Annotated in this window: 104 protein-coding genes and 8 pseudogenes; 47 read left to right on the top strand and 65 right to left on the bottom strand. The window is 65.9% G+C overall.

Annotation, left to right across the window (positions count from 1 at the left end; translation table 11 throughout):
• Window positions 1-370 precede the first annotated feature (370 nt).
• Window positions 371-2266 carry a glycoside hydrolase family 9 protein gene (locus ACWEKS_RS28220; protein WP_452342871.1) on the bottom strand — a complete coding sequence of 632 codons (1896 nt, stop codon included), beginning with the start codon at window positions 2264-2266 and terminating at the stop codon, window positions 371-373.
• Window positions 2267-2752: 486 nt separating this feature from the next.
• Window positions 2753-4234, bottom strand: coding sequence for an SDR family oxidoreductase (locus tag ACWEKS_RS28215; RefSeq protein WP_452342870.1), 1482 nt, complete (start codon window positions 4232-4234; stop codon window positions 2753-2755).
• A 40-nt stretch (window positions 4235-4274) separates the two neighbouring features.
• Between ACWEKS_RS28215 and ACWEKS_RS28210 the strand changes: the two genes are divergently transcribed.
• Window positions 4275-5135, top strand: a complete 861-nt coding sequence (locus ACWEKS_RS28210; protein ID WP_452342869.1) for a MerR family transcriptional regulator — start codon at window positions 4275-4277, stop codon at window positions 5133-5135.
• 212 nt (window positions 5136-5347) lie between these two features.
• On the opposite strand, the gene ACWEKS_RS28205 is transcribed toward ACWEKS_RS28210, so the two are convergent.
• From ACWEKS_RS28205 to ACWEKS_RS28195, 3 genes are read right to left on the bottom strand one after another with little or no spacing between them, the layout of a single operon-like run.
• A complete protein-coding gene (locus tag ACWEKS_RS28205; RefSeq protein ID WP_452342868.1) occupies window positions 5348-6655 on the bottom strand; it encodes a class I SAM-dependent methyltransferase in 1308 nt (435 codons plus the stop codon).
• Window positions 6652-7377, bottom strand: a complete 726-nt coding sequence (locus ACWEKS_RS28200) for a DUF1365 domain-containing protein (RefSeq protein ID WP_452342867.1) — start codon at window positions 7375-7377, stop codon at window positions 6652-6654. The genes ACWEKS_RS28205 and ACWEKS_RS28200 overlap by 4 nt, the downstream gene beginning before the upstream one ends.
• On the bottom strand, window positions 7374-8702 hold the full coding sequence (locus ACWEKS_RS28195; protein WP_452342878.1) for an NAD(P)/FAD-dependent oxidoreductase: 1329 nt from the start codon (window positions 8700-8702) through the stop codon (window positions 7374-7376). The genes ACWEKS_RS28200 and ACWEKS_RS28195 overlap by 4 nt, the downstream gene beginning before the upstream one ends.
• A gap of 281 nt (window positions 8703-8983) precedes the next feature.
• Between ACWEKS_RS28195 and ACWEKS_RS28190 the strand changes: the two genes are divergently transcribed.
• The gene (locus ACWEKS_RS28190) at window positions 8984-9943 is read left to right on the top strand and encodes an SDR family NAD(P)-dependent oxidoreductase (RefSeq protein ID WP_452342866.1); all 960 of its coding nucleotides are present in this window, start codon (window positions 8984-8986) and stop codon (window positions 9941-9943) included.
• A gap of 7 nt (window positions 9944-9950) precedes the next feature.
• Here the strand turns inward: ACWEKS_RS28190 and ACWEKS_RS28185 are convergent, their stop codons facing one another.
• From ACWEKS_RS28185 to ACWEKS_RS28165, 5 genes and pseudogenes are all read right to left on the bottom strand, one after another.
• Window positions 9951-11276 carry a cryptochrome/photolyase family protein gene (locus tag ACWEKS_RS28185; protein WP_452342865.1) on the bottom strand — a complete coding sequence of 442 codons (1326 nt, stop codon included), beginning with the start codon at window positions 11274-11276 and terminating at the stop codon, window positions 9951-9953.
• Window positions 11277-11391: 115 nt separating this feature from the next.
• Window positions 11392-12003, bottom strand: coding sequence for a lipocalin family protein (locus ACWEKS_RS28180; RefSeq protein ID WP_452342864.1), 612 nt, complete (start codon window positions 12001-12003; stop codon window positions 11392-11394).
• A 54-nt stretch (window positions 12004-12057) separates the two neighbouring features.
• Window positions 12058-12250, bottom strand: a pseudogene (locus tag ACWEKS_RS28175) (MMPL family transporter); the annotation flags it as partial.
• A gap of 63 nt (window positions 12251-12313) precedes the next feature.
• Window positions 12314-14341: a phosphocholine-specific phospholipase C gene (locus ACWEKS_RS28170; RefSeq protein WP_452342863.1), complete on the bottom strand. Its 2028-nt coding sequence runs from the start codon at window positions 14339-14341 to the stop codon at window positions 12314-12316.
• A 1745-nt stretch (window positions 14342-16086) separates the two neighbouring features.
• A complete protein-coding gene (locus ACWEKS_RS28165; protein ID WP_452342862.1) occupies window positions 16087-17076 on the bottom strand; it encodes a LysR family transcriptional regulator in 990 nt (329 codons plus the stop codon).
• Between the two features lie 206 nt (window positions 17077-17282).
• Between ACWEKS_RS28165 and ACWEKS_RS28160 the strand changes: the two genes are divergently transcribed.
• Together ACWEKS_RS28160 and ACWEKS_RS28155 are read left to right on the top strand one after the other, a co-directional pair.
• Complete coding sequence (locus tag ACWEKS_RS28160) at window positions 17283-18083, top strand: alpha/beta hydrolase (protein ID WP_452342861.1); 801 nt, start codon at window positions 17283-17285, stop codon at window positions 18081-18083.
• Between the two features lie 28 nt (window positions 18084-18111).
• On the top strand, window positions 18112-18897 hold the full coding sequence (locus tag ACWEKS_RS28155; protein ID WP_452342860.1) for an SDR family oxidoreductase: 786 nt from the start codon (window positions 18112-18114) through the stop codon (window positions 18895-18897).
• On the opposite strand, the gene ACWEKS_RS28150 is transcribed toward ACWEKS_RS28155, so the two are convergent.
• Window positions 18884-19084 (bottom strand): hypothetical protein, encoded by a 201-nt coding sequence (locus ACWEKS_RS28150; RefSeq protein ID WP_452342859.1) that lies wholly within the window; start codon window positions 19082-19084, stop codon window positions 18884-18886. The genes ACWEKS_RS28155 and ACWEKS_RS28150 overlap by 14 nt on opposite strands.
• A 257-nt stretch (window positions 19085-19341) precedes the next feature.
• On the opposite strand from ACWEKS_RS28150, the gene ACWEKS_RS28145 reads away from it, so the two are divergent.
• Complete coding sequence (locus ACWEKS_RS28145) at window positions 19342-22587, top strand: protein kinase domain-containing protein (protein ID WP_452342858.1); 3246 nt, start codon at window positions 19342-19344, stop codon at window positions 22585-22587.
• A 197-nt stretch (window positions 22588-22784) separates the two neighbouring features.
• Here the strand turns inward: ACWEKS_RS28145 and ACWEKS_RS28140 are convergent, their stop codons facing one another.
• From ACWEKS_RS28140 to ACWEKS_RS28075, 14 genes and pseudogenes are all read right to left on the bottom strand, one after another.
• Window positions 22785-24365, bottom strand: a complete 1581-nt coding sequence (locus ACWEKS_RS28140) for a purine-cytosine permease family protein (protein ID WP_452342857.1) — start codon at window positions 24363-24365, stop codon at window positions 22785-22787.
• Window positions 24274-24669, bottom strand: coding sequence for a hypothetical protein (locus ACWEKS_RS28135; protein WP_452342856.1), 396 nt, complete (start codon window positions 24667-24669; stop codon window positions 24274-24276). Before ACWEKS_RS28135 ends, ACWEKS_RS28140 begins: the two co-directional genes overlap by 92 nt.
• A 7-nt stretch (window positions 24670-24676) precedes the next feature.
• Window positions 24677-26317: a GMC family oxidoreductase gene (locus tag ACWEKS_RS28130; RefSeq protein WP_452342855.1), complete on the bottom strand. Its 1641-nt coding sequence runs from the start codon at window positions 26315-26317 to the stop codon at window positions 24677-24679.
• A gap of 222 nt (window positions 26318-26539) precedes the next feature.
• A complete protein-coding gene (paaI, locus tag ACWEKS_RS28125; RefSeq protein ID WP_452342854.1) occupies window positions 26540-26965 on the bottom strand; it encodes a hydroxyphenylacetyl-CoA thioesterase PaaI in 426 nt (141 codons plus the stop codon).
• 21 nt (window positions 26966-26986) lie between these two features.
• Window positions 26987-28297 (bottom strand): phenylacetate--CoA ligase PaaK, encoded by a 1311-nt coding sequence (paaK, locus tag ACWEKS_RS28120; RefSeq protein ID WP_452342853.1) that lies wholly within the window; start codon window positions 28295-28297, stop codon window positions 26987-26989.
• A 24-nt stretch (window positions 28298-28321) separates the two neighbouring features.
• Entirely contained in the window at window positions 28322-29410 is a 1089-nt protein-coding gene (gene paaE / locus ACWEKS_RS28115; protein ID WP_452342852.1) for a 1,2-phenylacetyl-CoA epoxidase subunit PaaE, read from the bottom strand.
• Window position 29411: 1 nt separating this feature from the next.
• Entirely contained in the window at window positions 29412-29933 is a 522-nt protein-coding gene (gene paaD, locus ACWEKS_RS28110; RefSeq protein WP_452342851.1) for a 1,2-phenylacetyl-CoA epoxidase subunit PaaD, read from the bottom strand.
• Complete coding sequence (gene paaC / locus ACWEKS_RS28105; RefSeq protein ID WP_452342850.1) at window positions 29927-30844, bottom strand: 1,2-phenylacetyl-CoA epoxidase subunit PaaC; 918 nt, start codon at window positions 30842-30844, stop codon at window positions 29927-29929. The genes paaD and paaC overlap by 7 nt, the downstream gene beginning before the upstream one ends.
• A gap of 9 nt (window positions 30845-30853) precedes the next feature.
• Window positions 30854-31147 carry a 1,2-phenylacetyl-CoA epoxidase subunit PaaB gene (gene paaB, locus ACWEKS_RS28100; protein ID WP_452342849.1) on the bottom strand — a complete coding sequence of 98 codons (294 nt, stop codon included), beginning with the start codon at window positions 31145-31147 and terminating at the stop codon, window positions 30854-30856.
• Window positions 31148-31149: 2 nt separating this feature from the next.
• Window positions 31150-32094 (bottom strand): 1,2-phenylacetyl-CoA epoxidase subunit PaaA, encoded by a 945-nt coding sequence (gene paaA, locus ACWEKS_RS28095; protein WP_452342848.1) that lies wholly within the window; start codon window positions 32092-32094, stop codon window positions 31150-31152.
• An 11-nt stretch (window positions 32095-32105) separates the two neighbouring features.
• The gene (locus tag ACWEKS_RS28090; RefSeq protein ID WP_452342847.1) at window positions 32106-32885 is read right to left on the bottom strand and encodes an enoyl-CoA hydratase/isomerase family protein; all 780 of its coding nucleotides are present in this window, start codon (window positions 32883-32885) and stop codon (window positions 32106-32108) included.
• The gene (locus ACWEKS_RS28085; protein WP_452342846.1) at window positions 32882-33763 is read right to left on the bottom strand and encodes a 3-hydroxyacyl-CoA dehydrogenase family protein; all 882 of its coding nucleotides are present in this window, start codon (window positions 33761-33763) and stop codon (window positions 32882-32884) included. Before ACWEKS_RS28085 ends, ACWEKS_RS28090 begins: the two co-directional genes overlap by 4 nt.
• Window positions 33760-34491 carry an enoyl-CoA hydratase/isomerase family protein gene (locus ACWEKS_RS28080; RefSeq protein WP_452342845.1) on the bottom strand — a complete coding sequence of 244 codons (732 nt, stop codon included), beginning with the start codon at window positions 34489-34491 and terminating at the stop codon, window positions 33760-33762. Before ACWEKS_RS28080 ends, ACWEKS_RS28085 begins: the two co-directional genes overlap by 4 nt.
• Window positions 34488-34694 (bottom strand): annotated as a pseudogene (locus tag ACWEKS_RS28075) (3-oxoadipyl-CoA thiolase); the annotation flags it as partial. The gene ACWEKS_RS28080 and the pseudogene ACWEKS_RS28075, both read right to left, overlap by 4 nt.
• Before the next feature lie 127 nt (window positions 34695-34821).
• On the opposite strand from ACWEKS_RS28075, the gene ACWEKS_RS28070 reads away from it, so the two are divergent.
• The 4 genes from ACWEKS_RS28070 to ACWEKS_RS28055 all read left to right on the top strand — a co-directional run bounded on the left by ACWEKS_RS28070 (window position 34822) and on the right by ACWEKS_RS28055 (window position 38568).
• Window positions 34822-35430: a TetR/AcrR family transcriptional regulator gene (locus ACWEKS_RS28070; protein ID WP_452342844.1), complete on the top strand. Its 609-nt coding sequence runs from the start codon at window positions 34822-34824 to the stop codon at window positions 35428-35430.
• 80 nt (window positions 35431-35510) lie between these two features.
• Complete coding sequence (gene paaZ / locus ACWEKS_RS28065) at window positions 35511-37523, top strand: phenylacetic acid degradation bifunctional protein PaaZ (RefSeq protein WP_452342843.1); 2013 nt, start codon at window positions 35511-35513, stop codon at window positions 37521-37523.
• Window positions 37520-37837: an EthD family reductase gene (locus tag ACWEKS_RS28060; protein WP_452342842.1), complete on the top strand. Its 318-nt coding sequence runs from the start codon at window positions 37520-37522 to the stop codon at window positions 37835-37837. Before paaZ ends, ACWEKS_RS28060 begins: the two co-directional genes overlap by 4 nt.
• A gap of 170 nt (window positions 37838-38007) precedes the next feature.
• Entirely contained in the window at window positions 38008-38568 is a 561-nt protein-coding gene (locus tag ACWEKS_RS28055; protein WP_452342841.1) for a serine hydrolase, read from the top strand.
• On the opposite strand, the gene ACWEKS_RS28050 is transcribed toward ACWEKS_RS28055, so the two are convergent.
• On the bottom strand, window positions 38510-39091 hold the full coding sequence (locus ACWEKS_RS28050; protein ID WP_452342840.1) for a helix-turn-helix domain-containing protein: 582 nt from the start codon (window positions 39089-39091) through the stop codon (window positions 38510-38512). The genes ACWEKS_RS28055 and ACWEKS_RS28050 overlap by 59 nt on opposite strands.
• 77 nt (window positions 39092-39168) lie before the next feature.
• On the opposite strand from ACWEKS_RS28050, the gene ACWEKS_RS28045 reads away from it, so the two are divergent.
• The 5 genes from ACWEKS_RS28045 (at window position 39169) to ACWEKS_RS28025 (ending at window position 44468) form a co-directional block, all read left to right on the top strand.
• Entirely contained in the window at window positions 39169-40218 is a 1050-nt protein-coding gene (locus ACWEKS_RS28045; protein ID WP_452342839.1) for an NAD(P)/FAD-dependent oxidoreductase, read from the top strand.
• Window positions 40219-40247: 29 nt separating this feature from the next.
• Window positions 40248-40574 (top strand): thioredoxin, encoded by a 327-nt coding sequence (gene trxA, locus ACWEKS_RS28040; protein ID WP_452342838.1) that lies wholly within the window; start codon window positions 40248-40250, stop codon window positions 40572-40574.
• A gap of 71 nt (window positions 40575-40645) precedes the next feature.
• On the top strand, window positions 40646-41149 hold the full coding sequence (locus tag ACWEKS_RS28035; RefSeq protein ID WP_452342837.1) for a cupin domain-containing protein: 504 nt from the start codon (window positions 40646-40648) through the stop codon (window positions 41147-41149).
• 246 nt (window positions 41150-41395) lie between these two features.
• Window positions 41396-42865 (top strand): amidase, encoded by a 1470-nt coding sequence (locus ACWEKS_RS28030; protein WP_452342836.1) that lies wholly within the window; start codon window positions 41396-41398, stop codon window positions 42863-42865.
• Window positions 42846-44468: a long-chain fatty acid--CoA ligase gene (locus ACWEKS_RS28025; RefSeq protein WP_452342835.1), complete on the top strand. Its 1623-nt coding sequence runs from the start codon at window positions 42846-42848 to the stop codon at window positions 44466-44468. The genes ACWEKS_RS28030 and ACWEKS_RS28025 overlap by 20 nt, the downstream gene beginning before the upstream one ends.
• A gap of 52 nt (window positions 44469-44520) precedes the next feature.
• Here the strand turns inward: ACWEKS_RS28025 and ACWEKS_RS28020 are convergent, their stop codons facing one another.
• The gene (locus tag ACWEKS_RS28020) at window positions 44521-45750 is read right to left on the bottom strand and encodes a saccharopine dehydrogenase family protein (protein WP_452342834.1); all 1230 of its coding nucleotides are present in this window, start codon (window positions 45748-45750) and stop codon (window positions 44521-44523) included.
• Between the two features lie 696 nt (window positions 45751-46446).
• Between ACWEKS_RS28020 and ACWEKS_RS28015 the strand changes: the two genes are divergently transcribed.
• Window positions 46447-47499 carry an NAD(P)/FAD-dependent oxidoreductase gene (locus ACWEKS_RS28015; RefSeq protein ID WP_452342833.1) on the top strand — a complete coding sequence of 351 codons (1053 nt, stop codon included), beginning with the start codon at window positions 46447-46449 and terminating at the stop codon, window positions 47497-47499.
• A 15-nt stretch (window positions 47500-47514) separates the two neighbouring features.
• Window positions 47515-48012, top strand: coding sequence for a hypothetical protein (locus tag ACWEKS_RS28010; protein WP_452342832.1), 498 nt, complete (start codon window positions 47515-47517; stop codon window positions 48010-48012).
• On the opposite strand, the gene ACWEKS_RS28005 is transcribed toward ACWEKS_RS28010, so the two are convergent.
• On the bottom strand, window positions 48000-48878 hold the full coding sequence (locus ACWEKS_RS28005; protein ID WP_452342831.1) for a PaaX family transcriptional regulator C-terminal domain-containing protein: 879 nt from the start codon (window positions 48876-48878) through the stop codon (window positions 48000-48002). The genes ACWEKS_RS28010 and ACWEKS_RS28005 overlap by 13 nt on opposite strands.
• On the opposite strand from ACWEKS_RS28005, the gene ACWEKS_RS28000 reads away from it, so the two are divergent.
• Window positions 48877-49116 (top strand): hypothetical protein, encoded by a 240-nt coding sequence (locus ACWEKS_RS28000; protein WP_452342830.1) that lies wholly within the window; start codon window positions 48877-48879, stop codon window positions 49114-49116. The genes ACWEKS_RS28005 and ACWEKS_RS28000 overlap by 2 nt on opposite strands.
• Before the next feature lie 18 nt (window positions 49117-49134).
• Here the strand turns inward: ACWEKS_RS28000 and ACWEKS_RS27995 are convergent, their stop codons facing one another.
• Window positions 49135-50037 carry a response regulator transcription factor gene (locus ACWEKS_RS27995; protein ID WP_452342829.1) on the bottom strand — a complete coding sequence of 301 codons (903 nt, stop codon included), beginning with the start codon at window positions 50035-50037 and terminating at the stop codon, window positions 49135-49137.
• Here ACWEKS_RS27995 and ACWEKS_RS27990 point away from each other — a divergent pair, their 5' ends adjacent.
• From ACWEKS_RS27990 to ACWEKS_RS27975, 4 genes are all read left to right on the top strand, one after another.
• Window positions 50038-50178, top strand: a complete 141-nt coding sequence (locus tag ACWEKS_RS27990; protein WP_452342828.1) for a hypothetical protein — start codon at window positions 50038-50040, stop codon at window positions 50176-50178.
• 157 nt (window positions 50179-50335) lie between these two features.
• The gene (locus ACWEKS_RS27985) at window positions 50336-51751 is read left to right on the top strand and encodes an amidase (protein WP_452342827.1); all 1416 of its coding nucleotides are present in this window, start codon (window positions 50336-50338) and stop codon (window positions 51749-51751) included.
• Window positions 51752-51891: 140 nt separating this feature from the next.
• Window positions 51892-52449: an L-serine ammonia-lyase, iron-sulfur-dependent, subunit alpha gene (locus tag ACWEKS_RS27980; RefSeq protein WP_452342826.1), complete on the top strand. Its 558-nt coding sequence runs from the start codon at window positions 51892-51894 to the stop codon at window positions 52447-52449.
• A gap of 558 nt (window positions 52450-53007) precedes the next feature.
• Entirely contained in the window at window positions 53008-56298 is a 3291-nt protein-coding gene (locus tag ACWEKS_RS27975; protein ID WP_452342825.1) for a protein kinase domain-containing protein, read from the top strand.
• 344 nt (window positions 56299-56642) lie between these two features.
• Here the strand turns inward: ACWEKS_RS27975 and ACWEKS_RS27970 are convergent, their stop codons facing one another.
• The 8 genes from ACWEKS_RS27970 to ACWEKS_RS27935 form a co-directional block, all read right to left on the bottom strand.
• The gene (locus tag ACWEKS_RS27970) at window positions 56643-57344 is read right to left on the bottom strand and encodes a hypothetical protein (protein WP_452342824.1); all 702 of its coding nucleotides are present in this window, start codon (window positions 57342-57344) and stop codon (window positions 56643-56645) included.
• A gap of 114 nt (window positions 57345-57458) precedes the next feature.
• Complete coding sequence (locus ACWEKS_RS27965) at window positions 57459-58832, bottom strand: MmgE/PrpD family protein (protein ID WP_452342823.1); 1374 nt, start codon at window positions 58830-58832, stop codon at window positions 57459-57461.
• Complete coding sequence (locus ACWEKS_RS27960) at window positions 58822-59673, bottom strand: cyclase family protein (protein WP_452342822.1); 852 nt, start codon at window positions 59671-59673, stop codon at window positions 58822-58824. The genes ACWEKS_RS27965 and ACWEKS_RS27960 overlap by 11 nt, the downstream gene beginning before the upstream one ends.
• Entirely contained in the window at window positions 59670-60701 is a 1032-nt protein-coding gene (locus ACWEKS_RS27955; RefSeq protein ID WP_452342821.1) for an ABC transporter substrate-binding protein, read from the bottom strand. Before ACWEKS_RS27955 ends, ACWEKS_RS27960 begins: the two co-directional genes overlap by 4 nt.
• Before the next feature lie 11 nt (window positions 60702-60712).
• A complete protein-coding gene (locus ACWEKS_RS27950) occupies window positions 60713-61555 on the bottom strand; it encodes an ABC transporter permease (protein WP_452342820.1) in 843 nt (280 codons plus the stop codon).
• Window positions 61552-62361, bottom strand: a complete 810-nt coding sequence (locus ACWEKS_RS27945) for an ABC transporter ATP-binding protein (RefSeq protein WP_452342819.1) — start codon at window positions 62359-62361, stop codon at window positions 61552-61554. Before ACWEKS_RS27945 ends, ACWEKS_RS27950 begins: the two co-directional genes overlap by 4 nt.
• On the bottom strand, window positions 62354-63220 hold the full coding sequence (locus ACWEKS_RS27940; RefSeq protein ID WP_452342818.1) for an HpcH/HpaI aldolase/citrate lyase family protein: 867 nt from the start codon (window positions 63218-63220) through the stop codon (window positions 62354-62356). Before ACWEKS_RS27940 ends, ACWEKS_RS27945 begins: the two co-directional genes overlap by 8 nt.
• A complete protein-coding gene (locus ACWEKS_RS27935) occupies window positions 63217-64404 on the bottom strand; it encodes a CaiB/BaiF CoA transferase family protein (RefSeq protein ID WP_452342817.1) in 1188 nt (395 codons plus the stop codon). The genes ACWEKS_RS27940 and ACWEKS_RS27935 overlap by 4 nt, the downstream gene beginning before the upstream one ends.
• A gap of 98 nt (window positions 64405-64502) precedes the next feature.
• Here ACWEKS_RS27935 and ACWEKS_RS27930 point away from each other — a divergent pair, with 98 nt between their 5' ends.
• Together ACWEKS_RS27930 and ACWEKS_RS27925 are read left to right on the top strand one after the other, a co-directional pair.
• Window positions 64503-65255, top strand: coding sequence for a GntR family transcriptional regulator (locus ACWEKS_RS27930; protein WP_452342816.1), 753 nt, complete (start codon window positions 64503-64505; stop codon window positions 65253-65255).
• 184 nt (window positions 65256-65439) lie between these two features.
• Window positions 65440-65682 (top strand): annotated as a pseudogene (locus tag ACWEKS_RS27925) (transposase); the annotation flags it as partial.
• 180 nt (window positions 65683-65862) lie between these two features.
• Here ACWEKS_RS27925 and ACWEKS_RS27920 read toward each other — a convergent pair.
• The 4 genes from ACWEKS_RS27920 to ACWEKS_RS27905 form a co-directional block, all read right to left on the bottom strand.
• Window positions 65863-66408 carry a 2,4'-dihydroxyacetophenone dioxygenase family protein gene (locus ACWEKS_RS27920; protein WP_452342815.1) on the bottom strand — a complete coding sequence of 182 codons (546 nt, stop codon included), beginning with the start codon at window positions 66406-66408 and terminating at the stop codon, window positions 65863-65865.
• 131 nt (window positions 66409-66539) lie between these two features.
• The gene (locus tag ACWEKS_RS27915; RefSeq protein ID WP_452342814.1) at window positions 66540-67028 is read right to left on the bottom strand and encodes an ester cyclase; all 489 of its coding nucleotides are present in this window, start codon (window positions 67026-67028) and stop codon (window positions 66540-66542) included.
• Window positions 67029-67059: 31 nt separating this feature from the next.
• Window positions 67060-67728 (bottom strand): MBL fold metallo-hydrolase, encoded by a 669-nt coding sequence (locus ACWEKS_RS27910; RefSeq protein ID WP_452342813.1) that lies wholly within the window; start codon window positions 67726-67728, stop codon window positions 67060-67062.
• 18 nt (window positions 67729-67746) lie between these two features.
• On the bottom strand, window positions 67747-68892 hold the full coding sequence (locus ACWEKS_RS27905; protein ID WP_452342812.1) for an FAD-dependent monooxygenase: 1146 nt from the start codon (window positions 68890-68892) through the stop codon (window positions 67747-67749).
• 107 nt (window positions 68893-68999) lie between these two features.
• On the opposite strand from ACWEKS_RS27905, the gene ACWEKS_RS27900 reads away from it, so the two are divergent.
• Window positions 69000-69587, top strand: a complete 588-nt coding sequence (locus tag ACWEKS_RS27900; protein ID WP_452342811.1) for a TetR/AcrR family transcriptional regulator — start codon at window positions 69000-69002, stop codon at window positions 69585-69587.
• A gap of 176 nt (window positions 69588-69763) precedes the next feature.
• Complete coding sequence (locus ACWEKS_RS27895; protein WP_452342810.1) at window positions 69764-70057, top strand: hypothetical protein; 294 nt, start codon at window positions 69764-69766, stop codon at window positions 70055-70057.
• 76 nt (window positions 70058-70133) lie between these two features.
• On the opposite strand, the gene ACWEKS_RS27890 is transcribed toward ACWEKS_RS27895, so the two are convergent.
• The 5 genes from ACWEKS_RS27890 to ACWEKS_RS27870 all read right to left on the bottom strand — a co-directional run bounded on the left by ACWEKS_RS27890 (window position 70134) and on the right by ACWEKS_RS27870 (window position 75891).
• Entirely contained in the window at window positions 70134-71018 is an 885-nt protein-coding gene (locus ACWEKS_RS27890) for a PaaX family transcriptional regulator (protein ID WP_452342809.1), read from the bottom strand.
• A gap of 23 nt (window positions 71019-71041) precedes the next feature.
• A complete protein-coding gene (locus ACWEKS_RS27885; RefSeq protein WP_452342808.1) occupies window positions 71042-71866 on the bottom strand; it encodes an acyl-CoA thioesterase in 825 nt (274 codons plus the stop codon).
• Between the two features lie 246 nt (window positions 71867-72112).
• Window positions 72113-73828, bottom strand: a complete 1716-nt coding sequence (locus ACWEKS_RS27880) for a flavin reductase (protein WP_452342807.1) — start codon at window positions 73826-73828, stop codon at window positions 72113-72115.
• Window positions 73825-75054, bottom strand: coding sequence for a styrene monooxygenase/indole monooxygenase family protein (locus ACWEKS_RS27875; RefSeq protein ID WP_452342806.1), 1230 nt, complete (start codon window positions 75052-75054; stop codon window positions 73825-73827). The genes ACWEKS_RS27880 and ACWEKS_RS27875 overlap by 4 nt, the downstream gene beginning before the upstream one ends.
• A gap of 27 nt (window positions 75055-75081) precedes the next feature.
• Window positions 75082-75891, bottom strand: a complete 810-nt coding sequence (locus tag ACWEKS_RS27870; RefSeq protein ID WP_452342805.1) for an SDR family oxidoreductase — start codon at window positions 75889-75891, stop codon at window positions 75082-75084.
• 211 nt (window positions 75892-76102) lie between these two features.
• On the opposite strand from ACWEKS_RS27870, the gene ACWEKS_RS27865 reads away from it, so the two are divergent.
• Complete coding sequence (locus ACWEKS_RS27865) at window positions 76103-77101, top strand: AraC family transcriptional regulator (RefSeq protein WP_452342804.1); 999 nt, start codon at window positions 76103-76105, stop codon at window positions 77099-77101.
• 71 nt (window positions 77102-77172) lie between these two features.
• Here ACWEKS_RS27865 and ACWEKS_RS27860 read toward each other — a convergent pair whose 3' ends face one another.
• The 4 genes from ACWEKS_RS27860 to ACWEKS_RS27845 form a co-directional block, all read right to left on the bottom strand.
• A complete protein-coding gene (locus tag ACWEKS_RS27860; protein ID WP_452342803.1) occupies window positions 77173-79578 on the bottom strand; it encodes a bifunctional salicylyl-CoA 5-hydroxylase/oxidoreductase in 2406 nt (801 codons plus the stop codon).
• Window positions 79579-79584: 6 nt separating this feature from the next.
• Window positions 79585-80076, bottom strand: coding sequence for an acyl-CoA thioesterase (locus ACWEKS_RS27855; RefSeq protein ID WP_452342802.1), 492 nt, complete (start codon window positions 80074-80076; stop codon window positions 79585-79587).
• A complete protein-coding gene (locus ACWEKS_RS27850) occupies window positions 80073-81686 on the bottom strand; it encodes an AMP-binding protein (RefSeq protein ID WP_452342801.1) in 1614 nt (537 codons plus the stop codon). Before ACWEKS_RS27850 ends, ACWEKS_RS27855 begins: the two co-directional genes overlap by 4 nt.
• A gap of 105 nt (window positions 81687-81791) precedes the next feature.
• Window positions 81792-82196: a RidA family protein gene (locus ACWEKS_RS27845; RefSeq protein ID WP_452342800.1), complete on the bottom strand. Its 405-nt coding sequence runs from the start codon at window positions 82194-82196 to the stop codon at window positions 81792-81794.
• 176 nt (window positions 82197-82372) lie between these two features.
• Between ACWEKS_RS27845 and ACWEKS_RS27840 the strand changes: the two genes are divergently transcribed.
• The 6 genes from ACWEKS_RS27840 (at window position 82373) to ACWEKS_RS27815 (ending at window position 90081) form a co-directional block, all read left to right on the top strand.
• The gene (locus ACWEKS_RS27840) at window positions 82373-83239 is read left to right on the top strand and encodes a fumarylacetoacetate hydrolase family protein (protein WP_452342799.1); all 867 of its coding nucleotides are present in this window, start codon (window positions 82373-82375) and stop codon (window positions 83237-83239) included.
• Window positions 83236-83676 (top strand): cupin domain-containing protein, encoded by a 441-nt coding sequence (locus ACWEKS_RS27835; protein WP_452342798.1) that lies wholly within the window; start codon window positions 83236-83238, stop codon window positions 83674-83676. The genes ACWEKS_RS27840 and ACWEKS_RS27835 overlap by 4 nt, the downstream gene beginning before the upstream one ends.
• A gap of 110 nt (window positions 83677-83786) precedes the next feature.
• Entirely contained in the window at window positions 83787-85397 is a 1611-nt protein-coding gene (locus ACWEKS_RS27830) for a phytoene desaturase family protein (RefSeq protein ID WP_452342797.1), read from the top strand.
• A 112-nt stretch (window positions 85398-85509) separates the two neighbouring features.
• Window positions 85510-86280 carry a cyclase family protein gene (locus tag ACWEKS_RS27825; RefSeq protein WP_452342796.1) on the top strand — a complete coding sequence of 257 codons (771 nt, stop codon included), beginning with the start codon at window positions 85510-85512 and terminating at the stop codon, window positions 86278-86280.
• A gap of 13 nt (window positions 86281-86293) precedes the next feature.
• A complete protein-coding gene (locus ACWEKS_RS27820) occupies window positions 86294-88459 on the top strand; it encodes a thiamine pyrophosphate-dependent enzyme (RefSeq protein WP_452342795.1) in 2166 nt (721 codons plus the stop codon).
• Window positions 88456-90081 (top strand): indolepyruvate oxidoreductase subunit beta family protein, encoded by a 1626-nt coding sequence (locus tag ACWEKS_RS27815; protein WP_452342794.1) that lies wholly within the window; start codon window positions 88456-88458, stop codon window positions 90079-90081. Before ACWEKS_RS27820 ends, ACWEKS_RS27815 begins: the two co-directional genes overlap by 4 nt.
• A gap of 27 nt (window positions 90082-90108) precedes the next feature.
• Here the strand turns inward: ACWEKS_RS27815 and ACWEKS_RS27810 are convergent.
• From ACWEKS_RS27810 to ACWEKS_RS27780, 7 genes and pseudogenes are all read right to left on the bottom strand, one after another.
• Window positions 90109-90477, bottom strand: a pseudogene (locus tag ACWEKS_RS27810) (transposase); the annotation flags it as partial.
• 63 nt (window positions 90478-90540) lie between these two features.
• The gene (locus ACWEKS_RS27805) at window positions 90541-90792 is read right to left on the bottom strand and encodes a flavoprotein (RefSeq protein ID WP_452342793.1); all 252 of its coding nucleotides are present in this window, start codon (window positions 90790-90792) and stop codon (window positions 90541-90543) included.
• Window positions 90793-90877: 85 nt separating this feature from the next.
• The gene (locus ACWEKS_RS27800) at window positions 90878-91036 is read right to left on the bottom strand and encodes a hypothetical protein (protein ID WP_452342792.1); all 159 of its coding nucleotides are present in this window, start codon (window positions 91034-91036) and stop codon (window positions 90878-90880) included.
• A 47-nt stretch (window positions 91037-91083) separates the two neighbouring features.
• The gene (locus tag ACWEKS_RS27795) at window positions 91084-91296 is read right to left on the bottom strand and encodes a hypothetical protein (protein WP_452342877.1); all 213 of its coding nucleotides are present in this window, start codon (window positions 91294-91296) and stop codon (window positions 91084-91086) included.
• Window positions 91297-91365: 69 nt separating this feature from the next.
• Window positions 91366-92223: pseudogene (locus tag ACWEKS_RS27790) on the bottom strand (nitrilase-related carbon-nitrogen hydrolase); the annotation flags it as partial.
• Between the two features lie 38 nt (window positions 92224-92261).
• Entirely contained in the window at window positions 92262-92429 is a 168-nt protein-coding gene (locus tag ACWEKS_RS27785; RefSeq protein WP_452342791.1) for a hypothetical protein, read from the bottom strand.
• Between the two features lie 367 nt (window positions 92430-92796).
• On the bottom strand, window positions 92797-92982 hold the full coding sequence (locus tag ACWEKS_RS27780; protein WP_452342882.1) for a hypothetical protein: 186 nt from the start codon (window positions 92980-92982) through the stop codon (window positions 92797-92799).
• Between the two features lie 135 nt (window positions 92983-93117).
• On the opposite strand from ACWEKS_RS27780, the gene ACWEKS_RS27775 reads away from it, so the two are divergent.
• Window positions 93118-93255: a hypothetical protein gene (locus ACWEKS_RS27775; protein WP_452342881.1), complete on the top strand. Its 138-nt coding sequence runs from the start codon at window positions 93118-93120 to the stop codon at window positions 93253-93255.
• A gap of 414 nt (window positions 93256-93669) precedes the next feature.
• Window positions 93670-93945, top strand: coding sequence for a trypco2 family protein (locus tag ACWEKS_RS27770; protein ID WP_452342790.1), 276 nt, complete (start codon window positions 93670-93672; stop codon window positions 93943-93945).
• A gap of 75 nt (window positions 93946-94020) precedes the next feature.
• Here the strand turns inward: ACWEKS_RS27770 and ACWEKS_RS27765 are convergent, their stop codons facing one another.
• Entirely contained in the window at window positions 94021-95055 is a 1035-nt protein-coding gene (locus ACWEKS_RS27765) for a neutral/alkaline non-lysosomal ceramidase C-terminal domain-containing protein (RefSeq protein WP_452342789.1), read from the bottom strand.
• Between the two features lie 19 nt (window positions 95056-95074).
• Window positions 95075-95611 (bottom strand): nitroreductase family deazaflavin-dependent oxidoreductase, encoded by a 537-nt coding sequence (locus ACWEKS_RS27760; protein WP_452342788.1) that lies wholly within the window; start codon window positions 95609-95611, stop codon window positions 95075-95077.
• A gap of 414 nt (window positions 95612-96025) precedes the next feature.
• Between ACWEKS_RS27760 and ACWEKS_RS27755 the strand changes: the two genes are divergently transcribed.
• From ACWEKS_RS27755 to ACWEKS_RS27740, 4 genes and pseudogenes are all read left to right on the top strand, one after another.
• Window positions 96026-96292: a hypothetical protein gene (locus tag ACWEKS_RS27755; RefSeq protein WP_452342787.1), complete on the top strand. Its 267-nt coding sequence runs from the start codon at window positions 96026-96028 to the stop codon at window positions 96290-96292.
• A 40-nt stretch (window positions 96293-96332) separates the two neighbouring features.
• Entirely contained in the window at window positions 96333-98993 is a 2661-nt protein-coding gene (gene adhE / locus ACWEKS_RS27750; RefSeq protein WP_452342786.1) for a bifunctional acetaldehyde-CoA/alcohol dehydrogenase, read from the top strand.
• Window positions 98980-99417, top strand: coding sequence for an SRPBCC family protein (locus ACWEKS_RS27745; RefSeq protein ID WP_452342876.1), 438 nt, complete (start codon window positions 98980-98982; stop codon window positions 99415-99417). Before adhE ends, ACWEKS_RS27745 begins: the two co-directional genes overlap by 14 nt.
• A 19-nt stretch (window positions 99418-99436) precedes the next feature.
• Window positions 99437-99616: pseudogene (locus tag ACWEKS_RS27740) on the top strand (translation elongation factor Ts); the annotation flags it as partial.
• An 80-nt stretch (window positions 99617-99696) separates the two neighbouring features.
• Here ACWEKS_RS27740 and ACWEKS_RS27735 read toward each other — a convergent pair.
• Entirely contained in the window at window positions 99697-100005 is a 309-nt protein-coding gene (locus ACWEKS_RS27735) for a hypothetical protein (protein WP_452342785.1), read from the bottom strand.
• Between the two features lie 690 nt (window positions 100006-100695).
• Here ACWEKS_RS27735 and ACWEKS_RS27730 point away from each other — a divergent pair.
• Both ACWEKS_RS27730 and ACWEKS_RS27725 read left to right on the top strand, forming a co-directional pair.
• The gene (locus ACWEKS_RS27730; RefSeq protein ID WP_452342784.1) at window positions 100696-102054 is read left to right on the top strand and encodes a WS/DGAT/MGAT family O-acyltransferase; all 1359 of its coding nucleotides are present in this window, start codon (window positions 100696-100698) and stop codon (window positions 102052-102054) included.
• Window positions 102055-102074: 20 nt separating this feature from the next.
• Window positions 102075-102731 (top strand): TetR/AcrR family transcriptional regulator, encoded by a 657-nt coding sequence (locus ACWEKS_RS27725; protein ID WP_452342783.1) that lies wholly within the window; start codon window positions 102075-102077, stop codon window positions 102729-102731.
• Between the two features lie 275 nt (window positions 102732-103006).
• On the opposite strand, the gene ACWEKS_RS27720 is transcribed toward ACWEKS_RS27725, so the two are convergent.
• The 3 genes from ACWEKS_RS27720 to ACWEKS_RS27710 form a co-directional block, all read right to left on the bottom strand.
• Window positions 103007-103213: a hypothetical protein gene (locus tag ACWEKS_RS27720; protein ID WP_452342782.1), complete on the bottom strand. Its 207-nt coding sequence runs from the start codon at window positions 103211-103213 to the stop codon at window positions 103007-103009.
• 266 nt (window positions 103214-103479) lie between these two features.
• Window positions 103480-103890 carry a hypothetical protein gene (locus ACWEKS_RS27715; RefSeq protein WP_452342781.1) on the bottom strand — a complete coding sequence of 137 codons (411 nt, stop codon included), beginning with the start codon at window positions 103888-103890 and terminating at the stop codon, window positions 103480-103482.
• Between the two features lie 401 nt (window positions 103891-104291).
• Window positions 104292-104660, bottom strand: a complete 369-nt coding sequence (locus ACWEKS_RS27710; RefSeq protein ID WP_452342780.1) for a hypothetical protein — start codon at window positions 104658-104660, stop codon at window positions 104292-104294.
• A 607-nt stretch (window positions 104661-105267) separates the two neighbouring features.
• Here ACWEKS_RS27710 and ACWEKS_RS27705 point away from each other — a divergent pair.
• The 5 genes and pseudogenes from ACWEKS_RS27705 to ACWEKS_RS27685 all read left to right on the top strand — a co-directional run.
• Window positions 105268-105786, top strand: coding sequence for a DUF302 domain-containing protein (locus ACWEKS_RS27705; protein ID WP_452342779.1), 519 nt, complete (start codon window positions 105268-105270; stop codon window positions 105784-105786).
• Between the two features lie 635 nt (window positions 105787-106421).
• Window positions 106422-107560 (top strand): annotated as a pseudogene (locus ACWEKS_RS27700) (VOC family protein).
• A 37-nt stretch (window positions 107561-107597) separates the two neighbouring features.
• Window positions 107598-108515 (top strand): fumarylacetoacetate hydrolase family protein, encoded by a 918-nt coding sequence (locus ACWEKS_RS27695; RefSeq protein WP_452342778.1) that lies wholly within the window; start codon window positions 107598-107600, stop codon window positions 108513-108515.
• Window positions 108512-110122, top strand: a complete 1611-nt coding sequence (mhpA, locus tag ACWEKS_RS27690) for a bifunctional 3-(3-hydroxy-phenyl)propionate/3-hydroxycinnamic acid hydroxylase MhpA (RefSeq protein WP_452342777.1) — start codon at window positions 108512-108514, stop codon at window positions 110120-110122. Before ACWEKS_RS27695 ends, mhpA begins: the two co-directional genes overlap by 4 nt.
• Window positions 110123-110159: 37 nt before the next feature.
• Window positions 110160-110408, top strand: a pseudogene (locus ACWEKS_RS27685) (23S rRNA (adenine(2503)-C(2))-methyltransferase RlmN); the annotation flags it as partial.
• 286 nt (window positions 110409-110694) lie between these two features.
• On the opposite strand, the gene ACWEKS_RS27680 reads toward ACWEKS_RS27685, so the two are convergent.
• Window positions 110695-111576 carry a helix-turn-helix transcriptional regulator gene (locus tag ACWEKS_RS27680; protein WP_452342776.1) on the bottom strand — a complete coding sequence of 294 codons (882 nt, stop codon included), beginning with the start codon at window positions 111574-111576 and terminating at the stop codon, window positions 110695-110697.
• A gap of 151 nt (window positions 111577-111727) precedes the next feature.
• Between ACWEKS_RS27680 and ACWEKS_RS27675 the strand changes: the two genes are divergently transcribed.
• Complete coding sequence (locus tag ACWEKS_RS27675) at window positions 111728-112450, top strand: SDR family oxidoreductase (protein WP_452342775.1); 723 nt, start codon at window positions 111728-111730, stop codon at window positions 112448-112450.
• Here ACWEKS_RS27675 and ACWEKS_RS27670 read toward each other — a convergent pair.
• Entirely contained in the window at window positions 112384-112755 is a 372-nt protein-coding gene (locus tag ACWEKS_RS27670) for a HoxN/HupN/NixA family nickel/cobalt transporter (RefSeq protein WP_452342774.1), read from the bottom strand. The two genes, ACWEKS_RS27675 and ACWEKS_RS27670, sit on opposite strands and share 67 nt — an antisense overlap.
• Between ACWEKS_RS27670 and ACWEKS_RS27665 the strand changes: the two genes are divergently transcribed.
• Window positions 112745-113179, top strand: coding sequence for an SRPBCC family protein (locus ACWEKS_RS27665; RefSeq protein ID WP_452342773.1), 435 nt, complete (start codon window positions 112745-112747; stop codon window positions 113177-113179). The two genes, ACWEKS_RS27670 and ACWEKS_RS27665, sit on opposite strands and share 11 nt — an antisense overlap.
• Window positions 113180-113380 lie beyond the last annotated feature (201 nt).

The following is a 113380-nucleotide window of genomic DNA, read 5'->3' as shown; positions in this document are numbered from 1 at the left end:
TGCTGCACGGGTCGATGACAATCGAGATGGCTTGCTGTGAGGCAGGCTCGAGAGGATGTCGCAGTGCCCAAGGCCGTATCCGGTTGCTCGAACAGGAGAACGGGGTCCTGCGGCGCGCGGCCGCCGTCTGTCCCAGGCACAGATACCGGGAGAAGGCTCTACCCGCTCGTGAAAGAGCTTGCCGCCGAAGGGATCCCCGTAGCGGTGACGTGCCGGGTGCTGCAGCTCGCTCGCCAGCCCTAACACCGGTGGCTGGCCGATCCGGTGACCGCTGGCGAGGTCGCCGAGGCGTATCGGGCCAACACCATTGAGCCGTCTGGACCGGTCATCGACGCGATTGTGGGTGGTGTGCCGTCGATGGCGGTTCGGTTCATCCCTGGGACAAGGCGAAGGCCAGCATTGCGGTGGAGGTGAAGTCGGTCGAGGGTTCCACGGTCTGCCAGGCGCCCACGTCGTCGAGGAAGCGGGCCTTGCCCCCGTCGAAGTCGGTCCAGGCCGTACCAGGATTCGAGGAGCAGCGCTTCATCGTCGGGAAAGTATTGAGTTCGTCGAGTTTTTCTGCGGCGTTCGGCCCGTTGACCACAGCGCCTCGCAGGATCGCGCCCGTGCCGTCGAGGCTGCCACCGAGGTTGGCCACTTGGTGTTCCGGGCAGTGCGGGTAGACCTCGCCTGCGCCGATCATGAAGGTGCTGCCCCAGGAGTTGGCGCCCAGTGCCCAGCCACGCTGTTGCGCGCCGAACTCGTCGTAGCGGTGGTCGCCGGTGACCTTCCCATACAACTGTGCGGTGGCGACCAGGCCGAAAGTGTGTGGTACCGAGTCGAAGTCGGTGTAGACCGCACCTGCCGCGAAGGGGTCCTCGGCAGCCCGGCGCACCCCGTCGTCCAACTGCCGGCGCAGGTCAGCTTGTAGTTCTGCGCCGTTCTCGCTGTCCGCCTTCACGATAGTGAGCAGGTCCGCGTGGGCGAGTGCGCTGACGTCGGCGACGCCGAGGGTGCCCTTGGTGTCGGAGTCGATGTACTGCTTCGCCCAGTCGATGCCCTGGTGCTGCCAGTCGCCGGCTCGCGGGTCGCCCAATGCCTTGGCGGCCAAACTCATTTCGGTGGCCCCGAACTCCATGTCGTCCTGCCAGGAGTCCTCGGGGTAGAAGGTGTGGGGGAACGCAGTGATCAGTTCGCCCTCGGGCGAGGTGTCGGCCCGGGTGTAGACGGCGGCGGCCTTGTCCAGCCAGGACTTGGCAGCGGCCCGATCGCTGTTGGCGCTGTGCTGCGCCGCGAGCGCGAAGACAGCTGCCATCCGGCCGGCCAGGTTGGGACTGATCGGCGCGCCGGGCTCGTTGGCCCGGAAGACCGGCCGGTTCTTGATCAGGTAGTCCGGGTCACCCGGTTGCACGTCCAGTTCGTCATCGGTCTCGGGCAGCCGCCACACATCGTGGTCGGTGCGGATCTGGTCGTTGCCGGCACCGATACCGACTTGGGCGTAGAGAGTGCCACTCTTGCCGTCCCACATCTTGTCCAGCCAGGCCAATCCTTGCTCGACCTCCTCGGCCAGGCCCGCGGTGTGCGGAGCGGCACGTAGCGCCAGCAGCAGATCGGCGGTGCTGTAGGCGGCGGTGTGGGTGAACTTGAGGAAGTCACCAGCGTCGGACCAGCCGCCCGAGACATCGACTGGACCACCCACCGGGGTCAGCTTCGCGTCGAGCAGTTCGGTGCCGTCCTCGTTGTACCGCGGGGTGGCGTAGACCGTTGCGTGGCGGTCGGCCAGATGTGAGGGCTTGCGATGCAGGACATTGGGCACGACATCCGCACCGTCGCGCTGAGTTTGGAAGAAGCGCACGTTGTTCTCCACGAGCGGGGTGAGCAAGTCCTTGGCGGGCGCAATGCGGAACTGTGGGGAGCGCCCGGAGGCCGTGCCGGTGAGCTCGAGTCGGTAGCGTCCCGGGGTGTCGACAGCCGACAGGTCCACGGTGTGGACGGCCGGATACCTGCTGTTCCAGGTGCCGGTGCGCTCGCCGACCCGGCCGATGGCCACGATGGTGCCCCGGTCGTCCACCAACCGGTAGCCGGCTTGGCTCACTTCCTTTTCCGAACCCATGACGAACGCCTGTTTTGCCTGCCCGACGATGTAGCCGACCTGATCGACCCGGATCGCGGGCGGGCCGGTTCGAGTCGCCGCATCGGTGGGCAGGGCGCATGCTGCGAGCGCGAGGGTGACGACGAGCGCGGTGGCATGCAAGCTCCACGCGACGCGAAGTGAAAGGGCGGACATGGGGCACCACCCTGCCCGGTGCTCCATGAGATTTAGATGAGGGGCCCTGGACGAGGGCAGCACTGCGAGAGACGACCATTCGCAACTACGCACCCTACTGGCGAATCGTCGAAACGGCCTGGGCCGACCGTCCCCTCCCCGACGACAAGCGAGGTCGATCAGCTTGTCCACGAACACCGACAGCCGCCCTACAGGTCAGCGCACACTGGATCCGGAACACCACACTCACCCATTGGCGTCACCTCGTTCCTGATCTCCGTCGATCTAGTAGAGGTCAGCGCCGCAACGACATTCACCATCGCGGACACCGCACCGACAGAGACCCCCGACTGTCGATCGCGGCAACTCCTGAATGGACATGTGCCGGCCGGCATTCTCGGCAGCAGCCGGGCACCGCCGGTCTGCCAGGCCACGACATCGCTCGCGCCGCCCTTCTGGGTCACCGCGCCCGCACGGTGGGAATGTCCAGATCTGGGATATCGAGCATCAGCAGCTCTGCGGCGCGGGACTCACTGCCGCCCGCTCGGCGGCGCTGGTGATGTTGCGGACCATGCCGCCGAAGATCGCGGCGTGGAACGGGGCGATGGCGTGCCAATAGAGGTGTCCTGCCAGACCGTGTGGGTCGAACAGGGCACGCTGGCGGTAGCGTGCTCCGCCGTCTGCGAGTGGGGTGACGGTCAGTTCCAGCCAGGCTCGCCCGGGAACCCGCATCTCCGCGCGCAACAGGATGCGCCGGTCACGTTCGAGTCGTTCGACCCGCCACCAGTCCAGGGCCTCGCCCTCCCGCAGTCGGTTCGGATGTCGGCGTCCCCGGCGCAGGCCGGCACCGCCGAGTAGGCGGTCGAGCCACCCGCGCAACGCCCAGGCCAGCGGAAAGGAATACCAGCCATTGGTGCCGCCGATCGACTCCAGCACCGACCAGAGGGTCGTTGGATCTGCGCTGGTATTCCGTTCTCGCACATCGGAATACGCCGAACCACCGGACCAGTCCGGATCGGTGGGCAGCGGATCCGACGGGGCGTCGGACGGGCTGGCATCCGACCATCGGGTAGGAACGTCCAAGGTCCTGACGCGCTGCAAGGCCAAGCCCACTGCGCGCCGATACGGGGTGAGCCCGCCCCGTGGGTCGGGAATGTATTGGGCGACACGGTGTTCAGCGCACACCACATCGTTGGCCAGCGACTCCGTCAGCGGTACCGCGATCGCGCGGGGCACCGGGGTCACCAGATTCACCCACTGTGCCGACAACCACGGCGTGAGCACGGGGACCGGCACGATCAGGCGGTGTGGCAACTCGGCGACCTCGGCGTACCCGCGCATCATGCCCAGATAGGTGAGCACGTCGGGCCCGCCGATGTCGAAGGCTTCGTTGACCGTGCCGGGTAGTCCGGCGGCACCGGTCAAGTAATAGACGACATCGCGCACCGCGATGGGCTGGATGCGGTTGCGCACCCACCGCGGCGTCACCATCACCGGCAGCCGTTCGGTGAGGTAGCGCAGCATCTCGAAACTGGCCGAGCCCGAACCGATGATGACCGCGGCCCGCAACACCGCGGTCGGTGTTGCCGAGCGCAACAGGATCTCGCCAACTTCGGCGCGCGAGGCCAGATGACGCGACAGCGCCTGCCCGGAGGGAGTGATCCCGCCCAGGTACACGACCCGGGCCAGTCCGGCACGATCGGCTTCGGCGGCGACCACCCCCGCGGCGTCGCGATCGATACGCGCGAAATCGGCGCGGGTCAGCGAATGGACCAGGTAGTAGAGCACCTCTCGACCCACCAGCGCGGCCCGCACGTCCTCGGCGCGGGTGACGTCACCACGCAGCACACTCACGCGGTCGCGCCAGGCCGCATCGTCGAGTTTGCCCGGGTCCCGGGCCAGCACCCGGACCGAATGACCGGCTGCCAGCAACTCCGGCACCAACCGGCCACCGATGTAACCCGTGGCGCCGAACACCACACACCGCACGTGATCACCTCTTCCGATGACGAACAGGCACAATCGAGACATGTCGCACCGCCCTGTGTCCGCGCCCGAACAGACCGGGCTGTCGGTGCGTGCGGTGGCCGAACGGCTGGGCCTGCCCACCGCGACGCTGCGCAGCTGGAATCGGCGATACGGAATCGGCCCGCGCCAGGACCAGCCCGGACGGCATCGCCTCTACACCGAAACCGATATCGCGACGCTGTCGCGGATGGTCGAGCTCGTTCGCGCGGGATCCACCCCCGCCGGGGCGGCGGCGGCCGCGCAGGGAGCAGTCCTGCCCTTGGGCGACGAGGCGACCCTGTTGTCGGCAGCCTTCGCACTCGAGTCCAGCACGGTGTGCGAGCTGCTGGAGAACCATCTGCGCAGCTTCGGCGTCGTCGACACCTGGGATCGCCTGTGCCGCCCGGTGTTCGCGCAGATCATCGGCCGTCAGCTCGCGGGCGAAGGCTGCGTGGACGTCGAGCATCTGCTGTCGTGGTGCATGGTCGCGGCGCTGCACCGCGCGGTCGCGCCGGTCCTCACCGCGGAGTCCGCGCCACTGGTCCTGGCCTGCACCGGCGGCGAAACCCACTCGCTGCCTCTGGAAGTCCTGCGCGCCGGGCTCGCCGAACACGGTGTGGGAGCCCGCATGCTCGGCCCGGACGTGCCGACCACCGCCTTGACCGATACCCTGGGCCGTCTTTCCGCGCCCGCCACCGTCGTGCTGTGGTCTCAGCAGGAAGCCACGGCACTGACCTCCGCGATTCGGGCGTGCGACGGCGCCGGCGCGACGGTGTACGTCGGCGGACCGGGTTGGGACACCCTCATCCTGCCGGGTCCAGCCCGACGCCTGTCCAGCCTCACCGAAGCGCTCGCGCAGCTGCGCGTGCCGGTCGTGGGCTGAGAAGTACCGCCGCGCCGCACGAATCGCGATGTACGCGACTCCGGTCCGCTCTCGCGCGCCACAGGGGGTCTCGACAGGATCGATGCGTAGACGATGAATCCCGGGCCGGCGCACGCAGACCGTTCGCGACGCTCTCATCGGCGAGATCTGTTGCTGCTCGATCAGAATGGCCGGCCAGCACATCGACTGCCTCCTGCAGTGTGACGAGGGGTTCATCGCGACACCGCCGAGCCCCGAGTTTCGCGGTGGCGCAGGACCATCTGCCACGTGTCCAGGTACCCGGATCGAAACCCTGCCTCGGAGTATGCGAGATACAGTCGCCACATGCGCCGGAAGACCTCGTCGAAGCCAAGCGCGCCGACCCGGTCGGCGGCCGCGGCGAACCGGGCATCCCAGAGTCGCAGCGTATGGGCGTAATGCTGTCCCAGCGACAGCCGATCGACGATCTCGAGCCCGGTATGCGCCGAAAGCAGATGTGCCAGTAGTTCTTCCGAGGGCAGGAAGCCACCGGGGAAGATGTACTTCTGTATCCAGGTATGGGTCCTGCGGCTCGCCCGCATGCGATCGTGCGGCATGGTGATCACCTGCAGAGCGATGCGGCCCGACGGTGCGAGGGTGCGTTCGAGGGTGGTGAGATAGCCGGGCAGGTAGTCGTAGCCCACGGCCTCGATCATCTCGACCGAGATCACCGCGTCGTAGTGCCCGTCGATGTCGCGGTAGTCGAGCAACTCGATCGACACCCGATCGGCGAGCCCCGCCTCGGCGACCCGTCGGCGTGCCAGTTGCTGTTGCTCCGCCGACAGGGTGATGGACCGGACAGTGGCGCCGCGGCGTGCCGCCCGAATCGCGAGTTCGCCCCAGCCGGTGCCGATTTCGAGCACCGAACTGCCCGGCCCGACCGCGGCGGCGTCCAGGAGCCGGTCGATCTTGCGGGCCTGGGCCCCGGCCAGGTCCGCCCACACCGGTGCGGGTTCGAGCGCCTCGAACAAGGCCGACGAGTAGGTGATGGTCTCGTCGAGGAACAGTGCGAAGAAGTCGTTGGACAGGTCGTAATGATGAGCGGCGTTGCTGCGCGCACCGGCACGGGCGGCACGGGTCCGCTCCGGTCGCCCCGGCAGCACCAGCGACCGCAGCGCTTGCAGCGGCACGGGTACCAGCCGGTCGATCTGCGCGGCCAGGACGGTCAATACCGCGGCCGGGTCGGGCGCGGACCAGTCACCGGCCATGTAGGCCTCGCCGAATCCGATGAGTCCGGTCGCGGCGATCCGGGCCGCGAACGCGTGCGGATCGTGCAATATCAAGCGGGGCGCCTGCGGGTGGTGCGCCGCGCCGCCGAGCAGTCGGCCCTCGGGCAGTTCGACCCGCAGCGCAAGACGCCGCACCGCATGCCCGAACAATGCCATGACCACCGGACGGCCGACGACGACACGCACACCGCGCGGCACCCTCGGCAGGTCCGGCCACCGGTCACCGACCGGTGCGGCGGACGCGGGTTGGGCCGGGCATGGCGAGATGGTCACGGCAGTGCCTCCTGGGACCGATGCGGTGTGTGCGGGATGACCGGCAGGCCTCGCGCCCACAGGCGTAGCCCCTGGGCACGGATGCGGGCGGCGATGCGCCAGGTCTCGAGCGGATGCGCGAGCACCGTACGGGTCACCGTGCGCCGGTTCGCGGGCAGGACCCGACCGCGCACGGTGGCCTCGAAGCGGGTTCGGCCGTCGACGTCCTCCAGCGCTATCGCCAGGTGCAGTCGGCTGCCGGGAACCGGTGCGCGCAGCCGGTAGCGTCCGGTCACCGGATTGAACGGCGAGACGTAGAACTGTTTGCCGACAACGACTTGCGGATCGGGTGGTACCAGATAGCGGTGTCGCTCACCGTAGGTGTTGTGCACCTCGGCGATCACGCAGCGCAGCGCGCCCGCGAGGTCGTGGCACCAATACACGGTGAGGGGATTGAAGACGTATCCGAGCATCCGGGCATTGGCGAGCATGAGGATCTGCCCGCCGCGACAATCGATGCCCTGCTCGGCGAGATACCCGATGACGTTGTCGCGCAGGGTGGCAGCGGGATCACCGAGATGATCGCGCGCGTGGAAGCCCATCAGCGCGCGCAGTGGCCGCGGCGGCACGGGAACCTCGTCGAGGTCCACCAGCCAGCTGTAGCTGCGGTAGGCGAATCCGTGCCGGATCGGTTCGCGGCGGTCGTGGCGGATCACGGTGCGCACCAGACGTGGCCGGGTCATGGCACTTCCTGCGCGGTGGCGATCGACAGCGGCGGGCCCCCGCTCCAGCGCCCGCCGACGCGTTCGGCGGCGCGCAGCCCCGACAATGCGCCGTCCTCATGAAAGCCCCACCCGTGGTATGCGCCGGCGAAAGCGACGGTGTGGTCGCCGATTTCGGACAGACGTCGGCGCGCCGCCATGGCCGACGGGGTGTACTGCGGGTGCTCGTAGGTCATGGTGGCCAGGACGGTGTCGCGTGCCACCCGCTCCTGGTCGCCGAGTGTGACCAGGAATCGGCGGCCGGCGTTCGCCGGTAGGCGTTGCAGCCGGGTCAGGTCATAGCTGACGAGGACACGGTCCGGGGCGGCGGTGCAGTGCGGCAGGCGGTAGTTCCACGAGGCGCGGGCGCCGCTACGGCGCGGCAGCACCGATTCGTCGGTGTGCAGCACGGTGTGGTTGGTCGAATAGGGCAGTGCCGCAAGGACAGCGGTTTCAGCCGGGGTCGGCGCGGCCAGCAACCGCAGGGCCTGGTCGGGATGGGTGGCGATCACCGCGGCGTCGAAGAAGTCCACCGTGTCGGCGTCGTCGCGCACCGCGACCGTCCGCGCGGCGCGGTGGATCTTGCGGACGGGCACACCGGCCCGTACTTCGTGCAGGCCCGCCGCGACGGTGTCGACGTAGGTCGCGGAGCCTCCGGTCACCGTCCTCCAGGTCGGTGACCCGAACACGGTCAGCATGCCGTGGTGATCGAGGAAGGTGAACAGGGAGCGGGCCGGATACCGCAGCGCCAGCTCCGGCGGGCAGGACCAGACCGCGGCCACCAGCGGAACCATGAAATGCGCCGTGAAATAGGCCGAGAAGCCGCCCACTCGAAGGAAATCGCCCAGGGTGAGCAGGTCGTCGCCAAAATCGGCGAGCTCTTCGCGCGCCAGGCGATGGAAACCGATGATTTCGCCGAGCATGCGCAGATAGGGCGCACTGCCCAGAACTCCCGGATTCGGGATCAGTCCACGGGCGCCCTTGCCCCCGGCGTATTCGAGTCCGCAGCCGTCACAACGGATCGACATCGACATATCCGATTCCTGTGTGCGCACACCCAATTCACCGAACAGTCGAAGCAGAGTGGGGTAGGTGCGATCGTTGTGCACGATGAACCCGGAATCGACCCCGAGCAGCTGCCCGGTGCCATCGGCCCGTGCAGCGATCCGATGGGTGTGCGCATGGCCGCCCAGCCGCGAATCGGCTTCGTAGAGCACCACTTCGCAGTCCTTGGCCAGAACCCACGCCGCGGTGAGGCCGGCCACGCCGCTGCCGATCACCGCGACCCGGCGGCGCCGGCCGCTCAACGCGCGCACAGCGGTCCCATCGAGACGACGACACGGGCGTACTGCCGGTCGGACGGTCGCCGAACAGGGACGGGCGAGGTGAGCGCCGCGGTGAGCCGTGCGCGCCTGCGATGTCGGGTCGTGGCCATGAGGTCCTCCGCCGCTCGGGCGAACCGAAGAGCTGTCCGGTTCGCAACGTCGACGCTACCATCGAATCGATGCATAATCGATGCATCAGATGGTTGGATTTCGGCGACCACCGCCGGCGGGCCCTCCCCCGTCCGGCCGCAGAGGAGGCGATCATGGCCCTGCACCTCCCAGCACCGCTCGACGACGCACTCGACCGCACCGTGGTACTCGGTTACGGCCGCACCGGATTCCGGCTGCGTCACCGCTCATGGTCGCCGCTGCCGCCGGACGCGCTGCGCGGCAGGACCGCCGTGGTCACCGGCGCGAACTCCGGCATCGGCAAGGCCATCGCGGCCGGCTTGACCGGACTCGGCGCCGCGGTCACCCTGCTGGTCAGGGACGAGTCGCGCGGCGCCGCAGCCGCCGCGCAGATCGCCGCGGTGACGGCGGGCGTCGCGCCCGAGGTCGAACGATGCGACGTCTCCGACCTCGCCGACATCCGGCGGTTCGCGACCGGCTTCGCCCAGCGCACCGAGCGACTGGATGTCCTGGTCCACAACGCCGGCGTGCTACCGGCGGCGCGCGGTGAAAGCCCCCAGGGCCACGAGATCTGCCTGGCCACACACGTTCTGGGTCCACTGCTGCTCACCGAGCAGCTCGCACCGGCGATGACGCGCGCGGCGAGCGGACGGGTGATCCTGGTGTCGTCGGGCGGGATGTACACCCAGGCCCTGCCCAACAGCGACTTCGAGTACCGGACGGGCGAATATCACGGCGCGATCGCCTACGCCCGGACCAAGCGCATGCAGGTCGCCCTGACGCCGATATTGTCCGATCATTATGCGACAGCAGGTATCTCGGTGCACTGCATGCATCCGGGATGGGTGGACACCCCCGGAGTGGCCACCGCACTGCCGAGGTTTCGCGCGCTGACGCGGCCGCTGCTGCGCACACCGGCCCAGGGCGCGGACACCGCCGTCTGGCTGGCCGCGACCGATGTCGTCTCCGGACGGTTCTGGCACGACCGGCGCGCCAGACCCGAGCACTATCTGCACCGGACCACCGAATCCGCTGCCGCAGCCGAGCGCGTGTGGCAGTACTGCGCGGCCGCGGCCGGCCTCTCGGCCGCATGAATCCCGGTCACATGCCATTGAATTCGACGATCGGCGCCGGATATCGCGCCGCCGGCACACCCGCCCGCCAGGGCCGGTGGATCTCCGCGCCGGACAGTTGTGCCAGTTCGGGGAGCCAGCGACGCGCATAGTCGCCGTCGGGGTCGAACCGCTCGGCTTGACGCAACGGGTTGAGCACGCGACTCGAACGGGTGTCGGTGCCCGTTCCGGCCATCCACTGCCAGTTCATCCGATTGTTGGCCACATCGGCGTCGACCAGCCAGCGCTCGAAATGCCGTGCGCCCACGCGCCAATCCACCCGTAGCGTCTTGACCAGGAAGCTGGCGGTGATCAGCCGGGCCCGGCCCGGCATCCGGCCCTGCGCGGTGAGCTGCCGCATCCCCGCATCGACCATCGGGTACCCGGTAAGGCCGGCGCGCCACGCGGCCACCGCGTGCGCATCGTTGCGCCACGACGGGGCCCCCTCGCGGTAGTCGGCAGTGGCGACCTCGGGACGGTCCGCCAGCACCTGATGGTAGAAGTCGCGCCAGGCCAATTGCCGGACGAAGGCATACCCACCGGGGTCGGAGATGTCGGCGCGGAAGACGATCTCGGCTGCGGACAGGCAACCGAAGTGCAGGTAGGCAGACAGCCCCGAGGTCCCATCGACGGCAGGCACATCCTTGACCTGCGCGTACTCGCGCACCGGACCGGACAGCCAGTGCGCGAGCAGCCTACGGCCGGTCGTCTCCCCGCCCACGGACAGTTCCGGCGACCCGGAGCCGGCACCCAGCGCGGCCGGGTCGGGAATCGCCCCGCTCGCGATCGGCGCCACCGCCACCGCGGCCGGTGCGCCCAGCGGGCGCCGCATCGGTGTGTCCAGCCAGCGCCGAAAGTACGGCGTGAACACCGCGTAGTGGCTCCGGCCGGTGTCGGGCCGCAGTGCGCGAGCATCCACGGCGGTGATCGACGCCGGATGAACACGCAGGGTGCAGCCGATGCGGGACAGCCGGTCGCGCAGGGCGGCCTCCCGCCGGGCGCTGTAGCCGGTGACGTCCGCGGCGACGTGCACGCTGCGCGCGTTCGATTCCGCCGCGACAGCCGCGACCTCCTCGACGGCATGGCCGCGCCGCACCACCAATCGCCCGCCGCGCGCACGGAGCTCGGCGTCGAGCTCGGTGAGCGCGGCGGTGAGGAAGCACATCCGATTGGGCGCGTCGGACACCTGGGCGAGCAGATCGACGTCGAGAACGAACAGCGGCACCACCCTCTCCCCCGCACGGCATGCCGCATCCAGCGCGGGATTGTCGTGCACACGCAGGTCTCGGGTGAACAGCGCGATCGATGCCGTCATGCCGGTAACCCTAGACGCAATTCGATTCATTATCGATGCATACAACGCGACCAGTCTGCGGTTCACGGACCCGGGCTTGTCGTGTGGGCACCCACGCCACGAACTGCGCTATCGGTCATTCCACGCACAATGGCGTGAAGCGGTCCAGTCCGCCCGTAGTCGGAGTTGTCAGATACCAGCAGGTGTTCTCCCCCGCCGCCGTGATCGCGGCGCTGACACCGTTCCACTGGGCGGTGTCCAGCATTGCGGTGCGTGACAGGACGAATCCCGACAGACGGTTGGGATCGGTGACCAGTGCCCATGAGTAGTCGTCGCCGAGTGCGGTGACGATGTAGTTGGTCGGGCCGTACAGTGCGTCCTGCGTTGGCACGCCGGGGAAACTGACGTGCAGTTGCGCGTCCGTCACCGGATCGGTGACCGTGGCCGTGCCGCGGATCTCGCTCACGCTGCCGGACCACGTCGTGCACGAGTTGTGCACCGACACATCTCCGTATGCGTCCAGTGCATAGTCCGCACGCGTGTCCCTGGCACAGATGAGGTTGAAATACTGTGGTATCGCGGCCAATTGGTACCAGGTGCCGAGATACCGGCCCAAATCAAGTCCGGCGACCGGTGCCGGTGGGTCGGCGTGCGCGGACGCCGACAGACCGATTCCGGCGACCGGGATCGAGCAGGCCACGGCCACACCGATAGCCGACGAAAGCCGGCGCAGCCGGTTCGGATTCATGATGCCCGTCCTTCCTGGCGGTGTACTCGTCCGTCGATTTCGATGGTTCGATCAATGCACGGTCGCCGAGAACGGCGAACACAGCTGGGACCACGAGCGTGCGCACAACGAAGGTGTAGCGCAGGATACCGATGCCGGCCACGATACCCAGCCGAATGAGCGTGGCCGGCGGCAACACCCCAGATACGCAGAACACCGCCGCCGGCACCACCCCGGCAGTGGTGACCACCGGGCCGGTCACCGCAACCATCCACCTGAGGAACAAAGGGCCGGAACACCTTTCGGCCAGCCGGATAGCCGGCCGTGCATTTCAACCGCTGACGGAGGCGGTTCCCGTTTCGAGGTGCCCCGTGAAGCGTTGTGACCAACCGGTGTCGGAATTGACCGTGACGGTGAAGTCGTACCAACCGTTGTTGTAGGCGACGGCGTTGAAATAGTCACTGACGGTCTTGCCGGCCGCGACCGAGTACGTCCAGGGCCCGTCTGTGCGGTACTGGTTGGCTTTGATGGTGAAGGTAACCGTGGCGGTGCCGGTGTTGGTCATGGCGAACCAGACGGCGAGCTTTCCGGTGTTGGGTGCGTTGGAGTAGGAGCTGGCCACCGATGCGGTCTTTCCGGCCTTGGTGGTGTCGCCTTGGAAGCGGCGCAGGAATCGATTGGGGCCGATGACCGTCAGGTCGTAGGCGCCATTGCCGGAACCCGTGCCGACCTCGTAGAAATCGCTGGCATTGCCACCCGCCCCGACCGTGTACTGCCACGGCCCACCGGAGCGAAAAGCGTTGGCGTAGGCGGAGAAATGCGCTGCGCGAGTCGCGGGCGCGCCGACATTGGCGAAGGTGATCCAGGCACGGGCTTCGCCATTGGCTCCGTACGTGAAATGGTCCAGGTAGGCGTTGGGTTGATAGGGCAGAGCACGGGCTGGGCGGGTTCCGGATTCCTGTGCGGGTTGGGAATTGGATGTAGGTGCCGGGTTGGGTTGGGGGGCGCACGTGGCGAGCCCGATCACCGCAGAGGTGTCGGGCAGGGTCGGCAGGCCGGTAACGGGAGAAGAGAAGTTGAACAGCCCGGTCAGGTCCCCGCAGACCGAGCGCCGCCAGGCACTGATGTTCGGACAGGTGGCCTTTTTGCCGAGCGCGGCGGTCCAGGCCTCCAGAAAGCGCAGCACCGAAGTGTGGTCGAACACTTCGGAACTCACCCAGCCGCCGCGTGTCCACGGCGAGATGACGATCAGCGGCACCCGGAAGCCGAGGCCGATGGGAACTCCATTGAGGAATTCGTCCGCGGTGCCGCCCGGTGCCACCGGCGGCGGCACGTGGTCGAACAATCCGTCGTTCTCGTCGTAGTTCAGGATCAGCACCGTCGAATTGAAGACACTGGGATCGGCGTTGAGCGCGTTGATCACGTTGTGGACGAAGTGGGCGCCATCGTTGGGCGGGGCGTAGGGGTGTTCGGAAGACGCCTGGTCGGGCACGATCCACGACACCTGTGGCAGTTTGCCGGCAACGACGTCGGCCTTGATCGCGGCCACGATGTCGTCAGGGGTTTTGCCGGTGGTCGCCGGCACCGAATTCATGCCATTGACAGCGAGTGGGCTGCCGGGGGCGGCGTTCGCGAACTGCTTGAAGTAGGCAAGTGCGTTGTCGCCGAAGTTATCCGCGGCGTTCTGGTAGACCTTCCAGCCGATGCCCGCGTTCTGCAGCGCCTCGGCGTAGGTCTGCCACCCCAGCCCGGATTCGTCGCCACCGTCATAGGCGGGTCCACCGGCGGTACCGGCCGGATCGATCCAGCCACTCCAGTGGTAGGTGCGGTTGGGGCCGGTAGCGCTGAGTACCGAACTGAAGTAGGAGTCGCAGATCGTCCAGTTATCGGCCAGCGCGTAGTGGAACGGAATGTCCTGGCGTTTGAGGTATCCCATGGTGCGCACGTTGCCCTTGGCTGCGATCCAGCCGTCGAGGTGTCCGTTGTTCCACGCGGCGTGCTGGTCGGCCCAGGCGTGCGGGAGGTCGCCGTTGCATTGGGCTTCGGTCTGCGCGTTCGAGCCGCCGGCTCCGCTGAGGGCCCAGGGGTATTGCCGCCCAGCGCCATTGGGCTGGTTGAACACGCTGTTGCCGCCGGAAAGCAGGATCGTCGCGCGGTCGGAGAAGCCGCGCACGCCCTTGAGGGTGCCGAAGTAGTGGTCGAACGAACGGTTTTCCTGCATCAAGATTACGACGTGCTTGATGTCGGCGAGGGTACCGGACGCGTTGGCGATCGCCGGTTCGAGCGCTCCGTTGGCTGCCACACCGGCCGCGGCGGCGGCCGATGCGTGGAGAAAACGGCGGCGATTCAATGGTGACAAGATGTCGTTCCCTTCGACGAATATCGGCCAAAACGGTTGCACCGCGGCGCGTCCGGCGCCCGGACCGGCATTGGCCGAAATATTGTTCATAAAACGCTTCAGATGTAGCGTCGATTAACCGAGACCATGTCTCATGTGAATGTGATTCGATCTCGCCAGTGTTGAAATCGGCTGTGTAGCATGATGTTCGGTCGTACTGGATGCGTTATCGCGGCGGCTCTGTCCTGTCTCTTCGAAAGTTATTCGGGCAGCGCCGAATCGCGCCACGGCGCTATTCCGCGGCGCTGAGCGTCGAGTTCGAACTCATCTATGCGAACTACAAGTCCGTCGTGATTGCCCTCGGCGGAGGCGCTATCAGCTGAAGCCGATCGCCGCAGATGCGGGTGTCAGGACGGTCGAGGTCGGAACATCAAATTAGATTCTGCGTCAACGCATTACACTGACCGATGGGTTTGGTCATGACCCACTCGGCGAGGCTTGCCGACTGCGGCGTGGATGAGTTGGCGGGTACAAGAAGGCGATCAGGCCTCCGGCGCTGGGGTTGCGTTGACCGACTTACCAATACAGCCCGACCTCGGGATCGCCATGGACCCACGACAGATGAGCCGACGCACGCCGCCGTGCGGTCGGGCGTACAAAGGTGCGGGTTCTTGCGGGGACGGGGCTGCTGACACGGAGATGGCTCCCTGGACGAAACTTTTCGCGACACGAATTAACTGGGCTGAGAAACGATTACACGGCCACCCGGGTTTTCGCGCTGTAACAAACGTCACAAACACTAGCCATTCACATATCCGCCCTGCTTACCGGCAGATGCATGGAGTCCGGCGGTTCACGATATACGAACTGGATTATGTCCGGCCATCTCGGCGATATCGACTGTTCACTTAAAGGGGGCAGGTGCGCCCGCCTCGCCAAATGCCGGTGGCCGGCAAGGTCTGGTGAGACATTTTGTGTCACTTTCCTTTTGGTCTGCTGCGGATCGTGACTCGATCCAATTCATCCAAACGTGCTTGTTACCTGCGCGTTTCGCCTTCCGAGACGGCCCGGCCGCCCGTGTCACAATGTTCCAATTATCCCGAGTTCGCCAGACTATTGCGCAATGAGCCCGCAAGGAAGGTCGGTGGCCCGCCAGACCCACCCTGGCGGCTCCGCAGCATCGTGACAGCCCAGGCCTGTTGCGCGAGAACACCAATCGGCTCGACGACGGTGAGGATTGCCGACTTTTTACCAGGCGTTTCTGGACCGACGGGAAGCGGAAGCATGGAGTTGCGTGTGCCACCGACGCCCTGCACTGTCATGCCGTCTATTGAATGTCCGGAGCGACAACTGAGAAGTTGATGCGTCACCGCCATCGACCGCAGCTGCTCGCTTCAGGGCGCGATCTCGCCAGCCGAGATCACAGCGACGAATTCTGCATGCAGAGAAGGGGTTCGACTTGGTGGCCGAGGTCAACATTGTTCGTGGGGTCATCACCGGCGCACTCGCGGCCACAGCGTTGACACTGCCCGCCGCCGCAGACGCTCGAGCGCTCGCGCCGATCGCAACCGACACCAGGACGCCGTCCGTACAGCCGATCGACGCAAATACCGACAACTCCGGTCAGTCCGGATCCTCGAGCGGTGGTAAGGCCGATGGCCATGGTGGTCTCATACCGCCCGGGGCGTGGTGTCACGACTCGACCGACACCGGTTCGGGACAGACCCGCCCAACCGGCTGAAACGATGCTCGAGGGGAATGTGGATCTACCGGGGCGAGCTGGTCGACAGGGCGGCCTGGGTCGAATCGGTCGGGTCGTCGGGAACCCAGGGAAGGGCCGAGTGGTGGGGTGGGAGGTGCCAGTTGTGCTGTCGGGCGGTGTGTTCCGCGATCCGCAGGAAGTTCGCGACGGTCGCGCTGAGCGGTTCGTCGCGCCAGGCGATGCACCAGGGGTAGTACGGCTGTAGCTCGACAGGGTGGTGCATCGGGATTCCGGCATCACCGTATCGTGCTGCGTAGCTTTCGAATTCGAGAACGTAGGCCGGGTCGGTGGCACGATGCACGGCGGCCAGGCAATGCCCGAAGGATCCCGGGTTACCGAGCCATCGCATCGACATTCCGGTGTGTCGTTCGAAGGTCGTGAGGTAGTCGCCGTGCGCGTTGTAAAGCCCGGATGCGGGACTGTCCGCGAAGACCTCCACGGGACGCTCGAACAAGGATGCCGCCGCCTTCGGCGGATCACCCGGGCGGCCGACCAGATACATCGGTTCGAGACGCAGGCGATGGAATCGCCAGCCCGTCGGATACCGGGCGGCCATCGGGGCCGTGACGCGCAGTATTGCGACGTCGAGCCGTTTGTCCAGCAGCGCGTCCAACTGCCGGAGGCTGTCCAGCGAACGCTCGATGAGTTGAACGTCCGGATAGGCTGCGGCGAAGGCGTCCGCGACGATCCGGCTGGTCTGCAACTCGAAGATGTGCGCTATGCGCACGGCTCCGGACTCGGTGGTCTGTTCGCTGATTCGCGTGGCCAGGGCGATCATGTCCCGGGCGTCGGAGAGCACACGGTGTCCACGGGCTGTCAGCGTTACGTGGCGGCTGTCGCGTTCGAGCAACCGGCCGCCGAGCTGATCCTCGAGCTTGCGAATCTGCTTCGACAGCGCGGGCTGGCTGATGTAGAGCCTGGCGGCGGCGCGGCCGAAGTGCAGTTCCTCGGCGACGGTGACGAAGTAACGCAGCAGGCGCAGGTCCAAGTCCACGATCCCCCCTCGCTTTCCTGCCCCAGCGGTCTGCCATACGAATCTTCGCCTGCAAGTATGCCTTTCCGGTTATCGATCCGGGCCGGATATGCCTTGGACGCCCACACCTGCGCGGTGTTGAGGTGAACGGGGGCTGTGAGCACCGGCCGATTCGCGGTCGAACCGCTCGTCCCGCCGTGTCCAGGTTTTCGCAGAGAGGGATCGAGATGCCACAGACGCCTACCCCGGTGGTGTTCATCCACGGTTTGTGGCTGCATGCCACAAGTTGGGGCCCGTGGGTCGATCACTTCCGCGCCGCCGGATACGCGCCGATTGCGCCGGGCTGGCCGGGCGAACCCGATACGGTCGTATCCGCGCGCGAGCACCCGGAAGCCGTCGCCGATATCGGGATCGACGATGCCGCAGCACATTTCGCGGAGCTCATCGATGGCCTGCCCGCGAAGCCCATCATCATCGGCCACTCGTTCGGCGGCCTGATCACCGAGAAGCTCATGGGCGAGGGACGCGGCGTCGCCGGAGTGGCGATCGATCCCGCGCAGATCAAGGGGGTGCTGCCGCTGCCGCTCGCGCAGTTGCGCGCGGGCCTGCCGGCGCTGGGCAACCCGGCCAACCTGCATAAAGCGGTCTCCCTGACCAGCAAGGAATTCCGGTTCGGATTCGGGAATGCGCTGCCGGAGCAGGAGTCCGACGAGTTGTTCGACCGATGGACCATTCCCTCACCGGCCCGCCCGCTTTTCCAGGCCGCCGTCGCCAACTTTGTGCTGCATTCCCAAGCGAAGGTGGACACCGGCAATGCGGATCGTGGTCCGCTGCTGCTCATCTCGGGACTCGAGGACCATACCGTGCCCGATGTGGTCACGCGGTCCACACTGAAGCAGTACCGCGACTCCACCGCGGTTACCGAGCTGCGGCAATTCGAGGGCCGCGGCCATTCGCTCACCGTGGACAGCGGCTGGAAAGACGTCGCGGACGCCGTGCTCGCCTGGTTGGCAGACCAGGGCCTGTAACCGACCGTACGGACAGAGGAGCTACCGCATGGATCTCGGACTCACCGACGCCCTCGCCGTAGTCACCGGCGCGAGCCGGGGCATCGGTCTGGCCATCACCCGAACCCTCGTCGACGAAGGCGCGATCGTGGTTGCCGGCGCACGCCACACCGGTGACGAGTTGCGTGCCCTCGCCGACAGTGGCCGGGTGCATCCGGTCGAGGTCGATCTGTCCACCCCGGACGGTGCGATCGAATTGGCCACCGCCGCAGAGAAGTTCGGTGACACGCGAATTCTCGTCAACAATGTCGGCAGGGTCACGCCCAGATTGACCGGGTTCCTCGATGTCACCGACGACGATTGGCTGGGCACGCTCACGCTGGATCTGCTCGCCGCGATTCGCACGACCCGCGCAGTGCTTCCGGCCATGCTCGGCGCGGGCCAGGGCAGCATCGTCATGATCAGCTCGGTCAATTCCACGCTCGCTGATCCGGCGGTCATCGACTACAGCGCCGCGAAGGCCGCACTCACCAACGTTGCGAAGTCACTCTCGAAACAGCTGGGCCCCCAGGGCATTCGGGTCAACACGATCAGTCCCGGACCCGTCGCCACCGACCTGTGGCTGGGCGACACCGGCGTCGCCCACACGATCGCCCACGCCACCGGCGGCAACGCCGACGCCGTCGCGCAGTCCGTCGCGGCCGAATCGGTCACCGGCCGATTCACCCGACCCGACGAAATCGCCGACCTGGTCGTCTTCCTGGCCAGCCGCCGCGCCGCGAACATCACCGGGTCGGATTTCGTCATCGACGGCGGCCTGCTCACGACCACCTGAGCTTCGGCGCAGCTGCGTATTTCGCGATCAGGGGGCGTGGAACCCGGTTGACGTGGCGGTCGGGGACGTGACGACCGCCGCGCACCGCCGACGCCCGCGTGTTCGCCCCGAACAGGATCACCGGGAACACGCCCGCTACCAGCGCGGCAGCGCGATAGCGATCCGCCGGCACGACGAGCGCCACCATCAGCAGGCCGGGCGCTGGCGATCCCAGCTGCCATGCGCAACGTCAGCCGTGCGGGCGACCACTCGGTCCGGGGCATCGCGGCCGGACTCACCACAGCATGAGCAACCAATCGCAGGACGGTGCGGGAGCGGACAAGCGCCGGGTATTCATCTCACCGCTGCCCACAACGCGCCTGAGCGCTCCACGTGATCGGGCCCTCCCCAGCACAGCGGGCTAACATAGGAATTTCCGGGGGGTGTGAATCGCAGGTGACCCATATGGTCGAGGACGACCCCCTCAGAACGCACCGGGATGTGGCGGCTCCACCAGTCGCGGAGCTGAGTTCGGTGGGGTTCGAGGATGCCGAGGAGATCGGGCGGGGCGGGTTCGGCGTGGTCTACCGATGCACCCAGCGCGGGTTGGATCGCGTCGTCGCGGTGAAGGTGCTCACCGCTGAACCGGACGAGGAAAACAGAGCGCGGTTTCTGCGGGAGCAACGCGCGATGGGGCGACTGACCGGCCATCCGAACATCGTCGGGCTCCTGCAGATCGGCGAGATCTCGTCTGGGAGACCATATTTGGTGATGCAGTGCCACGCGCGCGGATCCCTCGAGGACCGGATCCGCAGGGACGGTCCGCTTCCTGTGGACGAGGTGCTGCGGCTTGGGATCAAGGTGGCCGGGGCGCTCGAGACGGCGCACCGGCTCGGTATCGTACATCGCGACGTCAAACCGGCGAATATCCTGTTCACCGAATACGGGGAGCCGGCGTTGTGCGATCTCGGCATTGCCCGTATCGCCGGCGGATTCGAGACCGCCGCTGGAGCGGTCATGGCGTCGCCGGCTTTTGCTGCTCCCGAGGTTCTCGACGGCGATCCGCCCAGTCGGGCGTCGGACGTGTACGGACTGGGAAGCACGTTGTTCTGTGCCCTCACCGGACATGCTGCTTTCGAACGCCGGAGTGGGGAACAGGTCGTTGCGCAGTTTCTCCGGATCACCACCGAACCGGTGCCGGATCTGCGCACGGGCGGGATCCCCGACGACGTGTGCGCGGCAATCGAAACCGCGATGGACCGAGATCCATCACAGCGCCCCTCCGCCATCGCACTCGGTAAGCAGCTGCAACGGATCCAGCGCGACCATGGTTACTCCGTCGAGGAGATGACCATCCGCGGCGAACCCGACAACGTGCAGGAAGTGCACGCACCGGCGCCAGGACGGCAGCGTCGCAAGCGGGATACGGGTGCCCTTCCGTTGGAACTGACCAGCTTTGTCGGTCGGAGGGCACAACTATCCGAGGTCAAGAAGGCGCTGTCGGAATCGCGTCTGGTTACGCTGACGGGCATCGGTGGGGTCGGCAAGACGCGGCTCGCGGCGCGGGCGGCGAGCAAGTTGCGCGGCAGTTACGCGGACGGGGTGAGACTGGTCGAGTTCGGCGACATTCACGAGCCAGAGTTGGTGGACGACATCGTGGCTACTTCCGTGGGCGTGCGGAACCTGGCCGGCAGACCGGCGAGGGAGGTATTGGTCGAGTTCCTGTCGACACGGAATCTTTTGCTGGTGCTCGACAACTGCGAGCACCTGGTGGAGGCGGTCGCCTACCTCGCGGAGTCGCTACTGCGTGGCTGCGTGGACCTGTCGATCTTGGCCACCAGCCGCGAGGTCCTCGGAATCGGCGGCGAATCCGTGTTCCCGGTGACGCCGCTGAGTTTTCCGGATCCGTCCAGCGTGCCCACGCTGGGAGAAGCGTCCCGATACGATGCGGTGGAATTGTTCGTCGAACGAGCGGCGGCGGCGTTGCCCGGGTTCGAGCTGACTCGAGACAACCAGCTTGCCGTAGCCCGGATTTGTGCCCGGCTGGACGGGTTGCCATTGGCGATCGAGCTGGCCACGGCCCGGCTGCGCGTGCTGTCCGTCGATCAGATCCTCCGACGGCTCGACGACCGGTACACCCTGCTCACAGCCGGCAATCGCGATGTCCCGACTCGCCAGCAGACTCTGTGGTGGTGCATCGGCTGGAGTTACGACCTGTGCACACCACGCGAACAGCAGCTGTGGTCGCGACTGTCGATCTTCGCCCCCAGCTTCGAACTCGACGCAGCGGAAGCGGTGTGCGGCACCGCCACACCCGACCCCGACCTGCTCGACGCATTGTTCGCGTTGGTGGACAAGTCGATCCTGATCCGGGAGGAATTCGGTGGCGCGGTCCGGTTTCGGATGCTCGACACCGTGCAGAACTACGGCAGGAGAAAGCTCGAGGAGGCAGGTGAGGACTCGGAGATCGGTCGCCGGCATCGGGATTGGTACGAGCGGTTGGCGCTCGACTCGGAGGCCGAGTGGGTCAGTCCCCGCCAACTCGAGTGGGATTCTCGCCTGAAGCAAGAACTGCCGAATCTGCGCAAGGCAATGGAGTTCGACCTGTCCGAGGCCAGTGCCGGCGGCATGAGGATCGCAGCAGCTCTGTTTTCGTTCTGGTACATGGGTGGCCGAATCACCGAGGGCCGCAGCTGGCTCGACCGAACTCTGGCCCGCTCGGTCGTTGGACAAGGTCGAGATCGCGCCAAGGCGCTCTACTCGGCCGGGATGCTTGCCGCGAGTCAGGGCGACCTGGCCGCGGCGACAGCGCGGGTGGCAGAACTCGAGGGGCTGGCCACGCAGATGACAGGTCCGGAGATCGCCACTTGGGTGGCAGTTGCGGACGGTTTCACTGCGCTTGTCAGCGATGATCTCGGCCGTGCGGTCGCCCGCCTGGAAGAGGCCAGAGAACTGGTCACAGGCTGTAGTGATCCCGTATTGCGAATGGACACTTCCCTGTCGCTCGGATGGGCATACCAACTCAGCGGGGATCTCCGGCGTGCGGTCGCCTGTCACGAGCAGGCGCTGGCATTCGCGGACTCTCGCGGCGGAGAGACGTCCTTTCGCTCCTGGCTGTTGTGGGCGATGGGTACGGCTTTCTGGAGGCAGGGTGCGCTCGACCGAGCCACGGACCTGTTGAAGGAGAGCCTTCGTCGTGCTCGCTCGGTAGATGATCCACTCATCGCCGCGACCAGTTTGGAAGCTCTCGCATGGATCGCTTCGGATCGCGACGATGTCCGCCGCGCCGCTGTGTTGATGGGTGCTGCTGGAGCACTGGGCCGGGCCGCAGGTAGCTCCGCCATCCTGTTCCCCAACCTGGCCACCCATCACGAAGCATGCGAGCGCCGCGCACAGGAGACTCTCGGAGCGCGAGAATTCGGAAAAGCCCAGAAGAAGGGCGGTGCGATGAGTTTCGCCATGGCCGTTGCCTTCGGCCTCGGAGAAGACCTCCCATCGCCCGCCGACCGGGCGGCGTCGATCCTCACCAAACGTGAGCGGCAAATCGCCGAACTAGTAGCCGAAGGTCTCACCAACAACGCAATCGCTGGTCGATTGACGATCTCACGGCGCACCGCGGAGGGACACGTCGAGCACATCCTGACGAAGCTGGGTTTCACCTCGCGGGCTCAGATCGCGAGGTGGGTTGCAGCAGCCGCAGGACCACCCTGAGTTCACATGATCGATGTTCGGGCGCAGCGTCTCGTCGGCCGGCGACGCATTGACTTCCCACCCCGTATCCAGGGCTCGTGCGTTGTAGTTGATCAGCCGTGGAGGCGGCCGTCGAGGTTCATCCTGGACGGGTCCTGCTCGCGGGCGACCGGGGTCTGATCCGGAGAGGGACGCGGACGGTGAATCGCCCGAGTTCACTACTGCTGCACCGCCGAGGCGACAAGGGCGGCGGAACGATTCCTGCGGCGGGCAAGAGCTGTGGCTGTGAAGTAGTAGAGCGGTGAAACGACAGCCAATCCGACGATGAACGAGATGTCTATGTTGCCAAGCATTTTGGCGATCGGTCCGATGAAGGCGGTTCCGATGATCATGAACGGGAGTTGTACGGCGACACCGATGAGGTAGCAGCTGATCGCAGGCCAGTTGACCCGGCCGTAGCGACCGCCGTCGCGCTTGTAGAAGTCTTCGACGACATAGTCCCCATGCCGGACCAGGTAGTAGTCCACCAGATTCACGGCGGTCCACGGGACCAGCGAACCCAGCAGCAGAACCAGGAAGTTCTTGTAGGTGGCGACGAAGTCGCTGCCCCCGGTGAGCGCGACACTCGAGGCCAGCACGCACAGTCCGGTGGCGACCAGAGCACGTTCGCGGCCGCGTGGATCGAGACGCGGAAAGACCGTCTGCGCAATCGTGATCGTGCACAGCGTGCCGCAGTACAGGTTCATCGCGTTCGTAGCGGCGACTCCGATGCCGAAGACCACAACCACCACGACGCTGATCCCCGCGGTGGCCTGGGTTAGGGCGACAACCGGGTCGGTGTGAGGGAGCAGCAATCCGACGCCCGCCCCGAGGAACATCGGCAGGATCGAGCCAATGCTGGTGCCCAAGTAGCTCATCCAGAATGCCGGCCTCGGGCCCGTCTTTGCCGGCAGGTAGCGCGAATAGTCGGAAACGTATGGGGCATAGGCGATCTGCCACACCGCACACGCCCCGAAGGCGCTCAGGAAGCCGGCCGGCGTCGCGGTGCCCGTGCTGAAGAAGTGAGCGGGCACCGAGTGGACGATGAACGCCCACACGAACGCCATCAGCAGAACCAGCCCCGACGCCCACGTCATGATGCGCGCGTAGACATGGATCAGGGTGTAACCCCAGATGACCGCGCAGACACTGATCGCCGCGAGCACCACGATGCCGGCCTTGCCGCTCAGGAAGGGTATGGCCGACGCGAGGGACTGCCCGCCGAAGACCAGAATCGAGATGAAGAACCCGAGGTACATGCAGACGACGACTCCGACGATGAGAATCGATCCCAGCGAACCGAATTGGCCCTTGGTCTGCACCATCTGCGGAACACCCAGCCGCGGCCCCTGAGCCGAGTGCAGCGCCATGAAGATCGCACCGAAGAGATTTCCCGCGACGACCGCCAGCGCGGCCGACCAGGCGGGCTGCCCGAAGAGGGTCGTCGACAACGCCCCGGTGACGACCGCCAGGATCATGATGTTGGTTCCGAACCAGATCGTGAACATGTCCCGGTTGCGCCCGTGGCGCTGGTCGGCCGGGATCGGTTGGATGGTGGCCGATTCGATGGTGGAGACAGATTCTTCACGCCCGCTGTGATTTTCACTCACTGGCGTTGCCTTTCGCAGGACCCGGGGCAGGTTGGGAGATGGTGGTCTCGGGGCTTGATCAGCGGATGACGAAGCCGCGCTCGACAACGTCGGCGAGCAGATCGACGTAGCAATCCATGTCATCGCGGACCGGACGCGGCGCCGCGGCATACGGCATGGCGGCCTTCACGGCGGGACTGAGGAAGTACGCCCCTGCCGTCAGCACCGTCAGCGCCTCGAACTGGTCGGGCCGGTGTGCGGCGAGCTCATCGAGAGCGGCTTCGGGATCCTTGCCGGTGCACGAGGCGACGGCGGCGGCGAATGCCTCTGCGAGATCAGGCCGGTAGCCGAGAACCTGGTCGAGCAACGCGTCGGGCACTGCGGCGGCGCTCGCCGAGGGCATGGAGCCGGACGCGGGAATCAACGTGTCGGCGAGAAGCGCGAAGGTGCGGCGCTGGTCGGAGTCGAGCATCATGCTGTCCTTAGAACGGGGTCTGGATGCTGTGGCGGTTTTCGGCGAGGTGCCGCATCGAGCGCAGAGCGATCGCCATGATGGTCGCGGTCGGGTTCACGCCCGTGGAGGTGACGAAGACGCTGCCGTCGATGATGAACAGGTTGGGTACATCGTGTGCCCGACCCCACTGATCGACGACGGAGGTGGCGGGGTCGGTGCCCATGGTGGCCGTGCCGAGCAGATGCCAGGCGCTGTGGCGTACCACTGGGATCGGGTGGACTTCGACAGCCCCGGCAGCCTGATGCGCCTCGATCGCCCGTTCCACGTTGAATTCGAGCATTCGCGCACAGTTCTCACCGATGGTGTAGCGGATTTTCGCGGCCGGTATCCCGTCGGAGTCTGTGACGTCCGGGGCGAGCACGACCGCGTTGTGCTCGTCGGGCAGGTCTTCGGTGGTGATCCCCCATTCGCTGTAACGCCCGAACGTACGCGCGAGGCGGCTGTGGAAGGCGGGTCCGAAACTCCCACGCCAGTCCTGGCCCCGCTCCCACAGGACGTGGGCGAGCGGGCCACCGGTCGGCATCAGGTTCCACTTCGCTCCCCGCACGAAACCGCGGTCGGTGTCGGTCTCGTAGAACTGCATCGACTGCAGCGCCTGTCCTGCCGGGCCGAGCCAGGTTTCGAGCTCTTCGTCGTAGGTGCCGAATACCGAGGCGTACGGGTGCGTCATCAGACGCTTGCCCACCAGCCCGGAGGAGTTGGCGAGGCCGTTGGGGAAAAGCGACGAGGTCGAGTTCAGCAGCAGGCGCGGGGTGCCCACACCGTTCGCGGCCATCACGGTCACCCGGGCCGCCAGGTGCTGCAGGTTCCCGTCGCGGTCGATGTACTCGGCGCCGGTGACAAGGCCGCGGTCGTTCACGGTGAGCCGGCTGACCCGGGCACCGGTGATCAGCACCGCACCCAGCGCGATCGCGTCCCGCCAGTGTGTGAGGTCGGTGCTGGCCTTGGCTCCGGTCGGACATCCGGATTCACACGCGCCGTAGCGCAGACAGGCCGGGCGGTTCCTGAAGTTGCGCGACGCGATGGCATTCGGTGCCGGCCACCAGTGCCAGCCCAGCTTGTCCATCCCTTTGGCCGCGACGACACCGTACTTGCCGATCGGCAGCGGCGGCAGCGGAAAGGTGTGTGGATCCGGATAGGCGGGGTCGCCTTCGAGCCCGGACGCGCCGATCTGGTAGGTGACCTCGTCGTAGAACGGTCGCAGATCCTCATAGGTGAACGGCCAGTCCTCGGCCACACCGTCGAGTGTCTTGACCCGGAAGTCCGACGGCATCGCGCGAACCCAGTGCCCGGAGAACATGATCGTGCTGCCGCCGACCCCATTGAACATCAGCGGTTCGACCGGGCTCTCGGTGGCATCGACCGGGTAGTCGGCCGGGTTCTGACGCACATTCGGGCTGGAGTTCCACTGCTTCAGGCGGGTGAGCTCCCACGACGGTTTGTCACCGGTGAAGTCGTCGGGCAGGTTCCAGTCTCCTTGCTCCAGACACACGACCTCGAGGCCGCTACCGGCCAACTCGAGTGCTGCCACCCCGCCAGATGCTCCGGCGCCCACGATGAGGACGTCGACTCCTCCGGCGGTGTCGTAGTCGACGTGCTCTGTGGTCATCGGCTGTGCTCCGGGGAGGCTCGAGCCGGCCGAAGCCGCTCGCGCCCATGGGTCCTTCCCCGAATCGGGGAGTCACGAGCAATGATGCGTGGGTCACACCTCGCCCGCCAGCATCGATCCGCAACAAACCGGCGAACCTGTGTTGTGTAAACGCACAAGAAGCCGGCTGAGACCGGCGATCCACTGTTCCACCCGTCGCCACACCGAGGGCTGAGATCGCGATCAGGACCGAGCTCGGATCTCACGGCTGGTGCCGCGGAATTCGGCCACGACGATCTCACCGCGACGCACGGTGACGTCGTAGATGCCATTACGGCCGTAGCGGACTCGCTCGACGGCTTCGGCGACCAGCTCGTCGCCGGCGGTCGTCGGTTCCAGGTAGGTGATCGACGCACCAGCGGCCACCGTGGGACGACCGTAACCATTGCACGCCACCGCGAAGGCGCTGTCGGCCAGGAGAAAGACATAGCCGCCGTGGGTGATGGCGTGGCCGTTGAGCATATCGTCGGTGACCTTCATGGCGAGGGTGGCCGACCCGGGTCCGTTGCCCAGCAACTGAATTCCGCAGTCTGTCGACGCGTGATCCGCGTCGAGCATGGCGCGGGCGAAGTCGGTTCCGGTGGAATCCTCGCCGACGTGCTCGTTCATCGGGTACTCCCTCGGACGAGTTCAGTGAGGGCGGTTGTCGATCAGGCGACGTACCTTGCCCGACGATCGTTCGAGGGTCTCGGGCGCGAGTACGTCGACGCCCACCGTGACACCGATCTGCTGCTTGACCAGATGGATCAATGTCGCGGCCGCCACCTCGCGATCCGCCGCGGTGGCGTCCGGGCGGGCTTCGACTCGCACCGTCAGCTGATCCATCCGGCCGGGTCGGTCCACTATGCACTCGAATTGGGGTGCCAGCGTCGGCACGGTGAGGACGATTTCCTCGATCTGGGTGGGGAACAGGTTCACGCCGCGCAGGATGATCATGTCGTCGCTGCGGCCGGTGATTTTCTGCATTCTGCGCATGGTGCGGGCGGTGCCGGGCAGCAGGCGGGTGATATCGCGGGTGCGGTAGCGGATGACGGGGAATGCCTCCTTGGTCAGGGAGGTGAACACGAGCTCGCCTTCGGCCCCGTCGGGCAGCACCTGCCCGGTCTCGGGATCGATGATTTCCGGGTAGAAGTGATCTTCCCAGATATGCGGTCCGTCTTTGGTTTCCGCGCATTCCATGGCTACGCCGGGGCCGATGACCTCGGACAGCCCGTAGATGTCCAGGGCGTCGATGTCCAGTTGTGATTCGAGTTCGCGGCGCATGGCCTCGGTCCACGGTTCGGCTCCGAACACGCCGATCCGCAGGGACGTAGATGCTGGGTCGATGCCCTGGCGAGTCATGGCGTCGAGCAATGTGAGCATGTAGGACGGCGTCACCATGATGGCGTCGGGTCTGAAATCCTGAATCAGGCGCACCTGGCGCTCGGTCATGCCACCCGACATGGGAATCACGGTGCAGCCCAGTCGTTCCGCGCCGTAATGGGCGCCGAGTCCCCCGGTGAACAGCCCGTAGCCGTAGGCGATGTGCACGACGTCGGTGGAGCGCACGCCCGCGGCGCGCAGACTGCGGGCGATGAGATCGGCCCAGTGTCCGAGATCGTTGGCGGTATAGCCGACGACGGTGGGCTGGCCGGTGGTACCGGAGGAGGCGTGGATGCGCGAAACCTGCTCGCGCGGAACGGCGAACATCCCGAACGGATAGTTGGCCCGCAGGTCGGCCTTGGTGGCGAATGGGAATTTCGCGAGGTCGGACAGTTCTCTCAGGTCCGACGGGTGCACGCCGACCGCGTCGAATGCGATGCGGTAGTGGGAAACGTGCTCGTAGGCGTGCTGCAATGACCAGCGCAGCCGTTCGAGTTGCAGTGCGGCGATGCGGTCGCGATCGGCGAATTCGATATCGTCGGCGGGAACCGTGGCGGGCGTGGGAGCGACGGTGCTCAAGGGAATGTCCTGTCGGTGTGGTGATCAGGCGTCGAAGTCGACGGTGAGGGCGTCGGTAACCGGATAGCTCTGGCAGGTGAGGACGAAGCCCGCTGCGATTTCGCTGTCCTCGAGGGCGTAGTCGCGCCGCATGTCCGCCGCCCCGTCGGTGATCTTGGCGCGGCAGGTGCCGCACACTCCGCCCTTGCACGCGAAGGGCAGATCGGAGCGCACCTGTTCGGCGGCATCCAGAATCGTGCGGTCCCGTGGCAGGTCCGCGGTGGTGGAGCGGCCGTCGAGACTGATGGTGACCCGGGTGCTCGGCCCGGTCGTCCCCGGTTCGCGGTGGGGCTCCGGCGGTGGTGGGGTGTCGCCGACGTAGAACAGCTCGCGGTGGACGCGATCGGCGGCCACCCCGAAGTCGGCCAGCACGGTGACGGTGTCGTCCACCATGCCGTGCGGCCCACAGATCCACGCGTGGTCGATACCGTCGATATCGACCAGCGCCGTGAGGATTTCACGTAGTCGGTCGGCATCGAGTCGGCCGGTGAACAATTCGACGTCGCGTGGTTCTCGGGAGAGCACGTGGATGAGCGAGAAGCGTTCGCCGTAGGCGTCTTTCAGGTCTGCGAGCTCGTCGGCGAACATGACCGAGCGGGTGCGCCGGTTGCCGTACAGCAGCGTTACCCGGCTGTCGGGGTTGGCGAGCAGCGAGGCGGCGATCGACAGCAGCGGGGTGATGCCGGACCCAGCGCCCACCAGCAGATGCCGTCCGGCGCTCGACGGGTCGGCGACGAAGCTGCCGGACGGGGGCTGCACCTCTACGCGATCGCCCGGCGTGACCTCGTGGACCAGCCAGTTCGAGAACAGGCCACCGGATACCTCCCGCACCCCGACCCGGGGCGCCGCGCCCTGCGCAGCGCAGATCGAATACGATCGCCGCTGTTCGACGCCGTCCACCATCCGCCGCAGTGTGAGGAATTGGCCTGGCCGGAAATGGAATTCGTCGGCGAGCCGATCGGGTACGGCGAAGGTCACGGCGACGGCGTCGTCGCACAGGCGCTGCACGGCCGCGACCTCGAGCGCGTGGAACGCGCGGGATCGGCCGGTGGTAGGTGCCGTTGTCGTGGTCACCTCAGATCTCCTTCACATGATCGAACGGTTCGAGACAGTCGCGGCAGCGATACAGCGCTTTGCATGCGGTGGCCGAGAACGGCGAGACGAGTTCGGTCGCAGCCGAACCGCAGTTCGGGCAGCGTACGGCGCGCGGCGGCGAAGTCAGGGTGAGCGGGATGGGCCCGCCGGTTCGCGCCGGCGCCGGGCCTGGCGGGGAGTATCCGTGTTCGCGCAGCTTGCGCCGCCCGTCGGGGGTGATCCAGTCGCTGGTCCACGGCGGCGACAGCACGGTGTCCACCCGCACGGCCGCGAAACCGTGTGCGTGCAGGTCGTATTCGATGTCGGCTCGAATGGTCGCCATGGCCGGGCACCCCGAGTAGGTGGGGGTGATGGTCACGACGACCACGCCCTCGAGTTCGACCCGTACGTCGCGTAGGACACCGAGGTCGGCGATGGTGAGGATCGGCATCTCCGGGTCCGCGACCGCCGCGGCCACCGCCCGGGCACGATCGTCCTCGGCGGTGGAGGCCGCGGTCACCACGACGCTTCCGGATGGGCGCGGGCCAGGCTCTGCATCTCGGCCAGGATCAGCCCCAGCGCTTCGGTGTGCAGGCCGTCGCGTCCGGCGCGTCCGCCGACAGTGGCAGCCGAAACCCGTTCGGGTGCAGTGGTTTCCGCAGCCCGGAGAATCGTGGTGAGGGTCTCCTCGACCGCGGTGCGCACCTGTGCCGGGTCCACGGCAACCCCGGTCGCCGCGAGCGCCGTCTCGTCCGCGGAGGAGCTGAACAGTTCGGGAACGAAGGGCCAGACCTGGCCGAGCGCCCGGATCAGCCGGCCGTGCGACTCGTCGGTCCCGGCGCCGAGCACGACCGCCCATCGGGCCGCGTAATCGCGGTGGTAGGTCAGTTCCTTGACCCCTTTGTGCGCCACTGCCGACAGCACCGGATCCCGGGAGTCCCGCAAACGCGCGAGAACCGCCAGCCGCCAGGTCGAGAAGACGAGCAGCCTGGTGATCGCCTGCGCGAAGTCGCCATTGTCGAGTTCGCACAGGCGCACGTTGCGGAATTCCGCGTCGGTACGGAAGAACGCCAGCGCGTCCTCGGGTGGAATGGGTGAGGTAGCCGAGAGGTACGGCACGACGGCGGGATCGGCCGCCGCGGCGCGGGCCAGCAGCAGCCGGGCCTGCCCGAGCAGGTCCAGGCCGATATTGGCCAGCGCGACCTCCTCCTCCAATTCCGGCGCGTGCGTGACCAATTCGGTCAACCGCTGGGCGCTGATCAGGGCATCGTCGGCGAGCATGAGGCAGTACCGCGCCAGCGCCGAGGCGTCCACGTCCGCAGGCACGGTCGTGTCCACCCCGGCCAGGGGGTCGTCGAAGCTGGTCCCGAATGCCCAGCGGCCGTCGTCATCGGCGGCGGCAAGACCGTCGAAGGGATTGTCGTGGTCGATCATGGCGGCGCCTCACATATGGGGAACGGTGTCGGGGATCTCGTAGAAGGTCGGATGGCGGTAGACCTTGTCTCGGTTGGGCGCGAAGAAGGGATCCTTCTCGGCCGGGCTGGATGCCGCGATGGCGTGCGAGGGCACCACCCAGATGCTCACGCCCTCGTTGCGGCGGGTGTAGACGTCGCGGGCGTGCCGCAGTGCCATCTCGTCGTCGGCGGCGTGCAGTGAACCCACGTGCACGTGGTTGAGTCCGCGCTTGCCACGCACGAACACCTCGTACAGCGGCCATTCCGAACGAGTAGCGGTCATGGTCATGCCTCCTGACTTCCGTTGCGGTGGGCGAACGCCGCGGCTGCTTCGCGCACCCACGCCCCGTTGTCGTGTGCGGATCGCCGGACCTCGATCCGCTGCGCATTGCACGCACCGTTGCCGGCCACGACCTGCGCGAACTCGTCCCAGTCGGGTCGGCCGAAGTCGTGAGCGCCGCGCTCGGCGTTCCATGTCAGTTCCGGATCGGGCAGGGTGACGCCCAGCGTCGCGGCCTGCGGAACCGTCATGTCGACGAATCGCTGCCGCAGTTCGTCATTGGTGTGGCGTTTGATCCGCCAGCGCATGGACTGCGCGGTGTTGGGCGAGGCGTCGTCGGGCGGGCCGAACATCATCAGTGCCGGCCACCACCACCGATCGACGGACTCCTGCACCATGGCCCGCTGGGCGTCGGTGCCGCGCATCATGGTCATGAGCAGCTCGTAGCCCTGACGCTGATGGAACGACTCCTCCTTGCAGACTCGGATCATCGCGCGCGCGTAGGGACCGAACGAGCTGCGGCACAGCGGAACCTGGTTGCAGATCGCCGCGCCGTCCACCAGCCACCCGATGACCCCGACATCGGCGAAGGTCAGGGTCGGATAGTTGAAGATCGAGGAGTATTTCTGCCGGCCGGAGAGCAGTTTGCCGGTGAGGTCGCCGCGGTCCGCGCCCAGGGTTTCCGCCGCGGAGTACAGGTACAGACCGTGCCCGGCCTCGTCCTGGACCTTGGCCAGCAGGATCGCCTTGCGGCGCAGCGAGGGCGCGCGGGTGAGCCAGTTGCCTTCGGGCTGCATGCCGATGATCTCGGAGTGGGCGTGCTGGGCGATCTGGCGAATCAGGGTGGCGCGGTAGGCGTCCGGCATCCAGTCGCGCGGCTCGATGCGCTGATCGGCGTCGAGTGTGGCGTCGAATCCCGCCTGCAGATCGTCGGAGACAGGGGTGTTCATGACCGAACCCTTCAGTGACCGGTGAAGACCGGGGTTGTCTTGGACAGGAAGGCAGTGACCGCGGCGCGATGGTCGGCGCTCGCACCGAGCCGCTGCTGGGCGTTGGCTTCGTGTTCCAGCGTTTCGGCCAGATCGGCGTCCGACCGCGCCAGCAGCGTCTTCACCTCTCGGTAGGCGGCGGTCGGTCCTGCGGCCAGGCGGGCCGCGAGTTCGCGTGCCGCGGTGTCCAATTCGGAGTCGTCGACGACCCGATGCACGAGTCCCCATTCCAGGGCCCGGGCGGCGTCGATCCGATCGCCGAGCAGCATGAGCCCGGCGGCGCGCGCGGTGCCCAGAGCCCGTGCCAAGCTGTGGCTCAGGCCCGAATCGCCGGCCAGGCCGATGCCGGTGAACGCGGTGGCGAAGGTGGACGACCGCCCGCCGATCCGGATATCGCCCGCGAGCGCGATGCCGAGTCCCGCACCGACACAGGCGCCCTGGATCGCGACGACCACCGGGACCTGGATCGCCGCCAACGCGGTGATCAGCGGGTTGTAGTGTTCCCGGACGGTCGCCATGGCGGTGGCCGGGTCGGCGTCCAGGGCGGTCACGTGCTCGGCGAGATCCTGCCCGACACAGAAGTTCCGGCCCTCCGCGCGCAGCAGGACGGCCCGGACGCTGTCGTCGGCAGCGAGGGATCGCAGGGCGTCGAGCAGTCCCGCTTTGAGGGCGCGGTCCAGCGCGTTGGATGCCGCGGGCCGCGCCAGCGTGAGGACGGCCAGGCCATCACTCAGTTCCATGGTGGTGGTCATCGAGTGGTTCCTTTCGTTCCGCCGTTCCAGTCGTAGAACCCGCGTCCGGTCTTGCGCCCGAGCTCGCCCCGGGCGACCTTGTCGCGCAGCAGCTGTGGGGGTTCGAAGCGGGGTCCCAGGGTGGCGGCGAGGTGTTCGGCGATCGCGAGCCGGACGTCGAGCCCGACCAGATCGGTCGATCGCAGCGGGCCCATCGCATGCCGGTAGCCCAGTTCCATTGCCCTGTCGATGGATTCGGCATCGGCCACGCCGTCCTCGAGCATGCGGACGGCCTCCAGACCGAGGCACACCCCGAGACGGCTGGTCGCGAAGCCCGGGGCGTCGTTGACCAGTACCTCGGCTTTGCCGAGCGCGGCGACCCAGCCGCGCACTCGCTCCATGACGCCGGGGGCGGTGCCGGGGGCGCGCACCACCTCGACAAGTTTGGACGCGGGAACCGGATTGAAGAAGTGCATGCCCAGGAACCGGCTCGGGTCCTTCAGCACCGCACCCAGTTCCGTGATGGACAGGGAACTGGTGTTGGAGGCGAGCACCGTGTCCGGCCCGACCGCCCGCTCCGCCGCAGTCAGCACTTCGGCCTTGAGTCGCGTGGTCTCCGGCACCGCTTCGATCACCAGATCCGAATCGGCGGGCAGCTCGGCGATGGCCGTGGCCAGGGTGATTCTCGCCATGATCGTGTCGATATCACTGCCGCCCAGCGCATTTCGGTCCGCTGCCGCCGCCAGGCCATTGCGAATACGCTGCCGCGCTTCGGCCAGATCGCCTGATTCGACGACGGTGACATCGCTGCCGAGGGCGGCGAAGGACTGGGCGATGCCCGCGCCCATCCGTCCTCCGCCGATCACCCCGATCCGTACGGCTACCGCAGTGTCGGTCATCGTGTCCTCTTCTCCAGGAATGCGGTCATCCGCTCGTGTTTCTCGGCGCTGTCGAACAGCACCGCTTGGGCGATGTCATCGGCGCGGGATCCGTCGGCGACCAGCTTGGTCAGCCGCAAGGCCAGCGGTGACTGGCGCACGATGCGGTCGAGGAGTTCGTGTGCGGCGGTGACGTGTGTCCCCTCCGGGACGACGTCGAGCACCAGCCCGCACCGCAGTGCGCGCTCGGCATCCAGCCGCGCACCACCGAGCAGGACCTGCTTGGCGATCGAGGCGCCGACCAGCTCCGGCAGCCGATAACCGGCGCCCGCCGCGGCCATGATGCCCAGACCTGGTTCCGGATTCGCGAAAACGGCCGTCGGCGTGGCGATCCGGATGTCGCAGGCATAGGCCAGTTCGGCGCCGCCGCCGAAGGCGTAGCCGCTCACCGCGGCGATCGTCGGCAGCGGCAGCCGCGCCACCCTGTCGAACAGGGTGCGGTTGATCCCGGCCAGCGCTTCGTTCAGCCCTCGGTCACGTAATTCGGCGATATCGGCGCCGCCTGCGAAATGGTCACCACGACCGGTGAGCACCAATGGTTTCGGCGTACGTTCCAGCCGCTCGCAGACCCGGTGCAGCTCGGAGATCATCTCCGCGTCGATGGCATTGCGCCGTTCCGGCCGATCCAGGACCACCACGGTGCGGTCGTCGGACTCGGTGACATCGAGGGTGGAGAACAGGCGGCTCACGGGGCCTCCACCAGCATCGTCACACCCTGTCCGACACCCGCGCAGAGGGTCGCGAGTCCACGGCGCGCGCCTTCGCGCTCCATACGCCCCGATAGCGTCAACAGGATTCGCGCACCGGAGCATCCGAGCGGATGTCCCAGCGCGATCGCGCCGCCGTCGGCGTTGACGATCTCTTCGTCCAGCTTCAACTGCCGCACCCGTCCACCAGAAAGACCTCGCGCATCCTCACCCTCCTGTCCTCGCCTTCATAATTACCGAATGTTCGGTCGGTAATCAACCCCATTCGCGGGTCTGCGCGAAATGCTTGCCGGGCACTGAGAAGATGGGCGAATGGCTTCTCCGCGCGTCACCCGCAGGTCCGGCCCCGGCCGGCCCGGCTACGACCTCGACTCCCTGCTGTCTGTCGCCGTCAAGGTTTTCAACGAGAAGGGCTACGACGGCACCAGCATGGAGACCCTGGCGCAGCGGCTCGGAATCACGAAATCCTCCATCTACCACCACGTCTCCGGCAAAGAGGAGCTGCTGGAACTGGCACTCGGGCGCGCACTCAACGGGCTGTTCGCGGTCACCACCGAACCCGAGGTCACCGCGGGCCCCTACATCGACCGGCTCGAGCACCTGGTGCGCCGCAGCGTCCAGGTACTGGCCACCGAGCTGCCGTATGTGACATTGCTGCTGCGTGTGCGCGGCAACAGCCCCGTCGAACGCCGTGCCCTCGCCCGCCGCCGCGAATTCGACGACGTGGTCGCGCGACTGGTCAGCGAGGCCGTTTCCGAGGGCGATCTGCGCCCGGACATCGACCCCGCGCTGATCAGCCGCCTGCTGTTCGGCATGGTCAACTCCCTCATCGAGTGGTACAGCCCGCGTGGGGGCACCTCCGTGGACCAGCTGGCCGAAGCCGTGGTCCGCATGACATTCGACGGCCTGCGCACGCACTGACCGGTCGCGGTTCCTTGACACGGGCAAGGGCCGCGCGCGATCGTAATTACCGACCGAATGGACGGTAGATCGGAGTTGTTGTGAGCAGGTTGTTGCAGAGTTATGTGAGCGGGCGGTGGCACACTCCGCCGGATGCGGGCCAGTCGATCCTCAGCGCCGTGGACGGCAGCGAGATCGCGCGGATCTCCTCGACCGGCGTCGACTTCGCCGCGGCGGTGCATCACGCGCGCTCGGTCGGCGGGCCCGCGCTGGCGCGGCTGACCTTCCACGAGCGCGCGGGGCTGCTGAAGGCGCTCGGGCAGTCCATCCTGGCGTGCAAGAACAAGTTCTACGCGGTGTCGCGAGCGACCGGCGCGACCGACCGGGACTCGGCGATCGACATCGATGGCGGCGCGGGCACCCTGCTCAGCTACGCGAGTCGCGCCAAGCGTGAATTGCCCAATGGCACCATGTATCTCGACGGCGGGGTGGAGCGGCTCGGTAAGCGCGGAACCTTCGTCGCCCAACATGTCTACACCACCCGCCCGGGCGTGGCGGTGCAGATCAATGCTTTCAACTTCCCGGTCTGGGGTTTCCTCGAGAAGCTGGCTCCGGCGTTGATCGCGGGTGTGCCGAGCATCGTCAAGCCCGCATCGCAGACGGCGTATCTGACCGAGGCCGTGTTCCGCCACATCATCGAATCCGGTCTGCTGCCGGAAGGTTCGGTGCAGCTGGTGTGCGGCGGCACCGGCGACCTGTTGGATCAGCTGGGTGGCCAGGACTCGCTGCTGTTCACCGGCTCCGCGCAGACTGCCGCGCTCCTGCGCACGCACCCGGCGCTCGTGCGCCAGGGCACCCGATTCACCGCAGAGGCCGATTCGCTCAACGCCTCGATCCTCGGCACCGACGTGGCTCCCGGCACTGAGGAGTTCGATCTGTTTGTGCGCCAATTGGTTACGGAGATGACCGCGAAGGCGGGACAGAAGTGCACGGCCATCCGGCGCGCGTTCGTTCCCGAGAACATGGTCGACGCGGTGATCGACGCCACCCGGGAGCGGTTGAGCAAGGTTGCGACGGGCGCACCCGGGGACGAGGGCGTCACCATGGGCGCATTGGCCGGCGTGCAGCAACGCGACGAAGTGTTGAAGGCCGTCCAGGCCCTCACCGCCAGCAGCGAGATCGTGGTCGGCCAAGCGCAGGCACCGGAGGGACCGGGTGCGTTCCTGTCGCCTATCTTGTTGCGCTGCAGGGACAACACCGCCTCCGAACCGCACGAGATCGAGCCGTTCGGTCCGGTGGCGACGGTCATCGGCTATCGCGATGCCGCCGAGGTGATCGACCTGGTGGCGCGCGGGCAGGGCAGTCTGGTCGCCTCCCTGGTCACCGCCGACGCGGCGCTCGCCCGGGAGATCGTGCTGGGCCTGGCTCCGTTCCATGGCCGTGTCCTGGTTCTCGACACCGAGGATGCGAAGGAATCGACCGGCCACGGTTCCCCACTGCCGGTGCTCGTGCACGGAGGACCCGGCCGGGCCGGGGGCGGCGAGGAGCTGGGCGGTATCCGCGGCGTACTCCATCACATGCAGCGCACGGCCGTGCAAGCGTCGCCGGACAAGCTCGCCGCGATTACCGGGCAGTGGGTCAGCGGCGCAGCCCGGCAGGTCGGAGCGGTGCATCCGTTCCGGAAGAGCCTGGCAGAGTTGGCTATCGGCGACACCGTCGTGGGCGGTCCGCGGCAGGTCACGGGCGCTGACATCGCGCACTTCGCGGAGTTCACCGGCGACACGTTCTATGCCCACACCGATCCCGTTGCCGCGGCGGCCAATCCACTCTTCGGCGGTATCGTCGCCCACGGCTACCTGGTTGTATCGCTTGCGGCCGGGCTGTTCGTGGACCCTGCGCCGGGCCCGGTCCTCGCCAATTTCGGCGTCGACAACCTGCGATTCCTCACCCCCGTCAAGGTCGACGACATCCTCACCGTGACCCTCACCGCGAAGGCCATCACGCCCCGGGCCACCGCCGACTACGGTGAAGTCCGCTGGGACACCGTGGTGACGAATCAGAATGCCGAACCCGTGGCGACCTACGACGTACTCACCCTGGTGGCGAAGTCATGACCTACCGCATCGCCATCTGCTACGGCCGCCCAGCGGATCCCGCGGCCTTCGACGCGTACTACGCCGAAACCCATGTACCGCTGGCTCGGAAGATCCCCGGACTCTCCGCATTCACCTGGGGCCTCTGCTCCGCACTCGGTAGCGGCGAACCGCCGTACTACATGGTTGCGAGCCTGGACTTCCCGACGGCCGAGGCACTCGATCAGGCATTGGCCTCAACCGAAATGAAGGCCGCCGGCCGCGATGTCCGCAACTTCGCCACCAGCGGTGTCACCATGTTCACCCAATCCGAGCAATCAGGACTGATTCCCTGATCCGGATGCCAGCCCGGCGGGCGGGGGTCTGAGGTGCGGCTCGAGCTGTTCAACGACCGTGTCCTGGAGCTGATGGCCGAATCAAGCCCTCGGAGTTCCTGACCGCAGAGTGCCACCTCACTCGACTCACCAGCCCGGTCGGACCCAACGCCTACGGATACACGTACCGGATGGGAGCGGTACCCGATCCGGCCGACATGGGCCGGTGGCTGCATGACTGCCTCACTCCCCCGCCCCGGGGCTGGACGTACAGCGCGGAAGCCAACTTCACGAAAGGCGTTCCCGGCCAAGCGCACCAATACTCCGATGTCGCATACGAACTCGCCGGCCACGTAGTCCAGGCGGCCACCGGCAAGTACTTCGCCGACTACTGCCGCGACGCGATCCTCACGCCCGCAGGCATGACCCGTTCGGATTTCAACCGTGACAAGCTCTCCGAGGACAACAGCATCGCACTGCGCTGGTACCGGCGAGCCCGCGCCAGCCATTCCCGAGCGGCGAACAGAACAGCGATGGTGGCCTTGTGGATGAGAGCCGAGCCGGTGCGCGGACCTGGACAGCTGCGAGGACACCTGGCCCTCGTAGCTGTCCGGGGTAGAGCCGGGCGGGCGATCCGGACCGCGATGCCGCTCGAGGGCTCTGCAACGGCAGACGTTCAAGCCGGCCGCCTTCTCACCCGGTCGGCTTCGCGCGCATGTGCATGCGCTGTCCCTGGGGACCGAAGAGGCTGAGGATCTCGACCGGCCCCCGGCCGGTGCTACCGAACCAATGCGGCACCCGGGTATCGAATTCTGCGGCCTCACCCTGACCGAGCACGACATCATGATCTCCGAGTACGAGCCTCAGGCGTCCTGACAGCACGTACAACCATTCATAGCCGTCGTGGACAACCACATGGGGTTCGGCCTGACTCGGCGGAACGGTGACCTTGAACGCCTGCAACCCCCCGCGTTGACGGGTGAGCGGCAAGATCGTCCGGCCACTCACCGTCCGCGGTGCTCGAACGATCCGGGGGTCCGCGATCTGAGGCGCAGCGATGATTTCGTCGAGTGGGACCCGGAAGGCCAATGCGATGGGGAGCAGCAGTTCCAGGCTCGGGCGGCGCTGGCCCATCTCCAATCGGGAGAGCGTACTCGTAGAGATCCCGGTATCCGCCGACAATTCGGCAAGCGTCACCCCTCGTCGAGTGCGAAGGTCCTTGATGCGCGGCCCGACTCGATCCAGGGCCGCCGCGATCTGCGGTGTATCCGACACATGCGCATCATCGATCCGCTTCCCAGAAACAGCAAATATTTTTGCCGTTTTCGCAGAAGCGCTGGCACTTTCGGGTCATGAAACGAGACAACACCACCGACAATCTTCTGGATGTCGCCATCATCGGAGGTGGCGCCGCCGGACTGACCGCCGCGCAGGTACTCGGACGCGCACGCCGCAACGTCGCGGTGATCGATAGCCGCGATCCTCGCAACAGGCCGGCCGCACACATGCACGGGTTCCTGTCGCGCGACGGAATGCCGCCCGCCGATCTGGTCGCCATCGGGCGCAAGGAAGCGCTCGACTATGGTGTCAACCTCATCGACGGCCACGTCACCGAAATCACGAGCCACGGAACCGATCCGGGATTCACGCTGCAGCTGACCACTGGCCGGCAGCTCGAAGCCCGTGCCGTCCTGATCAGCACCGGCCTCCGGGACGAACTACCGGGCGTCCCGGGACTGTGGGATCGATGGGGAGTCGACGTCCTGCACTGCCCCTTCTGCCACGGCTACGAGGTCCGCGACGAACCGCTCGGAGTCCTGGGCGGGAACGTCCGAGAGCTGTCCATCCACCAGGCGCTGCTGCTGCCGCAGTGGTCGCGCGATGTGGTCTTCTTCGCCAACGGCATCGACTTGACCGACGGAGAACGCGCTCGCATCCGCGCCCGCGGAGTCGACATCGTCGAGGATCCCGTGCGTGGCATTGTCGTGGACGACGATCGACTGCGCGCGGTCGAGCTCGGCGACGGGCAACTTGTCCCCCGCGCGGCGCTCTTCGTCGGCCCCCGATTCGTAGCCAACGACTCCCTGTTGCGCGGGTTCGGATGCGATATCGGACCCAACGGATTTGTCACCATCGACAGCACCGGCCGAACCAGTGTGCCGGGTATCTGGGCCGCTGGAAACGTGGCCGACCCGCGAGCACAGGTCATCACCGCCGCCGGCGCGGGGTCTGCCGCCGCGATCGCTGTCAACGGGTACCTCCTCGAATGGGACGTCGAAACGGCGCTCGCACACCGAAACCAGGCGCCGGCAGACGACGTCTTCTCCCCGGCGATGGAACGAGCGGTCAGCGCGATCGCCCTCGACGCGAAGCGATCCGACCCACGCTCGCCGCTGTCCTGAGCACTACACCCAGCGAGAACGAAGGAACCATGCCAACCATCGCAGTCACCGACACCACCTTCCAGAGCCGGGTGCTCGACAGCGCCACACCCGTGGTCGTCAACTTCTGGGCGCCCTGGTGCGGCCCGTGCCGAGTGCTCGCCCCCGTTCTCGAGGAGATCGCCGACGAACACTCCGAGGACTTCATCGTGGTGAAGGTCAACATCGACGAGAACCTGGCCGCTGTCGACGCTTACCAGATCATGGGAGTTCCGACGACGGTCCTCATCGTCGACGGCCAGGAAGTCACCCGAGTGACCGGCGCGAAACCGAAGAGCGCACTGCTCGACGACCTGCTGAAACCCCTCGCACGGTAGTCCAACCACGCGCTCGATCCGGGGTGCCGAGCGCGACACCCACCCCACCCCTTCACAAAGGAGCATCTCTGATGAACAACCACGAGACGACAGCCACGGACGTGCAGATTCCCACTGTGTGCGCCCCGGGCGAGGGTCTACGCGTCGCATCGGGCGGAATCGTGTACCGGTTCTTGACTACCGGTGCCGAAACCAACGGCAAATACTCACTTTTCGAAGCCACTCTGCGTCCCGGGGAGGGCTCGCCGTTCCACGTGCACAGCCGTGAGGAGGAGGCGTTCTACGTCCTGGACGGCGAGGTCGCCTTCTATACCGAGACCGGACGAATTCCCGCAGGGCCGGGAACGTTCATCAACGCCTCGATCGGCGTGATTCGTGGCTTCCGCAACGAAACCGACTGCAACGCAAAGATGCTCATCCTCGTGGCACCCTCCGGTCTCGAGGGCATGTTCCTGGCGGACGGCACCATCCTCACAGATCCGGCGCAGGAGGCCCCGCAGGGCGGCACCGAGTGTCCGGTCATCGCCGGACAGTACGGGATCGAAGTCATGCCATACGACCTTCCGGCTATGTAGCTCGCGGTCGCCCTGCGCGACGATGGAATCCGGGCCGATCCCTGGGGTTGCCGCGCCCCAGGGATCGAACTTGTCCCAGAAACAGCAAGAATCTTTGCCCTACGCCAAGTCCCGGAGCACGCTCTGCGCACCCACAAGCCCGAAGCGACCGCTGCCGCGTCCTACTGACGTAGCTCAGGTCCTCCAACCAATGGAGTACTCCCCCATGGCATTTGTCCCTGACGACCACCGAGAGGCTTGAGGAACATGGAGAACAATCGAGTCCACACCTTCAGGGACGATGCGCTCGGCGATCTCGACGCGTGCGGCATCGCAGCCCGCATCGCCTCAGGCGAGGTCTCGGCGCGCGAGGTTGTCGAGGCCTCCATCGCACGGGCATACGACGCAGACCCGACTCTGCGCGGCCTCGCCGTCGAAGACTTCGATCGAGCAATTTCCGTCAGTGACCATGTTCGAACCGGCGCCTTCAGCGGCGTACCGACTGCGATCAAGGACAACACCGCCCTGGCAGGCCTCCCGACGCAGTTCGGCAGCACCTCATTCCGGGCCGTCCCGGACTCGGCGAACGGACAATTCGTCGACCAAATGTTGCGCGCCGGAATGATCCCCATCGGAAAGACCCGGCTACCCGAGTTCGCATTCAACGTCACATGCGAGTATTCGCGCGACGCCCCGGTTCGAAACCCCTGGAACACCGACTATTCCGCGGGTGGATCGTCCGGCGGCGCCGCAGCGCTGGTTGCCTCCGGTGTGGTTCCCATCGCCCACGCCACCGATGCAGGCGGGTCCATCCGAATCCCCGCTGCTGCCTGTGGTCTCGTGGGACTCAAACCCTCTCGCGGACGGCTGGTGGAAGACATCTCGGAGAAGGCCATGCCGCTCAAAATCGCCGTTCAGGGTGTCCTCACACGGTCGGTTCGCGACACGGCACGCCTGATGTTCGAGGCTGAGCGCTGCTATCGGAACCCTCGACTGCGCCCCGTGTGCGATGTGGCGGGTTCCAATCGCACACGGTTGAGAGTCGGAGTACTGGCTGCCTCTCCGACGTCGAGTCCGGTCGACTCGGAAACGCAGGAATCTGTCCGGGCCACCGCCGATCTCCTGGAATCTCTCGGGCACCACGTCACCGAGACAACGTCCCCCGTTCGAGCAGACTTCATGAAGGACTACCTGCTCTATCTGGGGCTTCTCATGACCGGCATCCGGAGCGCCGCCACACACATCGTCGGATCCAGCCTCGACAAGGCCGAGCTCGAGGCGACAACCAACGGCCTCTGCGATCATTACCGGCGTGCCATCGCCCGCACACCGATCGTTCTTCATCGACTTCGGCAGGTGCAGAAGCATTTCCGATCGACATTCGACCACTTCGACGTACTGCTCTCGCCGGTTGCCGCGCACTCGACGCCGGTTCTCGGCCACCTGTCCCCGGATCAGCCGTTCGATTCATGGCTCGAGCGACTGAGCGCTTTCGACTGCTTCGCGCCCCTCAACAACATCTCCGGCACACCGGCGATCACGCTTCCCCTCCACCACACCCGATCGGGCCTGCCACTGGCATCGCACCTGTCAGCGAACATCGGCGACGAACGCACCCTCCTCGAACTGGCCTTCGAACTCGAAGAGGCAGCGCCGTGGGCACGAATCGACGCCAAGCCACAGTCCGTCCCGACCCCCAACGCGATCAGGAGTATCAATGCAGAGCACGATGAATGAAGTGCCACTGTCGATTGCGCAGTTGCTGCGGCATGGAAGTACTGTCCACGCGGACGCCGAGGTGGTCACCTGGACCGAGTCGGGCCCGCGTCGTCGTACCTATGCGGAGGTCGGTCGGCGGTGTGCGCAGTTGGCACACGCGCTGCGGGGTCTCGGTGTCACCGGTGACGATCGGGTGGCCACGTTCATGTGGAACAACGCCGAGCACCTCGAGGCGTATCTGGCGGTGCCGTCGATGGGTGCGGTACTGCACACGTTGAACATCCGGTTGTTCCCTGAGCAGCTGATCCACGTGGCCAACCACGCGGAGGATCGGGTGATCATCGTCGACGCGACACTGATTCCGCTGCTGGGCCCGAAACTGGCGCAGATGAAGACCGTCGAGCACGTGATCGTCACCGGCGATTCCACGGCCGGGCTCGAAACGCCCGAGGGAATCGAGGTGCACTCCTACGAGGGCCTGATCACCGGTGAGCCGGCCGAGTACGACTGGCCCGAACTCGACGAGCGATCGGCCGCGGCGATGTGTTACACGTCGGGCACTACCGGGGCTCCGAAAGGTGTTGTCTACTCGCATCGTTCGATCTACCTACATTCCATGCAGGTGTGCATGAGCGACGGCCCCAATCTGGCGCAGGGCGACCGGGCGCTCGCGGTCGTGCCGCAGTTCCATGCGATGTCGTGGGGTTTGCCGTACGCGGCGTTCATGATCGGTGCGTCGCTGATCATGCCGGATCGGTTCCTGCAGCCCGCGCCGCTGGCGAAGCTGATCGCGGCCGAGCACGCGACCTTCGCGGCGGCGGTGCCGACGATCTGGCAGGGCCTGCACCTGCACCTCGAGCAGCATCCGCAAGACATCTCGTCGATACGGGAGGTCCTCATCGGTGGGGCGGCGGTGCCGCCGTCGCTGATGCGCGCGTTCGAGAACGACCATCAGGTGTCGGTGTTGCACGCGTGGGGCATGACCGAGACGTCGCCGCTGGGGTCAGTAGCGCGACCGCCGGCCGACGCCGACGAGGAGGAGCGGTGGTGGTACCGGTACACGCAGGGCCGGTTCCCGGCGTCGGTGCAAGCGCGGTTGATCGACGACGACGGCAACCGGGTGCCGCACGACGGGTCCAGTGTCGGGGAACTCGAGGTGCGGGGGCCGTGGATCACCGCCTCCTATTACGGGGTGGAAGCGCCGGACAAGTTCCGGGATGGCTGGCTGCGCACCGGTGACGTCGGATCCATCACCGCCGACGGCTACCTGACACTGTCGGACCGGACGAAGGACATCATCAAGTCCGGTGGCGAGTGGATCTCCTCGGTCGACCTCGAGAACGCGGTCATGGGGCACCCGTCCGTCGTCGAGGCCGCGGTGATCGGTATCCCCGACGAGAAGTGGGACGAACGGCCGCTCGTGGCGGTGGTGTTGCGTGAGGGCAGCGATGCCACACTCGGTGACCTGCGGGACTTCCTGGCCGACAAGGTCGCCAAGTGGCAGGTGCCGGAGAACTGGGCGGTGATCCAGGAGGTGCCCAAGACCAGCGTCGGCAAGTTCGACAAGAAGCGGCTGCGGGCCGACTTCCACGACGGCACCCTCGACATCATCAGGCTCTGACGACCACCCGGTGGCCCGGAATCGCCCAGGCCACCGGGGGTCTCGGTATCGACTATTCGATCGGTTCTTGCTCGACCAGATAGACGGGGGTGCCTGCCTTGCGCCCCAACACGACATCGAGAACCTCGAAGAACCGTTCGGGGTCGATGACGGCCTCGGGCGCGTGCACGCCCGGTCGGCGGGCCGAGCCATCGATGACCTGCGACATGCCGATTGCCAGCGGGATTCCGGTTACCCGCGCCATGTCACCGAGCAAGGCGCGGGCCGGGTCCTCTGGTGAGCCCGCCAGGTTCAGGTGCGCCAATACCATGTGGGGGCGCCCCTGCTTGATGCCCGACACCGCTGCGAAGAACGGCGGGAGAGTATCGGGTCCCTTGGCGCGAAGCGCGGTCGGCGCCGACCGGATGATGCGCAGCAGATTCGGATCGGCGAGGGCGGCCACTGCGGCTTCATTGGTGAGTTTGCCCCTGTCGATATCGCGTCGGAGGGTATCGAGGTAGGCCATGGTCCACGTACTCATCACCATCAGGTTGATCGCATCGCCGCTGGGTTTCAGGGTGCGCTGCAGCGTGATCGGCTCCGGGTGGCCGATGGAGTACGCGGTTCCATGCCGTCCACCGGGAAGTTTCAACGACACTGGGCGAAGGGGGCGTTGCTCGCTGAGCTGACCGGCGGTCACACCTTTGATCGTGCCGCTGCTCTGCTGCATCCAGTGCACCGCCGCGGCAGAGGGGCGACCGTCGGGCCCGAGCAGTTGCGCGTCGTCTCGGGTCGTGTCGCCCGCGTCGTCGACGTCGACCGGCCACGCGGTGTAGGCATCGCGTACCGAGTCGAGTTCCGCGGCAGCGATTGCCGCCAGCAAATTGCTGATGCCAGGGCTGGCACCCATGCCGATGATCGCGCAAACCTCGCGGGCACGAGCCGCCGTGTCGAGTTCGAGCATCTGCAGCGTGGGTTCCCAGTCGTCGCAGATATCGAGGTAGTGCGTCTGCGTGTCGATCGCCGCTTGTAATACCGCCAGTCCGAAGCGGTAGTAGGGCCCGACTGTGTTGAGCACTATGTCGGCCGGCGCGAGCGCTGCACGCAACTGCGCTTCGTCGGTGACGTCCACCTGGATCGCCCGTACAGCCACGGGTGCCTCTGCCAAGCGACGTGCCAATCGTTCGGCTGCGCCCAGATCTCTGTCTGCGACAACGATTTCCGTCACGCCGGGGATATTCACCGCTGTTTGCACGGCCACGGTGCCCATAGCACCCGACCCGCCCAATGCAAGAACCTTCATCGGATGCTCCTAACTTCCGAGATCGTGGGTTGCTGTGTTCACGCGCACGGCGCCGTGCACGACTTTGCTCGTGGTCGGCAGAAGCGCCTCGCCCGCGCCGTCTGGGCGTGGGACTCGTGAGAGAGGGCGTTGGAACGTGCCTCCACGCCGTTGACCCCCGGCCCCATGCGACAACCCCGGGCGTGATGAGTCGCTGAAGTGACCATGCTCGGTGCTGCTCGGCATCGCGATGCGCGGGCGGCGCTCCGCGGCCGCGACCGCTGGTGCCAGGACCGTTCCGGTTGTCATCGCCGCTGTCAGGAGCAGGAGGGCTGTACTGAGGGGTAGAAACTTCATCACCGTCTTTCGTTCGAATATTATACGATCGTATCAACAACGATAGCTGAAAATATGATCGATTGGAGCGTGAGATATGTGCGGGTCCGCAGCTGGGGTCGCCGCCGCATGGCACACCGTTCGGGGTGAGTTCGTCAGTCGTCGCCAGGGTTTGCTGCGGTCGTCACCTCTGAACTATTCGACGATCGCCGGGGCATGATGCTGGGAAGCACCGAGGGCAACGCGGTGGCAGCGTCGATGCCGGGGACGACCAACAGACCGGGCATGCGATCGACATCGACTCGGCAACCAGGCATCAACGGCAGCGGCTGCCACTGCAGAGCTGGCGAAGTTCGGCAGCAGGGAAGTGATTTCCCCCGCATGCGAGATCTTGAACATACGGCGACCGATGTCATTGTCATCGGATCGGGCGCAACGGGGGCCACCATCGCTTATGTCCTGGCGCACAACGGCATCCGCGTAACCTGTATCGATCTTGATGTGCGCGGTGCGGGAGTGACCGCCAGTGCGTTCGGGTGGATCTGTACTACTCACACCAGTATCGGCTCGGAACTGCACCGCGACGCGATCGCTGACTTCCGCGCTCTGGACGCGGATCTCGGAGGTGCTCTATCGATCTCATGGGTCGGGTCGCTGACCTGGTTTCAGGCACCGGAACACACCGAATCGTATTTGAGAAGGCAACAGGGGCTGGGTTTGCCGACCGAAGCCGTCGATGCCGAAGACTTCAGACGTTTGGAACCCTCCTTGCGTCGCCGACCGGAAATTGCGGCGTACGCGCCGCAGGAAGGTGCCGTTGCGCCAGGGCGAATGCGACGAACCCTTCTGGCCGCTGTCCGAGACCATGGGGTCCGGGTAGTGGAGGCGTCCGTCTCCGAGATTGCGGTCGGGATCGACGGTGGGGCACAGGTCTTCTCCGATGCCGGCGTCTTCAACGCGCGATACGTGGTGTTGGCGAACGAGCTTGGTGCCCCACGTCTGGCAGCACAGGTGGGCACCGTGCTCGAGGTCGAGTCCTCACCGGCGATCCGATACACCTTCCGGGCCACCGCGCCACTGTCACGGCGAGTCCTGTCAGGCCCGGACTACGAGATCAGGCCCTGGCATCGAGGAACGTATCTGGGTGCGGCGGACTACGTGACATCCGAAGGCCCGCATCGCCCCGTAATTCGCGTGCACCGCGCACTCGACGCCATCCGCCGCGATTTCAGCCTGCGAAATCCCCTGCACCTGCTGGACTTTCGCGTCGGCTACAGGCCGATGCCGACGGCCGGGCGACCTTACCTGGGCGCCCTGCGCACCGCACCTCAGGTGCTCGTCGCCTGTATGCATGCTGGAATCACCTTGGCACCCGCTGCTGCTCGCCGGGTACTCCATCACATCACCGGCACTGCCGAGCTTGCTTCGATCTGAATCACGAGGTTGTCGATGGAGAACAAGGGCCCTGTGCGCTCATACCTGCGCGGACTACATCAACTGCGCCCCGCGCGGCGTCTCGTCCTCGTCGAGTCGGCGGTCGGGTTGCTTGTGGGGGTGGCGACACTGCCGCAGTCCTACCCGTCGGCCGGAGAGTCGGCGATGTGGGCACAACTGGTCGGCTTGTCATTCCTGCTGGCAGCGCTCGGCGCGAACCTGCGCTTGTGGCATCGGGTCGTCGCCGCCGGTGTGGGGTTGCGCTACCACCGGGCCGTGCTCTCCGATGAACAGCAGCTACGCCAGTTCATCCTGGACGAGCGACGGCTCCGGATAGCGACCATCATGTACGCGGCCGCGATCTGTGTCCTGGTACCGCTGCCCCCGTCGTGGCTATGGTTCTGGTTCACCCTCACCTTGCTGACCACAGTGCTGACCGCGGCGTCGCTGCAGCGAATGTGGCGCGCCGAGGTGTGTGGCACCAACGGCGGGAACCGAAACTACGACGTGTGAGCGGGGTCGGCGGCCCCGCTGATCACACTCGAGTACCAGCGGAACAATCGAACAGGTTGCGCGGGATCTGATTTGAGCACTTGCGCCCAGCAGGCGGCCACCGCCGCGCGCGCAGCTGTGCCGACCCACGGCTGGGGAAGCAGCTGAGGCGGCAGCAGCGGATCAGGCTCCATAGCGTTCGTGAATTCCGCGGCCAGGGCAACGGCGATCGTCAGATGTCGAACACGCGAGGAGCCTCGCAGTTCCTGCAGGTATTGTTCGGCGGCCACGAGCAGCCGCCGATGACCGTCTGCGATGCGGTCGAGCGGCCACAGCTGCTCGGCAATGTCACGTGGGGCGACATGGCGACCGATGGCCAGGTCGGTGCTGGTGAGGGTGGTGATGTGGTCAGTGACACCCAGTTTTGTTGCGGCGGAACGGATTCGTTCCTCCCAAGGGTTCGCCGAAACGTATAGGCCACCCTGAATCGGCGCGCCGCCGAGCCGCAGGATGGAATCGCGCATGGAATCGCGCGCATGCCGCGCGGATTCAGGAACACCGAACGCGGCCAGATGCCAGCGCCCGTCCCATGAAGCCTCGCCACGATCCTGGGCATACATGTAGCGCACAAAGTCGAGATCGGGTTCGAGACTGTTGCGGGTCAGATCTGTCGCGCGCAGTACGGCTTTGCGGCCGCGACCCTCCTGGATGAACCTGCCCTCCGCAACGAGCCGTTTGATGCAGTGCCGGACCTGTTGATCGCTCATACTGAGCGCATTGGCGACATCGTAGAGTTCATCAGCATCGATTGTCGCGTCCTCTCGAATCAGGCTCTCCACAAGAGTGCGGGTCGAGATGTCAGTGTCATGGAACTGGCCCTCGCCCATGTTCGCCTCTGCTTTGCATCTCGACGAGCTGCAGCTATCACATCTCGTACGTTCGGTTGCATCTCGATCGTTTACTGTACGGTCAAACCAGCTGGGACCCGGGGCGGGCACGGCTCAACTGAGATTCAGGCGCACCCGGGCGCAGCCGCTGGCCACCACGCTGCAATGGCTCGTCGCCCTCGCCGGGCTGATCATCTTCCACATCGTCTACGTCACCCGCAACGGACTGAAGGTCTGACACGCGCCCGGCAGTCGGTCAACGGCCGGGCGGTGCGAGCAACTGCAGTCCCTCACGGACAGCGAGGGCGGCGAGCTCGGCACGGGAACCGCAGTGCAGCTTGGCGAGGAGATGTTCGATATGGGTCGCGACGGTCTTGGGGCTGACCACCAGCCGGGCCGCGATCCCCGCATTGGTGTCGCCGAGGGTGACCAGGTGCAGGGTGTGCAGTTCACGGATGGTCAGCCCGTGCGGGCGGGCGATGCGACGCTCGGTGACCAGCACCTCGCCACGCGGACCCGGAATGAGTTCGACACGGTGGCAGGCTCTTTCGGCGTCGAGCCACAGGAATCGCCCGGCCTTCGGGGCCCGTGCCAGCAGGTTCCACAGCACGGCACCGTCGCACAGGTGCGGGCCTGGCTCGCGCTGATCGAGATCGACGCCGCCCGCGGCTGTGCGCACCCGCGCATGGGTCGATGGATCAAGCCGGCGGGCCAGCAGATTCGGTTCCTTCATGAGGTCGCAAGCATTGGCGAAAACCGGCAGCAGCCGGTCGATGGCCTCGCGCCGCCGGTCGGTGGCGGCGTCGGCCCGGGTCCAGCTGACATGGACCGACCCGACGTAGCGACCGCCGCGCACCTGCAGCGCGGCCGACGCGCCCTCCCGGAAGCCCGCCGGGATCAGCAGCCTGCCGGTGACGGTATCGGTCACGTCGATGTGCCAGTCATCGCGGAAATCGCGCCACCGCACGGCGTGCGGCACCGTGGTGACCAGCTGATAGGTCACGGTATCGGCGCCGAAACCCGTGGTGGCGTGCCGCAGGAGCGCGGCGGAGTAGCCGTGGCTGGCCAGCACGTGATGGCGGCCGGCCGCGTCCAGCGGATCGAACACGATGACCGCCACCGCCTGGGCGGCGGTGAATCCGCGCAGGGTGTCCAGCAATTGCTCGGCCTGTTCGCCGATCTCGGGATCGAGGTCCGGCGGCGGCGAATCCGCCTGTGCGGCAGCCGCTTCCGCCCCTCCGGGGGCGAGGTGGTCGTGAACTTTCGTGGGCGTGCGCTTTCCGTGAATCCGCTGAGCTGACCCGAGGCTAGCAGTCCCGCGAGCGATCCGAGGGCAAACATGGGCGGCCCGAGAAATCGGTGAATCGACCGATGGTCGGGCCGCGCCACGACGGTCAGGATGACTCGCAACGAGCAGCGATTCGGTGTTCGGACCAGAGTGCAGAGGAGATTCCGGCATGGGTGAGCAATTGTGGCGCAAGGGGGCGGGCGAGCTCGCGGCGCTGATCCGGGAGCGCGCGGTATCCGCGAGCGAGGTGGTCGAGGCGCACCTGGCGCGCATCGAGGAGGTCAACCCGGAACTCAACGCCGTGACCGTCGTCCTCACCGAGGAGGCCCGCGACGGCGCCCGCCGGGCCGATCGGGCGGTCGCCGAGGGCGCGGAACTCGGTCCGCTGCACGGGGTTCCGGTCACCATCAAGGAGAACATCGACGTCGCAGGCACCGCCACCACCCAGGGCATGGCCGCGCTCGCAGGCGCGATCGCGGCCCAGGACGCCCCCGTGGTCGAGCGACTGCGCGCGGCCGGGGCAATCGTCCTCGGGCGCACGAACATGCCCGACTCGGGATTGCGGATCGCGACCGAGAGCTCGCTGCGCGGCATCACCGAGAATCCGTGGCGGCGCGGGCGCACCGCGGGTGGATCCTCCGGCGGCGAGGCGGCGGCACTGGCCTCGGGCATGTCTCCGCTGGGGGTCGGCAATGATCTCGGCGGCTCACTGCGCAATCCCGCGCACTGCTGCGGCATCTCGTCGCTGAAGCCCACCACCGGCCGCATCCCGCAGGCCACCGATCTCGAGCCACAGGATCTGCCGCCGTCGATCCAGCTCATGGGGGTGGCGGGGCCGATGGCCCGGACCGTCGCCGACGTCCGCCTCGGCTACGGGATTCTGTCCGGCGCGCATCCCCGCGACCCGATCAGCGTCCCCGCACCGCTGCACCACCCCGATGCCGCGCAGCGCGTGCGGGTGGCCCTCATCGCCGAACCACCCGGCGGCAGTACCGATTCCGGAATCGCCGACGCGGTCCGGCAGGCGGGCGCGCACCTGGCCGCCGCGGGCTACGAGGTCGAGGAGGTCACCCCGCCGGAGTACGAGGCGGTGCTCGACCTGTGGCGCCGCTTCCTCATGACCGATGTACGGATCATGTGGCCCGGGCTCGCGCAGATCCTGGGCCAGCAGGGAAAGGATTTCGTGCTGGCCGCCTTCGACGAGATCCCGGCCCTGGACCGGGACGGCTATATCGGGGTGTTGATCCAGCGGCAGCGCCTGCAACGCCTGTGGTCGGAGTTCTTCCTCGACCACCCACTGATCCTGTCGCCGATCTGGGCCCGGCCCGCCTTCGAACACGGCTGGGACGTCGTCGATGCGGACCATTCCTCGGCCACCCTGGAACTGCTGCGGCCGGTCATGCCCGCCAATGCCCTCGGGCTGCCCGCCGTCGCGACCACCGGCGGATTCGCCGACGGCATGCCGGTCGGGGTCCAGCTCATGGCCGCGGCCTTCCGCGAGGACCGGGCGCTGGCCGCGGCCGAGGCGCTGGAGGCCGCGGTCGGCGTCCGCACGCCCATCGACCCGTTCAGCCGCGGCCAGTAGCCGTTCGTCGCCGAGAAAAAGAAAGCCGCGCGACGAGACCGATCTGCTCCCGCACGTCGCCGGTGTCCGCGTGAACCTGTAGGGTCGCTGGCGGCCACCGGCGCGGGGCACGGCATGATGCCCGCCTCGCCGAGGACGAGATGGCCCTGCTTCCCAGAACATTCCGCGACTTTCACCCTGATGCCCTGGCGTTGACCGCGGTCGGCCGACGCGACCGTGTACTCCACACGGGGACCTACTACTCGATCGGCGGCGGCTTCGTCGTCACCTGCGACGACACGCAGGCTCAGTCGGAGCCCCCGGCCAACGAGTTCTCTTTCGGATCAGGCCGCGAGTTGCTCGATCTGACCTCGCACTTCGGGATCACGATCAGCGACGTGATGCTCGCACACGAGTGCGCCGGCCGACGCAAACACCAAGTGCGGGAACAGCTTCTGCACATTCGCGACATCATGGTCGCCTGCCGGGAACGAGGCATCGCGCGCGCCGGCTACTTGACAGGAAGTCTTCACGTTCGTCGCCGAGCGAAGGACTGGTACGAACGCCTCTGTGCTGAGGACCCGGATCGCGACCCGGCCCTCGCCGAGATCCTGGGCGGCACAACCGAACAGGTGGAGAATGCTGCCGAGATCGCGATGGAGCACAGCTCAGGGCTCACGCGTGAGCCGATCGGCGGACTCGTCCAGATTCCTGCATAGAGCGAAACGTCATTGTGGTAGTCAATCGCGGAGTGGAGCCGGATCTGGTTACAGTGCAACTCGATATAGGCGGTGATATCGCCGCGCGCGTGTCGAGGTTTCCGAAGCCTGTCGCCCACCGCACTCCCGGCGGCTACTGCACCTACGCCCCGTCCGACGTCGACCAAGTCCACAAGATCCGCACCCTGCTCATCGGCCGGGTTCGGCACCGCCACCATCGCAATGCTGTTGCCCTGCCTCGACATCGACGGCAGCCGCTTGACCACCACCTGCCCCGACATGGAGGCGTACCTGCGGACCGTCCAGACCGAGATCACCGCTATCGTCACCCTCGAACGCAACCAACCCCTTGCGAACTGCTGCGCACCGTACTGCCGGGATGAAGCCCCGGCGGCGACAACCCCGTCCTGTAACTACCCAGCACCGGGATCGGTTCTACCGCTTTACCGCTTGTCCTGCACTTCTGGTCGCCGGTCTTCGGTGGGGATACGCTGTCCGTTAACAAAGAGTTAACGCATTTTGGTAGGTGCCGGGTACCCCGGCGGATATGGGCAGCCGATGAACGAGCGAGATCCGTTCCGCACAGCCCGTGAAGTATCAGTGCCGGTCGCAGAGGAATTGGCCGCGGCCGGGTTCGAGGATGCCGAGGAGATCGGGCGGGGCGGTTTCGGTGTGGTCTATCGCTGTACCCAGACGGAGCTGGACCGGACGGTGGCGGTGAAAGTGTTGACCGCCGAGCTGGACACCACCAGCCGGGTACGTTTCTTCCGGGAGCAGCGGGCTATGGGTCGGCTGACGGGTCATCCGAATATCGTCACGATATTGCAGACGGGCACCACCGCGAGCGGACGGCCCTACCTGGTGATGCCGTATCACCCGGTCGGCTCCCTGGACGCACGGATCCGCGGGCAGGGTCCGCTGCCGGTGGAGACCGTGTTGTGGATCGGGGTGAAGATCGCCGGGGCGCTGGAGACCGTGCACCGCCTGGACATCCTGCATCGAGACGTGAAACCAGGCAACGTCCTCCTCACCGATTACGGCGAGCCCGCGCTGACGGACTTCGGAATCGCGCGGATCACCGGCGGATTCCAGACCACCTCGGGCACCCTGACCGGATCCCCGGCGTTCACCGCCCCGGAGGTGCTGGAAGGCGAGGCCCCCACACCGGCTGCGGACGTGTACGGGCTGGGGGCCACGTTATTCTGCGCGTTGACCGGGCATGCGGCGTTCGAACGTCGCAGCGGGGAGAACGTGGTCACTCAGTTCCTGCGGATCACCACCCAGCCGGTGCCGGACCTGCGTGAGCACGGCATCGCTGCCGACATTTCCACGATCGTATCGGCGGCGATGAACCGTGACCCGCGCCAGCGGCCCTCGTCGACCGCGCTGGGGGAAGCACTCCGGCAAGCACAGCGCAACCATGGATTCGCCGTCGATGAGATGGCACTACACGAACCCGACCGCGAGCACCCGGACCGTAAACCCGCCACCCCGGGGTGGCGTCCGCAGACGGCAGAGGTGGGTCGTCGCACCGCGGGCCTCGCGGGCCTGCTGCCACTGGAGTTGACCAGTTTCGTCGACCGCCGCGCCGAGCTGGCGGAGGTAAAGAATCTGCTGTCCACGGCCAGGCTGGTGACGTTGACCGGGATCGGCGGGATCGGCAAAACCCGGCTGGCGCTGCGAGCCGCGTCGACCGCGCATCGGGAGTTCGCCGATGGGATATGGCTGGTCGAACTGGCCGACATCTCCGACCCCTCACTGCTCGTCGGCGTGATTGCAGCCACCCTCGGACTGCGCGACGATTCAGCACGACCGCTGCCGCAGGTTGTGGTCGACTTCCTGTCCACACGCAAGTCGCTGCTGGTCCTGGACAACTGCGAACAATTGGTCGCGGCCGTGGCCGAGTCGGTCGAAACCTGGCTACAGGCCTGTCCACATCTGCGAATCCTGACCACAAGCCGCGAACCGCTCGATATCGCCGGAGAGTCGGTACTGCGGGTGCCGCCGCTGACCGTGCCGAACCCGAACCAGGAAACGCCGCTGCGCGGACTGCCCCGCTACGACGCGGTCACCTTGTTCGCCGACCGCGCGACCGCAGTCGTGCCAAGTTTCGAACTCACCGACGACAACAAGGACACCATCGCCCGCATCTGCACCCGGCTGGATGGACTGCCACTGGCGATCGAGCTCGCCGCAGCCCGGATGCGGACAATGTCCCCCGAACAGATCCTGCAACGCCTGGACGACCGCTACGCCCTACTGACACGCGGCAGTCGCACCGCACCCACACGCCAACAGACCCTGCGATGGTCCATCGACTGGAGCTACCAACTGTGCACCCCGGCCGAACAACGGCTGTGGGCGCGACTATCAGTATTCACCGGAGGCTTCGAACTCGATGCCGCTGAACAAATCTGCGGCACCGACCTGGCACCGGACAGCCCTCTCGATGTGCTCTCCGCACTCGTGGACAAGTCGATCGTGACCCGAGACGAATCTCACGGCGTGGTGCGATTCCGAATGCTCGAGACGGTCCAGGATTTCGGTCGGCAAAAGTTACGCGAGTCCGGTGAGGATCAGCTGCTGCGTAGAAAGCACCGCGACTGGTATCAGCGGCTGGCGCTGGACGCGGAGGCGGGGTGGATCAGCGACCGGCAGCCGTACTGGTTCGCCAGACTCGACCGCGAGCTACCGAATCTACGCGACGCGCTCGAACACTGCCTGGCGGAGAATTCCGAGGAAGCGGCGGAAGCCGGGCTACAGACCGCCGCCGCACTATCCGTGTTCTCGATTTTCCCAGGTCTATACGGCGAAGCTCGGCACTGGATCGAGCGAGTCCTGAACCACCCTGCCCGGCAAGCTGTACCCGACCGTGTCAAGGCGCTCTATGCAGGCTGCTGCCTGGCGGTAATGCAGGGCGATTTGCCAACGGCGACGACCCTGTTGGAACAGGGACTCGTGCTTGCCGAACAGGACCCCACTCCGATGACCCAAGCGCTGATCGCCCAAGCCGACGGCGCCGTAGCGCTCTACCGCGGTGAGCTTGCCCGCGCAACTTCGTCTCTCGAACGCGCTGTCGAAGTGCTCAGCCCGAATCCGCGAGGATACGTCTATCTTGCTGCTCTGACCCTGCTCGGTTGGGCGCACGAACTCACGGGGGACGCACAACGGGCGATTGAGTATCACCGACGAGTGCTTTCCATCACCCAAGCGTGCGGCGAATTGTTGTACCAGTCGATGGCGTTGTGGGGCACGGGTGTTGCCGTCTGGCAGCAAGGTGAGCGGTCTCGGGCAACTGAGCTGCTCGCGAGTGCACTGCGCGTCAACCGGCGAATGCGCAGCCCGGTTATGGCCGCGGTGAGTCTCGAGTCCCTGGCCTGGACGGCCTGCGCCGGCGGCGACGCCGAACGTGCGGCCGTGCTCATCGGAGCCGCGCACGAATTGGACCGGTCGTCGGGGGTCATTTCGAGCATCGTCCCGACAATGCGGCAGCATCACGACGAATGTGTCCGGCTGATGCAATCGGCCCTCGGAGCACGCGGATTCGAATCGGCCTTCCAGCACGGCCGAGCGATGGGAATGGATGCAGCCGTGGCCTACGCCCTCGGCGAGCAGCCCACCGACACGGAACTCACGTCGGGTGCTTTTGCGGAGTTGACCAAGCGTGAGCGGCAGGTTGCAGACCTCATCGCCGAAGGCTTCACAAACAAGCAGATCGCCGCCAAACTGGTGATCTCCCAACGCACCGCACAGGGGCACGTGGAACACATCCTGACCAAACTCGGATTCACCTCCCGCGCGCAGATCGCAGCCTGGATCGCAACAGACGCCGAACAACAGAATCATTGACCTCCTGCTAACGACTGAACCGCCCCGACGGGGCGCGAGACTTGGCGGTGTAGAGGCAGGCAGGCAGCCGGATGTCTGTTGATGTAGCCGTAGCCACCGTGGAGTTGTAGACACCCGCGCTGCCACGCCGTCGTGGACGTCGTTGTCCCCGTCCAGATCTGGCCGTGCTCGACCGCAACGGCCACGTCATCCTCGAAAATCTGATTCCCCCACCGGATCTCGATCGGATCCGGGCCGCGGTCACCCCGCTGCTCGAACACCGGTCTCAACACCTTCGAAGGTGAACGCACCCAACGCGTCTACGGCATGCCGCCCAAGGTCGCGGCCCGGCCCGGGGCCAATTCTCACTTGGTGGTGGGCGCCAGCGGCTGGCTGATCGTGGTGAAGTACTGGACGGCTGCCATGATCACCACCGGGGCGGTGACCAGCAGCTGGCCCGCGATCGTGCCGAGCGCGCCGAGGGCCACGATTCCGCCCGAGCAGCCGATCGCTGCGGCCGGGAGGAATCCGCCGAACAGCCCGACAAGGGCGGCCGAGGCGACTGTCGCGCCGGCGATGCCGCCGACGAAGCAACCCACCGCCGCACCGCCGAGGCCCCCGGCCAGCGTGCCGACGGTCGCACCCATGGTGATGGTGGTGGCCATCCGGCTCCAGGCGGCCTGTTCGCGGTCGTAGGAGTTCTTCCAGGGCGCCTGGTCCTCGAACGGTAGGGCCACGGGGCTGTAGGTGGCGTGTTGCGGATCGAACAGCGGGGTGAGCGTGGCGGTGTGATTCGCTGTCCGAGCGTCGATGGGAAAGACGAAATCGTCTATGCGGAAGGACAATTCGGTTCCGGCCAGCACTGTACCGTCACCCGCTCGTATCGTGAATTCGCCGTTCTCGACGACCATCGATCCCGCGTCGATGTTGATGACGATGGAGTGTTCGGTGGTGGTAGCGGTGTAGTCGACGGTGGCCGGGTTGGGCGGTGGGGTGGCGGTCGCCTGCCCCGCACCGAGTCCTACGGTCGCGACGAGCAGCATTGATGCCGCTGCAGTCTTCCTCATCGGATGTTTCCTTTTCTTCTTCTCGAACCGGATCGGTCGAGTTCCGGGCACGCCTCGTCACGCCACCACCCGGACGGGTGCGGCGGGGCGGCCGGTCGAATTAGGTGGTGGCGCTCAGCCGAAATGTTCGGCGAGGGTGGAGATCACGGAAGCGCTGGCCGTGTCGTCGCCGTTGATGCTCGCCCGCAGGGTCTCCCACAAGGCGGCGGTGGCCATGCCCAATCGCGGCACGACGCAATCGTCGAACTTTGTGCGCAGTTCGCGCTGTGACAGCGGGTTGCCAGGGCTACCGCGCCCGGTGTCGATTTCGACGCGGTATTGGCCGCCATCGCTGTCGATGCCGACTGCATAGGCAACGACGCGATCGGGGAATGCGGCGGTGGCCTCGGGGTCGGCTTCGAACCGCACTCGGCGGGCGGCAGCGAGAATGCTTTCGTCTATGGCGTTCTCACCATCGAAGTCCGCGAGTCCGACGCCGAGTCCGGATCCGCCGAGCAAGGCCATTGCGACGACCACCGGACCGGAGAAGCGGGCGGCGTACGCCGTGGGCGGCGCGTATTTCATGGCCTCGGGGAAGGCGACGGTCCGCAGCACCGGTTCCGCCACCCCGATTCGCAGCGCGGCCCCGGGTTCGAGGCGGAATCCCTGAGCTCGTAGTAGTAGTGCGGCGTCGATCGAGGAATGGGTGAACCCGTTGGTAGGATACGGTTTCGTCGTTACCGACTCGATCCGCCACCCGCCGGCGGTCTCCGACGGCCACCGGACCTCGGCCGGATCGACGCCGAGGAATGCCTGCAGGAATCCGAATCGTCCTTCCAGCGCGGTCGGCGGCGCAGTGGCGCCCGCGGCGGCCAGCTCGGCCGCCAGAACGCCTGCGGCGGAGGCGAATCCCGCGTGCATCGGTTTGGTCTGGCCGCCGGTGCGGTTGCCTTCGAGGATCCCGCCGGACAGCGAGGCGGCGGTCCCGATAGCGTGGGCGAGCTGCTCCGGGGCAAGGCCGCGCAGTAGGCCCGCGGTCACGGCTGCACCGATTGGCGTGCAGACCGCCGTAGGATGGAAACCTCGCTCGAAGAGGATGGAATTGCCATCGGTGACAGCGATTTCGCCGAGCCATAGACTGATCTCCTCCCCTATCGCGATCGCCCTCAGCAGATCGTTAGCGCCGCGGCCCAGTCCTTCGTGCGCGATGGCGATGGCAGTCGGCACGATCACACAGCCGGGGTGCACCAGCGACGGTGTCTGGGCGTTGTCGTAGTCCAGCGCGTGTGCGGCCGTGCCCAGCACCAAGGCGAACCGGCCGGTGTCACCGCGAGTACGGGTGGCGCGCCGGATGGAATCGACGGGGGCCTCGCCGATTCCGGCGATCGCGACGGCAACCGTGTCGATCAAGTGCTCACCCGCCGTCGCGAGGGCCGCCTCGGGCACTGCGGACTTCGAGTAGGCCGTGTGCGCCCAATCAGCCACCGCCCGGGACAGTTCACGAAGCATCGCCGACCTCCCCCGGGATCAGCGCGAGCGGCCGGATCGGCGACCCGGTGGCACCGGTAATCCTCAGCGGCACAGCCAAATACAGCACTTCTTGTACACCGGTGGCTGCGAGTCCCTCGAATGTCAGCACCTCCATGATGTGCACGCCGCGCTCTACCAGCAGTACGCCATGTGCGGGCAGCGCCGCGTGACCGATGCCGGGCAGGATCTGATCGGTGGCGATGGTGTCGCTGCAGACGGCCCGGATCCCGGTGTCGGCAAGATATTCCGCGGCCTCGGCCGTGATTCCGGGGACGCCGGTCTCGTGACCGATGTACGCGGCGGGGTCGTGATAGAGCTGCGGCCAGCCGGTGCGGATGAGCGCGACGTCGCCGACGCCCGGAACGGTGTCACCGAACGCCGCGCGCAAATGCTCGGCGGTGATACCGAATCCGGGTTCGAGCCGCGGCACGGCGAGCAGTTTCGGGATGTCGGCGAGCACACCGCGGCACAGGAACGGCGCTACCGTGTCCACGCCGTGCACGGTGAACGAACCACCGACGCTTGCCGCGTGAGCGTCCACGTCGCCGTACATGCGGCCGTCGATGGCGGCGTGACACAGCGCGTCCAGGTGGGTGCCGACGTGGCCGCCGGTGACGATGAGTTCGTTCGCGCCCGACCCGCCTTGGGCGTTCACCCGGTCGCCGTGCCTGCGCAGCAGGGCCATCCGGAAGCCCGGGTGACTAGGTGAGCAGGGCATGCCGTTCTCGAGCGGCTGTCCCAGTTCGATGGTGCGCAGACCGGCGAGCGCACCCGTGACGGTCCGCAGTGCTGCGGCGGAATCGGCTGTGTGGTTGGTCATTTCAGGTCCTCGGAGAATCGGTCGTCGTAGGCCTTGGTCGCGTCGATGCGGGGTTTGTTCAGAACGGTGCTCACGAATTGGGCCGCCTTGGCGGCTTCGCCGGGGTTGATGGCCGCGGTGGCCGGCGTGGCCTTGACGATCGGGTCCCAGCTCTGCGCGAACTGTGGGCCGGTCATTTCGGGAAAGCGGGATCGCAGCAGGGCGGCGGCCTGATCCGGCTGGCCGTGGATGAAGGCGTCGGCCTTGTTCAGTGCGACAGCGAAGCAGCGCATCACCGCTTCCTTCCGGTTCATGGTGGCGTTGCTGGTGGCCGCGACGCCGTAGAGCAGATTGTCCAGGTCGGGGGCGATGCCCGAGGCCAGGCGCAGCATGACGCGCCCGTCCCCGCGCTCGGCGGCCACCAGCGAGGCCGGCGGCCCGATGATGTAGGCATCGACCGAGCCGTTGGCGAAGGCGGCGACGGTTTCGGCAGCACCGCCCGCGGCGACAATGTTCACACCGGAGTCGGGATTCATCCCCGCATGCCGGAGCAGATACCGCAGCGTTTGGTCGGCTCCCGAGCCGGCCGAGGTGACAGCCACCCGGTGCCCGCGCAGCGCGCGCACGGCGGTGTCGAGATCCGCGGCGTCGGGCGGCGCGAAGCGGTTCTTCACGCCGACGTCGGCGGTGTTGCGATCAGCGGTGGCGGCGAAGGCCACCAACGGCGCGCCGCGTTCGGCCGCGCTGAGGATCGCGGCGAAGGTCGTCAGCGCGACGTCCACGCTTCCGCCCGCCAGGGCCTGGATCGCTTCCGAACCCCCACCCATCTCCAGTGTTTCGACCTTCAGCCCGCCCTCGCCGAAGTAACCCTTGTCCTGCGCGACATACAGTGCCGCGTATTGCAGATTGCCGACCGTGGACTGGCCGATCCTCACCGTCTGCCCCGAACAGTCGGTGACCCTCGTCCCGCCCCCGGCGCAGCCGACGACGGCGGACCCGATGAGGGCGAGTGCGGCGACGACTGCCGCGAGCCGGGTTCTGGTTGACATGGCGATCTCTCTCATTTCCACCGGGAGCTCAGGCTCTCGGCGCGGGTCACCGCGATATTGAGCAGTAGTGCGACCACCACGAGCACAGCGATGGCGGCGAACGTGCCCGCGGTGTCGAAGGTGTTGGCGGAGGTCTTGAGCAGGTGGCCCAATCCCTCGTTGGACGCAGTGATCTCGGAGACCACCGCACCGAGCAGCGAATACGGCACGGCCAGCCGCATTCCGGTCAGGATCCACGACATCGTGTGCGGCAGAATCACTTTCGTAAGCCGCTGCCGGCCGTTCGCGCCGAGCACCGTGACGACTCCGAGCAGTTCGGAATCGGCGTGCCGAGCACCGGCGAAGGTGTTGTAGAAGACGAGAAAGAAGCACACCAGCGCGGTCATCACGACCTTGGCCTGCAGGCCGATGCCGAACCACAGGATGAACAGCGGCGCCAGCGCGAGTTTGGGCAGGCTGTTGAGGGCGATAATGAACGGATTGAGCACATCGCCGAGGAATCGGATGCGGCCCAACAGGAATCCGGCGGCGATTCCGGCGGTCGATCCGAGCGCCAGGCCGATGCCCATGGCCAGCAGGGTCGCTCGCGCATTCGAGGCCAGGGTGCCATCGCGGGTCCACTCGAGCAGCCGCTCCCCGATCGCCCGTGGCGAGGACACCCAGAACGAATCGATGACCGGTCCCGACAGTCCCTGCCATGCGCCCAGCAGCGCGAGGACGATCAGGATCCGGATCACGAAGACCACCAGCCGGTACGTGCGTTGTTTCCGGCGATAACGAGCGTCGAAGTCCGCATCGATCGCGGGAGCCCGCCCGCCCATCGCGGAAGTGGGGACAGCTGCGGCGGTGCTCATGCCGACACTCCCGACTCGACCTCGGGGCTCAATGCCGCCCAGAGGGTTTCGTGCAGGCGCGCGTATTCCGGCGCGAAGCGCGCGGAGAACACGTCGCGAGGCTGGGGCAGCTCAACGGGTTCGTCCAGCAGGACACGACTGGGTCGGGCGCTCATCACCAGCACCCGGTCGCCCAGCGCGATCGCCTCACCCAGGTCATGGGTGATGAACAGCACGGTGGCATCGGTGCGCGAACGCAGATCGAGCAGTTCGCCCTGCAGCACCGTGCGCAACTGGCTGTCGAGGGCTCCGAAGGGTTCGTCGGCGAGAATGACTTCCGGCTCGTACACCAACGTGCGGGCGAGGGTGACGCGTTTGCGCATACCGCCGGACAGCTGGCGCGGATACGCGTCACCGAACCCGGCCAGCCCGACCAGGTCGAGCACCTCGTCGGTGCGGCGGTCGGTCTCGGCCTTGCCTACGCCACGCACTTCCAGGGGCAACCGCACATTCGCGCGCACCGTTCGCCACGGCAGCAAATTGTCCTTCTGGGTGACATAGCCGACGCGAGTATTGGCTCCTGTCACGGTTCTTCCGTCGTAGCGAACCTCACCGCGGGTCGGCTCCAACAGACCAGCCACCATATTGAGCAGCGTGGACTTGCCGCATCCGCTGGGGCCGACGACACAGCAGAACTGGCCACGCGGAATCGACAGCGACAGCCCGTCGATCGCGCGGAAGGAGCGTGTGGCATCGCGGAATGTCATTGCAACGTCGGAGAATTCGATCAAGGCCGGAGACCGATCCGACATGGGGTGATCACTCATGGTCACGTCCTCGTGCACAGGAGGGTTGATACCTTTCGGCCCATTCGAGCGTCAGCCGGGCCGCGGACACGACCGGGTGATCGACGAATGTGCCGTCCTCCAAGGCGAATCCGCCCGCATGGGCATCCGCCTCGGTGACAATGCGCCGGGCCTGCTCGACCTCGGCAGCCGTCGGCGCGAACGCCTCCGCGATAATCGGCAACTGGGCGGGGTGGATCGCGGCGCGGCCGCACATACCCAGTCGGCGTCCCCGCTCACACGACTCCCGCAGCCCCGCAGCGTCTTTGATGTTTCCGAACACGGCCATCGCCGGCGGTGGCAGCTGAGCCGCGGCCGCCGCCACCACAACGCGGCTGCGCGCCCATTCCAACGCCTGCTCGTCGAGAACGCGCAGTTCGGCCCGCAAATCGCCCTCCCCCAGCGAAATCGCGGCGACGCCCGGGATGGCGGCGATGCGATAGGCGTTCTCGACACCGGCCGCCGTCTCGATCAGGCAGTGGAAACCGGCTCCCGCCCCACCCGTGCCGATGACACGGAGGGCCGATTCGATATCGGCCGGTGCTTCCACCCTCGGGAGGCGAATGCCGGCGAGCGCGGGCAGCCCGGCGACGGCGTCGAGATCACGCCGCCCGGTCTCGGTGTGAACATTGTTGACCCGCACCTGGATCCGCGGCGCCCGCGGTGCCGGATCTGCTGTCGCCAGGAACTCGGCCACCGTGGCACGAGCCTGCTGTTTGCGCGACATTGCGACGGCGTCCTGTAGGTCGAGCACCACGACCTCCGCGCCGGAGACCATGGCCTTGCTCATCCGGTCGGGCCGATCGCCAGGGACATAGAGCCAGGTACCCGGGTATCTCATGCGACGACTCCGGCTTCCCGCCAGGCCTCGATCTGCTCGGCAGCGAAGCCGAGGGCTCCGAGCACGTCGTCGGTGTCCTGGCCCGGTGCCCGCCCGGCCCAGCGGATTGCGCCCGGGGTCTCCGACAGCCGGAACAGCACATTCTGCATGGCCACCGTCCCCAGTTCTGGATCCGGCAGTCGCACAATGGTTTCCAGCGCCTTGTACTGAGGATCGCCGAAGATGTCGGCGATGTCGTACACCGGGGAGATCGCCGCCTGCGCCTCGGTGAACGCTTGGACGACCTCTGCGGCATCGCGGTCGGCGATCCAGCTCGCCACCGCACCGTCGACCTCTTCGACGTGCTGGACGCGGCCGTAGCCGCTCGCGAACCACGGCTGTGCCACCAGATCCGGGCGACCGACGAGGGTCATCACGCGCTCGGCGATGGACTGGGCGCTGGTCGATACCGCCAGCCAGCGGCCGTCCCGGGTGCGGTAGATATTGCGCGGCGCATTGTTGTCCGACCGGTTTCCGGTGCGGCGCGGCACCACGCCGAGGGCGTCGTAGGTGGTGATCTGCGCGCCGAGCATCATCAGGATCGGTTCGATAATGGCCAGGTCCACCACCTGGCCGCGGCCGGTGCGCTCACGCTCACCCAGCGCCACCATGATCGCGAAAGCCGTTGCCAGCCCGGCGATTCCATCCGCGAGCGCCAGCGGGGGCAGGGTCGGCGGCCCGTCCGGCTCGCCGGTCATGGCGGCGAATCCGCTCATCGCCTCGGCGAGGGTGCCGAAGCCGGGCTCGTGCGAGCGCGGCCCGAACTGCCCGAAAGCGGTGACGCGGGCGATCACCAGCCGCGGGTTCAGCTCGCGCAGCACGTCCGGCCCGAGATTCCAGCGCTCCAGGGTGCCCGGACGGAAATTCTCGATCAGCACATCGGCGTCGGCGAGCAGTGCCCGCGCGATGGCCTGACCCTGCTCCGCCGACAGGTCGACGCCGATCGGGCGTTTGTTGCGGCCGAGCTGTTTCCAAACCAGCCCGACTCCGTCCTTTCTCGCTCCGTGACCGCGACTGGGATCTCCGCGCCGCGGGTGTTCGATCTTGACGACGTCGGCGCCGAAGTCCGCCAGCATCGTCGCCGCCAGGGGCCCGGCGAACAGCGTCGCCGCATCTACCACTTTCAGTGACTCAGGACACATCATGGCATTAACTTATAAGTTATAAGATGAGGCGTCAAGGGGTCCGTGAAGGCACTACGATCAGGACAGACGGCGACACGAGAAACAGGAGGCCCGACTCGATGGCACGGCGCAGCGCATCGGCCGCAACCGGAACGGGACAGCCCGAAACCGGTACCACCGGATCCGCCCCGACCTACGCCAAGGTCAAACCGCCCGGCAGCCGCGCCAGTTACGTTCAGGACGTGCTCCGGTCGGAAATCCTCAGCGGCGCAATGCCTCCCGGCACGCCGATCCTGCAGGACAAGGTCGCCGAACGCCTCGGCGTCTCCATTACGCCGGTGCGGGAGGCCCTGCGGAATCTGGAATCGGTCGGATTGGTTGTCTACGAACCGAATTTCGGCGCCAAGGTCGCCGAACTCGCCGCGGGCGAAATGGAAGAGCTGTATCTGCTGCGTGCCGCGGTCGAGGGCCTGGCCGCTCGGCTCGCCGCCACCTCGATCTCCCCCGCCGAAGTGCAGCGGCTACACGAAATCCATGGGGAACTGCGCACCGCGCTCGATGTGGGCGACCCCTCGCGAATGGCCGCCGCCAGCCGGCAGTTCCACGCCCAGATCGCCCGCGCCGGCGGACGCTCCATCATCGCCCGGCACCTGCAGTGGATCTGGGAGAGTCACCCCATCCCCATCGAACAATCAGTGTGGTCGAACCCGAAAGTGGCCACACAGGCCGTGGACTCCAATGCCAGGTTGCTGGCCCTGCTCGAAGTCGGTGACGCCGAAGGCGCCGAAAGCCATATGGTGCAGCAAGTCCGGCTGGCCGCCTCCGCCCGCCTGGCCACCATGCACAGTCGGGAGAAGAAGTCCGGGGCGTGATCACGGCACACAGGTTCGTGGCGGTACTGCGGTAGGAACGCCAGAAAGACTACTGCGGCAAGGATGACGCTGGATGCTCTCCGCCGCGCCGAACAGGCTCGCAATCAGGCCCACGGCGATGGCTCACCGACGAAATCGTGCAAGCCATGGACATCCACCCGTCGCCTGCCGATCGGACCCCTGCCTACGACACCGACGGCGAGCCCGTTGCGAGGACCGTATCCGCAGCGCGAAGGACACCGGCTTGCGGAACCTGCCGTTCCATAGCGTCGACGCCATTCGCATCTGGCACGCACTCGTCGCACTCGCGCTCGACCTGACTGCCTGGATGCAGACCCTCGCTCCGCACGACCACGACACACGCCGCTGCGAACCGAAAACCCAACGGCTGCAGCTGTTCTCGATCCCCACCCGCGTGGCCCGCCACGTCCACACCCCTACAGCCATCGAGAAGAACACCACCGGGCCCGTGGAACCCAGCAGACAGCCCGATGAAACAAGCTGCTCAACCACACCCATCAACCCGGATACGATCGGAAAACTCCGATCCGAACGCGTTCACGCCGGGCCGAAGGCCCGGCGTGAAATCGAGGTTACTACCGACTCCCTATTTCAGGGCGTTCTCGGCGGCACCCCCAGAAATAAAGTCCACAGGTCCCAAGCCCTGGGCATTGGCCAGTTCCTCGGTCAGATACCGGAGCGCCGCAGCATCAAGGATCGAGTGATAGCTTCCGTCCTCGGAGAAATTGACATTGGCGCCCTCGACGCGCACGAGAATAACTGTGTCCTCGGTGTTCGACTCAGGGCAGACGAAGGTATGTGTGGATGCTGCGGGCTCAAAAAGATAGGAGCCAGCTGTTTGTGGCTGTTCGGGATATTCGAGATAATACCACTTGCCCGACAAGGTATAGACCTCAGCAATACCGGTGTGATAGTGGAGTGGAATCACCGCCCCGGGCGAGAAGGTCGCCAACACCAGCCATACACCGGCTTCGACGTCCAGGCGCAGCGGCTGAAAATGCACCCCCGGGCCTAGAGCATCCCTGATCAGCGGTGTTCCACTGACATTTACCGTCAGAATCTCGGTCTGAGGCAGAGCGACAAAGGGAAGAAGCGCTCCGCTCGACGTCCGGACGGGACCAGGAAAATTCATGTTCAACCTCTCTCATATTTCTCAATCATGAATACGCGTGCGAATCTCTGATCATATGTCGAATCAGCGTAATAGCCTTCTGCGCATCGGAATGTCGAGCCGGAAGATCATCTCGCCGGCCCAGTTCTATTTCAACGTCGCATGATCCCTTGCTCACGCGCGAAGGAGAGTATCTGGCGACGGCTACTGCTCTTCAGGAGTGCACGAAGAATCGCTTTCATACCGATCTGACGGAGCAAACCCACTCGGTCAATCTCGTCCCAATGTTCTACACAGATCCCGTTCTCCACCCGCCAGATATCAATCGAAGTCATTTCGACGTGCTTACCGGTCGGAGCTATCCCGATGAGCGGTCCGGTGTGTGTGCCTGTCATCGAGATTCTGGCTACAACCTTATCGCCCTCAGCAACAATATCGTTGATCACCATCCGCCCATCGGGAAATGCGGTCTGGAGGATGTCCGCCATGCGCTTGACCGGCTCGCGACCGTTGGGGGTCGGATTATGCTGCAAATAGTCATCGGACATAAGGGAGTCGAGCAATCCGTGGTTTGCCACGGAAAACGCCTCCATGAGGCGCACCACCACGTCTTTGTTGATTTCTTGGATATCCACCTTCACAACTTCCTTCCCTGCGAATAATTCTTTCCGACTATTGGAGGGCGGCCGCAAAATCAGCAAACCTGTCGGCGTCACGCAATACCGGTCCGTGCCCGAAGCAGACCAAATCCGGGCCGAGCCCGGCGAGTCGGGCAATGGACTTGCGATTGCCTCGAGGATCCGCCGTCAAGAAATCGAACGGTTCCCGCAATCCGCGCACTCCCGTGAACGGATGGTGGCCACTCGCCACATCGCCGAGCAGAAGAGTCCGGTCCGACTCGCGCCAGAACGCCAAGTGGCCAACCGTGTGTCCAGGAACTTCGAGGACCTCGAAACTCCCGACCCGATCACCCTCACGAAGCCGCCTGTCGACCGCCGCCGGCGGACCGCCCTGAAAGCGGCTCAATATCCTGGGAGCAGGATGATCCGGGAATCGGTCGTACATCAGCCCGACCGTCTCGACCGCTGCAGCATCAGCATGACCGACCCATAAAGGGATTCCCAATTCCTCGCAAATTCGCCTACTCGCCCCGAAGTGATCGGGATGTGCATGCGTTACCGCATGCGCTCGAATATCGAAACGCGCGATATCGCGTAGTATGCGTCGGCCGCTGTACCTGGTTCCGGCATCAACTAGAATGCCGTCGATTACATAGGAATTGATAGAGTACCTTGGATATCCGCAAATCTGGTATACATCCTCGGCAAGTTCGATGATCATCGCCGTTCCTAACAGTGTTCAGGCCACTGGATTTATCAAGCTGGCAACCGTGGTGCGCGCGAGGCGATCCGATTCGAACCTCTCGACAACACGTCGACGTACAGCAAGCGCAGGTGCAGTGCGCCTGTGAACCATCCATCCATACTGACGAGATTTACGCTGCATGTCTCGGACTCGTTTGTACCTGCTGTCCTGGAAGCGATGCAACGCGTCCGGAATTTCAGTCGAGTCGACCAGAATTCGAGCCAGTGTGACCGCGTCCTCGATTGCCATGGAACCGCCCTGCCCGAGGTCTGGGGTCATGGCGTGCGCCGCGTCCCCGATCAGAACTACTCGCCTCGAGATCCACCTGGGTAGGATTACCTGTTCGATATCGCCGTAATGGATCGCATCCTCATCCGGATTCGAATCCACGATATATCTGGCCGGTCCTTTGAAATCGCTGAACAGTTCACGCAGGAGATTCATATTCTCGGACGGATCCCGCACAGCACCTCGAGCAGAAAGAAAAGTAGAGTACGAATACAGGAGATCCTCACCAATCGGAAGTATCCCCATTCTCCGACCACTACCCCAGAGTTCGCACATACCTTCGAACCCCTGCGGTCGCGGGATGACCACTCGAATCGCGCAGTAGCCCGCATAATGGCGGTCAACCTCTCCAAAGACCAGTTTCCTGACCTTCGAATTTCTCCCGTCGGCCCCGACGACGAGGTCATACTCCGCGCTGGTCCCGTCGCTGAATTCGGCGACCACACCCTTGGCGAGCTCCCTCAGTGCGGTCACAGTAATCCCGAGCCGCGGACTATCCTCGAGCGAGCCGGCGAGAACGTCATGCAGAGCCCCGCGGTGTATCCCGGTTGTCGACGCTCCATAGACATCCGCCACGGAGCTGAACCGGAATCCGTTCATGCGGTTGCCATCCGAGTCCAGGAGCGTCACGCTGTTGAGCCGAACCCCACGCTCCTGGACCGCACTCCCCAGTCCAATGGAGTTCAACGCCAGAACTCCGTTGAATCCGATCGCAATTCCGGAACCGACTGGGCGCCATTCAGGCGCGAGGTCGACCACATCAGCAGAAGCGCCGTGACGCTTCAAAGCGGCAGCAAACGTCAATCCCGCAATCCCGCCACCGACAATCAAGATCCTCTGTGGTATCGCCACCAGTACTCCTTTAGCACCCAGCCTGCATTACTACACTTTTAGCAGTTGTTGCTACAGTTGTAGACCTACTTACTAGGGCTGTCAAGAGTGGATGCGATACTGACCTCATGCGACAGAGTTCAGATGTCACCGACCGCCGTGCCCGCCTGCTTGATGCCGCAATACAGGTGATCGGCACGAAGGGCCTCGCAGCGGTCACGCACCGGTCGGTGCAGGAGACCGCCGGCGTGCCGCATGGGGCTGTCACTTACTACTTCGGTACCCGTAACGATCTGGTGGTAGCCGCAGTCGAGCGCCTCGCCGAACTCGACGAGAGGCGCCTGACGGACCTCATGCACGAGCTGATGCTGGTACTGGCGCGCCGCTCACCTGAGCCGGACTACGACTCGCTTCAGCAAGCTCTCGTCGAATGGATCGAAAGTGACCCGATCCACCAAATCGCAAGGTACGAGGTACTACTGGAAGGCACCCGAAATCCTGCGGTTAGAGCTGCCGTCAGCAGCGGCGCTGCCGCGATGTGGCGTGCGGTCAGGCCAATCGCCGTTGCAGCCGGTTCCGACGACCCCGATCATGATGCCCGCATCATCGTCGCACTGCTCGACGGCCTGATCTTCGATCGATTCACCCGTGCGCCCGACGATCTGACTCCCCTGCGCCATGGGCTGGAGCGAGTGCTGAATACCTGGCATCCGTAGACAGACTGCTGTCGTCGCGCCGGGGACGCGAACCCGATCCGACCGCGGCGGTCATCGACTCGCAGTCGATCCGCGCCGCCGAAATTGTCGGCAGTGCCACCCGGTTTCGACGCAGAGAAGAAAGTGGCAGGCCGCAAAAGTGACGTCATCGTCGACTGTTTGGCCTGCTGCTGATCGTGCTCACCGGCGCGAGCACTCCACGACCGCGACGGCGCCGGCCCGGCTCCCTGGGACAGCTGCGGGAACTGTTCGACACCATCAGCGTCGTCCGGGCCGACGGCGCCTACGTCGGCGCGCTGGTCGACCGGGCGAAATCTGTTCGCGCCCTGACCATCCAGATCGTCGAACGCAGTGACGACATCACCGGATTCGTCCGAGCACAAAGCATCTCCGGCGTGGTGACTGATGACGCGCCGCGGATCTCCCTGCGTCGACCAGGCGGTGTACGCGCGGCGATCGACCAAAGCTGATCGAGCATGGAGTCGGCGTCGGCCGGGATCGGTTGTGATGCGGCAGCCCAACATCCGGATCGACCGGCGTCGGGGCTCAGCGCTCCTTCGGCGCCGGGCCCCGCCTCTTCGCGCGCTGCCCATGAATCACGGCCAGCGCGTGCTTCTGGGCGAGTGTGGCGAGGGCCTCGTTCAGTTCGTCGAACAAGGTGCCGGCGGCCTCCCCGTTCCATGCGGGGGGCAGTAGTGACAATGGGAGACCGGGATCACGGTACGGTAGCCGACGCCATTCGGTCAGAATCGGCACGTAGAGCTGGAACGCTTCCCGCGGAGCGGTATTCGTCGCAGTTACCTGATAGAGGACGGGCCGATACCGCTGCAGGAAGTCTGCGTACAGCTGAGTGAGTTCTGGCAGATTCCACCATTGACGCACCTTCGCGCGCATGTCACCGAATCCGAGGTGGCGGCCGGTGAACATGTCGACATAGCCGGACAACTCGCGACGCTCCAACATCTGACGGGTCTCGCGGGCCAGCGTTCCGGGGCCGACCCAGACTCCCGGTGCTGCGGTGCCGAAGCCGAGCCGGGTCAGGCTCGATCGGAGCGCATGGCGCTTCTCGCGCTCCGACTCGGGCACCGAGAAAACAACCAGAATCCAACCGTCTTCCTCGGATGCCCTGGCACGATGGAAGATTCTCACATCGCCTTCGGCCAACGCCTCCAGCGTCGATTCCGAAAGGGAGTATCCGACCGCACCGGCGTTCTGCTCGCTCAGTAGTACGCCGCGCCGCTTGAGCCGTGATATGGACGATCGGACCGCCTGGGCATCTACTCCCACATCTGCCATCAGCGCGATAACCGACGCCGTGGACAGCCAGTTGCCTTCGGCGCGCGCGCACAGACCGAAGATGGTGATGATCAACTGAGCGAGGCGAGCTTCTCGTCCGCGCACATTCGGCACCACTTCCAGCCCTGTCGTCATATTTGCACCATACGTCCCCTGGGTCACGAGGCGCGAATCATTCCCTCCTGCAAGACAGTCGCCAGATGACGCTGGTCGCGGTCATAGAAGCGACCGATTCCGACGCCGCGCCCGGCGTCAGCGGCGACCGCTTCCTGCACGTAGAGCAGCCAGTCGCCGACCCGGCCGGGGCGGTGAAACCACATCGCGTGGTCGAGGCTGGCGGTGACCAGGCCGGGCCGGGCCCATGGCAGGTCGAGCACTCGCAGAACGGGTTCGAGGATGGTGTAGTCACAGACGTAGGCGAGGGCGGCGAGGTCGCGTTGGGTGTCGGTGAGACCGTCGACCGGACGAAGCGGGTCGAATGGTTTCACCCACACCGCTTGGTGCGGTGCCTTCTTTCCTTCAATCGTCAGGTATACCGGGCCCGGTACGTGGCGCATGTCGAAGCTTCTGCCTTCGGACCAGTAGGTTTTCGACTCCTCGGTCATGGTCCCGCCGTGACGGTCGGCGAGATATCGCGCAGAGCTGGGCAACTCGTCCGGATCGGGGACGGGAGTCGCGATGTGCGCGGCGAAGGTGCCGCCGGATTCACCAGCAGCGAAGTTTGCCAGGCAGACGTAGACCGGCCTGCCGTTCTGATAACCCCGGACCTGGCGGGTGCTGTAGCCGCGCCCATCTCGCAGCAACTCCACCTCGTAGCGCACCACGGCCCCGATATCGGCAGGGCGGAGGAAGTAACTGTGCATCGAATGCAGCGTCTTGCCATCGGTCACGGACCGCATCGCCGATGCCGCGGCCTGAGCCACCAGATCGCCTCCATAAGCCTTGGGCCATGGACATGGCTGAGTAGTGGCGTCGAAGGCCAAATCGAAGTGCTGCGGCTCTGTCGGCGTCAGCGTTACCGCCGCAGTGAAGATCGCGGATGTGGTCGGGGTTTCGGTCTGCATCGATCCGTCCGTTCAGAGCCCAGCTCGCAGGTACGAACTACGGCAGCGATTATATAGAGTCACTATTTCGATCGTCACGGATAGCCTACATCATAGGACAAGGTGGCGGCCACGCGACGGGAACCACTGCCGTCCGGACGACCGGTGGGCGAGCGACGTTGTCGTTCAAGAGAAGTCGGGATGATCGGCGGCGATTCGGTAACCCCCGGAGTGGAAGACCAGCGGCTGACCATTACAGGTGTCGAACTGCTCGACCTCGCCGATGAAAATGACATGATCACCGGCTTCTACCCGCTGTACGGTCCGGCACTGGAAGCGCGCGATGCTGTTGTCCAGCAATGGAACTCCCGCGATGCCGTCGTGGTGGGCCACACCGGCGAACTTGTCCGGCGCGGGCGTGGCGAACTGCCGCGAGAGCTCGTGCTGGTCGACGGCGAGCACGTTCACGGCGAAATGCGACGCCGCGACAAGGTCGGGCAGACTCGGTGCCTTCTTGGCCGGGCACCAGGCGACCAGCGGTGGATCCAGCGAGACCGAGGTGAACGAATTGGCGGTCACCCCAACCTTGCGGCCATCGGGTGCGCGTGCGGTCACCACCGTGACACCGGTCGCGTACAGTCCGAGGGCATTTCGCAAGTCCCGCGGGTCGACCGCATTCGATTCGGACCGGACCGCATCGAGCATGCGCTCGGCATCGGACCGGTCGAACCACCAGTCGTGCATGGCGCTGGGGTCGTCGAATCCAGCTGCGAACAACCCGGCCACCGCTGGCTCGTCCGCGGCGATCCGCACGAAATCCAGCACATGCTCTGGAATCTCGGTGAGCATGCGGTTGGTCCACGCCACGGACCACCGCCCCCAGTTGCGCCAGAAGGATTCGAATACCTCGTGCATCCACTCGGTGTCGAACGCCTTCATGCCGTGCCGTAATACCGCATCGAGGTAGATACCTGCTGCATGGACAGCGTTGTTCGCGCCCTGCGCGGTCAGGGGATCATTGAGCACCACCGCGTCGGCCAGCCCCAGCACCGGATGCCCGGACGCGGTGAAGGCCACCGGCCGTCGCACCGTGGGCGTCAACCGGCCACGCAGCACACCGCGGTCATCGGTCAGCTCGATGTCGCGGGCTCGGGCCGCGATCTTCGGAAACGCGTCGTCGAGGATCTCCACGCACCGTCGCAGATGCTCGTCCGGTGTCTTCACGTTGTCGAAGCGATCCATCGGTCCGCCCGGGATCGCTTCGACGACCAGGATCGAGCACGGGCCGGAGGTGGTGAGCGCCGGCAGCGTTATCACCTCCCCTACCCCCGGCATCACCGAGATGGTGAGGTCGGCGCCGGAGTCGTCGGGCAGCAGACCGCGCACATACGCCACGGCCAGCGCCCGCTTCGGACGGTCGTACGGCGACCGCACCCGATCGCGGACGAACATCCGGCCCAGGTCGCCGGTACCGGTCGCCACGATGGTCAGACTATGTTGTGCCGCAAGGGAATCCAGACGCTCTACGGTGACGTCCTCGACGTGGAAACTTCCACCCTCGGCGATGAACGCCTCGATCAAGGCCGCGCAGGCCACGCGCTGGTCGATCGAGTACGCAGGAGTCTCGAACGCCGAAACCACTTCCCCCACACCGTCGATGCTCAGTGCAAGACGGTCGACAGCGGGGGCGTCTTCCTCGACGTCGACGATGCGGCTCAGGACCCGTAAGGCTGACCCGAACAGGCATTGACTCGACAGCACCGAACCGGTCCGGACCTCGTCGGGGTGGCGGTCGCCGATCAAGGTTACCGTGCAGCCGTGGCGCCGCAGCCCCAGCGCCAGCAAGGCTCCGGCCTGCCCTGCCCCGATGATGGCGATACGGTGGGGCTCTTGGGCGTTCATGCCGCCGGAGCGAGGTCGTCGAGGTACGACCGCGCGCTGTCGGGGTCCATGAACCAGTGGAAGAAGTCCCGCGGATCGTCGAAACCGTTGGCGAAGCGCCGAGCGATACGCGGACTCGTTCCGGCCGCGCCCAACATCGCCAGTACGTGTTCGGGTGGAGGAACCAGGAGCGCATTGGTCCAGGTCACCACGTACTTCGCGTAGTCCCAATACCTTTCGAACGTGTCGTGCATGAACTGCCGGTCGAAGGGGCGCTCGTCGTGCTCGAGGATGCTCGCCAGATAGGAGGCGGCGCATTTGGCGGCGTTGTTGGATCCCTGCCCGGTGATGGGGTCGTTGAGCACGACGACGTCGGCCATGCCGAGCACGGGAGTACCCGAAGGAAGCACCCCGATCGGGCGGCGCACGGTGGGCGGGAAACGACCGGCGAGCACGCCCAGGTCGTCGGTGAGCTCGAGGTCGCGGCAACGTTCGCCCTCCCACGGCAGGTAGGTTTCGACGATCTTCTTCGCGGCCTCGAGGTGCTGGTGCGGGTCGGTGACACCGCCGAAGCAGTCCATCGGACCGCCGGGCCCACCCTCGATGACCATGATCTCGCACGGGCCGGTCGTGGTCAGCGCCGGGAATACGAAGTATTCGCCGATTCCGGGAATCATATTGAACGACACTGCCGAATACGGTTCGCGGGGTGCCATACCGGTCACGTATGTGAGCGACAACGCCCGTTGCGGTCGATCGAATGTCGAACGGGCCGAGTCACGTTCGAACAGCTTGGCAATGTCGCCTTTGCCGGCCGCCACCAGCACCAGGTCGGACTCGCGCGCATATCTCTCGAGGTCGTCGAGGGTGGCATCATGGATGTCGAGCTGACCACCGCGGTCTTCGAATTCGCCCATCCAGCGTGGCATCTTCACCCGCTGGTCGACAGATTGCGCCGGAAGGTCCAGCCGGGAAGCCCAGGAGATCGCCTTACCCCCTTTGTCATCGGGAACAGTGAACGCGATGCCGTCCACATCCGGACATCCCTCGGCCCAGAAATCCAGACGGAGTGCATGTTCTCGGGCCAGCGAGCTGCCGAACATGCACTGGCTGGAGGTCACCCGGCCGGTGAAGATCTCTTCGGGGGTGCGGTTCGACACGATCCGGACGTCGTATCCGGCATCCAGCAGACCCATGCCGAGCTGCAGGCCGGACTGACCGGCACCGATAATGGTGATGGTACGCATTGTGTTCCTTTGATTTTCGGGTTCGGGTCAGTGCGCCGGAGCGCTCTCGGCGGCGAGTTGCGGGATGGCACTCACGGTCTGCTCCGGGCCGAGAGCGGAGTAGCCGCCGTCGACGGCCCAGTCGGCGCCGGTGACGAACGACGCCGCTTCGGAGGCAAGAAAGGCGATCACACGACCCACCTCGGATGGGTCGCCGGTGCGGGCGAGCAAGTGGAAGGGCGCTGCGACGGAATCGGTGTGCGCGCGGTCGCCGGCGGACAGCTCGTCCATGATTTTCGACCAGGTCCAGCCCGGGCTCACTGAATTCACTCGGATACCGTCAGCGGCGTAATCCAACGCCATGCTGCGGGTGACCTGGGCGATAGCGGCCTTGCTTGCTGGGTATACCCACCGACCGGCCTGCGCGACCTTCGCCGAAATCGAGCTCAGGTTGACGATGGCTCCGCGGCTCCGCGTCAGATGGGGACGGGCGGTGGCAGCGAACAGCACCGCGCTGACCAGGTTGACGTCCAGGGTCCGCAACCAGGTTGCCCGGTCGGTGTCCGCGCCATCGTCTCCGTACGAGCAGGCCAGGTTGACCAGGACATCGAGCGAGCCGAACCTTTCGACCGTCGCACTGACGCAACGTCGGATGGATTCATCGCTGGTGATGTCGGTCCGGACGAACACGGCCCGGTCGAACTTCTCGGCAACCGCCGCCCCTCCCACCTCGTCGATATCGGCTACCACCACCTGCGCGCCCGCGGCGACGAGCTCGGCTACGACACCGGTCCCGAAGAGGGTGGCGCCACCTGTAACGATCGCCGTTTTCGTGGACAGTGAGATTGGGATTGACATGCTGCCCTCCGAGCTACGCACGCTAGTGTGACCCGAGTCACGGTAAGGAGCGGCTGGATCGTCGGCTATCCCGCAAACGCGGAGCTTGTCCGCACAGCGTCGATCCGGCGGTTCTTGACACGCATGACGCCGGGATGGAACAAACTGGTAACGCGCAATCATGACGACGGTCAGGAAGACGATATGCGTGCGTGTGTCGCCTGGAGGAAGCATGAAGCATGATGACCGCCCGCTCAGCCGGTACCGCCTTGCGGCCTCCAGCGACCCCGACGTCGTACGCGACACCGTCGGCCAGGCCTTTTGCGATCACCGGCTGTCACCACTGAGCCGCGGTACCGGACTCGACGCACACTTCAACGGCCTGCGCTGGAACAGCGTGGGCGTGTACTACCTGGAGTACGGCACCGATGTCCGCATCGACCCGCGCGACCTCGACGACTTCTACCTCGTCCAGGTCCCGCTCGTCGGTCGCGCCACGATCACCGTTGGAGCCGAAAGTTTCACCTCCACACCGGAAGTGGCCTCGGTACTCGATCCCGGACCGCGAGTATCGATGTCGTGGGAAGGGGCGAATCGGCAACTGCTGCTGCGCTTGGATCGCGCATCGGTTCACGACGTGCTGCGCAAAAAGCTCGGAAGGGAACCGACCACGCCCCTCGTATTCACCCCGCGGATGGATCTCACGACCCCGGCCGGCCGCACCTGGAGCGGGCTGTTCAAGCTGTTGACCGAGGCCGTCGGCTCGGCCGAGATCCCGGAATCCATACCGGTCCGGGAATTCGAAGGGCTCCTCGTCAGCCAGCTGCTGCTCGGCCAGCCGCACAACTACCGCGACGAGCTCGACCGGCGACCACAGCCGACCGTGGCCCGGCCCATCGCGCAGGCCGCGGATCTGATCGAAGCCCACGCCCATGAACCCCTCACCATCGACGACATTGCCGAGGCAATCGGTGTGAGCACACGCACGCTCCAGGACGGCTTCCGCCGCTACTACGACACGACACCGATGGCATACCTGCGCGATGTACGACTGCGGCGCGTGCGGACCGACCTGTTGCAGGCCGATCCGATAACCGCCACGGTGACCGATATCGCGATCCGGTGGGGATTCCTGCACCCGGGCCGTTTCTCGATCCTTTACCGCGATCGCTATGGCGAATCGCCGTCGCAGACACTTCGACTGGAACGTGACCGCGCCGCCCGGAAATAGCCCACACCACAAGGCAAATCCCCCGCCCGTTGCCGGGCGGGGGACGTCGAACAGATCCTGCGCGAACGTACTCAGCGACTCACACCGACCTCCGGCGGCTGCCAGCGTCGCCGGAGGGTCGTTGCCCCTGCAGCCGCGCGGATCAGCTGAAGACGCGGGGGCGGGCCGTCGGTACGGCCGTTAGGCGGTTTGCGGTTACCAGCGCGGAAGGGCGCGGGCCATTCCGCCGCCGCGCCGACATACTGCTGGTCCACAGCGGCGTGCAGTGTCCACTGCGGATCCCACAGGTGAGCGCGGCCGATCGCCACCAGGTCGGCACGCCCGGCGAGCAGGACCGAATTGACATCGTCGTAGGACGAGATGGCACCGACCGCCACCACCGAGATGCCGTGGGGCACACCGACCTCCTGCCGGATCCGGTCCGCGAACGGCGTCTGATAGCTGCGCCCGAACGCAGGCTTCTCATGCTTGACCACCTGGCCGGAGGACACATGCAGCACATCGGCTCCGTGTTCGGCGAATGCGCGAGCGATCTCGACAGCGTCGTCGACGGTGTTGCCCCCCTCTGCCCAGTCGGTGGCCGAAATACGCACCGACAGTGGCCGATCCGCGGGCCACACCGCTCGGATCGCATCGAAGACGCGCAGCGGGAAGCGTAAACGGTTCTCGAGCGAGCCGCCGAAGTCATCGGTGCGCTGATTGGCCAGTGGGGAGAGGAAGGAAGACAGCAGATATCCATGCGCACAGTGCAGTTCGAGCAGGTCGAACCCGGCGTGGGCGGCGGCCCGGCCCGACCGAGCGAACTGTTCGGTGATCTCGTCCATCTCCTCGCACGTGATCTCACGCGGGGTGCGGCTGTCGGGTCCGTAGGGGATGGCAGACGGGGCGACGGTGTCCCAGCCGCCGGTGTCGAGCGGATCGTCGATGCCCTCCCACATGACCTTGGTGGCGCCCTTGCGGCCGGAATGCCCCAGTTGCACACCAATCTTCGAGCGGGAATTGGCGTGCACGAAGTCCACGACCCGGGCCCACGCCCGCTCTTGTTCGGTGGTGTACAGCCCTGCGCAACCGGGCGTGATGCGCCCCTCCGGCGACACACACACCATCTCGGTCATTACCAGCCCAGCGCCGCCGAGCGCCTTGCTGCCCAGATGCACCAGGTGGAAATCGGTGGGCACACCGTCGACGGCGGAGTACATGTCCATCGGTGAGACAACGATCCGGTTGGGCAGCTCGATTCCCTTGAGCCGCAACGGATAGAACATGGGCGGACGAGTTTCGTCGCCGATCACCGCCTCGTTCTGCGGCGTGTCGTCCTGGTTCGAGAGGTACCACCCGTCGATCCGGTTCACGAATCCGTTGTCACGCAGCCGCAGGTTGTCGTAAGTGATACGGCGACTGCGCGTGAGGAGATTGAAGGCGAACTGATCCGGCGCTTGATCGGTGTAGTTGCCGATAGCTTCGAACCACTCCAGGCTGGCCTGGGCTGCCCGTTGAATGGACTCCACGACGGGTCGTCGCTCCTGCTCGTACTTCTCCAGACCGGTTGCGACGGAGTCGTTTTCGTGCAGACAGGCGGCGAGCGCGAGGGCATCTTCCATGGCCAGTTTCGTGCCCGAGCCAATGGAGAAGTGCGCGGTATGCGCGGCATCGCCCATCAGCACGACATTGCCGTGCCGCCACGTCCGGTTGCGGACCGTGGTGAAGTCGATCCACCGCGAGTTGTTGGCCTGCAGACCGTGGCCGTCCAACTCGTCGGCCAAGATCTCCGCCAGTAACGCGATGGACTTCTCGTCGTTCTCGCCGGGCAAGAACGCGCGGTCGGCGAACGCATCGAAACCGGCCTTCCGCCATACGGATTCGTGCATCTCCACGATGAATGTGCTCTGCTCGGCACTGAACGGATAGCCGTGTACCTGCATGACTCCGTACGGCGTGTGCTTGATGAAGAACTCGAATGCCTCGAACACCCGGTCGGTGCCCAGCCACATGTACCTATTGTGCCGCCGATCCAGATCCGGGCCGAACACATCCGCGAAACGGGTCCGCACCACGGAGTTGAGACCATCGGCCGCAAGCACCAGATCATGGGTGGCGGACAACTCCTCCACATCCGGCGCGAGCGTGCGGAAATGGATCGTGACACCCAGATCGGCGCATCGCCGCTGCAAGATGTGCAGCAACTCCTTGCGGCTCATCGCCGCGAACCCCTGACCGCCGGAGGTGCGGACCTCACCGCGGTAGTGGATATCGATGTCGCTCCAGCGGGCGAATTGCTCGCTCATCGCACGATAGATCTCCTCGTCGGCATGCTCGATGCCACCGAGGGTCTCGTCGGAGAACACCACACCGAAACCGAAGGTGTCGTCGGGAGCATTGCGCTCCCAGATGGTGATGTCGTGGGTGGAGTCGAGTTGTTTCATCAAGGCGGAGAAGTACAGCCCTGCGGGCCCTCCGCCGATCACGGCGATACGCATGAAGCTTCACGCTCTTCGGGTCGAGGTCGGTTCGAATTCAGTTGGCTGCCAGTTCGACTCGGCCGAGCCGAATTCGGGTATCGGGGCGCCGCGTAAGGCCGCGGCAATGTTGTCGGGCCATGGCAGCGAGCCCCTGTCGGCGTCGGGCGCATGGGCGGCGGTCAGGACGCCGCGGGCCGCGATCGTCGACGGTTCCGATCGTGGCGGCTGCGTCACCGCGGGGATCCTGGTGATGATGAAGTCGTACCGGAGCGAGGATCGGCCGACATTGGCCACCGACAGGCTGATGGCCGCGGTATCGCCGAACCAGAGGCGCTCCAGGTAGTCGACTTCATATCGCACTCGTGGAATACGGCCGAACAGCCAGCGCAGCCCGATTCGGTCGAGCAGTGCGGCTTCGGCGGCCTCCACCCAGCGCACAACCGTACTGTGGTGGTAGTGCCCAGCCGCGTCGGTGTCCTGCCAGTCCACGACACGCTCAATTACGATGCCGGTCATCGCGTCCCCCAGTTCTCGCGCACCTTGAACCGCTGTAGCTTGCCGCTGGGATTGCGGGGCAGGCTGTCGACGAATTCGATACTGCGCGGGTATTTGTACGGTGCCGCAGTGCTTTTGGCGAAGTCCTGGAGCTCCCGAGCCTTCGCCGCGTCGCCCGCGACGCCGTGCCGGAGCACCACCGCCGCGTGTACGATCATTCCGCGGTCCTCATCGGGAACCCCGATCACAGCACTCTCGACCACATCCGGGTGCTGGTCGAGGACTGCCTCGACCTCCGGTGCACCGATGTTGTATCCGGCGGAGACGATCATGTCGTCGCTGCGGGCGTGGTACCAGAAGTAGCCGTCGGCGTCGCGGGTGTAGGTGTCGCCGGTCAGATTCCAGCCATTGCGCACATACTGACGCTGACGGGGATCGGCCAGATACCGGCACCCGGTTGGTCCCTGCACCGCCAGCCGGCCGGGAGTGCCATCCGGTACCGGATTGCCGTCGTCGTCCTGGATCTCGGCACGAAATCCGGGCACGACCCTACCGGTGGAGCCGGGGCGGATGTCGTCGTCAGCCGCCGAGATGAAGACATGGAGGAGCTCGGTGCCACCGAGACCATTGATGATCTTCAGCCCGGTCCGTTCGTGAAATCGCTCGAAAACGGCTTCGGGCAGATGTTCACCGGCCGAAACGCACCGGCGCAGGGATTTCAGGCGCGCCGGATCGTCGCGCTTGATCAAAGACTTGTACGCGGTCGGCGCAGTGAAAAGCACTGTCACCGAATACTTCTCGATCGCGGCGACGAGCGCATCCGGATCGGGCTTCTCCAGCAGCACGACCGACGCTCCGACGGAGAGCGGGAAAATCACCAGCCCACCGAGGCCGAAAGTGAATGCCAGAGGCGGTGTCCCGATGAAGACATCAGCGCCGTGCGGTCGCAGCACATGCGTGGAGAAGGTGTCGGCAATGGCCAGCACGTCGCGGTGGAAGTGCATGGCGACCTTCGGCATTCCGGTCGTACCCGAGGTCGGCGCGAGCAGCGCCACGTCGTCGGCACTGGTCCGCACATCGGTGTAGACGACCGGTTTCGCTGCCGCCCTGCGGATCAGGTCTTCGTCGCCTGGCCCGCCGACCGAGGCGATACGCAAGGCGGTGTCGGCCGCGGACAGTTCGTCGAGCAGCCGGTGATCACACAAAGCTAGCGCCGGGCGGGTCAGCTCGATCAGTTTGGTCAGCTCGGGAGCACGCAGCAGGGGCATGGTGGTCACCACCACCCCACCCGCCTTGACGACACCGAACCAGCAGGCAACCAGCCACGGGGTATTGGGAGCGCGCAACAGCACACGGTTCCCGGGAACCAGGCCGTAGTCGTCGGCCAGCACATGCGCAATCTGGTTCGCACGGTCGAGAAGATCGCCGTAGGTCCACGTTTCGGACTCGGCGTACAGGCAGGGCCTGGCCCTGCCATGGACCGCTACCGTCGCATCGAGCAAGGCGCTCGCGCAGTTGAGTCGATCGGGGTAGTGCAACCCTGCCAGGTCGAAGACCAGATCGGGCCAGTCGGTTTCGGGCGGGAGATTGTCCCGGCAGAAGGTGTCGTTGTGCGCGGAGGGTGTGAGCATCAAGCTCGGCCCTTTCGAACTGGTGAGGCCAATACAATCTCATTGCTTATGGTTAACCGCCGTCGATGTCGCGCCATATTCCGAGGCCGCACCGAGCCGGTGATGTCAGGCCTGTTCGGAGCCCAGTGCGGCTACGGCCTGAATCTCCACGAGCGCTTCGGGTTGCCAGAGCGCGGTGACACCGATCCCGGCCATCGCCGGGTACGTCTCGCCGACCAACTCGCGCCAGAGCCGGCCGATTTCCTTGGCGTTGGCCTGATAGCCGGGAATGTCCAGCAGATAGATGGTCACCGACAGTAGATTCTGCGGCTTTCCACCCGCAGCTTCCAGCGCCGCGATCACATTGGCCAGCGCCTGCCGGAACTGGGCGACGATACCGCCGTCGACGATCGTCCCCTCGGGTGTCAAGGCCGTCTGGCCCGCCAGATGAACGATGTCGCGATACCGCGTGGCGTGGGCGAAACCGGAGGGTTTCGCCAGCTCGGGCGGATTGATGTGGTCGACGGGCATGATCGCCTCTTTCTTGCGGAGACCCACCGGGCGGCGAGCCGATTCGAACCGGGGTGGTCCGAACCACAGTATGGTGTTACATTGATGCTCGTCAATAGAACGCTATATCCGAGCTTCCGCTCCCGGCGTTCGAAGCCGCCGCGGGCAACCCGGCCGAATTCCTGGAGTCCCCAGCGATGCGTTTGCGAACAGTTCTCCGCGACGACCACGGCAGTCGCGCCGAAGTCCACGCCGATGGACAGTGGTATGCGACGACGGCCACCGACGTCGGCGCGCTGCTCTCGGACGAGAACTGGCGCTCGGTCCGACCGCTGCCCGGCGCGCAGCCGCCACCCGGCCGGTCGGCGCCGGTAGTGACAGCGCCGACCAAGATCGTGTGCTGCGGCCACAATTACCGCGCCCACATCGCCGAGATGGGTCGAGCCGCGCCCGAATTCCCCACACTCTTTGCGAAATTCGCCGACACCCTCACTGCCTGGGACGCCGACATCGCCCTGCCCGGCCCGCCCGAAACGGTGCTGTTCGACTGGGAGGCCGAACTCGCGATCATTGTGGGCGCCACCCTGCGCCGGGCCGATCGCGACACGGCGCGGGCAGCCATAGCCGGATACACCGTCGCGAACGACTTCTCGGTGCGCCACTGGCAGCGGCGGACTTCACAGTGGTTGCAAGGCAAGGCATTCGACGCCACCACTCCACTGGGTCCTGATCTGGTGACGCCCGACGAGGCCGACCCCGCCGATGGCCTCCGCATCGTCTGCCGAGTCAACGGCGCCGAGAAGCAGACCGGGGCCACCGACGACCTCGTCTTCGATCCGGCGACCCTGCTGTCGTACATCTCCGCGTTCACCGTGCTGCGTCCCGGTGACGTCGTACTGACCGGCACGCCGGGGGGTGTCGGCATCGCGGCGGACCCGCCGCGCTACCTGCGTGCCGGCGATGTCGTCGAGACCGAAATCGAGGGCATCGGCCTGCTGCGCAATCGAATCACCCTGTCCCCCAATGATATCGAGCCCGCCCAGCGGGACGGAAAGGAATCATGATGACCAGCGACTCCACCATCCAGGTCGCTCCGATTGTCACCAGAGCCGGAGCGGAGTACACCGAGACGGCACAGTCCGGTGGCGCGGTGCGCGTCTCGGGCGTGAGCCCGCAGCACACCCCGGCGACCAAGATCTGGTACGGCAAGGTGACCAACGAACCCGGCTATCGTTCCTTGCCCCATCACCACGGCGAAGCCGAGACCGGCGGCTATGTCCTCACCGGGAAGGCACGCATCTACTACGGGGAGAACTATGCGGAGTACGTCGACATGAGCGAGGGCGATTTCGTATTCGTGCCACCGTTCATGCCGCACGTCGAGGTGAACATGAGCACCGCCGAGAAGCTGGTCTGGCTGACCTGCCGCACTCCGGACAATATCGTCGTCAACCTGCCCGATGTCGACGATTCCATCCTGGTTGGATATCGGCGGGCGTGAGATTCGAGCTCGGGTCGCACCGCCGGCCCGGGCCATCGGACCGCACGATCCGGACAGATGCCGCGCGCAGCGTATAGCCGAGCAAGTCCCGCAACCCTACCGTGCGTCCTATGACCGACATCACAACCGAAGCCGACGCGATTGTCGTCGGCTCAGGGGTCAACGGGCTGGTGGCCGCGGCCGAGTTGGCACTGGCCGGCTGGTCGGTGCAGGTGCTGGAGCGTAATGCGGAGATCGGTGGATTCATCGCCACCGAAGAACGCACTCTTCCCGGCTACCGGCACGACACCTACTCGTCCTGGCATCCCTTGTTCGTCTCCGGCGCCGCCTATGCGAGCCTCGGACCCTACCTGCACGAACACGGACTCGAATTCCGCAACACCGAAGAATGGGTGACCGCCAGCGTTGCCGACGACGGCCGCGTCACCATCGCACACCGCGATCCGGAACGCACCGTCATGGAGTTCGCTGACCCCCACGACCGAACCGCATATCTCGCGATGCTGGCCCGGCTTGCGGCGAGTGCGGCACCGATCGGCGGACTGATGGACGCCGAACTGCGCTCGCCGTCCGCCCTCCGACCACTGGCCGGGCTGATCCGCGGCGGGCGACGCGGCACTGAAGACTGGCTGCGGATGGCGCTCACCAGCGGTCGCGGATTCGCGCGCCGCGAGTTTCGCGGCCACGAGGTCGATCACCTCTATGCACCGTGGCTGCTGCACGCGGGTCTCTCTCCGGATCATGCTTCAGGCGGACTGATGATTCCGCTGCTCGCGACCACCCTGCACGGGGCCGGACTGCCGGTGGTCGCCGGCGGATCCGCCGGGCTGCTGACAGCGTTCGAGTCGCTGCTGCGTTCCCTGGGCGTCGTGGTGCGAACTTCCACCTTCGTGGAGCGGATCCTCGTGGACCACGGCCGAGCAGTCGGGGTCGTCGCCAATGGCCACGCCACCTACGCCCGCCGCGCGGTGCTCGCTTCGGTGACGCCAACCGCGTTGTACGACAAGCTGTTACCACCTGACGCAGTGTCATCCACCATCCGCGCCGAGGCTGCCACCTTCCGCTACGGCCGCGCGGAAATGCAAGTCCATGTCGCTTTGTCGGCGCCGCTGGACTGGGCCGACACCCGATTGCGGGACATTCCGTTGATTCACGTCTCCGATGGATCCGACAGCACCGGAATCGCCTGCGCCGAGGCCGAAGCCGGGCTGCTCCCCCGCCGACCGACCGTCGTCGTCGGCCAGCAGTACCTGCTCGACCCCAGCAGGGTGCCGGAGGGTACGGCCGCACTCTGGCTGCAACTGCAGGAAGTCCCATTCGCACCGGTAGGCGATGCGGCCGGAGCGCTGGATACCACTCATGGCTGGACTCCGGCGCTGGCACGGAGTTTCGCCGATCGTGTATTGGCGCGAATCGCCACCCACGCTCCCGACCTTCCCCGAAAAGTGCTCGCGGTCGACGTCATCACCCCGGCCGATCTGGCCGCACACAACCCGAATGCCGTCACGGGCGATCCCTACGGGGGTTCGTGCGAATTGGACCAAAGTTACCTCTGGCGCCCGTTGCCCTCCGCCGGACGGCATGCGACACCCGTGTCCGGATTGTGGCAGATCGGCGCATCCACGCATCCCGGCCCCGGATTGAGCGGCGGATCGGGACACCTCGTAGCGCGAACGCTCACGCGAAATCGCAAGCTGCGCAGACTGTTCCGTGCACATTGAACAGCGCCGCCGGTGGATTGCGCCGGCCGGACAACCGCCGCGTGCTGTGGATAGCTCGGCCCGATCCACCGCATCAGACTTCGACACCAGTTACCTCACCTCAGGAGCCACGATGTCTCTGCTCAACGCCGTCATCGAAGCGACCCGCTCCGGCGCTGTCGACATCATCGATCTCACTACTCCGTTGCAGGAGTCCACCCCGATCCTGCAGCTGCCGCCGCCACTGGCCAACACCGTCCCGTTCCGGCTCGAGGAGATCAGCCGCTACGACGACCGCGGGCCCGCCTGGTACTGGAACAACATCCACACCGGCGAGCACACGGGCACCCATCTCGACGCACCGGTGCACTGGTTGAGCGGCCGTGACGGACACGATGTCTCGCAAGCCCCGATGCGCACACTGTTCGCGCCCGTTGCACTGATCGACATGACCGCTGAGGTCGCGGACGACCCGGAATTCCTGTTGGAAATCGATCACATCCGCCGCTGGGAGAACGAGCACGGACCACTCCCGGCGGGCGGCTGGCTGCTCTATCGCACCGGATGGGAATCCCGAGGTGAGGATGCGGCCGCGTTCACCAATGACGGGCACACACCCGGCGTTTCCGCCGCTTGCGCCAAGTGGCTGGCCGAAGAGTCTGCACTGACCGGACTCGGCGTGGAAACCGTCGGCACCGACGCCGGTGCGGCCGCTGGGTTCGAACCGCCCTTCCCCTGCCACAGCCAGCTGCTCGGCGCCAACAAATGGGGCCTGACCAGTCTGCGCAACCTTGCCCGACTGCCCGCCACCGGCGCCCTGCTGATCGTGTCCCCGCTGCCGATCGTCGGCGGGTCCGGCAGCCCGGCGCGGGTGCTCGCACTCGTCGAACGCGACGCCGGATAAGGGAGGGAAAACCATGGCGGAACGGTCTTTTGCGAACGAGGTCGGCAAACTGCGGCAGGGCTCCGGTACGACCCTGCATGTGGAGGGGATCCTGGCAGTAACGAAGGCGCTGCTGCAGGCCGGCGTCGCCTATGTCGGCGGCTACCAGGGCGCACCGATCTCCCATCTCATGGACGTGCTCGGCGATTCCAAAGACGTACTCGACGAGCTCGGCGTCTATTTCGAAAACAGCGCCTCGGAAGCTACCGCGGCGGCGATGCTGGCCGCGTCGGTGCACTATCCGCTACGTGGCGCGGTGACATGGAAGTCGACCGTGGGCACCAACGTTGCTGCCGACGCCCTGGCGAATCTGGCCAGCGGCGGCGTCACCGGCGGAGCACTCATCATTCTCGGCGAGGACTACGGCGAGGGCTCGAGCATCATGCAGGAGCGTTCGCACGCGTTCGCGATGAAATCGCAGATGTGGCTGTTGGATCCGCGGCCGAACATCACTGCGATCGTGGACGCGGTCAAATCCGGCTTCGAGTTGTCGGAGGCGAGCAACACCCCTGTGTTCTTGCTGCTGCGGCTGCGCTCTTGTCACCTGCATGGAGCGTTCGAGGCCGAAGACAACAAGCGGCCTCCGATGACGGTCACCGAAGCGACCCGGCGGCCCGCTCGCGACGTGAGTCGAATCGTGCTGCCGCCGGCCAACTTTCAACATGAGAAGGAAAAGATCGAAAACCGGTGGCCTGCCGCGGTGCAGCACATCCGCGACCATGGGCTCAATGAGGTGTTCGGCGATGACCTCGCTGACGTCGGAATCATCGTTCAAGGCGGGCTGTACAACACCCTCAACCGGTCGATGGAACTGCTCGGCTGCTCGGATGCGTTCGGCAACACTCGGGTACCGGTGTACGTAATGAACGTTGCCTACCCGGTGATCGACGAAGAAGTCATCGGATTCTGCACTGGCAAGCGCTCGGTGCTGCTGATCGAAGAAGGCCAGCCGGACTTCATCGAACAGAACATCAATGCCATCCTGCGCCGTGCCGACATACCCACAAAACTGCACGGCAAGGACATGCTGACCATGGCGGGCGAGTACACCTCGCTGGTCGTCACGCGTGGAGTGCATAGCTTTCTCAGCAGATATCTGCCCGAGGTCATCACTGCCGAACCCGCGCTCCTGCGCTCGGCCGATGACCCGGCGAGCCCGTTCGCGGTCCGGGTCGAGCCGCACATCGTGCGGCCCCGACCGCCCGGGCTGTGCACCGGATGCCCGGAGCGACCCATCTTCAGCGGATTGAAGCTCGCCGAACGCGAAACGGGTGAACATCACATCAGCGCCGACATCGGCTGTCACTTGTTTTCGATAAACGCACCGTTCGATCTGGGGGCGACAACCATGGGCTATGGCCTCGGTTCGGCGGCTGCGGCGGCGCTGAACTCGAAGGGCTCCGACCGCCGAACCATCGCGATGATGGGCGACGGGGGCTTCTGGCACAACGGGCTGAGCAGCGGCGTCGGCAACGCGGTCTTCAACAAGAACGACCAGCTACTGGTAGTCGTCGACAACGATTACGCAGCCGCCACTGGAGGTCAGGACGTGCTCTCCTCGCACGCCGACCTGCCGACCCGCTCCACCAAACATCCCATCGAGCGGGCCGTCCGCGGCATCGGTGTCAACTGGGCCAGGACCATAGACAACACCTACGACGTCACCACCGTGCGCGACACCTTCGTCGATGCGCTCACCACCGATGAGACAGGGCCGAAAGTCCTTGTCATGCAAAGCGAATGCCAGCTCAACCGGCAACGACGTGAGAAGCCGCAGCGGGCACAGGCCTTGCAGGCCGGCGAGCGGGTGGTCCGCGAACGTTTCGGCGTCGACCCGGAGACCTGCACCGGTGACCACGCCTGCATCCGCATCTCCGGCTGCCCGTCGCTGACCATCACCGACAACCCCGACCCCATGCGCACCGATCCGATCGCGACCGTGCTCGACAGCTGCGTCGGATGCGGAGTGTGCGGCGCCAACGCGCATGCGGCCGTGTTGTGTCCGTCCTTCTACCGGACGGACGTTGTCTACAACCCCACCCGGCGCGATCGCATGCTGGCCCGGCTGCGCACCTGGTGGATCACCATGCTCGCGCGCGGAATAGAGCGCCGCGCCGCCGGATTCGAGGTAACACCATGACAGGTTGGTACACCGGACAGCGCCCCATAACAGTCGCGATCCTGGCCATGGGCGGCGAAGGCGGCGGCGTGCTCTCCGACTGGATCGTGGAAGTCGCCGAGTCAGCCGACTACTTCGCCCAGACCACGTCTGTGCCCGGTGTCGCCCAGCGCACCGGATCCACCGTGTACTACGTGGAACTGTTCCCGCCCTCCCGAACCGGCCACATCACCGGAACCGGACGCAGCGAACCTGTGCTGAGTGTGTTCCCCACCCCCGGTGAAGTGGACATCGTGATCGCCTCCGAGCTGATGGAAGCCGCCCGTGCCGTCCAACGTGGTTTCACAACACCGGATCGAACCACCCTGTTCACCTCCACACACAGGGTGTATTCGATCGACGAGAAGATGGCTCTCGGCGACGGTCGGGTCGACAGCGCGACGCTGCTGGACGTGGCCCGGCGCGGATCGAAGCGACTGATAGCGTCCGACTTCATGGCAGTAGCCGAGCACCACCGCAGCGTGATCAGTGCGGCGCTGTTCGGCGCCGTGGCCGGATCCGGCGTATTACCGTTCACCCGAGAACAATTCGAAGCGCCGATTCGCGGCTTCGGCAAAGGGATCGAACAGTCCCTACGTGCGTTCGCCGACGGCTTCAGCGCTGCCGCCGCACCGACCGTCACCGAATCCCCGATCCCGCCGCGAACTTCACAGCCAGTGGAATTGACCCTCATTCCCCGGCCGCTTACCGCCGACGAGCGCAAGGCACGGGAAGATGAGCGCCGCACCGAAATAGCCGCCATGGACCCCGCAGCGCTCGTCGGCCCGAAACTGCGGAAGCTCGCGGAGGCCGTCAGAGAGCTCCCGCCTGCGGCGCGGTCCATGATCCTGCACGGCCTGGTCCGCACTGCGGTGTATCAGAACACTTCGTACTCACGGCTATATCTGAGTCGCGTGCGAGAATTCGCGGCAGTAGATCCAGATGCCGAGGGCAGCGCGCTGCTCACCATCGAAGCGGCCCGGCAGGTCGCACTGTGGATGTGCTATCAGGACACCATTCAGGTTGCGCTGCAAAAAATCCGGCGACACCGCATGGATCGCATCCGCTCCGAGGCGCGTGCCGAACCGGGCCAGCTGATTCAGGTCCGCGAGTACCTCCACCCACAGATCGACGAGATCACCGACACCATGCCGGCTCGAGTCGGCTCGGTCCTGCGCCGATCCGGCACCTTCCAGCGTCTGGTCCGAAAATTCACCCGTCGAGGCATGACCGTCAATACCAGCTCGATCACCGGCTACACCGCCCTGTCGATAACAGCCCGACTTCGCCCTTTGCGCCCACGATCGTTGCGCTATCAGCGCGAACAGCATGCCATCGACGAGTGGCTGAAAGCAGCATCGACCGCTGCCCCACTCGATGCCGACCTCGCTCGCGAGATCCTCGAATGCCAAAGTGTGCTCAAGGGCTACGGCGCTACCTTCGAACACGGCACCGACAGTTTCGGAAAACTCATGCACGCTGCCCACAAACTAACCGGGCACCCAGATGCGGCCGAACATCTCTCGAAGCTTCGGGCGGCCGCGCTCGCCGACGAGACCCATACAGCGCTGACCATCGAGCTCGCTGCAGGGCTGCCCAGCTGACAATCCTCTGAAGGCAACGCGCCGGACATCCCAGCACAACCACCGCTTGCCCGGGTCGTCGTAATCATGGGCTCGGCATCGCGTGTCGATGAGTTCCGCGGGGAACCTGGCGGCGGACCCTGCGGATCGCCGCAATCGACTGCATCACCGTGTCCTGGGTAGCGACCGCGTCGAGTACTACCGAATCCAACGTGCGATGTGTATTATCTTGCAGCACAACGGTTTCGGTGATGACCGCAGGCACGGAATCGAGGATCCGATTCGGCCGATCCGAAGCCGCCAGTCCGCGCCGCCAATACGTCAGCGCGCTATGAATCCCCCGTCGTCCAACGCGAGCCCACACACGACCTTCCACCGAAGATCACAGCGCAGCGCTTCGACTGTCTCCCGATCCGAGCATCGGTCCCGCTGAAGTTAGCGTGTCCAGAAAGTCGCGGAAATCGTTGCGCGCGTGGCTCATCAGGCTTCATCGGGAGTATGCCAGCGGGCGAAAAGGTGGTGGTCGATGCCGAATTGGTCGAGGATCCTGCCGAAGGTCTGCCTGAGCAGGTCGCCGCTTGTCCGGGGCCGGTGGTAGAAGGCGGGCACCGGCGGCAGGGCCGGCACTCCGGCGAGGGCGACGATTTCCATGTTTCGGATGTGGATCAGATTCAGCGGCATCTCACGCACGGCCGGCACGTTCCTTCGGCGTGACGTCGGCACCACGGCCATACCCAGGGCCTGAAAGGACCCCGACGATATCGAGGCGGACAGATCAGCGTGGTGGTGGACGACATCGGCCAACGCCGAGACGTCCTCAACCCAGCTGGATGGAGCGCCGTGCTCCGTGCGAGATGACCCGGTGTGTCTCCACCATCGAGGATTCGGCGAGCACGCGCAGCAGGGCGATACCGAGTTGCGGTGCGCTCGAACCCGATATGCCGACGACAAGGCGGGGCTTGTGGGAGGTGAACAACCGTCACGTCCTTTCGGCCGCGGTGGTGACAGATGAAACGGCGACGGCTACGTCCGCCACCTGGCCACGACGGCGTCCATGTCGCTGTCGCCTGACACAGGGATATGGCGTGCACCGGGAAACCGTTGTGCGGGTTCGGTATACGCGCGCTGTTCTACCAAACGAGCGATATTGGCCCGGTAGATGTCGTCGACCGCGGCGTGCCGCCCGGGCTCACGATCGAGCCAAAGATTGGCCGGATGGATCGACCGATCGTACATGCGCTGGAATAGCTCAGTGCGAATGTCCTTGAGCCAGTTCGAGTTCAGATTCATCATCCGATACTGACGCAGCGCCTCGACATCCACCGGCGCGGCAATGATCGTGTTGGCGCCCGACGATACCCGCCCGATCACCTGACCGTGATAGTCGACGATGTGCCCATTGCCGCCGGCGATGTCCACCGGATGCTCGGCGGCGGGGCTGGAGTAAACCGGCCCGGTATTCGGACACACCATGTACACCCCGTTGAAGTGCGCGTGCGCCCGATTCTGCAGCAGCCAGGTGCCTCCAGCGTCCGGACCGGCCGCGGTCATCGGCACGGCTTCGCTGGGTCGGTACACCACCTCCGCGCCGTTGAACGCCAGTGCCCGAACGGCTTCCGGGTACTCGCCGTCGCTGCAGCACAGCGTGCCGATGTTGCCGATGTCCGGGGTCCGCAGCACCGGATAGAAGGCGTCGATGCCGTCGCCGAACAGCTCGACCCACCGATCGTAGACATCGTGCGGGGTGCACGAATGCTCCCGGCACCACACATGGTTCTTGGCGGCCCGGTGGACGATCTCACCCTGCGGCGAGATCACCACCATGACATTGAAGAACCGGTCCGCGATGACCTCGGGCCAGCGGGCTTTGCACTGGACGATGAGGTAGGTTTCGTACAGCCGGGCCAGCGCAGCGAGACGATCGGTCTCCGGGCCGGGTATATCGATGAAAAGCTCTCTGGCGCACCGGCTGTGCGGCAGATCGAAGATCTCGTCGGTGAAGCCGGTGAGGGCCCCTTCGGCCAGAGCGACGAGTTTCACCGGCAGGTTGATGCCGACTATCGACACCGCCGCGTGAATGGTCTCCTCGATCGTGTCGAGGTTGCGCGCGATGTGATCGCGCGCCCCGATGCCGTGAACGATGGTCGACAACCCGACCGCCATATACGGTGCGACCGGTGCTGCCCCGGCGGCTCGGCCGGTCATTTCGTACCACACCATTCGACAGCGGCGACAGCGTATGTCTTCGCGGCACACACCAATTCGTCGATCGCGCACCGCTCGCCGACGGGGTCGGATAGCACGAGCGCTTCCGGCGTGTCCGGCGCGAGCGTTCGCACCCGCCCGTCGGTGATGATCGTGTTGGTCATCGTTGTCCTCCACTACCGACCGTTGTGTCCTGTGCGCACAGCGTATCTCATGTTTTCTCCAAATGGAGAAGTTTCAGAATCTCTGGGCGCAGGCACGATGGGAGCCATGACGACACCCTCGGCATCGGTGACGGGGTCGGCGAGCAAGGGGCCATAAACCGGGCCAACACCTCGCTCGACGCCCACCGCGACGACTTGGAATCGGGTTACCAGCCCTCGGCCACAGGGGAAGCACCGAGGGATTTGAGCTCGCCGGTGGCCAAGCGGGACGGCTCGGTCGTCGACAGAGGCGATCCGCGGCAACGCAGCAGGCCGGCTACCTCCTGCGCTGACTGCTGAGTGACCACCGCCAAACCCCGTGTGCCGATCACCTGTATGCGGCATCCAGCAGTGCGGCGGTCAGTGAAATCTGGACTCTGCCGCTTCTGCTCATTCCCTCATCGGCTCTTGACAGCATCAGCAGACTCGGCGGCTCCGGACTGTCGGCGATGACGCTGAGCATGCGCCCCTGCGCAGGCGTGAGTCCCAGCGGCAGGAAGCGGTCGGCCTGCATAGCCCGCATCCGGCGGGCCACCCGGATGAAGGATTCGCCCAGACGGTCGGTCTCGCACCTGCGGCGTGCTGATGGGCTCGCACGACCGTGGAGTCGATCGAGACGACCCAGTCCAGGTGACCGATACCCAGCCGAGTGAGCGTGATCAGCGGCAACACGCCAGGTACGCAGAACACCGCCGCCAGCACGACCCCAGCACTGGTGATCACCGAGCTGGCCGACGCGCCGGTACATCCGAAGAACAAAGGGCCAGAACACCTTTCGGCCATATAATGTCAGGGCGGGCGGTAGAGTCAAGTGCACGAACATCGATGCCACCACCAGCCCGGCGGCAGCGAGCGCGCCGGGGCTGTGAGTGCGAGACCAGCCGTCCTGCGAGGCAAACCACCGGTCCCCTCCCCTCGCCTTGTGAAGTTGCGACACGTCACAGGGGCGATGGTGTCTCTTCACGGGATTCGAGATCAACCGTCTGGCAAAGCTGTTGCGACCGCTCTCGGCCGTGATCGCGACCACCGGCACGGGTTGTAGGGAGCGCAACGCACTCCGCCCTGTCCAGTTCTCGGGGGTAGTGGGGCAACCGACCGGGATCCGGCGCGTCTCGAGGCACGTCGGGGCAACGGTCCAATATTCTTGCGTTCGACCCTGGAACTGGCTCGAGAAGAACCGTCAAGCGAGAGGCAGCACGGCATGACCATTCCAGCCGATGGCGCGATCGAACTTTCGGACATGATCCGCTATCTCAAGTCCGAGCTGACCGCGGCCCAAGCGGACTCGGGTGACGGATTCAAGCTGGCGCTCGACGAATGCGCCATCGAGCTGAACATCGCCGTGAAAGACGAAGGCAAGGCGGGCATCAAGGCCTACGTCGTCACCATCGGCGGCGGGATCTCCTCAGCGCAGACGCACAAGGTCCACGCGAAGTTCAAGCCCGCCATCCAGGGCGATTTGGAGGATTACCTGTGAGGCCGGCGGCGGATGGTTCGCCGCCGGGACTGGGTTTGGGATTCGGTTATGAATTGCCACGCGGTCCGGACCGGCTCAGGTGATGCCGAAGTCGGGTGAAAGCGCGGTGAAGGGGGTGGTGGCGCCGCTGAGATCTCGGCTGTCGCCGTTGTATTGGATTCTGTAGCGGCCGGGTGCGGTGGTGTCGGGGATGGTCCAGCGGATGGTGACGATCGAGGCGGCGGGTTGGCCGTCGGGACGGGACCAGTGCAGTTCCGTGCACCAGTCGTTGTCGTCGAAGACCCGGGACCAGGAGTCGCCCTGTGCCTGTTGGATCTCGAAATAGGTCGCGCCGGTGTGGAAGTCGTTGTTGGGGTGAGCTCCCGCGAAAACTACTTCGGCGGTCTGCCCGGCGGCATAGGACGGTTGCGGCGCGGTGAGGATATCGCCGAAGCGGTGGCCCGCCACCGGGGCGTCCGGCGGGAGCGGCGGGAGGAGTGACGGCTGGATTCCGGCGGTCCAGTCCAGTGGGGCGGGGCCGCGGCCCAGTGCTACGCGGGCGGCCAGCGCCTTGGCCAGTGCGTCGAATTCCTGCATGTAGGCCGACAGGGTCCAGCGGCCGTAGAGTGTCTCGCCGCCCTCGTATTGCTGGGAGACGTACTCCTCCGGGGTGGTGACGTATCCGCTGTAGCCGTTGGCGTAGCCCTGCAGCAGCACGTTGTCGACGGGGACGCCCAGCGCCCGCGCCACGATACGCCGGATGCGCAAACCCGACACGACCGTGAATTCCGCTGGGCCGCAGGCCAGGACCAGCTCGCCCAGGCGCATGATCTGGATGGCAAGGATCTGCGGGTTCCACGGCCGGGGACCCAGGATGCCGAGTGGGACTCCGATCAGCTTGGGGGCCTGCGCATCCCGCGCCCACTGTTCGATCGGCGCGTCGACGCCGCCGAGCACCTCCACGAGCGGGTTCTTCTGCCCCTCGTAGAGGAACGAGAGCTGACTGCGCCAGTTGTCCTCCTCGGCGGTCGTTGGTTCCAGGTAGGTGATCGACGCACCGGCCGGGTGATCACGAGCTCGTCGCCGCGGCGCAGGTGCTCGAAGATGCCCTTGTCCCACTCGGGGCGCCACGCGAGCTTGCTGGATGCCATTATGAGTCGCCGTCGGCGCGTTGTACGCCGACGAACCGGCCGATGCCGAATCGACGGAACTGGCGCTGGCGCCGGGCCGACAGCTGCTGCGCAGCCGCAGCGGCGTCGACAATCTCGGGTGAACCGACGGCGTAGACGCGGCCACGGTACTGGATCGTTGCAGTGCCGGAGTACTGCAGATTACGCAGCCAGTCCACATGGGTCCCGTAGGGAAGCGGGATGAGGAACCCCTCGGCGACCGGTGCGGCGACGACCGGAGTGGCATAGGGCTTCCCGGTCCGTCGGCCGGTGTGCCGGATCACCGACGCACACCAGTGCCTGCGGCCGGCCAGCCGCATCATGACCGGATTGGTCACGTACTTGTTGAACACGCGCACTGCATCACGCGCCGATGCCGCCCAAGGTGCCGGTGCCGGTGTATCGGCCATACCGTCAGTTTCGCGCAGCGCAGGTCCGCAGCCCAGAGCCGATCGCCCCCGAGGGCAAGGCAGTTTGGACGTTTGAACATGATGGCCGCGGTCGCCGAATTCGAACACGCCTGATCCTCGAGCGCCAGCGCGAGGGCATCGCCACGGCCAAGACCCGAGTGCGATAGCGGCCGAACCAGGCGGGCGAGGGCCCGGAACGGGGCGGGCCGGCGTGGGGCTCTGCCGCCGCCCTGGGTGGTGGGCACAACCGCTTCCCCCGCAGGCAGGACCAAGATGGCTTGCAGTGCAAGACATCTCGACTGCAGCGAATATCGCAGGCTCGAATATTTCCCATCCGCCACTCGCGGTGCCCTCGCGTTGGAGACCCGTGGTGCAACGGCCCGGACGCTGCGGAGACGGCGTCCGGGCCGAGCTGCCCCGGCACTGCATGCGCTGCCCAGCGCAACTGCTGAGTCGCGGCCCTGGGATCGATACTTACGCTGGTCCTGGGCGTCTCGCGCACCACCTTGGCCACTGGCCGTCATGGGAACGCCGCAGCCGAGGAATCGCCAGCAGTTCCAGCGGCCATCCTGGGCTACCGCCGCGATGCCGTGGATCGGCTTCGGCCTGTACTTGCCAATGTGGGCGACAGCACATCGCCCAGCGAGGCCCGCACGGCCGGGCGATGCCGCGATGATGGCGCCGATCATCGAGGCCAGCCCGATCACCACCCTGGTTCCCGAACAGGGCCTATGGCAGGGCACAAAGACCTCGGTCACCGCCGGCCGGCGCGAGTACCGTCACCGATAAGTGCCTTCGAAACCGAGAATCTCCGATTCGAGAAGGTGTCATGACCGACATCCAGACCGGTACCGAAGCTCGGGCCGTCGATCGCAGCAGCGACACAGCCACTGCCGACACCGCTGCGGCCGATCGCAGCCCGGCCCGGTTCGCCGAGGTGGACGCAATGGTCGACACGGCGAGTGCCGCGGCGAAGGCGTTTCGCGAACTCGATCAACAACAGGTCGATGCGATTGTCGAGGCAATGGCCCGCGCCGGGATCAGGGCGGCGGCCGAACTGGCGCGGGTGGCTATCGAGGAGACCGGTTTCGGCGTGTTCGAGGACAAGGTCGTCAAGAACTACGTTGCCACCGAGTTCCTCTACGACTATCTGCGCGACAAGAAATCCGTGGGCGTTATCGAGGACGACCTCGAGCGCAGCATCGTTCGCATCGCCGATCCGATCGGAGTCGTGTTGGCGATCACCCCGGTCACCAATCCGACGTCCACCGTGCTGTACAAGGCGATCGTGGCCGCCAAGACGCGCAACGCGACCCTCTTCCGGCCGTCGCCCGTCGCCGTGCGGTCGTGTGAACGCACTGTCGAGATCCTTCGGCGAGCCGGGGAGGCGGTGGGTTTACCCGCAGGCGCGTTGCAGGTGATTCCCGACGCCGCCCATGAGGTGACCCACTATCTGTTCGGGCATCCGGGGGTCGACTTCATCTGGGTGACCGGTGGTCGGAAGATCGTCGCCCTGGCCAACGCGGCCGGAAAGCCCGCGCTGTGTGTCGGTCCCGGCAACGCGCCCATCTACCTGCATCGTACGGCCGACATCAAGGCCGCTGTCGTCGATATTTTGATCTCGAAGACTTTCGACGCATCGGTGATCTGCCCTGCCGAGCAGACCTGCATCGTCGACGATGCGATCTATGACGCCACCGTCGCCGAATTCGAGCGGATGGGCGCGCACCTGCTCACCGAGGAGCAGTCCGATGCCCTCGCGGAATTCGCGTTCGGCTGCGGCGACACGGCCAAACTCGAGGCTCTCGGCCGCCAGGCACCCGACCTGGCCGCCCGGGCCGGATTCGCCGTGGACCGGTCGGTCAAGATTCTCCTCGCGCCGCTGCCGGCCGAGCTCGACCGGCTCGACACACATCCGCTCGTGCGCGAGAAGCTGATGCCGGTCCTCGGGCTGGTGCGCGCCCGCGATGTCCAGCACGCCATCGATGCCGCGGTCCTCGTCACCGAGCACGGGGGCCTCGGGCACACCTCCGCGATCTACGCCGACGACAAGGCTGTCGTCGACGCCTACAGCCTGGCCGTGCGCACCGGGCGGATCCTGGTCAACGCGCCCACGGCGGTCGGGGCCCTCGGCGGGATCTACAACAACCTCACCCCGACCTTCTCCCTCGGCTGCGGCACGTGGGGCGGTTCGAGCACCACGGAGAACGTCAACTACACGCAGTTGCTCAACATCAAGACGGTCTCGTATCGGCGCAGTCCGCCCCAGTGGTTCCGGGTCCCGTCGAACACGTTCTTCAATGCGGGGGCGCTCGAGAACCTGCTGAATGTCGAGTGCGACAGCGTCGTCATCATCACCGACGCGCTGAGCGAACAGCGCGGCGTGGTGGACGAATTCCGCGGCAAACTGCGCGCGCGGCACATCAAGATTTTCGGCGAGGTCGAGCCGGAGCCGGGCGAGGCCACCGTCCGGCGCGGCGTCGAGTTGCTCGAGGCATACCAGCCCGACGTGCTCATCGCCGTGGGCGGCGGATCGGTGATCGACGCGGCCAAGGCGATCCGCCTGTTCTACGAGCACCCTGAGAAGGATCTGTCCGAACTCACGCTGCCTTTCCTCGATCCGCGCAAGCGCATGGCCGACTACCCGCAGGATCCACATACGGTGCGACTGGTGGCGGTGCCGACCACCGCGGGCACCGGTTCGGAGGTCTCTCCCGCGGCGGTGCTGACCTTGGAAGACCGTAAGGAAACATTGGTCGACTATTCCATGGTGCCCGATATGGCGATCGTGGATCCGCTGCTCACCGTCTCGATGCCGCGGACTCTGACCGCCGACACCGGTATAGACGCCCTCACCCACGCCCTCGAGGCCCTGACTTCGGTCTTCGCCTCGCCCTATACCGATGCGTTCTGTGTGCAGGCGGCGCGGCTGATCTTCGAGGCGCTTCCCCGAGCCTGCGACGATCCCCGGGATCTGCTCGCCCGAACAGATATGGCCAATGCCGCCACGCTGGCCGGCCTGGCGTTCTCCAATGCCTTTGTCGGCACCAATCATGCTCTCGCACACGCTGTCGGCGCCCGGTTCGGCATCGCCCACGGCCGCGCGAACGGCGTCTTCCTGCCGCACACCCTGCGCTACAACGCCGACCTGCCGACGAAGTTCATGCCCGCTCCCGGCTACTCGGCCTATGTCGCCCCCGAGAAGTACGCCGAACTCGGGCGGATCGTCTTCGGCGGGCACGAACCCGGAGAAAGCCGCCGTCGGCTCTTCCAGGGTGTGCAAGACCTGCTCGACCGGCTCGAAATGCCGCGCACACTTCGGGACATCGGTATTCCCGAGGACGAATTCCTCGCGGCCCTACCGGAATTGGCGATGATCGCATTCCAGGACCTGAGCAATCGCACCAATCCGCGAATGCCGCTGCTCAGTGAGATCACCACCCTGCTTCGACTCGGTTACTACGGAAACGGTGACCATGCCGACCGATAGCGCCACCAGGACCGTGCGGGTCCAGGCCCCGCGGGCGACCGTGCTCGCGACGATCCGCGACCTGAACAGCCAGCCGGAATGGATCCCCGAGATCCGCCAAGCAGAGGTACTCGAGGTCGATGAGCGGACCGAATTGCCGGTGACCGCCCGGTTCACGGCATCCGCGCCGGTCGGCACCGACAGCTACACCCTCAGATACCGTCACCGCGACGACGGCATGAGTTGGTCGATGGTGCAGGGGCGGTTGCAGACCGGTCAGGAAGGCCGTTATCAGCTCGACGAAATCACTCCGGACACCACCTCCGTCACCTATCAGCTGACCATTCGTCACAACCTGCCGCTGCCCGGCTTCATCCGCAGCAAAGTCATCAAAGGATTGGTGGACAGCGCGCTGACCGGTTTGCAGAAGAGGGTCGAATCCTGACCAGTTCCGGCGGCCGGGGCGCGAAGAGGGCAAGCCGGAGGGCGCGCTGCCGAAGATCGTCGAGGGTCGCCTCAACGGCTTCTACAAGGTCGTCGTCCTACTGGAGCGGCCGTCGGTCACCGACCCCAAGAAGACCGTCAAACAGCAGCTGGAGGCGCCCGGTGTCACCGTGACCCGCTTCGAGGTCGGCCGGGCATGATCGCCTGAAGCATCGAAAAGGCCCTTTGCTCATCGGATTCCGATGAGCAAAGGGCGTTACTCGTGTTGCGGGGGCAGGTGCTATCCGATCCCGTTGCAGGTGGCGGACAGGGTGCAGGGTCGCGCACCGCCGAGCAGGACGTTGAGGAGGTCGGCGGGCGCGGCGAGCAGCGGACCGGCGAGGTTCGGCAGTCCGGCCTGGGAGCTGCCTTGACCGGCGGCGACTGCGCTACCGGTCGGAATAGGACCGGTGGTCGCGCCCCAGATCGGATCCGCGGTGGCGGGTGTGAGAGGTATGTCGGCTGCGGCCGGCCCCGCGACGGCGACAAGGCCCGCCGTGAGGGCGAGAGCAGCGAATCCCGCTCGGACCGTGCGGTTCTTGGTGTTCACGCGCCGAAGATACGTGAAACAGATTCTTTTGGAACGGGATTGAGCGCCCCCTGTTCCTCGGGCAGAGCTTCCCGGGGCCCTGTCGAGACAGGATGCCTGCTCGCCCACCAGCTCGGCGCCGACGGCGTCGTCTTCGAATCCAACTACGGGCGGCCACATGGCGCGCGCCCTTATCACCGAGGCATAGGAAGCACTACAACATGGAGCCAAAGTCTGGCATATGCGCGGCCGCAGGCTACTCGGAGCCATCCACATTCGAGTGCCGTCAGGCTAGCCGCAGTGCGTTTCCACGGAGCCCTGGTTCCGACTACTCGCCGGTAGCCGAACGATGGCCGCAGTCCGCGTACGACCTTGCGGACCAGAGTTCTTGGACGTGTGATCAGTGTTTAGTGTTCGCACACAATTAACGAGATGTAACGGTCGATCAAGACCGTGACGTGTCAGCTGGCACTACACTCGCACTCACCCTCCAGATCGAGGGCTTCACCGTTCGAGCGTGTCAGCGTCGGCACGGTGTCGCGCTCCGTGCCGCGATGCACGGAATCACCAGACGTCCGGGATCGACGCTGTGTGCTGTTGGCATGTCCTTACCCGCCGGCGGCCGCGTCCGGTACCGACACGACCCGGGAGGACTCCGTGGGCCACCAGCACACCCCTGCCGCCATCTCGACCGCACGCGCCATCGGCCCTGTGAGACAGCTCGATTCGCTCGATCTGCACCTGCTCGATACCGAAACTTCCACTACACCACTGCATATCGGCGCGATTACGCTGCTCGACTCCGCATCAGCGCCGAATGGACCGCTCGATTCCGAAGCACTGCGACAGCTTTTCGCAGAGCGGCTGCCCCTCGTCGCGCCGCTACGCCGCCGGGTGCGCACGGTCCCGTTCGGATTGGACCTGCCCTACTGGGAGGACTGTGCGGAGATCGATCTGAAATACCACGTCCGCGATATCCGACTGCCCGACGGCGCGGATGATCGCGAACTCGCCGACTACGTCGCGCGCCGCCACGGTCAGCCGCTCGACAGGTCGCGTCCGCTGTGGGAATGCCACCTCGTGTCCGGACTCTCGGGCGGGCGGCAGGCCGTCTACACGAAAGTGCACCACGCCGTGATCGACGGCGTCTCCGCCGCCGAGATCATGGCCGCCATAATGGATATCTGCGAAACACCCTCCGCCACACCGCCGTCCACTCCGGAGGTACGTCGCGGCCGGACACCGTCAACCGTCGAAATGCTCGCCCGCAGCCTCCCGAACGCGCTCACTCGACCGGCAACCCGATTCCACGCCGCCCTGCGCGCCGTGCCGACGCTGCTGCGTTCCGCCGATGATCTACACACCAAGCACCCCGGCGTACCGTTCAACGGCCCCCTCACCAGCGCCCGCAGCGTCGCATACACATCGCTACCCCTCGACGCGGTGAAAACCATCAAGAACAGCGTCGACGGGACGGTCAACGATGTCGTGATGGCCCTGTGCACCACCGCATTGCGGAGCTGGATGCACGACCGGGGCTTCGCCACGGACCGACCGCTGCTGGCCGCCATTCCCGTATCGGTGCGCACGCCCGAGCAGTTCGGCACTGCGGGAAACCAGTTCTCACTCATGCTCACCACGTTGCCGATCTCCGAGACCGACCCTCGCCATCGAGTGAAACTCTTGCGGGACAATCTGCTCGTCGCCAAACAGCGATTCCACACCCAGTCATCGCACCTGCTGCACGAAGTCACCACACTGGCAACACCACTGCTGCACGGCATGCCCACCCGAGCTGTGATGCGGGCGGCTGCGTCCACTCTGCCCCTGGTCAACCTGCTCGTCTCGAACGTGCCCGGGCCACAGATACCGTTGTACCTCGCGGGAATTCGCGTGCTCTCGAGCCACCCCGTCTCAGTGCTCACCGAGCTGTCGGGCTGCCTGAACATCACCGTCATGTCCTACGACGGCCACCTCGACTTCGGGATCCTCGCCTGCCCCGACACCGTTCCCGACGTCTGGGACATCGCTCGCAACCTCGAGGACGCACTGACCGAACTCCAGGCCTGACCGACCAAACGGAGCAGGAAATGACCGCCGAACCCATCGAATACGAACCGACAATACTATCCCGGCAGTCCGGCAAATTCGTCGTCAGTGCCAGACGTGCGCTGCGGCGACGGCGCACCTTGACAGCAGCGACCGAGGTCTTCGTCGCACGCGGCTTTCACGCGGCCACGATGGATGAGATCGCGCATCGCGCCGGCTGGAGCAAACCGATTCTGTACAAGGAATTCTCGGGAAAGCTGGAGCTCTATCTGGCGGTGTTGGAGCACCATATCGACGCATTGACCGACGGGGTGCAGCGGGCACTGCACTCGACCACCGCGAATCGGGACCGGGTCCGCGCCGCGATCCAAGGTTACTTCGACTTTGTCGACCATGAAACGCAAGGGTTTCGACTGGTCTTCGATTCCAACGTGCCGAGCGAGCCCTCGGTACGATGGCGAATCGGACGCGCAACAGACGACTGCGTGACAGCCGTCTCCACTGCCGTGGCGCACGATTCCGGATTGAGCCCGAACCGATCTCGCATGCTCGCCGCCGGGCTGGTCGGCGCCAGCCAATTCGCCGCACAGTACTGGCTCGACACCGGCCGTGCCGTCCCGAAGGCTGACGCCATCGCCGCGGTGATCACCCTGTGCTGGGGTGGATTGTCGTCCGTACCGCTGCAGTCGACCGCATGACCCCACGCCTGCAAAGCGCTATGCCGCGGGCACGACGAACTCGCCGTGCGAGCACGCACTCACGCGCCGCGGAAACCGAAAAGCCTCACCCCATAACCACTCTGGACACGACCATGTCTGAATCAAAACAAGCGCACTACTACCAGCGAAGACCGTTACATCACGCAGTGATACTGGAGTACTAGCACGACAGTTGTATTCTGCTGTGCTGTATTCGTTTTCGCTGACAGCGGAGACTTCTGACACGTGATGAATCCGGCGAAGCCCAAAGGTCTTCATACGAGGTGGTCAGGATGGCGGCCATCCAGGCTGGCCGCCAATCTGCGGCCCAGCCAGGCCAAATCGTAATCATCGCCGGTTTTGTTGCAGCGCACGACCAACCAGTACGTCGATCCTCGCGCTGTGAGATGGCGGATCAGCGGATTCGAGTCTTCCGCAATTTTCGCGTGGAAGTCGACCTCCGGCGGTGGAGGTGTCGGCATGGCGGCATCCTAAAGCGACCGGCCGACAGCAATATTGAGGGCGATCGGCCCACGGCTGCCCTGAACCGAGGCCAGCACCGGCAGCACCAAAACCAGCGTCCAGGCCACAGGGCACCCGGCTACCGCAGCAACCTATCTCGACGTGGCATTATTTGTTCACAGACCCTCAATCCGCCAGGTGTCGGTTCGAACCCGACCGGGGGCGATCACAGGTTTCATTGAGGACGGCACGGTTGTCGAAAGTCGATGCGGTCCAGGACATGCCTTTACCGGGGAAGCGGTTCGGTCTCGGGTTTGCCGTTGCCGGAGTCGAGGGTCATCTGGGTGAAGATGCCATTGACCGGGGTCGTCAGCTCGACCGTCACCGGCATCGACTCTTTTTGTCCTTCAGCGCAACTCGGTGTGCAAGTATTGCGGTGTTCGGTACCGGTGCCGCGGGCGGAGCTGTCGGTCCAGCTGCTCCAGGTGATATCGGAGATGGAATGGTTGCCGTCGGCGCAGGTGATGATGATGGCCGACGGGCGGGTCTGTGGTTGCGAGTGGCAGTCCTTCACCTCGGCAGGATTCGCCGGTGTGGGGGTGACGCTCGACGGAGCGGAATTGCTGTTGCTGTTCGACGAGCATCCGGCCAGCAGGGCCGCCGTGGCCACCACCACGGCAATGCAGAGCACACGCATAGGTTCCTCCTCAATCGTCGAGAGCACTCGGGCGAGTGGCGTCAGCGCAATCTAGCTCGGTGTTCGCCAGATGGTGGGGAACGTCGCCGTCGCCGTGCCACGCCCGGATTCACCGATCAACGCCGTCGCGATTCACCGATGGAGCAATCCAGTACGAGCGGCGATAGTCGATCTCCGGCCTTGGGCCCGCGCGGTAGCCGCCGACACTCGGCGGTCGGCGGTACGGGCTGGGACCCTCTCGGTTCAGGGCTCGCTGCGCCGGACTGCGGCCCGTGCGGACCCCACGGGCCGATGCGTGGGGGGTGCCGTTGGAGGCGGGCGCTGGTACGTGGGTTGGACCAACGTCCTGCCCCAGATTGATCTCACGCCCCCGAACACTTACATGATGACGCCACGCGACGCTACTCGTTGGGCGTCGACGCACGCACCAGGAACCGCACACGGGACACGGTCGCTGCCACGCCGGCGCCACCAACGACGATCGCGATCAACCCCCACTCGGGGATCACTCCGAGAACCCTTAACACCACCCCACAAACCACGATGGGGACATAGACGAGCAACATCAGGCCGAGTACTTGTCGCCTCCAGCCCCGCCGCTGTGGCAATCTCCCTAGCGTCGCATCGAAGACGTTGACGTGACCCAACCGGGACCGCCCTCCCGACCGGACCCGAGCGACCGAGACCGCGATCCAGACCATCAGCCAAAAGACCACCGTGATGGCAATCCCTAATAGCGGTCCGCCTGCGTAATCCCAAAACGTGTTCAAGCCTGCACTCCTCGCTGTCGAAACACCGAGCCCATCCAGGCGGCCGCTGCCCACGCTGCCGCATCCCCTTCTTGACCCGACGCTAGAAGATCCCGCGCGCCCGCACCCGCTGACGCGCCGACACGCTGGTTCGCCGATCGAACAGGACCCTCCATATACACAGAGGTCGTCATTGACCCAGGAACGACCCGATGGCACCCGCACCGCCAAGCACGGATAATCCGAAAATTTGATCCGGACAAGAAGGAAACGCGGCGCTCGGCGAGAAAATGGGTGAGATGGCCGCGGCGGTGAGGCCCACGCCGTCATCGGTGCACCGCGGCCGGGGTCCACGCGAGTGGCACTCGACAACCCGCTGTGTGAGGTCACCCGGCATCTGGGCATCGACCTGCCGGGGTTGCTCGCGCACGTCACGATCGGGTCCGCGGAGCAGAAGCGGGAAGGAGGCGTCCAAAGCCTTCGGAGACCGCCCTTTTCGCCCAGAACGGCAGTTTCGTATCTGGCCAGTCGGTAGAACTCATGAAGCACGTCACGGTGGGTCCGGTGTGCCGACGCGGTGGTCATCGAACGGCTCCGGTGACTCGGCACGGATAAGAAAGGTCAAGACATGACCACCCAGCACACGATCGAACACCGGTCCCGCCGCATGCTGATCACGCTGTCTCAACCCTACGAGGAGGCGCTGGCTGTCTACGAAAAGCTCGTTCCCGCAATCGATCCGGCTGACTTCGTGCGGGCTGGATCCTGGAGCGAGGTCCTCGAGATCGTGAAGCACACCGCTCCGCATGGGTTCATGCGCTACTACACCAGCGATATCGGGACCGCCATGATGGGCTCGCCGTCGAAGTGGCGGGCCACGCAGTACCTGATGGGCAATCACACCATCGCGGAACGCATGTTCCGCCACGACCCGGCGGTCATGCTACACGCGCCCCTGCGCACGCTCGTCTACGTCGGCCCCGACGGCGATACGACGTTCGCCGTCGACCAGCCCAGCTTGCAGTTCGGCAGCTACGGCGATCCCGACATCGCGGCGGTCGGTCGTGAACTCGACGGCCTGCTGGCCGCCCTCATCCGACTGCTCGGCGGCCAGGTACCGCAGGAACTGATCGGCGAAGCCGAGTAGCGACGTCCCAGCCTTCGCATCAGGTCCTGCCCGCACCGGCCCGGATCGCCCCGGGCATTGAGCGTGAGCCTGGTCAGCTCGATTCGCGACTTGATATTGGACATCAGCGTCGGCGATATCGGCTGCCACCGCTCGGTGTCACCCCTCTCACGCAGTTTGGCCGGACACTGCTCAACCTGCAGGTCATCGACGCACATGCCTAGTGCGCCGCCGCGGCGGAATGCCGTTTCGATGTGCAATCGAATGATCAGTGCGCCGAGCTCGGGAGAGATCGATCAGCTTGTCCAGGAACACCGGCAGCACCCAGACCGTTTCGACGATCCGCCAGTACAGCGCGGTCCGGCAGCCGCGCGGAGACCCAGGTCGTTCAGTTCTTTCCAAACTTCGTCCGTGCCTGGCCGTGGCACTGCTCGCCAGTAGGCGGCGCAAGAGATGGGCTCGTGCCGGCCGCCGAGGTAGTTCGGCTGGAACTCGGTCGGCCCCGCGAGGTCGGGGCCAACGCACTGTCCAACTGCGTCGTCAAATGGCTATTGCCGCCATTTGGCCACTGATCGACTCGCTGAGGGGTAGTTTCCGCACAGCAACCTTGTTTGAGTCAACTCCGCAAACTTTGTTTGAGTCAACGAGGAGCACTAATGGGCGAACATGGCGTCGGTGCTCACAAGGACCTGCAAAGCGATGAGGGTGCGCGCAAGGGTGAGCATCCTGGACGCTCGCGCAATCCGATCATCAAGGTGCGTGATGTCGCTTGGTTGGAGTTCGAGAAGCCCGATTTGGCGGGTGCCGAGGCCTTCGCCCACGCATTCGGCTTCACCACCGCGCTGCGTACCGAGGATGAGCTGCAGTTGCGGGGCAGCGACCCGGGCCCTGCGTGCCTGGTGATCCGCCGTGGCCCGAGCGCGCGGTTTGTCGGGCCGACGTTCGCCGCCACGGACGAGTCCGATGTGCAGCGCTTGGCCGAGGCAACGGGGGCCACCGTGTTTGCGCTGGCCGAAACCCTCGGCGGGGTAGCAGTCGATCTGGTCGACCCCAGCGGGTTGCCGGTGCGGGTGGCATCTGGGATGCGTCAGCTCCCGGCGCTGCCCGCCCAGGAGCCGCACGTGTTCAACTTCGGCCACGAACTGGTCCGGGTCAACGCCACTCAGCGCCCGCCGCGGGTCCCCACCCGGATACAACGGCTCGGGCACGTGGTGTGGCAGACCACCAAGTACCTCGAATCGCTGAACTGGTTTCTGGACCACCTGGGGTTGATTGTGAGTGACTTTCACTTCTTCCCCGGCCAGCGCGAGCGCGGACCGATCATGAGCTTCAACCGCTGCGACCGCGGGGCAACCCCGGCCGACCACCACACCCTGGCGTTAGCGCTGGGCCCGGCCAACCGCTATGTGCATTCCGCCTATCAGGTATGTGACCTCGACGCATTGGCCGCCGGCGGTCAATACCTGGCAGAGCACGGGTATCGCCGCTCTTGGGGCATAGGCCGTCACGTTCAGGGCAGTCAGATCTTCGACTATTGGCGCGACCCGGACAGTTTCCTGGTCGAGCACTTCACCGATGGCGATAGTTCGACTGCACGCTCGAACCCGGATGGGGGCCGCTCACCGCCTCTGGCCTGCATCAATGGGGACCCAAGATCACCAAAGATTTCCTGGGCATCAATCCGGGCCGCGAAACTGCACACGAAGTTTCCATGATGCTGGACGCGCTGCGGCAGAACGACAACGAATTCGACCTGGCCGCGCTGCGCGGGCTCTTCGCTATGGCCAATTCCTGACCAGCACCACCGAACCGCGAGAAAAGGGGGATCGGTTATGACTGTCTCGGTCTTGCGCACCGCCGACGCCTGGTGGGTGCAAACCGCGTCCGGTGCCGCTCGCATCGCCACCGACGCCGCCACCACCCGCGAGCTACTGGCCAACCGTGGGGCTATCGACGACGCCGCGCGCAGCACCGACACTGTGCCGGTCAGCGAACTGAAGCCGCTGTCGCCGGTGACCTTGCCGTGTCGGGTGGTGGCACAGGCCGTCAACTACGCCTCCCATGTCAGAGACGTCGGCCGAGATCCCGCCAAGACGCAGCTGACCTTTTTCCGCAAGGCAGGCGGTTCGATTACCGGGCCGTTCGATGACATCGTCAAGCCCGACCACGTCCAGTTGCTGGACTACGAGGTGGAGATCGGGTTGGTCATCGGCCGAGAGCTGCCGGTGGGCACCCAGGTCACCGAAGCCAATCTGGCCGAGTTCGTGTGCGGGATGGTGGTGACCAACGACGTGTCGGCGCGCGATGTGCAACAGGCCAAAGGGCAGTACTACGAAGCGAAGTCCTATCCGACATTCGCTCCGGTCGGGCCCGCGTTGGTGCTGCTCGATGCCGATGAGCTCGAACGCTTCGGTGAGCTGCGGGTGAAACTATCGGTCAACGGCGAGGAACGCCAGAACAGTGTGGTCAAGGGCGACATGATCTTCCTCCCCGTCGTAGCCCTGCAGGCGCTGTCCCGCTTCCAGCGCCTCGATGCCGGCGATCTGGTGCTCACCGGCACGCCGGTGGGCACTGCGGTCAGGAAGCCCAAAGAGGCGTCCGCCGGCCCGCCCACGCTGGAAGGGTTCCTGGCCGGCCAGGCCCAAAACCCCTTCTACCTGCATGACGGCGACGTAGTGGAGGCGAGCGTGGCCACCGACGACGGCACCATCGACCTCGGCACTCAACGCAACGTGGTCAGGTACGCGTGAGCACGGGCAAGCCCCCGGCCACGCCCGGCCACGCCACGCCGGCATCAGTACCGGTCGTCATTGTCGGCGCCGGCCCCGCCGGCGTCACCGCAGCCACGCTGCTCACCCAGTACGGCGTCTCCTGTCTGGTTCTGGAGCGCCATTCAGACATCTATCCACAGCCGCGCGCGGTGCACTGCGACGACGAGGTCTGCCGCATCCTGGCACGTCTGGGCGTCTACGAGGAATTCGCCGCCATCTCCCGGCCGAGCCTCGGCATCCGGTTGGTGGACCCGCAGATGAGGGTGCTGGACGAAAACCTCGTGCCGCCGAACAGTCCGCACGGCTTCCCCAAGGCCAACATGTACGACCAACCAGGGTTGGAGGCATTACTGCGCGCCAACCTCACCAAACAGCCCGGTGCCCTGTTACGGGGCAATGCCGAAGTCACCGGCATCCTCCAACAAGGCGACGGTTGCGTGCGGGTCAGTTTCACCGACCGCCCCAGCGGCAGCGAGCACAGTGTCGAGGCCACCTATGTCCTGGGCTGTGACGGCGCCAACAGCACGGTCCGCTCCGCGATCGGCGCGGCCATGGCCGATCTGCACTTCGAGCAGCGGTGGCTGGTGATCGACGTGGACACCGACGCGGACCTGCACCAGTGGGACGGGTTGCACCAACTCTGCAGCTCCGTGCGCGCCGGCAGCTACATGCGGGTCAGCGACACGCGCTACCGATGGGAATTCGAGTTGCTCGACGGGGAGACCGCCGCCGACTACCAGAGCATTCCCGGCGTGGTTCCGCTGATCTCGCCCTGGTTGGGAGACGTTCCTGCTGCGCAGCTGAGCCTGGTGCGGGTGGCCGAGTACACCTTCCGTGCCCGGGTGGCCGACCGATGGCGCGACCGCAATGTGTTCATCCTCGGCGACGCCGCCCACACCACTCCGCCATTCATCGGCCAGGGCCTGTGTGCGGGCCTGCGCGATGCGATGAACCTGACGTGGAAACTGGCAGGCGTGCTCGGCGCAAGCCTGCCCGACAGCGCGCTCGACACTTACCAGCAAGAACGAGAACCCCACGTCCGCACAATGATTCGGCTCGCGATCTCCTTGGGGCGGGCCATGACCGCAGGCGGGCCACTGGGAGACTATTTCCGAGGGTTGGTCTTCCCACGGGTGCTTCACCTACCCCCCATACGTCGCTTCGCCACCCCGGGCGTTGCCCCGGCGTTGCACACCTCCGCTCTGGTGATCAAGTCTCACAGCCGACGAGACCCTGCCGGCAAACTGTGCCCCAACCCCGTTCTGCCGCAGGGTGTTCGGCTCGACAAGGTGATCGCGAACCGATTCGCGCTGATCACCTCCTCAGCGCTCAGCGAGCAGCAGCGCAACGAACTGGAGAGCCGCGGCGCCGTCGTCGTCTCCGCGGCCCCGGGAAGCGAACTCGCCAACTGGCTACAGGAAGGTCGGGCGAGCACCGCGATCATCAGGCCTGACGGCACCGTGATGCAGGCGGGCCGTCACACCCGAGCGATCTGCGACGCGGTGCCCTCGTCCGCCGGAGTTCACACATCGGCGACGCCTCCTGAGGCGAATGCTCGAGCCCACCGGTCGACACCTGATACTTGACGACGCGGCCGATGCAGACGGTAGCGACTGGCCGTGTGATGTCAACGATCACCCGTGGCGTGCGGACATGGTGTGGAAGAAGTTGCACAGAGGGTTGGGTTCGCGTGTGCATGTAAACCTGATCCCGTTGAATCCAATGCCGGGTAGTACGCGGCGTACGTCGCCGAAACCTGTTGAGCGGGAATTCGTTCGGCGGGTGGTGGCGCACGGTGTGCCGTGCACGGTGCGTGATACGCAGGTGCACGAGATCGCTGCGGCGTGTGGGGGCAGATGGCTGCCGAGATGACGATCGCGGTGCCCCTGCCGGCTGCGAGCAGGCGGGTGGGGGGCGGCGGCCCAGACTGTGGCACGGGGCCCCGCCGCAACCGCATTATTCGCATCAGATGCGAGATCGGAAATGCTCTTCGAAACTCGAGCTCGCGCAGAAGAACTGCTCCGGATCAACATCCCGGCACCGGAAGGCGCAAAACCTGCGCCGCTACTTCAAGCCCTCGATCCAGGCCACGCGCGACCTGACCACTCGCCTCGAGTACAGATCACCGGGTCGGGAATGTCGGCGTCACGGCACCGAACTATTCAGATCTCGACAGTGGCCGTGTGGAGGTGGACCAGCTGCCGAGCAGCCGGAGAGCGTGTTCGGAGGGGCTGTCGGGTTCTGCGGTGTAGAGATAGAGGGCCTGGTCGGGGTCGTCCGGGAGAGCGAGCGACTCGTAGGCCAGGGTGAGCTCACCGACGAGGGGATGGCGGTAGAGCTTGAGGCCGTGGGTGTACTGCAGGACGTCGTGGTCGGCCCACCACTGGCGGAAGTCCTCGTCCCGCACGGAGAGCTCACCGACCAGTTCGTTCAGGCGCGGGTCGTGCGGATGGCGGCCCGCGTACAGCCGCAGGGCCGCGACGGTGCCACGGGCAGCGGTCTCCCAGTCGGCGAGCAGATCGTGGGCAGTGGGGTCGAGAAAGATGAACCGGGCGAGGTTGCGGTCACGGCTCGGCAGGGCGTCGAAGTCGGTGTACAGGGCCTTGGCGAGCGGGTTGGCGCCCAGAACGTCCAGCCGGTGTCCGAGGATCATCGCCGGGGTGTCGGTCAGGGCGTCCAGAACCCGCAGCAGTCCGGGCCGCACCCGCTGGGGCGGCGCGGGACGCCGACGGCCGAACCCCGGCCGGGGTTTGGCCAGGTCGAAAAGGTGGGCCCGCTCGGCGGAGTCGAGCCGCAGTGCCCGGGCCACGGCCTCCAGCACCGACGCCGAGGCGTTCGGGGTGCGGCCACGCTCCAGACGGACGTAGTAGTCGACACTGACCCCGGCCAGCTGTGCGACCTCCTCGCGGCGCAGGCCGGGCACCCGGCGCCGACCGGCGTGCGGACTCAGGCCCACCTCGTCGGGACTGATCCGAGCCCTGCGAGAACGCAGGAAGTCCCGCAGCTCCAGGTTGGCTCCGCGCTCCTCTGACGTGCTCATTCCTTCAGACTAGGGCGGTGCACGGGCCGTGAACTCCGCGAGAGGGGGTCTGCTGGACCCCCGGTAGACCCGGCCTCCCCTGGTGGTACGAGCAGGGCCTCTCACCGTGATCCCCTGGAATGCGACACGATCCACCACCTCGGAGGTTCCCATGACCAAGCCCCTGATCGTCATCACCGGAGCCAGCTCCGGCATCGGCGCCGCCACCGCTCGCCTACTCTCCTCGCAGGGGCACCCGCTGCTGCTGCTCGCCCGGCGGCTCGAAAAGCTGAAGGAACTCTCCCTGCCGAACACCCTGTGCCGCAAGGTCGACGTCACCGAAGGCAGCGCCGTCGAGGAGGCAGTGCGCGAGGCGGAGGAGCGGTTCGGTCCGGCCGATGCGATTGTCAACAACGCCGGAGTCATGCTGCTGGGCCGCCTCGCCGACCAGCCGGTCGACGAGTGGGAACAGATGATCGACCTCAATATCAAGGGCGTCCTCTACGGCATCCGCGCGGTGCTGCCCGGCATGATCGCCCGGTGCGGGGGCACGATCATCAATGTCAGCTCCATCGCCGGACGCAAGACCTTCCCCAACCACACCGCGTACGTGGGCACGAAGTTCGCCGTCCACGCCATGTCGGAGAACCTGCGCGAGGAGGTCGCCGCCTCGGGGGTGCGCGTGGTGACCATCGCTCCCGGCGCGGTGGAGACCGAACTGCTCTCGCACACCAGCGACGAGCAGATCAAGACCGACTACGAGGCGTGGAAGAAGTCCGCGGGCGGCGCGCTGGATCCACACACGGTGGCCGAGGCCATCGCCTACGCCTACCAGCAGCCGCCCACTGTCACCATCCGCGAGATCGTCCTGGCCGCCACCGGCCAAGAAGCCTGAACCAGAGTGCTTTCGCCATCTGGGTGGGTTTGGCCTTGGGCGTGGCGGGCTCGGGCGGCGGCGAGGGTGTCACGGTCCATGACGGTGCGGCGTCCGCCAACCCAGGCGCTAACCGGGTCGGTGAGATCGAGTCGGTCGTGCAGGATGCCGACGAGTTCGATGGTGCCGGTCAGGAACGCGACCGCAATCGACAGGCCGGTGATGGTGAGGTTGTAGTACACCTTGCGCACCGGTTCGGAGAACGCCCAGTGGTCGGGGGTTGACGAAGAAGTATTAAGCGCGCATATTAATTGCATGACGTTCATCGCTGAAGCCTCCGCCACCTCGACCGCCACCTCGACCGCCACTCCCGCCGCCTTCTTCGCCAAGTGGGCCGACATGGCCACCTGGCCCGAGTGGAACCAGGACACCGAGTGGGTCACCCTCGACGGCCCCTTCCAGCAGGGCGTCACCGGCACCCTCAAGCCCAAGGGTGGTCCCGAGACCAAGTTCGTCGTCACCAAGCTCACCGATACCGAATTCATCGACTCGTCCAAGCTGATCGGCGCGCGGCTGATCTTCGCCCACGAGGTCACCACCGACGGTGAGCGCACCACCGTGAAGGTCCGCATCACCATGGAGGGCCCGCTGCGCGGCCTCTGGAACAAGATCATGGGCGGCAATCTCGCCAAGTCCCTGCAGGGCGATGTCGAGGCGCTGGTCGCGGCCGCCGAGGCGGTGCTGGTCTGAGCACCCGGTACTGGCACGCGGTCGTCTCCCGCGATATGGCCGGCCGATGGAAGCCCAGCAGGAGATGCGCAGCGAGTTCGAGCGGACCGACGAGAGTCCCGGTCTGTTGCTCTGGCAGGTGACCAACCGCTGGCAGGCCGCGCAACGCGCGGCACTGGCCCCCTTCGACCTGACCCACGTCCAATTCGTCCTGCTCGCCTC

It is taken from the genome of Nocardia sp. NPDC004711, assembly GCF_053601595.1.
This window is presented reverse-complemented; position numbering and strand designations above follow the sequence as displayed.

Excerpts from the sequence above, each read along its gene's own strand:
- ACWEKS_RS28220 (WP_452342871.1), bottom strand. The coding sequence starts at position 2,266 with ATGTCCGCCCTTTCACTTCGCGTCGCGTGGAGCTTGCATGCCACCGCG.
- ACWEKS_RS28210 (WP_452342869.1), top strand. The coding sequence starts at position 4,275 with ATGTCGCACCGCCCTGTGTCCGCGCCCGAACAGACCGGGCTGTCGGTG.
- ACWEKS_RS28200 (WP_452342867.1), bottom strand. The coding sequence starts at position 7,377 with ATGACCCGGCCACGTCTGGTGCGCACCGTGATCCGCCACGACCGCCGC.
- ACWEKS_RS28190 (WP_452342866.1), top strand. The coding sequence starts at position 8,984 with ATGGCCCTGCACCTCCCAGCACCGCTCGACGACGCACTCGACCGCACC.
- ACWEKS_RS28185 (WP_452342865.1), bottom strand. The coding sequence starts at position 11,276 with ATGACGGCATCGATCGCGCTGTTCACCCGAGACCTGCGTGTGCACGAC.
- ACWEKS_RS28180 (WP_452342864.1), bottom strand. The coding sequence starts at position 12,003 with ATGAATCCGAACCGGCTGCGCCGGCTTTCGTCGGCTATCGGTGTGGCC.
- ACWEKS_RS28160 (WP_452342861.1), top strand. The coding sequence starts at position 17,283 with ATGCCACAGACGCCTACCCCGGTGGTGTTCATCCACGGTTTGTGGCTG.
- ACWEKS_RS28155 (WP_452342860.1), top strand. The coding sequence starts at position 18,112 with ATGGATCTCGGACTCACCGACGCCCTCGCCGTAGTCACCGGCGCGAGC.
- ACWEKS_RS28150 (WP_452342859.1), bottom strand. The coding sequence starts at position 19,084 with ATGGTGGCGCTCGTCGTGCCGGCGGATCGCTATCGCGCTGCCGCGCTG.
- ACWEKS_RS28145 (WP_452342858.1), top strand. The coding sequence starts at position 19,342 with ATGGTCGAGGACGACCCCCTCAGAACGCACCGGGATGTGGCGGCTCCA.
- ACWEKS_RS28140 (WP_452342857.1), bottom strand. The coding sequence starts at position 24,365 with ATGCCGCGGCGCCGCGTCCGGTCCGCGATGACATGGATTGCTACGTCG.
- ACWEKS_RS28135 (WP_452342856.1), bottom strand. The coding sequence starts at position 24,669 with ATGATGCTCGACTCCGACCAGCGCCGCACCTTCGCGCTTCTCGCCGAC.
- ACWEKS_RS28130 (WP_452342855.1), bottom strand. The coding sequence starts at position 26,317 with ATGACCACAGAGCACGTCGACTACGACACCGCCGGAGGAGTCGACGTC.
- paaI (WP_452342854.1), bottom strand. The coding sequence starts at position 26,965 with ATGAACGAGCACGTCGGCGAGGATTCCACCGGAACCGACTTCGCCCGC.
- paaC (WP_452342850.1), bottom strand. The coding sequence starts at position 30,844 with ATGATCGACCACGACAATCCCTTCGACGGTCTTGCCGCCGCCGATGAC.
- paaB (WP_452342849.1), bottom strand. The coding sequence starts at position 31,147 with ATGACCGCTACTCGTTCGGAATGGCCGCTGTACGAGGTGTTCGTGCGT.
- paaA (WP_452342848.1), bottom strand. The coding sequence starts at position 32,094 with ATGAACACCCCTGTCTCCGACGATCTGCAGGCGGGATTCGACGCCACA.
- ACWEKS_RS28090 (WP_452342847.1), bottom strand. The coding sequence starts at position 32,885 with ATGACCACCACCATGGAACTGAGTGATGGCCTGGCCGTCCTCACGCTG.
- ACWEKS_RS28085 (WP_452342846.1), bottom strand. The coding sequence starts at position 33,763 with ATGACCGACACTGCGGTAGCCGTACGGATCGGGGTGATCGGCGGAGGA.
- ACWEKS_RS28070 (WP_452342844.1), top strand. The coding sequence starts at position 34,822 with ATGGCTTCTCCGCGCGTCACCCGCAGGTCCGGCCCCGGCCGGCCCGGC.
- ACWEKS_RS28060 (WP_452342842.1), top strand. The coding sequence starts at position 37,520 with ATGACCTACCGCATCGCCATCTGCTACGGCCGCCCAGCGGATCCCGCG.
- ACWEKS_RS28055 (WP_452342841.1), top strand. The coding sequence starts at position 38,008 with ATGGGAGCGGTACCCGATCCGGCCGACATGGGCCGGTGGCTGCATGAC.
- ACWEKS_RS28045 (WP_452342839.1), top strand. The coding sequence starts at position 39,169 with ATGAAACGAGACAACACCACCGACAATCTTCTGGATGTCGCCATCATC.
- trxA (WP_452342838.1), top strand. The coding sequence starts at position 40,248 with ATGCCAACCATCGCAGTCACCGACACCACCTTCCAGAGCCGGGTGCTC.
- ACWEKS_RS28035 (WP_452342837.1), top strand. The coding sequence starts at position 40,646 with ATGAACAACCACGAGACGACAGCCACGGACGTGCAGATTCCCACTGTG.
- ACWEKS_RS28030 (WP_452342836.1), top strand. The coding sequence starts at position 41,396 with ATGGAGAACAATCGAGTCCACACCTTCAGGGACGATGCGCTCGGCGAT.
- ACWEKS_RS28025 (WP_452342835.1), top strand. The coding sequence starts at position 42,846 with ATGCAGAGCACGATGAATGAAGTGCCACTGTCGATTGCGCAGTTGCTG.
- ACWEKS_RS28020 (WP_452342834.1), bottom strand. The coding sequence starts at position 45,750 with ATGAAGGTTCTTGCATTGGGCGGGTCGGGTGCTATGGGCACCGTGGCC.
- ACWEKS_RS28015 (WP_452342833.1), top strand. The coding sequence starts at position 46,447 with ATGCGAGATCTTGAACATACGGCGACCGATGTCATTGTCATCGGATCG.
- ACWEKS_RS28010 (WP_452342832.1), top strand. The coding sequence starts at position 47,515 with ATGGAGAACAAGGGCCCTGTGCGCTCATACCTGCGCGGACTACATCAA.
- ACWEKS_RS28000 (WP_452342830.1), top strand. The coding sequence starts at position 48,877 with ATGTTCGCCTCTGCTTTGCATCTCGACGAGCTGCAGCTATCACATCTC.
- ACWEKS_RS28005 (WP_452342831.1), bottom strand. The coding sequence starts at position 48,878 with ATGGGCGAGGGCCAGTTCCATGACACTGACATCTCGACCCGCACTCTT.
- ACWEKS_RS27985 (WP_452342827.1), top strand. The coding sequence starts at position 50,336 with ATGGGTGAGCAATTGTGGCGCAAGGGGGCGGGCGAGCTCGCGGCGCTG.
- ACWEKS_RS27980 (WP_452342826.1), top strand. The coding sequence starts at position 51,892 with ATGGCCCTGCTTCCCAGAACATTCCGCGACTTTCACCCTGATGCCCTG.
- ACWEKS_RS27975 (WP_452342825.1), top strand. The coding sequence starts at position 53,008 with ATGAACGAGCGAGATCCGTTCCGCACAGCCCGTGAAGTATCAGTGCCG.
- ACWEKS_RS27970 (WP_452342824.1), bottom strand. The coding sequence starts at position 57,344 with ATGAGGAAGACTGCAGCGGCATCAATGCTGCTCGTCGCGACCGTAGGA.
- ACWEKS_RS27965 (WP_452342823.1), bottom strand. The coding sequence starts at position 58,832 with ATGCTTCGTGAACTGTCCCGGGCGGTGGCTGATTGGGCGCACACGGCC.
- ACWEKS_RS27960 (WP_452342822.1), bottom strand. The coding sequence starts at position 59,673 with ATGACCAACCACACAGCCGATTCCGCCGCAGCACTGCGGACCGTCACG.
- ACWEKS_RS27955 (WP_452342821.1), bottom strand. The coding sequence starts at position 60,701 with ATGTCAACCAGAACCCGGCTCGCGGCAGTCGTCGCCGCACTCGCCCTC.
- ACWEKS_RS27950 (WP_452342820.1), bottom strand. The coding sequence starts at position 61,555 with ATGAGCACCGCCGCAGCTGTCCCCACTTCCGCGATGGGCGGGCGGGCT.
- ACWEKS_RS27945 (WP_452342819.1), bottom strand. The coding sequence starts at position 62,361 with ATGAGTGATCACCCCATGTCGGATCGGTCTCCGGCCTTGATCGAATTC.
- ACWEKS_RS27940 (WP_452342818.1), bottom strand. The coding sequence starts at position 63,220 with ATGAGATACCCGGGTACCTGGCTCTATGTCCCTGGCGATCGGCCCGAC.
- ACWEKS_RS27935 (WP_452342817.1), bottom strand. The coding sequence starts at position 64,404 with ATGATGTGTCCTGAGTCACTGAAAGTGGTAGATGCGGCGACGCTGTTC.
- ACWEKS_RS27930 (WP_452342816.1), top strand. The coding sequence starts at position 64,503 with ATGGCACGGCGCAGCGCATCGGCCGCAACCGGAACGGGACAGCCCGAA.
- ACWEKS_RS27920 (WP_452342815.1), bottom strand. The coding sequence starts at position 66,408 with ATGAATTTTCCTGGTCCCGTCCGGACGTCGAGCGGAGCGCTTCTTCCC.
- ACWEKS_RS27910 (WP_452342813.1), bottom strand. The coding sequence starts at position 67,728 with ATGATCATCGAACTTGCCGAGGATGTATACCAGATTTGCGGATATCCA.
- ACWEKS_RS27900 (WP_452342811.1), top strand. The coding sequence starts at position 69,000 with ATGCGACAGAGTTCAGATGTCACCGACCGCCGTGCCCGCCTGCTTGAT.
- ACWEKS_RS27890 (WP_452342809.1), bottom strand. The coding sequence starts at position 71,018 with ATGACGACAGGGCTGGAAGTGGTGCCGAATGTGCGCGGACGAGAAGCT.
- ACWEKS_RS27880 (WP_452342807.1), bottom strand. The coding sequence starts at position 73,828 with ATGAACGCCCAAGAGCCCCACCGTATCGCCATCATCGGGGCAGGGCAG.
- ACWEKS_RS27875 (WP_452342806.1), bottom strand. The coding sequence starts at position 75,054 with ATGCGTACCATCACCATTATCGGTGCCGGTCAGTCCGGCCTGCAGCTC.
- ACWEKS_RS27870 (WP_452342805.1), bottom strand. The coding sequence starts at position 75,891 with ATGTCAATCCCAATCTCACTGTCCACGAAAACGGCGATCGTTACAGGT.
- ACWEKS_RS27865 (WP_452342804.1), top strand. The coding sequence starts at position 76,103 with ATGAAGCATGATGACCGCCCGCTCAGCCGGTACCGCCTTGCGGCCTCC.
- ACWEKS_RS27860 (WP_452342803.1), bottom strand. The coding sequence starts at position 79,578 with ATGCGTATCGCCGTGATCGGCGGAGGGCCCGCAGGGCTGTACTTCTCC.
- ACWEKS_RS27855 (WP_452342802.1), bottom strand. The coding sequence starts at position 80,076 with ATGACCGGCATCGTAATTGAGCGTGTCGTGGACTGGCAGGACACCGAC.
- ACWEKS_RS27850 (WP_452342801.1), bottom strand. The coding sequence starts at position 81,686 with ATGCTCACACCCTCCGCGCACAACGACACCTTCTGCCGGGACAATCTC.
- ACWEKS_RS27845 (WP_452342800.1), bottom strand. The coding sequence starts at position 82,196 with ATGCCCGTCGACCACATCAATCCGCCCGAGCTGGCGAAACCCTCCGGT.
- ACWEKS_RS27840 (WP_452342799.1), top strand. The coding sequence starts at position 82,373 with ATGCGTTTGCGAACAGTTCTCCGCGACGACCACGGCAGTCGCGCCGAA.
- ACWEKS_RS27835 (WP_452342798.1), top strand. The coding sequence starts at position 83,236 with ATGATGACCAGCGACTCCACCATCCAGGTCGCTCCGATTGTCACCAGA.
- ACWEKS_RS27830 (WP_452342797.1), top strand. The coding sequence starts at position 83,787 with ATGACCGACATCACAACCGAAGCCGACGCGATTGTCGTCGGCTCAGGG.
- ACWEKS_RS27825 (WP_452342796.1), top strand. The coding sequence starts at position 85,510 with ATGTCTCTGCTCAACGCCGTCATCGAAGCGACCCGCTCCGGCGCTGTC.
- ACWEKS_RS27820 (WP_452342795.1), top strand. The coding sequence starts at position 86,294 with ATGGCGGAACGGTCTTTTGCGAACGAGGTCGGCAAACTGCGGCAGGGC.
- ACWEKS_RS27815 (WP_452342794.1), top strand. The coding sequence starts at position 88,456 with ATGACAGGTTGGTACACCGGACAGCGCCCCATAACAGTCGCGATCCTG.
- ACWEKS_RS27805 (WP_452342793.1), bottom strand. The coding sequence starts at position 90,792 with ATGGCCGTGGTGCCGACGTCACGCCGAAGGAACGTGCCGGCCGTGCGT.
- ACWEKS_RS27795 (WP_452342877.1), bottom strand. The coding sequence starts at position 91,296 with ATGTACGATCGGTCGATCCATCCGGCCAATCTTTGGCTCGATCGTGAG.
- ACWEKS_RS27785 (WP_452342791.1), bottom strand. The coding sequence starts at position 92,429 with ATGACCAACACGATCATCACCGACGGGCGGGTGCGAACGCTCGCGCCG.
- ACWEKS_RS27780 (WP_452342882.1), bottom strand. The coding sequence starts at position 92,982 with ATGCAGGCCGACCGCTTCCTGCCGCTGGGACTCACGCCTGCGCAGGGG.
- ACWEKS_RS27770 (WP_452342790.1), top strand. The coding sequence starts at position 93,670 with ATGACCATTCCAGCCGATGGCGCGATCGAACTTTCGGACATGATCCGC.
- ACWEKS_RS27755 (WP_452342787.1), top strand. The coding sequence starts at position 96,026 with ATGGGAACGCCGCAGCCGAGGAATCGCCAGCAGTTCCAGCGGCCATCC.
- adhE (WP_452342786.1), top strand. The coding sequence starts at position 96,333 with ATGACCGACATCCAGACCGGTACCGAAGCTCGGGCCGTCGATCGCAGC.
- ACWEKS_RS27745 (WP_452342876.1), top strand. The coding sequence starts at position 98,980 with ATGCCGACCGATAGCGCCACCAGGACCGTGCGGGTCCAGGCCCCGCGG.
- ACWEKS_RS27725 (WP_452342783.1), top strand. The coding sequence starts at position 102,075 with ATGACCGCCGAACCCATCGAATACGAACCGACAATACTATCCCGGCAG.
- ACWEKS_RS27720 (WP_452342782.1), bottom strand. The coding sequence starts at position 103,213 with ATGCCGACACCTCCACCGCCGGAGGTCGACTTCCACGCGAAAATTGCG.
- ACWEKS_RS27715 (WP_452342781.1), bottom strand. The coding sequence starts at position 103,890 with ATGCGTGTGCTCTGCATTGCCGTGGTGGTGGCCACGGCGGCCCTGCTG.
- ACWEKS_RS27705 (WP_452342779.1), top strand. The coding sequence starts at position 105,268 with ATGACCACCCAGCACACGATCGAACACCGGTCCCGCCGCATGCTGATC.
- ACWEKS_RS27695 (WP_452342778.1), top strand. The coding sequence starts at position 107,598 with ATGACTGTCTCGGTCTTGCGCACCGCCGACGCCTGGTGGGTGCAAACC.
- ACWEKS_RS27680 (WP_452342776.1), bottom strand. The coding sequence starts at position 111,576 with ATGAGCACGTCAGAGGAGCGCGGAGCCAACCTGGAGCTGCGGGACTTC.
- ACWEKS_RS27675 (WP_452342775.1), top strand. The coding sequence starts at position 111,728 with ATGACCAAGCCCCTGATCGTCATCACCGGAGCCAGCTCCGGCATCGGC.
- ACWEKS_RS27665 (WP_452342773.1), top strand. The coding sequence starts at position 112,745 with ATGACGTTCATCGCTGAAGCCTCCGCCACCTCGACCGCCACCTCGACC.
- ACWEKS_RS27670 (WP_452342774.1), bottom strand. The coding sequence starts at position 112,755 with ATGAACGTCATGCAATTAATATGCGCGCTTAATACTTCTTCGTCAACC.